The 115,343-nt window shown below is 36.8% G+C and carries 109 protein-coding genes, 1 pseudogene, 1 riboswitch and 1 other annotated feature (2 of these 112 cut by a window edge); of the genes and pseudogenes, 96 read left to right on the forward strand and 14 right to left on the reverse strand.

Annotation, left to right across the window (positions count from 1 at the left end; all coding sequences use genetic code 11):
* Positions 1–572, forward strand: the 3' portion of a protein-coding gene (locus KTB61_RS00285; protein WP_075759251.1) for a threonine aldolase family protein. The gene continues 457 nt to the left of window position 1, outside the view; the window shows 572 of its 1,029 coding nt (coding positions 458–1,029); its start codon lies beyond the left edge, outside the window; its stop codon occupies positions 570–572.
* Positions 573–602: 30 nt separating this feature from the next.
* Complete coding sequence (gene sfsA / locus KTB61_RS00290) at positions 603–1,310, forward strand: DNA/RNA nuclease SfsA (RefSeq protein WP_075759250.1); 708 nt, start codon at positions 603–605, stop codon at positions 1,308–1,310.
* On the opposite strand, the gene KTB61_RS00295 is transcribed toward sfsA, so the two are convergent.
* The gene (locus KTB61_RS00295) at positions 1,284–1,961 is read right to left on the reverse strand and encodes a Crp/Fnr family transcriptional regulator (protein WP_075759249.1); all 678 of its coding nucleotides are present in this window, start codon (positions 1,959–1,961) and stop codon (positions 1,284–1,286) included. The two genes, sfsA and KTB61_RS00295, sit on opposite strands and share 27 nt — an antisense overlap.
* A gap of 102 nt (positions 1,962–2,063) precedes the next feature.
* Between KTB61_RS00295 and KTB61_RS00300 the strand changes: the two genes are divergently transcribed.
* Both KTB61_RS00300 and rd read left to right on the forward strand, forming a co-directional pair.
* Positions 2,064–2,432 (forward strand): desulfoferrodoxin family protein, encoded by a 369-nt coding sequence (locus KTB61_RS00300; RefSeq protein WP_075759248.1) that lies wholly within the window; start codon positions 2,064–2,066, stop codon positions 2,430–2,432.
* A gap of 3 nt (positions 2,433–2,435) precedes the next feature.
* Complete coding sequence (gene rd / locus KTB61_RS00305; RefSeq protein ID WP_075759247.1) at positions 2,436–2,594, forward strand: rubredoxin; 159 nt, start codon at positions 2,436–2,438, stop codon at positions 2,592–2,594.
* 75 nt (positions 2,595–2,669) lie between these two features.
* Here the strand turns inward: rd and KTB61_RS00310 are convergent, their stop codons facing one another.
* Positions 2,670–2,981 carry a YbjQ family protein gene (locus KTB61_RS00310; RefSeq protein WP_075759246.1) on the reverse strand — a complete coding sequence of 104 codons (312 nt, stop codon included), beginning with the start codon at positions 2,979–2,981 and terminating at the stop codon, positions 2,670–2,672.
* Positions 2,962–3,180, reverse strand: a complete 219-nt coding sequence (locus KTB61_RS00315) for a hypothetical protein (RefSeq protein ID WP_075759245.1) — start codon at positions 3,178–3,180, stop codon at positions 2,962–2,964. The genes KTB61_RS00310 and KTB61_RS00315 overlap by 20 nt, the downstream gene beginning before the upstream one ends.
* Positions 3,181–3,376: 196 nt before the next feature.
* Between KTB61_RS00315 and KTB61_RS00320 the strand changes: the two genes are divergently transcribed.
* On the forward strand, positions 3,377–4,144 hold the full coding sequence (locus KTB61_RS00320) for a DeoR/GlpR family DNA-binding transcription regulator (protein ID WP_216696558.1): 768 nt from the start codon (positions 3,377–3,379) through the stop codon (positions 4,142–4,144).
* Here KTB61_RS00320 and KTB61_RS00325 read toward each other — a convergent pair.
* Entirely contained in the window at positions 4,137–4,967 is an 831-nt protein-coding gene (locus KTB61_RS00325) for a Cof-type HAD-IIB family hydrolase (RefSeq protein ID WP_083638297.1), read from the reverse strand. The two genes, KTB61_RS00320 and KTB61_RS00325, sit on opposite strands and share 8 nt — an antisense overlap.
* 94 nt (positions 4,968–5,061) lie before the next feature.
* On the opposite strand from KTB61_RS00325, the gene KTB61_RS00330 reads away from it, so the two are divergent.
* The 27 genes from KTB61_RS00330 (at position 5,062) to bioB (ending at position 35,032) form a co-directional block, all read left to right on the forward strand.
* Positions 5,062–6,072: an NUDIX domain-containing protein gene (locus KTB61_RS00330; RefSeq protein ID WP_075759242.1), complete on the forward strand. Its 1,011-nt coding sequence runs from the start codon at positions 5,062–5,064 to the stop codon at positions 6,070–6,072.
* 68 nt (positions 6,073–6,140) lie between these two features.
* A complete protein-coding gene (locus tag KTB61_RS00335) occupies positions 6,141–6,893 on the forward strand; it encodes a DeoR/GlpR family DNA-binding transcription regulator (RefSeq protein WP_075759241.1) in 753 nt (250 codons plus the stop codon).
* Positions 6,878–7,693 (forward strand): Cof-type HAD-IIB family hydrolase, encoded by an 816-nt coding sequence (locus KTB61_RS00340; protein ID WP_075759240.1) that lies wholly within the window; start codon positions 6,878–6,880, stop codon positions 7,691–7,693. Before KTB61_RS00335 ends, KTB61_RS00340 begins: the two co-directional genes overlap by 16 nt.
* A 59-nt stretch (positions 7,694–7,752) precedes the next feature.
* On the forward strand, positions 7,753–8,730 hold the full coding sequence (locus tag KTB61_RS00345; protein ID WP_216696559.1) for a sugar ABC transporter substrate-binding protein: 978 nt from the start codon (positions 7,753–7,755) through the stop codon (positions 8,728–8,730).
* A gap of 13 nt (positions 8,731–8,743) precedes the next feature.
* Positions 8,744–10,066: a sensor histidine kinase gene (locus tag KTB61_RS00350; RefSeq protein WP_075759238.1), complete on the forward strand. Its 1,323-nt coding sequence runs from the start codon at positions 8,744–8,746 to the stop codon at positions 10,064–10,066.
* A complete protein-coding gene (locus KTB61_RS00355; RefSeq protein ID WP_216696560.1) occupies positions 10,063–10,731 on the forward strand; it encodes a response regulator transcription factor in 669 nt (222 codons plus the stop codon). The genes KTB61_RS00350 and KTB61_RS00355 overlap by 4 nt, the downstream gene beginning before the upstream one ends.
* 3 nt (positions 10,732–10,734) lie before the next feature.
* Positions 10,735–12,051 (forward strand): ABC transporter substrate-binding protein, encoded by a 1,317-nt coding sequence (locus KTB61_RS00360; protein ID WP_216696561.1) that lies wholly within the window; start codon positions 10,735–10,737, stop codon positions 12,049–12,051.
* 133 nt (positions 12,052–12,184) lie between these two features.
* Positions 12,185–12,619: a PTS sugar transporter subunit IIA gene (locus KTB61_RS00365; RefSeq protein ID WP_216696562.1), complete on the forward strand. Its 435-nt coding sequence runs from the start codon at positions 12,185–12,187 to the stop codon at positions 12,617–12,619.
* A gap of 12 nt (positions 12,620–12,631) precedes the next feature.
* Positions 12,632–13,129 (forward strand): PTS system mannose/fructose/N-acetylgalactosamine-transporter subunit IIB, encoded by a 498-nt coding sequence (locus tag KTB61_RS00370; RefSeq protein ID WP_075759234.1) that lies wholly within the window; start codon positions 12,632–12,634, stop codon positions 13,127–13,129.
* A gap of 21 nt (positions 13,130–13,150) precedes the next feature.
* Entirely contained in the window at positions 13,151–14,005 is an 855-nt protein-coding gene (locus KTB61_RS00375) for a PTS mannose/fructose/sorbose/N-acetylgalactosamine transporter subunit IIC (protein WP_075759233.1), read from the forward strand.
* Between the two features lies 1 nt (position 14,006).
* Positions 14,007–14,843, forward strand: coding sequence for a PTS system mannose/fructose/sorbose family transporter subunit IID (locus tag KTB61_RS00380; RefSeq protein ID WP_216696563.1), 837 nt, complete (start codon positions 14,007–14,009; stop codon positions 14,841–14,843).
* 19 nt (positions 14,844–14,862) lie between these two features.
* On the forward strand, positions 14,863–15,147 hold the full coding sequence (locus KTB61_RS00385) for a hypothetical protein (RefSeq protein ID WP_075759231.1): 285 nt from the start codon (positions 14,863–14,865) through the stop codon (positions 15,145–15,147).
* 188 nt (positions 15,148–15,335) lie between these two features.
* Positions 15,336–19,844: a GH32 C-terminal domain-containing protein gene (locus tag KTB61_RS00390; protein ID WP_216696564.1), complete on the forward strand. Its 4,509-nt coding sequence runs from the start codon at positions 15,336–15,338 to the stop codon at positions 19,842–19,844.
* A gap of 92 nt (positions 19,845–19,936) precedes the next feature.
* Positions 19,937–20,051, forward strand: a riboswitch (FMN riboswitch).
* Between the two features lie 223 nt (positions 20,052–20,274).
* Positions 20,275–21,360: a bifunctional diaminohydroxyphosphoribosylaminopyrimidine deaminase/5-amino-6-(5-phosphoribosylamino)uracil reductase RibD gene (gene ribD / locus KTB61_RS00395; protein ID WP_075760529.1), complete on the forward strand. Its 1,086-nt coding sequence runs from the start codon at positions 20,275–20,277 to the stop codon at positions 21,358–21,360.
* The gene (gene ribE, locus KTB61_RS00400) at positions 21,342–21,995 is read left to right on the forward strand and encodes a riboflavin synthase (RefSeq protein ID WP_216696565.1); all 654 of its coding nucleotides are present in this window, start codon (positions 21,342–21,344) and stop codon (positions 21,993–21,995) included. Before ribD ends, ribE begins: the two co-directional genes overlap by 19 nt.
* A gap of 12 nt (positions 21,996–22,007) precedes the next feature.
* Positions 22,008–23,204: a bifunctional 3,4-dihydroxy-2-butanone-4-phosphate synthase/GTP cyclohydrolase II gene (locus KTB61_RS00405; protein WP_075759228.1), complete on the forward strand. Its 1,197-nt coding sequence runs from the start codon at positions 22,008–22,010 to the stop codon at positions 23,202–23,204.
* Positions 23,205–23,223: 19 nt separating this feature from the next.
* Positions 23,224–23,691, forward strand: a complete 468-nt coding sequence (gene ribH, locus KTB61_RS00410; protein ID WP_075759227.1) for a 6,7-dimethyl-8-ribityllumazine synthase — start codon at positions 23,224–23,226, stop codon at positions 23,689–23,691.
* Between the two features lies 1 nt (position 23,692).
* Complete coding sequence (locus tag KTB61_RS00415) at positions 23,693–25,240, forward strand: FGGY-family carbohydrate kinase (RefSeq protein ID WP_216696566.1); 1,548 nt, start codon at positions 23,693–23,695, stop codon at positions 25,238–25,240.
* Positions 25,241–25,327: 87 nt separating this feature from the next.
* Entirely contained in the window at positions 25,328–26,689 is a 1,362-nt protein-coding gene (locus tag KTB61_RS00420; RefSeq protein ID WP_075759225.1) for an MATE family efflux transporter, read from the forward strand.
* A 95-nt stretch (positions 26,690–26,784) separates the two neighbouring features.
* Positions 26,785–27,513 (forward strand): NAD-dependent protein deacylase, encoded by a 729-nt coding sequence (locus KTB61_RS00425; RefSeq protein ID WP_075759224.1) that lies wholly within the window; start codon positions 26,785–26,787, stop codon positions 27,511–27,513.
* A 2-nt stretch (positions 27,514–27,515) separates the two neighbouring features.
* Positions 27,516–27,881 (forward strand): NusG domain II-containing protein, encoded by a 366-nt coding sequence (locus KTB61_RS00430; protein WP_075759223.1) that lies wholly within the window; start codon positions 27,516–27,518, stop codon positions 27,879–27,881.
* 9 nt (positions 27,882–27,890) lie between these two features.
* Entirely contained in the window at positions 27,891–28,382 is a 492-nt protein-coding gene (locus tag KTB61_RS00435) for a Gx transporter family protein (protein WP_075759222.1), read from the forward strand.
* Positions 28,383–28,398: 16 nt separating this feature from the next.
* Positions 28,399–29,469 (forward strand): FAD:protein FMN transferase, encoded by a 1,071-nt coding sequence (locus KTB61_RS00440; protein WP_083638292.1) that lies wholly within the window; start codon positions 28,399–28,401, stop codon positions 29,467–29,469.
* 183 nt (positions 29,470–29,652) lie between these two features.
* Positions 29,653–30,231, forward strand: coding sequence for a 50S ribosomal protein L25 (locus KTB61_RS00445; RefSeq protein WP_075759221.1), 579 nt, complete (start codon positions 29,653–29,655; stop codon positions 30,229–30,231).
* 108 nt (positions 30,232–30,339) lie between these two features.
* The gene (locus tag KTB61_RS00450; protein WP_216696567.1) at positions 30,340–30,999 is read left to right on the forward strand and encodes an HAD family hydrolase; all 660 of its coding nucleotides are present in this window, start codon (positions 30,340–30,342) and stop codon (positions 30,997–30,999) included.
* Between the two features lie 97 nt (positions 31,000–31,096).
* Entirely contained in the window at positions 31,097–33,919 is a 2,823-nt protein-coding gene (locus tag KTB61_RS00455) for a choice-of-anchor I family protein (protein ID WP_216696568.1), read from the forward strand.
* Between the two features lie 135 nt (positions 33,920–34,054).
* Positions 34,055–35,032, forward strand: a complete 978-nt coding sequence (bioB, locus tag KTB61_RS00460; protein ID WP_216696569.1) for a biotin synthase BioB — start codon at positions 34,055–34,057, stop codon at positions 35,030–35,032.
* A 109-nt stretch (positions 35,033–35,141) separates the two neighbouring features.
* On the opposite strand, the gene KTB61_RS00465 is transcribed toward bioB, so the two are convergent.
* The gene (locus tag KTB61_RS00465) at positions 35,142–36,356 is read right to left on the reverse strand and encodes an ATP-binding protein (protein WP_216696570.1); all 1,215 of its coding nucleotides are present in this window, start codon (positions 36,354–36,356) and stop codon (positions 35,142–35,144) included.
* A gap of 329 nt (positions 36,357–36,685) precedes the next feature.
* On the opposite strand from KTB61_RS00465, the gene KTB61_RS00470 reads away from it, so the two are divergent.
* The 13 genes from KTB61_RS00470 (at position 36,686) to KTB61_RS00530 (ending at position 55,487) form a co-directional block, all read left to right on the forward strand.
* Positions 36,686–37,576: a Fic family protein gene (locus KTB61_RS00470; protein WP_216696571.1), complete on the forward strand. Its 891-nt coding sequence runs from the start codon at positions 36,686–36,688 to the stop codon at positions 37,574–37,576.
* A 344-nt stretch (positions 37,577–37,920) separates the two neighbouring features.
* Positions 37,921–38,976, forward strand: a complete 1,056-nt coding sequence (locus tag KTB61_RS00475; RefSeq protein ID WP_075759216.1) for a Fic family protein — start codon at positions 37,921–37,923, stop codon at positions 38,974–38,976.
* Position 38,977: 1 nt separating this feature from the next.
* Positions 38,978–40,480 (forward strand): class I SAM-dependent DNA methyltransferase, encoded by a 1,503-nt coding sequence (locus KTB61_RS00480; RefSeq protein WP_075759215.1) that lies wholly within the window; start codon positions 38,978–38,980, stop codon positions 40,478–40,480.
* A gap of 24 nt (positions 40,481–40,504) precedes the next feature.
* Positions 40,505–41,602, forward strand: a complete 1,098-nt coding sequence (locus KTB61_RS00485) for a restriction endonuclease subunit S (RefSeq protein ID WP_075759214.1) — start codon at positions 40,505–40,507, stop codon at positions 41,600–41,602.
* Positions 41,603–41,930: 328 nt separating this feature from the next.
* Positions 41,931–42,899, forward strand: coding sequence for a site-specific tyrosine recombinase/integron integrase (gene xerA, locus KTB61_RS00490; protein ID WP_216696572.1), 969 nt, complete (start codon positions 41,931–41,933; stop codon positions 42,897–42,899).
* Between the two features lie 29 nt (positions 42,900–42,928).
* Positions 42,929–43,960 (forward strand): restriction endonuclease subunit S, encoded by a 1,032-nt coding sequence (locus tag KTB61_RS00495; protein ID WP_216696573.1) that lies wholly within the window; start codon positions 42,929–42,931, stop codon positions 43,958–43,960.
* 36 nt (positions 43,961–43,996) lie between these two features.
* Positions 43,997–47,347 carry a DEAD/DEAH box helicase family protein gene (locus tag KTB61_RS00500; RefSeq protein ID WP_216696574.1) on the forward strand — a complete coding sequence of 1,117 codons (3,351 nt, stop codon included), beginning with the start codon at positions 43,997–43,999 and terminating at the stop codon, positions 47,345–47,347.
* Positions 47,348–47,441: 94 nt separating this feature from the next.
* Positions 47,442–53,351 carry a DUF4011 domain-containing protein gene (locus KTB61_RS00505; protein WP_216696575.1) on the forward strand — a complete coding sequence of 1,970 codons (5,910 nt, stop codon included), beginning with the start codon at positions 47,442–47,444 and terminating at the stop codon, positions 53,349–53,351.
* 2 nt (positions 53,352–53,353) lie between these two features.
* The gene (locus KTB61_RS00510; protein ID WP_158024876.1) at positions 53,354–53,503 is read left to right on the forward strand and encodes a hypothetical protein; all 150 of its coding nucleotides are present in this window, start codon (positions 53,354–53,356) and stop codon (positions 53,501–53,503) included.
* Positions 53,504–53,518: 15 nt separating this feature from the next.
* Positions 53,519–53,857 carry an MmcQ/YjbR family DNA-binding protein gene (locus tag KTB61_RS00515; RefSeq protein WP_075759209.1) on the forward strand — a complete coding sequence of 113 codons (339 nt, stop codon included), beginning with the start codon at positions 53,519–53,521 and terminating at the stop codon, positions 53,855–53,857.
* Positions 53,854–54,306 carry a YaiI/YqxD family protein gene (locus KTB61_RS00520; RefSeq protein ID WP_216696576.1) on the forward strand — a complete coding sequence of 151 codons (453 nt, stop codon included), beginning with the start codon at positions 53,854–53,856 and terminating at the stop codon, positions 54,304–54,306. Before KTB61_RS00515 ends, KTB61_RS00520 begins: the two co-directional genes overlap by 4 nt.
* A 132-nt stretch (positions 54,307–54,438) precedes the next feature.
* On the forward strand, positions 54,439–55,275 hold the full coding sequence (locus tag KTB61_RS00525; protein WP_075759207.1) for an AIM24 family protein: 837 nt from the start codon (positions 54,439–54,441) through the stop codon (positions 55,273–55,275).
* A 26-nt stretch (positions 55,276–55,301) separates the two neighbouring features.
* Positions 55,302–55,487, forward strand: a complete 186-nt coding sequence (locus tag KTB61_RS00530; protein ID WP_075759206.1) for a DUF6440 family protein — start codon at positions 55,302–55,304, stop codon at positions 55,485–55,487.
* A gap of 150 nt (positions 55,488–55,637) precedes the next feature.
* Here KTB61_RS00530 and KTB61_RS00535 read toward each other — a convergent pair whose 3' ends face one another.
* Positions 55,638–56,153 (reverse strand): helix-turn-helix domain-containing protein, encoded by a 516-nt coding sequence (locus KTB61_RS00535; protein WP_075759205.1) that lies wholly within the window; start codon positions 56,151–56,153, stop codon positions 55,638–55,640.
* A gap of 143 nt (positions 56,154–56,296) precedes the next feature.
* Between KTB61_RS00535 and KTB61_RS13110 the strand changes: the two genes are divergently transcribed.
* The 6 genes and pseudogenes from KTB61_RS13110 to KTB61_RS00565 all read left to right on the forward strand — a co-directional run bounded on the left by KTB61_RS13110 (position 56,297) and on the right by KTB61_RS00565 (position 59,669).
* Complete coding sequence (locus tag KTB61_RS13110) at positions 56,297–56,422, forward strand: hypothetical protein (protein WP_269145764.1); 126 nt, start codon at positions 56,297–56,299, stop codon at positions 56,420–56,422.
* A 14-nt stretch (positions 56,423–56,436) separates the two neighbouring features.
* Positions 56,437–57,105 (forward strand): 3'-5' exonuclease, encoded by a 669-nt coding sequence (locus KTB61_RS00540; protein ID WP_216696577.1) that lies wholly within the window; start codon positions 56,437–56,439, stop codon positions 57,103–57,105.
* Positions 57,106–57,357: 252 nt separating this feature from the next.
* Positions 57,358–57,951 (forward strand): annotated as a pseudogene (locus tag KTB61_RS12960) (Abi family protein).
* Positions 57,952–58,288: 337 nt separating this feature from the next.
* On the forward strand, positions 58,289–58,486 hold the full coding sequence (locus KTB61_RS00555) for a hypothetical protein (protein ID WP_216696579.1): 198 nt from the start codon (positions 58,289–58,291) through the stop codon (positions 58,484–58,486).
* A gap of 16 nt (positions 58,487–58,502) precedes the next feature.
* Entirely contained in the window at positions 58,503–59,396 is an 894-nt protein-coding gene (locus KTB61_RS00560) for a Fic family protein (protein WP_216696580.1), read from the forward strand.
* A 21-nt stretch (positions 59,397–59,417) separates the two neighbouring features.
* Positions 59,418–59,669 (forward strand): hypothetical protein, encoded by a 252-nt coding sequence (locus KTB61_RS00565; RefSeq protein WP_216696581.1) that lies wholly within the window; start codon positions 59,418–59,420, stop codon positions 59,667–59,669.
* Between the two features lie 39 nt (positions 59,670–59,708).
* Here KTB61_RS00565 and KTB61_RS00570 read toward each other — a convergent pair whose 3' ends face one another.
* Together KTB61_RS00570 and KTB61_RS00575 are read right to left on the reverse strand one after the other, a co-directional pair.
* Positions 59,709–59,981, reverse strand: a complete 273-nt coding sequence (locus tag KTB61_RS00570; protein ID WP_230973556.1) for a hypothetical protein — start codon at positions 59,979–59,981, stop codon at positions 59,709–59,711.
* Positions 59,978–60,262, reverse strand: coding sequence for a transposase (locus KTB61_RS00575; RefSeq protein WP_216696582.1), 285 nt, complete (start codon positions 60,260–60,262; stop codon positions 59,978–59,980). Before KTB61_RS00575 ends, KTB61_RS00570 begins: the two co-directional genes overlap by 4 nt.
* A gap of 136 nt (positions 60,263–60,398) precedes the next feature.
* Between KTB61_RS00575 and KTB61_RS00580 the strand changes: the two genes are divergently transcribed.
* Positions 60,399–61,274, forward strand: coding sequence for a hypothetical protein (locus KTB61_RS00580; RefSeq protein ID WP_216696583.1), 876 nt, complete (start codon positions 60,399–60,401; stop codon positions 61,272–61,274).
* Between the two features lie 186 nt (positions 61,275–61,460).
* Positions 61,461–61,922, forward strand: coding sequence for a low molecular weight protein-tyrosine-phosphatase (locus KTB61_RS00585; protein ID WP_269145765.1), 462 nt, complete (start codon positions 61,461–61,463; stop codon positions 61,920–61,922).
* 52 nt (positions 61,923–61,974) lie between these two features.
* Here the strand turns inward: KTB61_RS00585 and KTB61_RS00590 are convergent, their stop codons facing one another.
* Positions 61,975–62,727 carry a TIGR03915 family putative DNA repair protein gene (locus KTB61_RS00590; protein ID WP_216696584.1) on the reverse strand — a complete coding sequence of 251 codons (753 nt, stop codon included), beginning with the start codon at positions 62,725–62,727 and terminating at the stop codon, positions 61,975–61,977.
* A 14-nt stretch (positions 62,728–62,741) separates the two neighbouring features.
* Positions 62,742–64,214: a putative DNA modification/repair radical SAM protein gene (locus KTB61_RS00595; RefSeq protein WP_216696585.1), complete on the reverse strand. Its 1,473-nt coding sequence runs from the start codon at positions 64,212–64,214 to the stop codon at positions 62,742–62,744.
* Between the two features lie 373 nt (positions 64,215–64,587).
* On the opposite strand from KTB61_RS00595, the gene KTB61_RS00600 reads away from it, so the two are divergent.
* The 5 genes from KTB61_RS00600 to KTB61_RS00620 are packed head-to-tail and all read left to right on the forward strand — an operon-like array spanning position 64,588 to position 71,225.
* The gene (locus tag KTB61_RS00600; protein ID WP_216696586.1) at positions 64,588–67,170 is read left to right on the forward strand and encodes a PRD domain-containing protein; all 2,583 of its coding nucleotides are present in this window, start codon (positions 64,588–64,590) and stop codon (positions 67,168–67,170) included.
* Positions 67,171–67,188: 18 nt separating this feature from the next.
* Complete coding sequence (locus KTB61_RS00605) at positions 67,189–67,497, forward strand: PTS lactose/cellobiose transporter subunit IIA (protein WP_075759186.1); 309 nt, start codon at positions 67,189–67,191, stop codon at positions 67,495–67,497.
* A gap of 18 nt (positions 67,498–67,515) precedes the next feature.
* A complete protein-coding gene (locus tag KTB61_RS00610) occupies positions 67,516–69,165 on the forward strand; it encodes a PTS lactose transporter subunit IIBC (RefSeq protein WP_216696587.1) in 1,650 nt (549 codons plus the stop codon).
* 2 nt (positions 69,166–69,167) lie between these two features.
* Positions 69,168–70,568 carry a 6-phospho-beta-galactosidase gene (gene lacG, locus KTB61_RS00615; protein WP_216696588.1) on the forward strand — a complete coding sequence of 467 codons (1,401 nt, stop codon included), beginning with the start codon at positions 69,168–69,170 and terminating at the stop codon, positions 70,566–70,568.
* A gap of 3 nt (positions 70,569–70,571) precedes the next feature.
* Entirely contained in the window at positions 70,572–71,225 is a 654-nt protein-coding gene (locus KTB61_RS00620) for an HAD family hydrolase (RefSeq protein ID WP_075759183.1), read from the forward strand.
* Between the two features lie 55 nt (positions 71,226–71,280).
* On the opposite strand, the gene KTB61_RS00625 is transcribed toward KTB61_RS00620, so the two are convergent.
* Complete coding sequence (locus tag KTB61_RS00625; RefSeq protein WP_216696589.1) at positions 71,281–72,291, reverse strand: LacI family DNA-binding transcriptional regulator; 1,011 nt, start codon at positions 72,289–72,291, stop codon at positions 71,281–71,283.
* A gap of 251 nt (positions 72,292–72,542) precedes the next feature.
* On the opposite strand from KTB61_RS00625, the gene KTB61_RS00630 reads away from it, so the two are divergent.
* The 7 genes from KTB61_RS00630 (at position 72,543) to asnB (ending at position 80,806) form a co-directional block, all read left to right on the forward strand.
* Complete coding sequence (locus KTB61_RS00630; protein ID WP_216696590.1) at positions 72,543–73,826, forward strand: galactokinase; 1,284 nt, start codon at positions 72,543–72,545, stop codon at positions 73,824–73,826.
* Entirely contained in the window at positions 73,827–74,843 is a 1,017-nt protein-coding gene (locus KTB61_RS00635; protein ID WP_075759179.1) for an aldose epimerase family protein, read from the forward strand.
* A 2-nt stretch (positions 74,844–74,845) separates the two neighbouring features.
* Positions 74,846–76,342: a UDP-glucose--hexose-1-phosphate uridylyltransferase gene (gene galT, locus KTB61_RS00640; RefSeq protein ID WP_075759178.1), complete on the forward strand. Its 1,497-nt coding sequence runs from the start codon at positions 74,846–74,848 to the stop codon at positions 76,340–76,342.
* Positions 76,343–76,356: 14 nt separating this feature from the next.
* Positions 76,357–77,349, forward strand: a complete 993-nt coding sequence (gene galE, locus KTB61_RS00645) for a UDP-glucose 4-epimerase GalE (protein ID WP_075759177.1) — start codon at positions 76,357–76,359, stop codon at positions 77,347–77,349.
* Between the two features lie 126 nt (positions 77,350–77,475).
* Entirely contained in the window at positions 77,476–78,345 is an 870-nt protein-coding gene (gene dpsA, locus KTB61_RS00650; protein ID WP_075759176.1) for a dipicolinate synthase subunit DpsA, read from the forward strand.
* The gene (locus KTB61_RS00655) at positions 78,342–78,935 is read left to right on the forward strand and encodes a dipicolinate synthase subunit B (protein ID WP_216696591.1); all 594 of its coding nucleotides are present in this window, start codon (positions 78,342–78,344) and stop codon (positions 78,933–78,935) included. The genes dpsA and KTB61_RS00655 overlap by 4 nt, the downstream gene beginning before the upstream one ends.
* Positions 78,936–78,952: 17 nt before the next feature.
* A complete protein-coding gene (gene asnB / locus KTB61_RS00660) occupies positions 78,953–80,806 on the forward strand; it encodes an asparagine synthase (glutamine-hydrolyzing) (protein WP_216696592.1) in 1,854 nt (617 codons plus the stop codon).
* 12 nt (positions 80,807–80,818) lie between these two features.
* Here the strand turns inward: asnB and KTB61_RS00665 are convergent, their stop codons facing one another.
* The 3 genes from KTB61_RS00665 to KTB61_RS00675 all read right to left on the reverse strand — a co-directional run bounded on the left by KTB61_RS00665 (position 80,819) and on the right by KTB61_RS00675 (position 82,656).
* A complete protein-coding gene (locus KTB61_RS00665) occupies positions 80,819–81,220 on the reverse strand; it encodes a hypothetical protein (RefSeq protein ID WP_075759173.1) in 402 nt (133 codons plus the stop codon).
* Between the two features lie 148 nt (positions 81,221–81,368).
* Complete coding sequence (locus KTB61_RS00670) at positions 81,369–82,013, reverse strand: hypothetical protein (RefSeq protein WP_216696593.1); 645 nt, start codon at positions 82,011–82,013, stop codon at positions 81,369–81,371.
* Positions 82,014–82,122: 109 nt separating this feature from the next.
* The gene (locus tag KTB61_RS00675) at positions 82,123–82,656 is read right to left on the reverse strand and encodes a hypothetical protein (RefSeq protein WP_216696594.1); all 534 of its coding nucleotides are present in this window, start codon (positions 82,654–82,656) and stop codon (positions 82,123–82,125) included.
* Positions 82,657–83,106: 450 nt separating this feature from the next.
* Here KTB61_RS00675 and KTB61_RS00680 point away from each other — a divergent pair, with 450 nt between their 5' ends.
* The 31 genes from KTB61_RS00680 to KTB61_RS00830 form a co-directional block, all read left to right on the forward strand.
* Positions 83,107–83,973 (forward strand): nitroreductase family protein, encoded by an 867-nt coding sequence (locus KTB61_RS00680; RefSeq protein ID WP_075759169.1) that lies wholly within the window; start codon positions 83,107–83,109, stop codon positions 83,971–83,973.
* A gap of 66 nt (positions 83,974–84,039) precedes the next feature.
* Positions 84,040–84,318: a binding site (T-box leader), on the forward strand.
* 103 nt (positions 84,319–84,421) lie between these two features.
* Positions 84,422–85,879 carry an anthranilate synthase component I gene (gene trpE, locus KTB61_RS00685; protein WP_075759168.1) on the forward strand — a complete coding sequence of 486 codons (1,458 nt, stop codon included), beginning with the start codon at positions 84,422–84,424 and terminating at the stop codon, positions 85,877–85,879.
* Positions 85,876–87,489, forward strand: coding sequence for a bifunctional anthranilate synthase component II/anthranilate phosphoribosyltransferase (locus tag KTB61_RS00690; RefSeq protein ID WP_216696595.1), 1,614 nt, complete (start codon positions 85,876–85,878; stop codon positions 87,487–87,489). The genes trpE and KTB61_RS00690 overlap by 4 nt, the downstream gene beginning before the upstream one ends.
* 9 nt (positions 87,490–87,498) lie before the next feature.
* Entirely contained in the window at positions 87,499–88,278 is a 780-nt protein-coding gene (gene trpC, locus KTB61_RS00695) for an indole-3-glycerol phosphate synthase TrpC (protein WP_216696596.1), read from the forward strand.
* On the forward strand, positions 88,275–88,895 hold the full coding sequence (locus KTB61_RS00700) for a phosphoribosylanthranilate isomerase (RefSeq protein ID WP_075759165.1): 621 nt from the start codon (positions 88,275–88,277) through the stop codon (positions 88,893–88,895). The genes trpC and KTB61_RS00700 overlap by 4 nt, the downstream gene beginning before the upstream one ends.
* Complete coding sequence (trpB, locus tag KTB61_RS00705) at positions 88,888–90,078, forward strand: tryptophan synthase subunit beta (RefSeq protein WP_075759164.1); 1,191 nt, start codon at positions 88,888–88,890, stop codon at positions 90,076–90,078. Before KTB61_RS00700 ends, trpB begins: the two co-directional genes overlap by 8 nt.
* The gene (gene trpA / locus KTB61_RS00710; RefSeq protein WP_075759163.1) at positions 90,068–90,862 is read left to right on the forward strand and encodes a tryptophan synthase subunit alpha; all 795 of its coding nucleotides are present in this window, start codon (positions 90,068–90,070) and stop codon (positions 90,860–90,862) included. The genes trpB and trpA overlap by 11 nt, the downstream gene beginning before the upstream one ends.
* Positions 90,863–90,918: 56 nt before the next feature.
* A complete protein-coding gene (locus tag KTB61_RS00715; RefSeq protein WP_075759162.1) occupies positions 90,919–92,106 on the forward strand; it encodes a pyridoxal phosphate-dependent aminotransferase in 1,188 nt (395 codons plus the stop codon).
* Positions 92,107–92,119: 13 nt separating this feature from the next.
* Positions 92,120–93,169, forward strand: coding sequence for a histidinol-phosphate transaminase (gene hisC, locus KTB61_RS00720; protein WP_216696597.1), 1,050 nt, complete (start codon positions 92,120–92,122; stop codon positions 93,167–93,169).
* Positions 93,170–93,376: 207 nt separating this feature from the next.
* The gene (locus KTB61_RS00725) at positions 93,377–94,255 is read left to right on the forward strand and encodes a DUF5688 family protein (protein ID WP_075759160.1); all 879 of its coding nucleotides are present in this window, start codon (positions 93,377–93,379) and stop codon (positions 94,253–94,255) included.
* A gap of 76 nt (positions 94,256–94,331) precedes the next feature.
* Positions 94,332–95,477: an AI-2E family transporter gene (locus tag KTB61_RS00730; protein ID WP_075759159.1), complete on the forward strand. Its 1,146-nt coding sequence runs from the start codon at positions 94,332–94,334 to the stop codon at positions 95,475–95,477.
* Positions 95,474–96,322 (forward strand): thymidylate synthase, encoded by an 849-nt coding sequence (gene thyA, locus KTB61_RS00735; RefSeq protein ID WP_216696598.1) that lies wholly within the window; start codon positions 95,474–95,476, stop codon positions 96,320–96,322. Before KTB61_RS00730 ends, thyA begins: the two co-directional genes overlap by 4 nt.
* 10 nt (positions 96,323–96,332) lie before the next feature.
* Positions 96,333–96,821 (forward strand): dihydrofolate reductase, encoded by a 489-nt coding sequence (locus tag KTB61_RS00740; protein ID WP_216696599.1) that lies wholly within the window; start codon positions 96,333–96,335, stop codon positions 96,819–96,821.
* 75 nt (positions 96,822–96,896) lie between these two features.
* Positions 96,897–97,967, forward strand: coding sequence for a branched-chain amino acid aminotransferase (locus KTB61_RS00745; RefSeq protein ID WP_075759156.1), 1,071 nt, complete (start codon positions 96,897–96,899; stop codon positions 97,965–97,967).
* A gap of 350 nt (positions 97,968–98,317) precedes the next feature.
* Positions 98,318–100,300, forward strand: a complete 1,983-nt coding sequence (locus KTB61_RS00750) for a sodium-translocating pyrophosphatase (RefSeq protein ID WP_216696600.1) — start codon at positions 98,318–98,320, stop codon at positions 100,298–100,300.
* Positions 100,301–100,461: 161 nt separating this feature from the next.
* Positions 100,462–101,718: a peptidoglycan-binding protein gene (locus KTB61_RS00755; RefSeq protein WP_075759154.1), complete on the forward strand. Its 1,257-nt coding sequence runs from the start codon at positions 100,462–100,464 to the stop codon at positions 101,716–101,718.
* Positions 101,719–101,821: 103 nt separating this feature from the next.
* Positions 101,822–102,208, forward strand: coding sequence for an exodeoxyribonuclease VII small subunit (locus KTB61_RS00760; protein WP_216696601.1), 387 nt, complete (start codon positions 101,822–101,824; stop codon positions 102,206–102,208).
* A 44-nt stretch (positions 102,209–102,252) separates the two neighbouring features.
* Positions 102,253–102,732: a Cys-tRNA(Pro) deacylase gene (ybaK, locus tag KTB61_RS00765; RefSeq protein ID WP_216696602.1), complete on the forward strand. Its 480-nt coding sequence runs from the start codon at positions 102,253–102,255 to the stop codon at positions 102,730–102,732.
* Between the two features lie 12 nt (positions 102,733–102,744).
* Positions 102,745–103,290, forward strand: coding sequence for a beta-class carbonic anhydrase (locus tag KTB61_RS00770; protein WP_216696603.1), 546 nt, complete (start codon positions 102,745–102,747; stop codon positions 103,288–103,290).
* Positions 103,291–103,451: 161 nt separating this feature from the next.
* Entirely contained in the window at positions 103,452–104,213 is a 762-nt protein-coding gene (locus tag KTB61_RS00775; RefSeq protein WP_230973557.1) for an N-acetylmuramoyl-L-alanine amidase, read from the forward strand.
* 18 nt (positions 104,214–104,231) lie between these two features.
* Positions 104,232–104,801: a YARHG domain-containing protein gene (locus KTB61_RS00780; protein WP_075759150.1), complete on the forward strand. Its 570-nt coding sequence runs from the start codon at positions 104,232–104,234 to the stop codon at positions 104,799–104,801.
* A gap of 15 nt (positions 104,802–104,816) precedes the next feature.
* A complete protein-coding gene (locus tag KTB61_RS00785) occupies positions 104,817–106,028 on the forward strand; it encodes a zinc-ribbon domain-containing protein (protein ID WP_216696605.1) in 1,212 nt (403 codons plus the stop codon).
* 19 nt (positions 106,029–106,047) lie between these two features.
* The gene (locus tag KTB61_RS12965; RefSeq protein WP_230973558.1) at positions 106,048–106,785 is read left to right on the forward strand and encodes a hypothetical protein; all 738 of its coding nucleotides are present in this window, start codon (positions 106,048–106,050) and stop codon (positions 106,783–106,785) included.
* A 71-nt stretch (positions 106,786–106,856) separates the two neighbouring features.
* Positions 106,857–107,063 carry a dihydroorotate dehydrogenase gene (locus tag KTB61_RS00795; RefSeq protein WP_216696606.1) on the forward strand — a complete coding sequence of 69 codons (207 nt, stop codon included), beginning with the start codon at positions 106,857–106,859 and terminating at the stop codon, positions 107,061–107,063.
* Positions 107,064–107,074: 11 nt separating this feature from the next.
* On the forward strand, positions 107,075–107,248 hold the full coding sequence (locus KTB61_RS00800) for a DUF4250 domain-containing protein (protein WP_216696607.1): 174 nt from the start codon (positions 107,075–107,077) through the stop codon (positions 107,246–107,248).
* An 88-nt stretch (positions 107,249–107,336) separates the two neighbouring features.
* On the forward strand, positions 107,337–108,038 hold the full coding sequence (locus tag KTB61_RS00805) for an ABC transporter ATP-binding protein (protein ID WP_216696608.1): 702 nt from the start codon (positions 107,337–107,339) through the stop codon (positions 108,036–108,038).
* Between the two features lie 141 nt (positions 108,039–108,179).
* Entirely contained in the window at positions 108,180–111,257 is a 3,078-nt protein-coding gene (locus KTB61_RS00810) for an ABC transporter permease (RefSeq protein WP_230973559.1), read from the forward strand.
* Positions 111,258–111,275: 18 nt separating this feature from the next.
* Positions 111,276–112,592, forward strand: a complete 1,317-nt coding sequence (locus tag KTB61_RS00815; RefSeq protein ID WP_216696759.1) for an alpha-amylase family glycosyl hydrolase — start codon at positions 111,276–111,278, stop codon at positions 112,590–112,592.
* Positions 112,593–112,661: 69 nt separating this feature from the next.
* On the forward strand, positions 112,662–114,209 hold the full coding sequence (rny, locus tag KTB61_RS00820) for a ribonuclease Y (RefSeq protein WP_075759144.1): 1,548 nt from the start codon (positions 112,662–112,664) through the stop codon (positions 114,207–114,209).
* 57 nt (positions 114,210–114,266) lie between these two features.
* Complete coding sequence (locus tag KTB61_RS00825) at positions 114,267–114,800, forward strand: NUDIX hydrolase (RefSeq protein WP_075759143.1); 534 nt, start codon at positions 114,267–114,269, stop codon at positions 114,798–114,800.
* Between the two features lie 73 nt (positions 114,801–114,873).
* Positions 114,874–115,343 carry the 5' portion of a hypothetical protein gene (locus KTB61_RS00830; RefSeq protein WP_075759142.1) on the forward strand. Its footprint extends 94 nt past the window's final position, so 470 of the gene's 564 nt are visible here — the first part of the coding sequence; it begins with the start codon at positions 114,874–114,876; its stop codon lies beyond the right edge, outside the window.

Raw genomic sequence — 115,343 nt, forward strand, 5'->3', positions numbered from 1 at the left:
CAGATGAATTGAAAGCTATTTCAGGAATTTGTCGTGAATATAAGATTCCGCTTTATTTAGATGGAGCTCGGCTTGGATATGGACTAATGAGCAGTGAAACCGATGTAACATTGCCAATGATTGCACAATTATGTGATGTTTTCTATATTGGAGGAACAAAAGTAGGTGCTTTATGTGGAGAAGCAGTGGTCTTTACAAAAAATAATACACCACAGTATTTTATGACTATTGTAAAACAGCATGGAGCTCTGCTGGCAAAAGGAAGACTTCTTGGGGTTCAGTTTGATACATTGTTTACAGATGATCTTTATTTTAAAATCAGCAGACATGCTATTGACATGGCAGAGTTATTAAAAAAAGGGTTTGCAGACAGAGGTTATACATTTTATCTGAATTCACCAACCAATCAGCAATTTATTATTCTGGATAATAAAGAAATGAAAAAGCTTCAGGAAAAGATAAAATTCAGTTTTTGGGAAAAGCAGGATGATAATCATACAGTTGTACGTTTTGCAACAAGCTGGGCAACAAAGAAAGAAAATATTGAGGAATTGTTTGATATAATAGATTAGCAAAAGTAGTTGATAAAAGGAGTTTTCACTATGAAATATGAAAGAATGACAGAAGGGAAATTTATCAGCCGTCCAAATCGATTTATTGCAATAGTGGAAATTGACGGGAAAGAAGAAAAGGCCCATGTAAAGAATACTGGAAGATGCAGGGAGCTGCTGGTTCCGGGGACAAAAATATTTCTGCAGGAGCATGATAATCCCAATCGGAAAACCCGTTTTTCGTTAATTGGAGTCATGAAAGGGAACAGAATGGTTAATATGGATTCTCAGGCACCCAATCAGGTGGTTGGAGAATGGCTTATGGATGGAGGAATCTATAAAAGTCCTGATCTTGTAAAGGCAGAACAGAAATATGGGAATTCCCGTTTTGATTTTTATTTGGAAGGTGATGGGAAGAAAGCTTATCTGGAAGTGAAAGGGGTAACACTTGAGGAAGAGGGAGTGGCTCGATTTCCGGATGCACCCACAGAGAGAGGCATTAAGCATATAGAAGAGCTGATGAAAGCCAAAGAAGAAGGGTATGATGCCTATATTGTATTTGTGATCCAGATGAAAGGTGTACATGTTTTTGAACCAAATGATCGTACTCATAAAGCCTTTGGTGATACATTGCGGAGGGCAGAAAAAGCAGGTGTTCATATTCTTGCCATGGATTGTCAGGTGGAAGAAGATCAGCTGGTCATTGACCAGCCGGTCCCGATCTGTTTAGAATCACAGACCGTCAATCATGGCATGTAAGTTTTCAAAATCTAAAATTTCAATCTGATTTCGACCATGAATCTGAATGATATTTTGTTCCTGCATGGAAGATAAAGTTCGGGAAAGAGATGGTCTTGTGACATTTAAATATGCCGACAGTTCATTGCGGTTCATGGATAAATCAACAAAGGGATTTCCGTTGCTGACTTCCATAAGATAGCGGGCAATCCGCTGTTCCAGATCCCCGCAGGTCAGCAGTTCAAGACGCTGTTGTTTCTGCTGGTTTTCCAAAGCAAAAATATGGAGCATGTTATAAATAATTTTACTGTGGTGTTCACAGCTTTTTTCACAGGTCTGGAAAAAGAAATTTTTATTTGCGGTTAATATCTGGCAGGGTTCGGTTGTTCGAACGGAATATTCAAAGGTATTTTTGTCAAGAAAAAGGTCTTCCTGAGCAAATAATTCCCCCGGCATGCGGTATTCAATATTCATTGGTTTTCCCATATAATTAAATTGTTCCAGGATGACTTTCCCTTTTAAAATTAAATAGATGACTTTTGGCTGATCTTCTGGAGATATAATTTCTTCATTTTTTTCAAAAGCCAGCAGCTTTGCACTGGAACAATGAAGAACTCGCTGAATCTCATCTGTATTTAGATTTTGGAATAACAGAGTATCTTTTATTTCCATTTTTTTCACCTTTTCTTAGATTGGTAACATATGTTACAGAAATAATTTATATTCAAGGTTATTATAGAACCATAATCAATGAGAGTAAAGGAGGAAATGCCAATGAGCAGATTCTATAAAAAAGATAAACATATTTTATTTGACATTTTTGGTTCTAGCCCATCGTTAGAAGGAATTGAGCAGTTAAAAGCAAATTCTACGGATGCAGCAGGAGAAAAACATGTACCGCAGATTACCGTAAATGGACAGGAAGTTATTGTAGAAGTTGGTTCTGTTGCACATCCAATGTTGGAAGAACATTATATTCAGGGAGTATATATTGAAACGAAAAACGGTGGACAGCTTCACAAATTTCAGCCAGATGATGAACCAAAGGCAGTGTTCACACTGGTTGAAGGTGATGAGTTGATTGCAGCTTATGAATATTGCAACTTACATGGATTATGGAAAGCAGAATATCAGGAGGGATAAATTATGAAAAAATTTGAATGTGAACCATGCGGATATATTTACGATGAGGCAGCTGGAGATCCAGATAATGGAATTGCTCCTGGAACAAAATTTGAAGATCTTCCAGAAGATTGGGTATGCCCGGTCTGCGGATTAGGAAAAGAAGTGTTTGTCGAAGTATAAATTGTGAAAATGTACATAAAAATTCCCGGTAAAATCAATGTTTTACCGGGAATTTTTTGTCGTATTTTCCTGTTTTTATTTGAATTTTACGGCAGTACCATAAACAATAACTTCTGCAGCACCTTGCATAACAGCAGATGAGGAATATCTAATATTAACAATGGCATCTGCTCCCAGTTCTTCTGCTTCTTGTACCATTCTTTTGGTTGCCAGGGCACGGGCTTCATCCATCATCTGATTGTAGGCTTTTAATTCTCCGCCAACAAGTGTTTTAAAGCCTTGTGTAATATCTTTTCCGATATTTTTTGACTGGATGGTACTTCCTTTTACCAGTTGAAGAGTTTCCAATTCTTTTCCACTAATATAATCAGTATTGACTAAGATCATCTTCCTCACCACTCCTTACTTCATGGATACGTTCTATCAGAACATAGATTGTAACACCAATAGATCCAAGAGGGATTACTGCAAGAATTATTTTTAACCATATCCATGGAATCAGTGCAATATAAATACCCAGATAGATAAGTTCCACAAAGATTAAAATGATGGTAATTATAATGGGTGCAATAATCTTTTTTATCATAAGCTCCTCCTTGTTTTTATTATACTATAGGCACCAGATTTATAAAAGCTTCAGTTTCGATTTCAGAAGTTTTCTTGCTATAAAGAAAAAGATCATATAATAAATCGTGAAAAATATCGAAAGGAATGAAGTTGACAAAACAATAATAACGAAATAAAATAATAAAAAACAATAAAACAGAAGGGGAAATATAAATATGTTTGTAGAAGAGAGACATCAGGAAATTTTACAATTATTGAAAGAAAACGAAAAAGTAAAAGTAAAAGAATTAAGTGAACGATTTCAGGTAACAGATGATTGTATTCGAAAAGATTTGGCAAGCCTTGAAGCAAAAAATCTTCTAAAAAGAACATATGGAGGAGCAGTTTTAAAGGATGCACTGCATCCAGGTCATAGTAACAGTGTCTCAACCAGAAAAAATCAGAATATCAAAGAAAAGATTAAGATTGCCAAAAAAGCAGTGAAACTGATTCATAATGGAGATATGATTTTCCTTGATACTTCAACAACTAATATTGAATTGGCAAAAGAAATAATAGATTCTGGGCTGGATGTAACAGTTGTAAGCTGCATGATGGATATTGCTGCAGTTTTTTCTAACAGCAAGAATGTAAAATTTATTCTCATTGGAGGAGAGTTTAACCGTTCTCAGAATGGATTTCTTGGACCTCTTACATTGCAGATGATGAATAATTTCCGGTTTGATATCTGCTTTATGGGTGTTGTAGGGGCTAACGTGGAAGAAAACATTATCACTACGTATGTGCCAGATGACGGATTAATGAAAAGCAGTGTAGTTGAAAGAAGCAGTAAGGTATATCTTGGTATGGAAAGCAAGAAATTTGAGTTTCAGGCAAACTATGTTTATACCACTTTTTCGCAAATTGACGGTATAATCTGCGAGAAAATTCCATCCAGAGAAATACAGGATCAGTTAGGTAAATATAATGTAGAAATCATATAATATGCAATATATGTCTCATTCCCCAGGCAACACCGTCTTCATCATGGTGTTTTGTAATGGCATCGGCTGCTGTTTTGCATGAAGGAGAAGCATTTTCCATAGCAATTCCAGTACCGGCAGCCAGTAAAAGATCAATATCGTTATCTCCGTCACCAAATGCGGCAGTCTGTTCCGGTTTAAGATGGAGATGATTTTGGATATATTTCAACCCAGAATGTTTTCCAGAATCTTTATGGGAAATTTCCAGAAGGCGGGGGACAGAAGAAGTTATATAGATATCATTGGAAATCCGGGCAAGTTCTGTCTGGATTTTTTGTTTTATCCGTATATCTCCTGTGACAACATCGATGCTGTCAAGGCAGTTTGCATGCTGTCTGATAAAATCAGGCATATGGTTAATGGGATTTCTTGTCTGCTGAACATAAGAAATTACATTTGGTGGTGTTCCGTAAAAGACAGGATTTTCTATATAATGTTTTTCTCCATAGGCAGTCCCGTCAATAAAAGCTTCAAATACAACAGGATAAGATTTACATACAGTCAGAATATCATTGACAGATGCAGGAGTCAGATGATAACGGTGCATGCACGTGCCTGTTGGAATATGATAGATGGCAGCACCATTAGAAGTAATAGCATATTCGATTCCCGGAAGACTGGTCACATCTTTGGGAAGTGTGGAAAAGGCCCGTCCGCTTGCAATGACAATGTGGACATCTTTTTTCATGGCACTGATCAAAGCTTCCCTGTTTCCCTTGGAAAGTTTTCCCTGTCTATTTAAAGTTGTTTTATCCAGATCCAGTGCAATACATTTAATATCCATAGCAAATCCTCCTTTATCATTGTTCATACTATTGTATCTTTTGTTCTTTGCATTTACAATACATTTAGCTGATGAAATATGGAGGAAATAGAAAATGGGTCTTACCACACTATGTTATATAGAAAAAAATGACAGTTATCTGATGCTGCATAGGATTGTAAAGAAGAATGATATTAATAAAGACAAATGGATTGGAGTTGGAGGACACTTTGAACACGGAGAAAGTCCGGAAGACTGTCTGTTTCGTGAAGTAAAGGAGGAAACAGGTCTGACACTGACATCTTTCAGGTTCTGCGGCATTGTTACTTTTCTTTCAGATATGGGAACTTCAAAAGAAGCATGGGAATATATGTGTTTATATCATGCGGATGGTTTCGAAGGAGAATTGAAAGAATGCGATGAAGGAACTCTGGAGTGGGTGAAGAAAGAAGATATCTTAAAACTGGAATTGTGGGAAGGTGACCGTCTGTTTTTACGTTATATGGAAGAAAAACGGCCATTTTTCTCTTTAAAATTAGAGTATATTCAAGGAAATCTGATTTCAGCCTGTCTGGATGGAAGTGATTTGGAGTTTTTTGATGTGATGGACGAAGAAGGAAATCGCACTGGGCGCATCAAGGAGAGATCATTGGTTCATGAAGATGGAGATCCTCATGGAACGGTACATATCTGGGTGATTCGAGAAAAAGAACAAGGGTTTGATGTACTGCTGCAAAAAAGAAGTGCCCATAAAGATTCTTTTCCGGGGTGTTATGACATTTCTTCTGCCGGACATATGGTAGCAGGAGATGATTATCTGGAAACTGCCGTGAGGGAGCTGGAAGAAGAACTTGGAATTCATGCAACGGAGAATCAATTGCAGCAGATAGGAGTTCATCATGGAATTATAAAAGATGTTTTTTATGGACGAGAGTTTTTCAATCATGAAATCAGTGCGGTCTATATTTACAAAGAGCCTGTAGAAATAGAAAACTTAAAACTTCAGAAAGAGGAAGTAGAATCTGTTAGATGGGTGGATTATGAAGAATGTAAAAAGAAGATGAAAAGTGGGGAATTAAAGCATTGTATCTTTGAAGATGAATTTGAAATGCTGGAGAAAAAATAAGCATAAATACTTATAAATACTTGAAATTATAGGTAAAAATACTTATAATTACTTAAAAAGGAGGTATTATGTATCAGGAAGAACGATTACGAAAAATTACAGACTGGCTACAAAAGGAACAGACATTATCCAATCAGGAGTTGATGGAACGTTTAGAAATTTCCAGGGATACTGCCAGAAGAGATATTATTAAACTGACGGAAGCAGGAAAAGCAATTCGTACCCATGGAGGAATTGCAAGAACGGATTTTCAGGTTCGAGTGGAAAATTATCAGTCCAGAATGATGCAGAATGCAGAAGGAAAAAAGAAAATTGGAGTGAAGGCAGCAGAATTATTAAGAGAACAGGGAATTTATTTTTTTGATGTATCAACTCATATGCCATATGTGTGTGAATCGCTGAACAGCCATATGAAAATATATACGCATTCTCTGGACAATCTGATTTTACTGGCATCAGAGCCAAAGATTCAGGTACACAGTCTGGGTGGTGTTTTACAGAAAGAAAATCGGTTTTTTTATGGATTTGAGGTTTGGGAGAAGATATTAAATTTGAATTTTGATGCAGCTTTACTTGGAGTTGCATCAATAGCAGAAGATGGTCTTTATTATGAAGAGGAAGAAGATGCTCAAGTAAAAGCGCTGGCAGCACAAAGGGCAAAACAAGTTATTGTGATGGCAGACTATCCTAAATTTCAAAGAGTAAGCAAATATCGAGCCGTAGGTCTGAATCAGATTGATTTATTGATTTTAGACCGTGAGCCAGAGGCAGGATGGAAACAAAGGTTAATAGAGGAGGATGTACAATGGATTGTCGTATAGAAAAAGGAATATATAAAGCAGTTTTTAGTGATATTGATGGAACTTTATTAAATACTTCACATAAAATTCCAGAGCAGACAAAGGAAAAAATCATGGAAATGAGTGGTCAGGGAGTGCCTTTTGTATTGGTTTCTGCCCGTATGCCAAAAGGAATGAAGGCGATCAGAGATGAATTAGGTGCAAAAAATCCAATGATCTGTTATAGCGGAGCACTGGTAGTGGATGGAAATCTGCAGCCTGTCTATAGTGTGGCATTAAAGAAAGATGAATCAAAAAAGCTATGTAAAAGTATAAGGGAAATTGTGCCGGAAGTTTCAGTCAATATTTATTCAAATGATTGCTGGATGGCAGAGGATCTGGAAGAATATTGGGTTGCCCAGGAAATGGATATTACAGGAGTTATGGCAAAAGAAGTTTCTTTTGAGGATGAAACGGTCTTTGAGGAAGTGCATAAAATTTTGTGTATGGGAAAGGCAGAGGATATTACGTTACTGGAAAAAGAACTGCAGAAATTGTTTCCGCAAATTAGAATTTATAAATCCAAAGATACATATCTGGAGATTATGTCCATGAAAGCATCCAAATCAGATGCTGTCCATATGCTGGAAGGAGTATTTGGCGTTAATCAGGAGGAAATCATTTCTTTTGGAGATGGACATAATGATATAGATATGCTTAGATATGCAGGTCTTGGTGTGGCTATGGGAAATGCGTCAGATGAGGTAAAGGAAGCATCTGATTATGTGACTGATATCAATGATCGGGAAGGGTTGCGGCAAGTTCTTGATATGGCATTTTAATTGATATTAATTTCATGTTATAATATAAAGTATAATATGAAAATGGAGAGAAATATTGGATGGATAATAATGAAAAACAAAAATGGAAAAAAAGATTTGGAGTTGGAATTGTTATTTTCTTTTTTTGCTTATTTCTATTGATATATATGAAAACATATATATCATATTCGCAGCAATACGGAAAGCATAGAAGAGTGTTTGGTGCAACCTATATGACTATGAATAATCAGTTCTATAAGATTGTAAATAATGAAATTCAGATGCAGATAGAAAAAAAGGGTGATCAACTAATCACACTGGATCCTGCCCTGGATCAGAAAAAGCAAAATGAACAGATAAAATATCTCGTTAAGAAAAAAGTCGATGTGATTTTTCTTAATCCCGTGGATTGGAAAAAGGTAAAATCAGGACTTCAGGCAGCAAAAAAAGCGGGAATTCCTGTAATTGTTATCGATACACCGGTATATAATGAAGAACTGGTAGATATGACCGTTGTATCAGATAATTTCAAAGCAGGAGTTCAATGTGCCAAAGATATGATGAAAAAGAAAAATCATGCCAATATTGTATTACTGACTCATACGAAAACCAAATCCGGTGTGGATCGTATTCAGGGATTTTTAGATGCCATTGACGGACACAGCCAGTATCAGGTTATCGCATCAGCAGATACAGAAGGACAGATTGAAAGGTCACTGCCGAAAGTAGAAAAGATTATCAAGGAGCATGAGGATATTGATGTAATTATGGCATTAAATGATCCGGCTGCTATGGGAGCACTTGCTGCATTGGATAGTGAAGATTATCAGAGAAATGTTCTGGTATATGGAGTAGATGGTTCTCCGGAAGCAAAAAAATTGATTAAAGAAAGAATGATGACAGGAACATCTGCACAGTTTCCAAAACAGATGGGGGATACGGCCATTGAATCTGCATATCAGCTGCTGGATGGAAAAAAGATTTCAAAAAATAGAATTATACCGGTGAAAATGATAACAGAGAAAAATATTGATCAGTTTGACATTAATCGGTGGTAACAGGAGAGTAAATATGGATGTAAAAAACCGAAATTTATATTATTTGAAAATTTTTATGAGTTTCATAAATTTTATGATCCTTGCATTCTTTTCTATTGTTACAATCGTTACAATTCAGAATATAAATGAAAGCTTCTCAGCAAGAAATTTTCTGGAAAATGTAACTTATCTTCCAATGGAACCGTTGGAAGCATCGATTACTGTTTTTATTGCATTCTTTTTGCTTTTGCTTATAATCGAAATACGTAGAAAAGAGACAAAGTACACTTTTATATCAGTTAGTATTTATGGAATGGAGATTTTCCTGTGTCTGCTGATCATTAAATGTTTATATGTCAGCTACAACGGGATTATTCTGCTTGTTGTTGCAGATATTGTAACATCCATTCGTGACAAGCATAACAGGGTTTTATTCCTTGTGATTATGGGAATTATTTATATTTTTTCAGATTATAATCTTGTATCTATGCAAGTTAAGATGGTATCTTTTCAGGAAATTCTTGGAGTATACAGTACAAAAATCAATATGCTGTTAATTGGCATACGAAACATGCTTATATCTATGAATATTCTGGCGTTTATTGTTTATATGATTATTTTAATGAGAAATCAGATGAAAGAAAATGCAAGAATCGCATTATTAAATATTCAGCTTCAGACAGCAAATGAAAGATTAAAAGAGATGAATCAGCAGCTTCAGGAATATGCGGGAATACGTGAAAAAATGGGAGAAACCAAAGAACGAAATCGAATTGCAAGGGAAATTCATGATACTTTAGGACATACCATGACCGGACTTTCGGCGGGAATAGATGCATGTATTGCCATGATTGATTATTCAGTAGAAGGAACAAAAAAACAGTTAAATGTTATTGCTAAGGTTGCCAGACAGGGTATTAAAGATATTCGACGATCTGTTAATAAGCTCCGGCCGGATGCACTTGAACATTTTAATCTGGAAGAGGCATTGGAAAAAATGATGGAGGATACAATGAATGTATCAGAGGTATTTATAGATTATAAATGTGAGATTCCGGTTATGAAGTTTAATGCAGATGAAGAAGATATGATCTATCGGGTCGTTCAGGAAGGTATTACAAATGCCATACGTCATGGAAAAGCTACAAAAATCTGCGTAAATATAAAGAAAGAAAATAAATGGCTCATTTTATCCATTCAGGATAATGGAATCGGATGTGAAGAGATAAAAAGCGGATTCGGGTTAATGCATATTAAAGAACGAATTCAGATGCTGAATGGAGAAGTCAGCTATGATGGAAGCAATGGATTTCATATTATTGCTAAAATACCAATACGATGGGGAGAACAGTTATGATTAAAGTTTTAATTGCAGATGATCAGGAATTAATTAGACAAAGTCTTCAGATTGTCCTGGAAACAAAAGAAGGAATAGAAGTAGTCGCAACAGCAAAGGATGGGAAGGAAGTTATTTCACTGGTAAAAAAAGAGAAACCGGATGTGATTTTAATGGATGTACGTATGCCGGAAATGGATGGAGTTCAGTGCACCAGGGTTATTAAAAATTTTTATCCTAATATTAAAATTATCATTTTAACAACCTTTGATGATGATGAGTATGTGTTTAGTGCATTAAAACATGGTGCCAGCGGATATTTATTAAAAGGAATTTCTATGGATGAGCTGGAAAAATCAATTCATACAGTTTATAGTGGTGGTGCTATGATTAATCCTGGAATAGCAACGAAGGTTGTAGAGCTGTTTTCTGAAATGGCACAGTCAAATTATGATATTGTCGTTGAAGCTCAGAATGTTGAGGAGATAACGGATTCGGAATGGGAAATCATTAAACATGTAGGACGTGGAATGTCCAATAAAGAAATTTCCAGGGCATTGAATTTGTCAGAGGGAACCATTCGAAATTATTTAAGCACAATTTTAAATAAACTGAATTTAAGGGACAGAACTCAGCTTGCAATTTGGGAAGTTCAATCAGGTTCTGGCAAATATGGAAGAAGGTAATCTATGAATAAAATGGCAGTTTGGTGGAAGAGATTGGTGATTCTGGGATTAGTTCTCAGTATTTTTGCAGTTATATTTGTGGTAACACCAAAACAAGAGAAAATTGTACTTACATTTGGCATGTTTGCAGGAAATCAGTGGGATGTTCCAGATGATAACTGTTATAAGATTATTGATGAAATTATAAAAGAATTTGAAAAAGAGCATCCCAATGTAACAATTAAATATGACAGCGGAATTATGAAAGATGACTATTCGGAAGAAATTTCGGAAAAAGCGCTGAAAGGAAAACTGCCGGATGTGTTTATGGTGCTTCCGGAAGATTTTAATACTTTTTCATCTATTGGCATTTTAAAAAATCTGGATTCTCTTATTGCACAAGATCGTTCATTTGATTCAGATGATTATTATCAGGGAAGTTATGATGCAGGAAATTTTAAGGGAAGTCAGTTTGCATTGCCTTATGAAAGTGTTCCGACTTTGATGTTTGTAAATAAAACGCTGTTAAAAAAAGAAGGAATCAAAATGCCTGATAATAAGTGGACATGGGATGAGTTCTATAATATATGCAAAAAAGTCACTAAAGATACCGATGGTGATGGAAAAATCGATCAGTTTGGTGTTTATAATTATGACTGGAAAGATGCAGTCTATAGCAATGGAGGAAATCTGTTTAATCAAAATGGAACCCAATGTAATCTGACAGAAGATTCGGTGGAAAATTCTGTTTTGTTCGTAAAAAAAATTCAACAGCTATCAGAGTATCAGAAACCTAAATCAATTGATTTTGATACAGGAAATATTGCATTCAGACCAATGAAGTTTTCAGAGTTTCGAACTTATAAACCATATCCATGGAGAATTAATAAATATTTTGATTTTGAATGGGATTGTATTCTTTTGCCGTCAGGGCCAGATGGTAATAATAGAACCAATATGGATCATTTATTAATAGGAATAAGTGATAAAACCAGTCACAGCCATATGGCATGGGAATTTCTTAAAAAGTTAACCTATGAAAAAGAAACTCAGAAAAAAATATTTCAGTATTCTCAGGGAGTATCTCCATTAAAATCCGTGACCAGGTCAAAAGAAACTGAGAAGATTCTGGAAGAAGATATGGGTGAGGATACGGTAGTAAAAGTGGAGCTTCTTGATGAGGTTATGAATCATTCTGTGGAAACAAGAAAATTCCGTAGTTATGATACTGTTTTGCAGTTTATCGACAGGGAAATTGATGACTTGATTGAAAGTGATGAAAATTTTGATGAAAGTATTCTGAAAATCAAAAATCAGGCTGAAGAATTATTAAATAAATAAAAAATGACATTTGTCATATAAAAAAGTTGCATTTGTAAATTGGAATTGATGACAATTTACAGATGCTCTTTTTTTTTGTAATTGGTAAGATAAGTTTGTCAATATGAGAACAGATAAAAGAAAGGAGAAGAGGATGAAATACGTTGTGCTGGTCAGTCACGGTACATTTGCACCAGGACTCAAAAATGTACTGGAAATGCTTGCAGGTGGAGACAGAGAAGATGTTATTGCAGTAGGACTTGAGAACGGAATGGGAGCAGACGAATTTGCAGAGAAATTCGTAGATGCAATCAGCGGAGTCAAAGAAGGTGATGAAATCATTCTTCTTGCAGATATCATTGGAGGCTCTCCATTGACTAATGCTATTGAGCAGGTTTCAAATAAGGGATTGATTGAAAATACAATCATCTTCGGCGGAATGAATCTTGCCATGGCATTGACAGCAACTTTGATGAAAGATGCAGTTGATAAAGACATGCTGAGAGAAAACCTGGTAAGTGAAGCTAAAGATGCAATTAAAGAGTTTGTATTAGAAACTTCAAGCAGTGATGATGAAGATGATATTTAAGGAGGAGAGAAGATGTCAATTTCATTTTTAAGAATTGATGACCGTATGATTCATGGTCAGACTGTAACAAGATGGTCTTTAGAGTATCCATGTGATGGATTAATTGCTGTTAATGACAGAGCGGCAAACACAGAAGCATTAAAGATGGCTTACAAGAGTGCAAGTACAAAGAAGACATTTGTATGGACTTATGAAGCGTGGAAAAAGAAATGCCAGAAAGTTTTAGACAGTAAAGATAAGTATTTCCTGATTACAAAGGATCCAATTCAGATGAAGAAGATTCTGGTTGATGATGGATTTGTTCCAAGTGACATTAAGAAAGTTATTGTAGGACCATGTAATGATCGTCCGGGAGCTGTAAAACTTGGAAATAATCAGTCCATTACACAGGAAGAAGCAGAAGCGCTTGAAGCAATCTACAAAGCAGGTTATGAAATTGAATTTGCATTGGTAAAAGAAGCTTCAATCGGAACATGGGAAAAATTCAGAGGACAATTTGGATTTAATTAAAATCAGAGAGGAGAAAATATTATGACAATCAGTTGGTTACAAGCAGTCATTTTAGGTATTTTTGCCTGCTTATCAAGTATGCCAGGTATGGGAGGCACTTCAATTGGTAACTACACATTAGGACGTCCATTAGTTGCAGGTCTTGTCTGCGGTATCGTTTTAGGAGATGTTCAGGCAGGTGTTTTAGTCGGTGCAGCAATGCAGGTTGTATATATCGCATTGGTAACACCAGGAGGAACTGTTTCTGCTGACGTTCGTGCAGTATCTTACATTGGTATTCCACTGGCAATGTTAGCATTAAATTCTTATGGATTAGATCCAGCATCTGCAAAAGGTATTGCTATGGCAACATCTTTTGGAGCAATGGTAGGTACACTGGGAACCGTATTATTCTACGGAACAGCAACTATCAACCTGGTATGGCAGCATATTGGATGGCAGGCAGTTGAAAAAGGAGACTTTAAGAAATTATATCTTGTAGATATGGTATTACCTTGGATTTCTCATATTATCTGTAGTTTCCTTCCAGCAGTTATTATGTGTAAACTGGGAGTTCCAGTAGTTGAAACAATCAAAGCAACATTACCAATGGATGGAATCGCTATGAAGACACTGTTTACTGTAGGTAGTATGTTACCTTGTGTCGGAATTGCAATTCTTCTGAAACAGGTAGTAGATAAAGCAGCAGATTTCGTACCATTCTTCTTTGGATTTACTCTTGCAGCAGGTATGGGACTGAACCTTGTATCTGTAACAGTAGTTGCAGGAATGTTCGCAATTATTTACTACAATATCAAGATGATTGGAATCAGAGCAAAAGAAGCAGCATTAGCTTCCGGTGGTTCTATTGACGATGATGATGAGGAGGATATCTAATATGGCAGAGAAAAAGCTTTCTAAAAAAGCGTTAAATAAATCATTCCGTAACTGGTATTATGGAAACTTAACATGTTTCTCACAAGAACATATGCAGACCTTTGGATACTTATGTGCAATGCTTCCATTGGTAGAAGAACTGTATGATACAAAAGAGGAACAGAAAGAAGCAATGAATACATATACTGCTTTCTTCAATACAGAACCTCAGGTAGGTGCCGTAATCGTAGGTATCACAGCAGGTCTGGAAGAAGCAAAAGCAAATGGAAATGATGATATTGATGCAGAAGCAATCAATGGTATCCGTGCTGGTCTGATGGGACCAATCGCTGGTATTGGTGATTCCCTGGTTGTTGGTACATTAATTCCAATCTTATTAGGAATTGCATTGGGATTATCTTCAGGTGGATCTGTTGTAGGACCAATTTTCTATATTATTGCATGGAATCTGATTATTACTTTTGGTATGAAATTCTTATATTTCAAAGGATATGAACTTGGTGGAAAAGCCGTTGACGTACTGGTCGGTGAGCAAGCCACGGCAATACGTGAATCTATCGTAATGCTTGGAACAATGGTTGTTGGATCTGTAGCAGCAACATGGGTATCTGTAAAAACTTCTTTCCATCTTGTAAACGATGCAGGAAAAGAATTCTTAAATCTTCAGAATCAGTTAGATTCTGTATACCCAGGATGCTTAACAGCAGCATTTGTTATCTTCTGCTGGTGGTTAATGGCTAAGAAAAAAATATCTCCAGTTGTTACAATGTTAATTTTAGTAGTAATAGCATTTGTTGGTGTTCTGGTTGGATTCTTCAACCCAGGATTAAAATACTAAAAAAGAAAGGAAGTACGCTATGGCAGTACAGACAAAACAGCAGCAGTTAAAAGAAATTGAGTATCAGACAAAAATGTTAAATAACCTGAAAAAGTGGATTCGCAATTTAATCATTTTATCTTCCGTAGGTGTTGTTGTTGCTTACTGGGCATTGAAGATGCAGGAAGGAATTGCATATAATGTTATTGGAGTGATCAGTATAATTTTAATTGTAATATGTGTGATTTTATGTGCAGTCATAGGGCTTGCTTTTAAAAATGGTAAAGCAAATGTAGATAAAATTATTAAGTTAGTTGAAAAGTAATAAATACTGAACTGGAAATGGACGATCAAATCAAAATTTGATCGTCCATTTTTTTGTTTTCCTATATATATTAAAAAATAGAAGAAATTTACAATTGTCATAAAAAGTGATGACAAAATACAGATGGCTGACAACATAATAAATGTTAAAATAAATTTACAATAAAACTGTTTAAGAAAGGAGAAAGTATGAGAAAAGGAACGGTAAAATTTTTAGCCTGCCTTATGGCAAGCGCAATGGTTGGAACTACTGTGGTACCAACAGTGCCACCCCGGTATGTTCAGGCAGCAGAGGAGCAAAACAGCACAAAGTGGGAATTTTCAGGCATTCATGGTGAGAAAACGGAGACTGGAATTAGTTTATCAGGTGATGGAGATAGTTTCGGTATTTCAGATATTTCCAAAGAGGATAATTATTCCGTTAGTGCAAAATTGACTCAGGGAGATGAAGATGGAGCGATTGGAATTGTTTTAGGTGCAAAGGATACTAAGTCACCGAATAACGGTTCTTTAGTATTGAATGTAACTCCAGCTAGCGGAGAGGTACGTCTTTTTAAGTTCCCATTTGGAGGAACCGATGAGCAGGAAAAAAAATGTTATGATGAACTGAAAAATCAAACAGAATATAAATTTAATATCGAAGTAACAGATGGAAAAATCACTGCGACAATTAATGATACTAAAGTGGCTGCCAGTACAGCCGTTGATAAAAATTTGTTAAACGGAAATATTGGATTTATCAGCTTTAGAGAAACTATGACAACATCTGATTTTAAAGTTGAAGATATAACACCTGAAGAGACAGGAGACTGGTCATTTGTTGGAAATGGAGAGTTGACAGACAATGGTATCCGTTTGAACGGAAAGGGTGATAATCTTGGAATTTCCAGGACAATTAATAAAAAGGATAATTATTCTTTAAAAGCAGATTTAAAAACAGATACCAGTGATGGAGCAGTTGGAGTTGTCTTAGGAGCAAAAGATGCTAATAACCCAAAGGAAGGGTCTGTTGTAGCAAATGTCAATCCTGCAACTGGTGTGGTTCGTATGTTCTGCTTCCAGGGAGGACTGGCTGGAAATCTGCAAAAAGACAAAACTGTTGAAGAGTTAAAAGGCAAAGAAGACTACAAATTTGATGTAACAGTTGAAAATAGACAGCTGAACGTAAAGATTAATGATGTTGATGTCTTCGATATGAAGATAACAGATACAATTTTCGAAGGAAATATTGGTTTTATCTGTTTCAACAAAGATGTGACAATATCCAATATTGAAGTAAAAGATATTGAAGAAAAGAATACAACTGTATATTTGACAGGATTAGAAGTCAAAGGTGCAGATCTGAATCAGAAGTTCAGTCAGGATATCGATAGCTATGCAGCTGTTGTAGAGAATAATACAGAAAGTCTTACTTTTGTTCCAACAGCAGAGGGAGCAAAAGAAATTACGGTCAATGGAACGGCTGTAGCATCAGGAAATCCTGCAGAGGTCAAATTGAAAGAGGGATCTCAGCAGATATCTATTGTAGTAACCAGTGAAAATGGAGCAAAAGATGAAACAATTATCAATGTTCTTCGGAAGGCAAAAAATTCTGTTTATAGTGTTCCAACCAGACCACAGTATCACTTTTCACCAGCTTTAGCTTGGTGTAACGATCCAAATGGTATGGTTTACTACAAAGGCGAATATCATTTATTCTATCAATATTATCCAGATGATAATATATGGGGACCAATGCATTGGGCACATGCAGTATCCAAAGACTTAATTCACTGGGAAGAACTTCCAATCGCATTATATTATCAGGAAGATCAGGGAGCAATGTTCTCTGGAAGTTGTGTTGTTGATGATACAAATGTGTCAGGTCTTTTTGGAGAAGAAAAAGGCGAAGGCAAAGGCGGATTAGTAGCCATTTATACACAGAATAATGACGGTAGAGGACAGGATCAGGCAATTGCATTCAGTAAAGATAATGGTAGAACATGGACAAAATATAAAGGAAATCCAATTCTTAAATGGAACGAAGATCCATTGGATGATGCGGCATTTCGTGATCCAAAGGTATTTTACCATAAAGAATCTGGAAAATATATGATGGTTGTTGCCGGAGGAATCTTAAGAATCTATTCTTCTGAGAATCTGATTGACTGGAAGGTAGAAAGCACTTACAGAGGTGATGAAGGTAACGGTAATCCAAGAATTGAAACAGAATGCCCGGATATGTATTCATTAAAAGATGCAGAAGGAAATACAAAATGGGTTATTAGTGAAGGTGGACGTTATTATCGTATTGGAGACTTCAAAGAAGTAAATGGAAAGTGGACATTTGTACAGGATGATGCACCTTCTAATTCAAAAGATATTGTACATCATGTCATGAACTTTGGACCTCAGTCGTATGCAGCTATGACATATTATATTGATCACCAGACAGAAGAATCACGTCGTATTATGATCAACTGGGCAAGTACCTGGGAAGGTGGTTACTGCAATAATGTCAGTGCTGTAACAGGAAAATGGGGATATAACGGATTCTTCAATCTTCAGACAGAATTAAATTTAAAGAATACAAAAGATGGATATCGTTTAATCCAGACACCAATTGAAGAGTACAAAACTCTCAGGGTTGAAGATGCCAAAACTAAAATTGAAGGAACCATTCCAAAGAAAACGGAAACAAGTGAAAACCTGTTATCTGGCATAAAAGCAGGTCAGTATGAAATCGTTGCCGAACTGGCACCAAAAGCAGGTACAGAAGAAGTTGGATTTAAATTAAGAACCAATGAAGCAGGAACAAAAGAAACTGTTGTCAAATATAATGTTGAAACGAAAAAAGTCAGCATAAACGTTGATAAATCCGGTACAATTCCATCCGGACAGCGTAAAGGTGATGTTGTATCTGATGCAATTGTAACTGAGGAAGATGGAAAAGTGAAACTTAACATCTTTGTGGATGAATCTAGTGTTGAAGTATATGCACAGGATGGACAGCAGACAGGAGCAATGGCTATCTTCCCTGCAACAAGTAATACCGGAATGGAAGTATATTCTGAAGGTGGAGATACAGATGCTGAGATTACTGTCTATCCTATGAAGAGCATCTGGGAGGATAAGCTGACAGGTGATACTACAGCAACAGATTTATACCTTAGTACCGATACAGGAAGTGGACAGTATAATGTTGGAGATACAATCAGTATCGAAGCTGCAATCTCTCCTGTAACTGCAACACAGGAAGTTAAATGGTCCATATCTGGCAATAATGATAATAAAGTTAAGATTGAAAAAGAAGGAAAAAGTGAGATTCAGTTAAAAGCACTGAAAGATGGTGTTGTAACAGTTCGAGCTACTTCAGAAAACGGATTGTCAAGAAGCATTAAAGTGTATATTGACAAAGAAGAACGAGCTATTAATCTGGGTAACTGGAAAGAAGTTAATGGCGATGGAAACTGGACAATCAGCAAAAATGAAAACAGCTGTACAGGAAATGCTACAGGAGATGCATTCCTGATGTCTGGAATTAAGATTCCTTCTGCTGATTATATCTTTGAATCAGATGTCATATACAATGGAGGCCAGGCATTTGCATTACTCTTCCGTGGACAGAGTCCGGATAATAACAAAGCATATGCGGCCAATGTTGATGTAAACAGAAAAGACAGTACTGCAAGAATTTTCACTTTTGGAGGAGGAACAGGAGACATTGGAGACGATGCGAAAATTTCTTTAACAAAAGGTCAGAAATATCATGTAAAAGTCCAGGTAAAAGGAAATCTGTACAAAGTTTACTATGATGGAGCCCTTGTATTAAAGGTTCGTGATAGCCAAGTTGATAAAAACTATCCAGAAGGAAGATACGTTGGATTTAATGTATTTAATGCAAATGTGACCTTTGAGAATATGAAAGTGACTCCATTGGAAGTCAAAGTACCAGAAACAGATAAAGAGATTGAATTAGTGGCTGGTGATAAGAAAGCAATTAAAGTTACAAATATTGATGAAGATTCATTTAACGCTGTTGAGTATACTACATCTGATGCAAATATTGCAGTAGTTAATGATGAAGGAAATGTAACAGCCAAGAAAGCTGGAACTGCTGTTATAACTTCTACAGTAACAACATTTGGACGTAGCTATACATTAGAAACAAAAGTAGTTGTATCTCCAAAAGCAGTTACAGTAACATTAAAAGGAAACGGTGGAAAAACTGTAGCAACTATTAAAGATGCAAAAGCAGGAGCTAAATTACCTGCATGGGATAAATCAAAATTCAAAGCAGCTGGTAAGAAAGGATATGCATTTGCCGGATGGGTTTACAATGGAAAAGTTGTAAAAACAATGCCATCATCATCCGAGAATATTGTATTAACAGCTAAATTTACTAAATTAACTGTTGGACAGGCTAAAGCATTAACAGTAAAAGGAAAATCCGGAACAGGTGTAGGTTTTGTGGCAACATCCGCAAAAAATACAAAGAGCAATGGTTCCAGAAGAGGATTCCGTTTCCGCTATGCAACCAATTCTAAGATGAAGAGTGCAACATACAAGACCACAGGTCTGGCTAAGAATGTATATACCAAGACAGGTTTGAAGAAGAATAAAAAATACTATGTACAGGTACGTTACTACTACTATGATTCAACAAATCAGAAAGTATATGGAGCATACTCAACATCTAAGTCAGTAAAAGCATATTAATTTAAAACGAAAAAATGTCAATCATTTCATGATTGGCATTTTTTTCATTGACAGAATTCTGTGTTCATGATATTGTATATGCAGAAATTAAATAATATCTTCAGGGCAGGGTGTGATTCCCTACCGGCGGTACAGCCCGCGAGCCGTAAGGCATGATTCGGTGAGATTCCGAAGCCGACAGTATAGTCTGGATGGAAGAAGGTAGAGTGATATTGGTTTATTTGTCCTGGGATTATTTTATAGTTCCAGGATTTTTTTATTGCATAAAAACAGTTATTTTATTATAAAAAGGATGCATAAAATAAAGATAACATGATAAACGAATATTCTGAAATCAGGGAAAAGGTTCTGAAGAATTTTTAGGATCTTTTCCCTTTTTCTTTCATTTTTTTCTGAAGAGGAAGGAGATGAACACTTGGAAAACAAGTTTATGGAAAGAGCCATTTCTCTGGCAAAGAAGGGAATCGGATGGACTAACCCAAACCCGCTGGTAGGAGCAGTTATTGTAAAAGAAGGGGAAATTATCGGAGAAGGTTATCATGAGAAAATCGGAGGTTTGCATGCAGAGCGAAATGCTTTGAAAAACTGTATCAAAGACCCGAAAGATGCAGATATCTATGTAACTTTAGAACCATGCTGTCATTATGGGAAAACCCCTCCTTGCACAGAAGCAATTATCAATAGCAAGATCCGCAGGGTGTTCGTTGGAAATCTGGATCCGAATCCAAAAGTTGCCGGAAAAGGGATACAGCTTTTGAAGGATAATGGAATTGAAGTGATAACAGGCGTGATGGAAGAGGAATGCAGAAAACTTAATGATATTTTTTTCCATTATATCCAGAATGATATTCCTTATGTTGCTTTGAAATATGCTATGACTCTGGATGGAAAGATTGCCACTTCCATTGGAGAATCACAATGGATCACGGGCAGGGAAGCCAGGAAGCATGTGCATGAATTGAGGCATCGTTATGCGGCTATTATGGCTGGAATCGGCACGGTACTGGCGGATGATCCAATGCTCAATGCAAGAATTGAAAACGGTCATGATCCTATTCGTGTTATTTGTGATTCACAATTACAGATACCATTGGAATCCAAAATTGTACAGACAGCAAAAGAAATTCCTACGATTATTGCAACCATATCAGAGGAACATGAGAAAAAGCAGAAATTAAGTAAGGCAGGATGCAGCGTAATAAAGGTGGAAGAAGAAAACGGTCATGTAAGTATCCGAAAATTAATGGAAGAGCTTCGGAAGAGAGAAATTGACAGTGTTCTGGTGGAAGGTGGAGGAATCCTCAATGAGTCTGTGATCCAAAGCAGATGTGTTCAGAAAGTATATGCTTATATTGCACCAAAAATTTTCGGAGGCAGAAATGCAAAAACACCAATTGAGGGAACTGGAGTAGAACATATAAAAGATGCATTGTTTCTGGAACATCTGACGTCCAAAACACTTGGAAATGATATTTTGCTGGAAGGGAAGGTGAAAAGGTGTTTACCGGAATTGTAGAAGAATTAGGAACTGTAATATCTCTGAAAAAAGGAAGTAAATCAGCAGTGCTGGTAATTCAGGGAAGTAAAATTTTTGATGATCTGAAGCTTGGAGACAGTGTTGCGGTAAATGGAGTATGTCTTACAGCTACAAGTATCAGTGGAAATATCTTTCATGCAGATGTCATGAATGAAACCTTTCATCGAAGCAGTCTTGGAAGCTTACAGAAGGGTGATGTGGTAAATCTGGAACGTGCCATGGCAGCCAATGGAAGATTTGGAGGTCATATGGTAGCAGGACATGTGGATGCAACAGGAGAGATTGTAAAAATCAAAAAAGATGACAATGCAGTCTGGTTTACCATTAAGGCACCACAGAATATTATGAAATATTGTATTGAAAAAGGATCCATTGCCTTAGATGGAATCAGTTTGACCATAGCGGATATTACCAGTAGCACTATTTCAGTTTCCATGATTCCTCATACCATGGGGAACACAAACTTTGGGCAGAAAAAGCCTGGTGATGTGGTGAATCTGGAAAATGATATGGTTGGAAAATATATAGATAAACTTTTGCATTTTGAGGAACCCAAAACAAAAGAAAATACTTCTGGGATAACCATGGAAATGCTTAGAAATGCAGGATTTTAAGGAGGAATAAAGATGGAATTTTGTACTATAGAAGAAGCAGCAGAGGAACTAAGACAAGGAAAAATTATTATCGTTACAGATGATGAGGACAGAGAAAATGAAGGGGATTTTATCTGTGCTTCACAATTTGCAACTACAGATAATATTAATTTTATGGCTACATACGGAAAGGGATTGATTTGTATGCCAATGTCCTTGCAAATGAGCCAGAAGCTGGGATTGTCTGCTATGGTGAAAAACAATACGGATAATCATGAGACTGCATTTACAGAAAGTATTGATCATGTAGATACAACGACCGGAATATCAGCGGTAGAACGTTCTTTGACTGCAATGAAATGTATGGAAGATGGAATCAGACCAGAGGATCTCAGACGTCCGGGACATATGTTTCCACTGATTGCTAAAGAATGGGGTGTCATGGAACGAAACGGCCATACAGAGGCAACCGTGGATCTGATGAAGATTGCAGGGTTAAAAGAAAGCGGACTTTGCTGTGAAATTATGCGGGAAGACGGAACCATGATGCGGACTCCGGAGCTGATGGAGCTGGCAGAGAAATTCGGTTTAAAAATGACAACCATTAAAGAACTTCAGAATTACCGAAAAAGTCATGAAGTGTTTGTAAAATGTGAAGTTACAACTCCAATGCCTACAAAATACGGATCATTTAAAGCATATGGATATGTGGATCAGATCACAGGTGAACATCATGTTGCATTGGTAAAAGGTAATGTTGCAGACGGAGAACCAGTATTATGCAGGGTACATTCAGAGTGTCTGACAGGTGATACCTTTGGTTCACTTCGATGTGATTGCGGTGATCAGCTACATCAGGCATTACGACAGATTGAAGAAGAAGGTCGAGGTGTTCTTTTATATATGCGACAGGAAGGCAGAGGTATTGGACTGATCAATAAATTAAAAGCTTATGCACTCCAGGATCAGGGATTGGATACAGTAGAAGCAAATCTGGCTCTCGGCTTTAAAGATGATCTAAGGGAATATTATATCGGTGCTCAGATCCTAAGAGATCTTGGAATCAGCCAGTTGAGACTTTTGACCAACAATCCGACAAAAATTGAAGGATTAAGTGAATTTGGACTGGAAATCGTAGAAAGAGTGCCAATTCAGATGGCATTAACAGAATATGATCAAAGATACATGAAGACCAAACAGGAAAAAATGAGACATATGACAGATTATTAAAAGAAAAGGAGATATAAAAATGAGAGTATTAGAAGGTAAATTAGTAGCAAGTGGATTAAAAATCGGTATTGTAGCAGCACGTTTTAATGAGTTTATTGTATCCAAACTGGTAGGTGGAGCATTAGATGGCTTAAAGCGTCATGATGTAAAAGATGATGATATTGATATCGCGTGGGTTCCTGGTGCTTTTGAAATCCCGTTAATTGCAGATAAAATGGCAAAGAGTGGGAAATACGATGCAGTTATCTGTCTTGGAACAGTAATTCGTGGAGCTACATCCCATTATGATTATGTATGTAACGAAGCTGCAAAAGGGATTGCACAGGTTTCATTAAATGCAGGAATTCCGGTTCTTTTCGGAGTTGTGACAACAGAAAATATTGAACAGGCAATTGAACGTGCCGGAACCAAAGCAGGTAATAAAGGATATGATTGTGCACTGTCAGCCATTGAAATGGTACAGCTGATCAAAGAGATGGAAGCATAAAATGAAAAAATATTATTTAGGATTTGATGCGGGAACACAAAGTGTGAAAGCTGCCATTTATGATGAGGATATGAAATGTGTTGTCTCAGATACCAATCCGACAATATTAAAGTATCCTCATCCGGGATGGGTGGAAATGGATGCAGATCAATACCTTCAGGCAACTATTGCAGGAATACGTAACTGTGTCAGTCAAATGAAAGAAAAGGGGCTTGATCCTGCAGGAATTCGTTCAATATTTGGTGATGGAATTATTTGTGGAGTGGTCGGTGTTGATGAAAACTGTAAAGCCATCACTCCATATATTAATTATCTGGATTCCAGGACAAAGGAAGATGCCAGTGAACTGGCGGAAAGAAATTTAGATATCTGGGCAAAAGAAACGGGAAATCCACAGCCTAATTGTATGTTTCCGGCAATGTTTGCCCGATGGATGATGAAAAACTGCAAAGAATTTCAGAAAAATGGTAAAAAGTTCATGCACAACGCACCATATATACTGGCAAATCTGGCGGGACTTTCTGCAAAAGATGCATTTATCGACTGGGGAGCTATGTCAGGATGGGGACTGGGTTATCATGTTATCGAGAAAAGGTGGTCCAAAGACCAGCTGGAGATCTTAGAAATTCCTGAGGAAATGATGCCGGAAATTAAAAAGCCATGGGATATTATCGGACATTTGTCAGAAAAGTACGCAGAGGAAACAGGGCTTCCGGAAGGAATTCCCATTTGTGCCGGTGCCGGAGATACAATGCAGTCTATGATAGGCTGTGGAGTTACAGGTGTCAATAAAGCAGCAGATGTGGCAGGCACCTGTGCCATGTTCTGCATTGCAACTGATGGAATTAAACCAGAGCTAAGCAAGGCAGAAAATAATCTGGTATTCAATAGTGGAACTTTGGAAAATACATATTTTTACTGGGGATTTATTCGTACAGGGGGGCTTGCCTTACGCTGGTATAAAGATAATGTCTGTGGAAAATCAGAAGATGGAGATTATTTTGATCAATTAAATCAGCAGGCAGAAAATGTACCACCGGGATCTAACGGGGTTCTTTTCCTTCCATATTTAACAGGAGGTTTTGGGGAAAACACCCAGGCATCTGCCTGTTTCTTAAATATGTCCATGGATACTGATCAGGGAGTCTTATGGAGAGCTGTATTGGAAGCCATAGGATATGATTATATGGGAGTAACAGATATTTATAAAAAAGCCGGGGCAAATCTTGATGTAATTACAGTGACAGAAGGAGGAAGCAAATCCCGCATATGGAATCAGATGAAAGCAGATATGATGGACTGCCAGGTGGTAACATTAAAAACAGCAGAAGGAGCAGTTTTGACAGATGCTGCAACGGCAGCATATGCGGTAGGTGATATTAAAGATCTGAAAGCTGTATTTGAAAAGAATCTGGAAATAAAAGAGGTATATAAGCCTGATCCGGAAAATACCAGTTATTACAGAAAAGTTTATCAGTTACAAAAAGAGCTTGTAAGAAAAGATATGAGGGCAGCTTTCGAAAGCCTGCATAAAATAGGAGAAATATAAGAAGACAAGGGTAGTGAAAACTGCCCTTGATTCATTTTAAGGGAAGTGTCATAATAAATAAGATAATGAAATGAAGGGATGAGGAACATGGCAGCAGCCAGAAATGATTTTACAAAAGGCAGTATTCCACGGAATATTATGAATATGGCAATTCCTATGACATTGGCACAGATCATTAATCTTTTGTACAATATTGTAGATCGTATTTACATAGGAAGAATACCTGTTGACGGAACCATGGCTTTGACAGGTCTTGGACTGACATTCCCGATCATAACGATTTTAAGTGCTTTTGCCAATTTATTTGGTATGGGAGGAGCACCCCTTTGTTCTATTGCCAGAGGAAAAGGAGAAAATCAACGGGCAGCTAATATTATGAGATGTTCTTATACGTTATTGTGTATGACAGCATTGGTATTGACCGTTCTTTGCTTCATATTCATGAAACCGATTTTATATGCTTTTGGAGCCAGTGATACTATTTATCCTTATGCCAGGGATTATCTGCAGATTTATTTGCTGGGAACGGTTTTTGTTATGATCAGCCTGGGAATGAATAATTTTATTAATTCTCAGGGATTTGGGAAAATCGGAATGTATACGATTCTGTGCGGCGCAGTGACAAATATTATCCTGGATCCTATCCTGATCTTTGGATTTCATATGGGAGTAAGAGGTGCTGCCACGGCAACTGTGATTTCACAGGGATTGTCTGCTTTTTTTGCATTAAGATTTTTAAGCAGTCAGAAGGCTATTCTTCGATTGAATCCAAAAGAATTTTATTTAAATAGAAGATTGACAAAAGAGATCACAACAATGGGAATATCCGGTTTTACTCTTGCAGCTACCAATGGAGCAGTACAGATTGTATGCAATGCCCAGCTGCAACAGTTTGGAGGAGATTTGTATATTGGAGTCATGACCATTTTAAATTCTGTAAGAGATATCCTTACCATGCCTGTAACAGGAATTACCAATGGAGCACAGCCGGTTCTTGGATTTAACTATGGTGCGGGACATCCTAAAAGAGTAAAAAGCGGAATAAAATTTATGACTATATCCTGCCTGTGTTATACTGCTTTGGCATGGGGATGCGTGGTACTATTTCCCGAAATATTTATTCACATATTTAATGGAAGCAAAGATTTGATGAAGGCAGCAGTTCCTGCACTCCATATTTATTTCTTTGGATTTATTTTTATGACTCTTCAGTTTTCCGGACAGGCAACCTTTGTAGCACTGGGAAAAGCAAAGCAGGCTACATTTTTTTCTATTTTCAGGAAAATTATTATTGTTGTTCCACTGGCAATGTTTTTGCCATATGTGGGGAATTTAGGTGTTAACGGTGTCTTTTTATCAGAACCTATTTCCAACTTTATTGGAGGACTGGCATCCTTTACCACAATGATTATTACTGTCTGGAGAAAACTAGAGAAAAATGGAAAATGAAAGAAATGAAAGATATTTTCAGAAGGACGCCTAGACGAGGCGTCTCTTTTCTTGTACAATAAAACCAAAATGGTGAAAGAAACGGAGGAAGAAAAATGGATAATGAAAAGATTGCACAATTACAGCAGATGATAGATGAGAGTCATAATATAGTTTTTTTTGGTGGTGCAGGTGTATCCACAGAAAGTAATATTCCTGATTTTCGAAGTACTGATGGATTATATCATCAGACTTACAAATATCCTCCGGAAATTATGGTCAGTCATAGTTTTTTTGTACATCATACAGAAGAATTTTATGATTTCTATAAAAATAAGATGATTTTCCCGGATGCACAGCCCAACAAGGCACATTTAAAGCTGGCAGAGCTTGAGCAGGCAGGAAAGTTATCTGCCATTGTAACTCAAAATATTGACGGGCTTCATCAGAAAGCAGGAAGTAAGAATGTATTTGAGCTTCATGGAAGTGTTCACCGCAATTATTGTCAGAAATGTCATCGTTTTTATGATGTGAATTATATGGTGGAGGCAGATGGTGTACCATACTGTGAAACATGTGGCGGAATTATTAAACCGGATGTTGTATTATACGAAGAAGGTCTGGACTCTAACACCATTCAGGGAGCAGTCAACGCCATTTCCAATGCAGATATGCTGATTATTGGAGGAACTTCTCTGGTGGTATATCCTGCAGCAGGGATGATTGATTATTTCCGTGGAAAATACCTGGCGGTACTGAACAGGGATGCCACATCCAGAGACAAGCAGGCAGACATTTGTATTACAGATCCTATTGGTGAAGTATTAGGACAGATAACGGTATAAAAATGAAGAAAAAAGATGTAATACTGATCAGTGTGATTTTAGGAATCGCACTGATTAGTTTTGGGATTATGAAATTTACGCAAAAAAGTGGAAAAGAAGTTGTTGTAACAGTGAACGGCAGTGAGGTTTTTCGCAGGGAATTGGCAAAGAATCAAACATTTGAAATTCCGGTAAAGGATGGGAAAAATGTTTTAGAGATCAAGGATGGTAAAGTCATTATGAAAGAAGCAGATTGCCCGGATCAGATTTGCAGGAAGCATAAGGCTATTGACAAGTCAGGAGAAACCATTGTATGTCTGCCTCATAAAGTAGTGATTGAGGTAGAAGCAGATACGAGGGAACAGGAACTGGATGGAATAACCAGGTAGGAGGAACAAATGACAAAAAGAGTAGCGACCGATGGATTATTTATAGCCCTTTCACTGGTAGTATCTTATATTGAAGTAATGCTTCCTATTCCTCTGGGAATTCCAGGGGTAAAGATAGGTCTTGCCAATGCAGTGATTATGGTGTTACTGTTTTTTACTACCTGGCAAAGGGCTCTGGGAATATCTGTGCTTCGCATTATATTGGCAGGATTCCTTTTTGGAAATCCAATGACGATTGTATACAGTCTGGCAGGAGGAATTTTAAGCCTTCTGGTGATGGTGCTATTGAGAAAAATCAAAGGTTTTTCAGCCATTGGGATCAGTGTAGGCGGTGGAGTAGCACATAATATGGGACAGCTGACAGTTGCAGTTTTATTAATGGAAAATGCTAAAATCTATCTTTATATGCCGGTGCTTTTGATAACAGGAACCATTGCAGGGGTTGCCATCGGGGTATTAACGGGAATATTGGTTAAGAAACTGCCAAAACAGTTATTTTAAAGAATGGAGGACAGACATGGGAGGCATCTGTAAAAAAATATTGGGAATGGGTATTATGTTAAGTTTGTTGATATCTTTGACTGGATGTCAGGAAAAAACTTCATCTTACAGCCATACGGATTTTGCCATGGGAACTGTAACAAATGTTACATTATATGGTACAGGAAATGATCTGGAACAAACCGAGGAAAAAATCATTAAGAAAGTTAAAGAGATAGAGGAGAAACAGATTTCCTGGCGAATTGAGGATTCTCAGATTGCCCGGTTAAATAAAACCCTTGCCCAAAAGGATCAGGCAGTTATAAAAGAACCATTGAAGGGATGGCTTATGGATGCTTTGGAACTGAGCCGTGATTCCATGGCAGATGGAAGAAATGCAGTGGATCCGTCTATTGGAAAGCTGACACAGCTTTGGGATTTTGAATCAGAAAATCCCAAAGTTCCGGATGCAGATAAAATCAGAGATACAGTAAAGGGAACCCTTCCGGAAAGCAGTGAGCATATCACGATTAGAAAGAAGAATGGAGAAATCCTTACATGTGAAACAGGTACAAAGTTTGATCTGGGGGCATTTGGAAAGGGAATCGGAACAGATGAGGCAACGAAACTCCTAAAAAAAGAAGAAAATATTTCAGGAGCTATGGTAGCTTTGGGAGGAAGTATTCTTGTATATGGAGAAAAACCAGATGGCAGTGACTGGAATGTGGGGGTGCAAAGTCCTTCAGGAAAAGATGGAAAAGTGCTCGGAAGCCTGAAAGTAAAAGGTGATACCTTTATTTCGACTTCCGGTGATTATGAAAAATATTTTGTGGATAAAAAAACAGGAAAGAAATATTTCCATATTTTAGACTCTAAAACCGGATATCCGGTGGAGACAGATATTACGTCATGTACTATTATATGTGATTCAGGAATCAACAGTGACGGATTGTCTACGGCATGTTTTACTCTAGGAGTGGAAAAGAGCAGGGAACTGTTGAAAAAATATAATGCAAAAGCCATATTTGTGGATAAAAAGAAAAACGTATATGTCAGTGAAGGACTGGATTTCACCTTACAGGATGATGATTATAAGATTTCAGAGTAAGAGAAGATTGTACTTTTTAAAAAACATAGCTCCCAAAAGTGTTTGTAGTGTTATAATACATATGTAACAAAGAAACAATTGAATACTTAACCAGACCTCTTATTACTTGCAAGGGAATTGCGCAAAAACATTTCTAAACATAATAAAGGCCGCTAAGCAATCAGTTTTAGGAGGAAAAGACAAATGAATACTTTAGAAGCTGAAAAAAGAGATTTACAAATCAAGGCAAAGAAGCTTAGACGGGAAGGATACGTTACCGGTAATATTTTTGGTAGAGAAATGAAAGAGTCAATGCCGATCAAGATTGAAAAAGCCAAGGCAGAACAGTTGATGAAAAACAATGGTCGAGGCAGCCAGGTTATGCTGGATGTAGAAGGACAGAAAATTGATGCTTTGATAAAAGACGTTACTTATGATCCTTTAAAACATCAGTTTATGGAAATTGATTTTCAGGCATTGGTACAGGGAGAAAAGGTACATTCTGTAGCAGAGATCGTCCTTTTGAATACAGATGTTGTAACAGCAGGAATTGTGGAACCGCATTTACATGAGATTTCATTTAAAGCAACACCAGATGCACTGATTGATAAAATTGAAGTTGATGTAAGCCATATGAAAGTCGGAGATACCATCGAAGTGAAAGATCTGGACATTGCATCAAATAAAAATATCGATCTTCTGACAAATCCAGAAGAAGTCATCGTAACCATCGGTGAAATTCAGGCACCGGAAGATGATGAAGAGGAAGCAGCAGAAGCATAGAGTAAAAAACATAAGCAGAAGGGATACATCATCAGGGTGTATCTCTTTTTTTGCATGGAAAGTCCCTTATGAGTTATAATGGGATCAAAGAAACGGAGGAACATACAAATGAAATATAAACTTGCTATTTTTGATATGGATGGAACAATTTTAAATACATTAGAAGATCTTTGTGATGCAACAAACTATGCTTTGAGCCAGTCAGATTATCCGGCACGAACGATAGATGAAGTACGAAGGTTTGTAGGAAATGGTATCAGAAAACTGATCGAGAGAGCAGTTCCAACAGGAACAGAGGAACCTGAAATTGAAAAAGTACATGAAGATTTTACGAAATATTATAAAGTACATTGTGCGGATAAAACAAAACCATATGATGGAATTATGAAACTGTTGGAAAAACTTAGAGCAGCAGGCTGTCAGACAGCAGTTGTATCCAACAAGGCAGATTATGCGGTGCAAGAGCTGTGTGAACAATATTTCCAGGGAATGTTTGATGCGGCAGCGGGAGAAAAAGAAGGAATTGCCAAAAAACCGGCACCGGATTCTGTAAATGCGGTTATGAAAAAACTGGGAACAACCAAGGAACATGCTGTATATATCGGGGATTCTGAAGTAGATATTGAAACAGCAAAAAATGCTGGGTTGGACTGTATCGTAGTAGAATGGGGATTCAGAGACCGGGAGTACCTGGAAGAAAAAGGAGGAAAAACTTTTGTAACCAGGCCCGAAGAAATAAAAGAACGGATTCTTGGGGACTTGTATTAAAATATGTTGTTAAAAAATTAACATGACTTTAACATAGGTATGACAGATAACCAACACTTCTTTGTTATGCTAGTAAAACATAATAAAGGAGGTAGTTATGAGAAAGATGAATACAAGATTTGTGTCTTTTGGGCTTACATTAGCGATGATGTCCCAGGGCATAGGAGCCAATATGGTATTGGCAGCAGAACCTGCAAAGCAGCCAGTGGTTCAGACACAGTCTTTTACGAAACAGGCAGCGGCAGATCATCTGCTCATCAATCAGGTGTACGGTGGCAACGGTAAGGGTGAGACACCAATCAGTAACAGTTTTATTGAGCTTTATAATCCAACTTCAGATGATATCCAGTTGAAAGGATATACATTATCTTTTGATGAAGCAACATCCCTGGAATTGCCGAATGTTACCTTAAAAGCTGGAACATCATGGTTGATCGTATGTAAGCAGGAGATAACAACAGATGAACTTTTAACATACGATCTTCCGGAAGCAGATCAGAACTGGGATATTGCAATCAATAATAAGAATTATACGTTGACATTGAAAAACAGCCAGGGAGTTGTAGACAGTGCAACAGCAAATGACAAAGTTGATGACATTAAAGTATCAAAACAAAAATCTCTTCGTCGTGTAAATTATGTGGATACAGATACCAATGATGACTGGGATGTTATTGTATGGGAAAAATCATCTGTGACAGTAAATGATGAATACGTTCAAAACTATGCTCCACGTAACAGCAAAGGTGAATACGGAAAAGTTCATTCGGCAGAGGCAGCACCAGAACAGCCTGTTTACACTCCGGTTGTTACATCAGATGAAAAAATAACAGGTGTAAATAATGGGGCTACTCCATTGAACATGCAGTTGTTCGCCCGTTATAATTCCGGAGCAATGAATGCAGACGGCGGAAGTCTGGAAATTGTAGAATACAATGAAAAGAATGGTTATGCTTATGCAGTCAGCGGTTTAAAAGGACAGGTGATTGCAGTTAAGATTACAGGAATCGAAGATTCCGAAAAAGTTGCCAGCCTTTCTGGTCAGGAATATGATGTGAAAACACTGGTGGAAACAGTGGCAGCAGAAGCCGGATTTAAATATGGAGATATCACCAGTGTTGCCATTTCACCAGATGGAACAAAACTGGCAGCAGCAGTTCAGCATGCAGATTATGATAAATGTGGAAAAATCGCAGTATTTACCTGTGAAAAAGACGGTTCCTTAACCAATCCAAAGTTATATAATGCAGGTGTACAGCCGGATATGGTTACTTTTGCAGATGGAAACACTGTGTTAACTGCAGATGAAGGAGAACCAAGAAACGGATATGGAGAAGGAAGCATCGATCCTGCAGGAAGTGTAACAGTTTTAAATTTATCCGATGGAACTTCTGATCAGGTGGGATTTGACAAATACACAGCAGAGGAATTAACAGCAAAAAATATTCTGATTGGTGTTGCAAATGATAAGACACTGGAACCAAAAACAGATTTGGAACCAGAGTACATTGCAGTTTCAGCCAATGGAAAGAAAGCATATGTTTCTTTGCAGGAAGCAAATGCCATTGCAGAGTTAGATGTGGAAAAGAAAGAATTTACCGGAATTTACAGTACAGGATTTGAAGATTACAGTAAAGTGGCTGTGGATTTAGTAGAAGATGGTAAATACGAAGCAAAAACCTATGAAGGACTTGTTGGTGCCCGTATGCCGGATGGAATTGCTGTTTATGAAAACGCAGGAAAAACTTATGTAGTTACAGCTAATGAAGGGGATTCCAGAGATTGGACAAATTACCTTAATGAAGCAAAAACAAAAGATTTTACCGGAAAGAGTATTCGTGTAATCGATGATACAAAGTGTGCAGGATTACCGGAAGGTAAAAAGGTTATGTTTGGCGGACGTGGTTTCAGTATTTTTGAAGTGACAGATCATGGAATGACAGAAGTATACGACAGCGGAAATGAATTTGAATCCAATACTGCTAAAACATTTGGAGATTATTTCAACTGCTCTAATGATGACAATGATATAGACAGCAGAAGTCCTAAAAAAGGACCGGAACCGGAAAATGTTACGGTTGGAAAAATCAATGGAAAAGCCTATGCATTTGTAGCAGTTGAAAGAATTGGCGGAATTATGGCGTATGATATTACTGATCCACAGAACAGCACATATGCAAATTATATCAACAGCCGTGACTTCTCAGAAGCAATCAAAGGAGATGTATCACCAGAAGGACTTTGTGTAGCACAGGCAGACGGAAAGAACATTTTCCTTGCAGCATGTGAAGTCAGTGGTACTCTTGCAGCTTATGAACTGCCAAAAACAGAGGTGGAACCACCGAAAACAGAGGAAGAGCAGCCTGAGAAACCAGCACCACAGGTACCAAAGAAGATCACTGCAACCTTAAAAGGAAATGGCGGAAAAACAGTTGCTGTTATTAAAGATGCCAAAGCAGGAGCTAAATTACCGTCATGGAATAAAGCAAAATTTAAAGCAGCAGGTAAAAAAGGATATGCATTTGCAGGATGGACATATAAAGGGAAAACAGTTACCAAAATGCCATCATCCGATCAGAACATTGTATTGACAGCTAAATTTGTAAAAATGTCAGTTGGTCAGGCAAAAGTGCTCAATGTAAAAGGAAAGTATGGAAAAGGAACAGGTTTTGAGGCAACTTCTAGAAAATATACTAAGGAAGATGGTTCCAGAAGAGGATTCCGTTTCCGTTATGCAGTAAATTCCAAAATGAAATATGCCAAATATAAAACAACAGGATTGACTAAGAACGTATATACAAAACTTGGACTGAAAAGAGGAAAGAAATACTATGTTCAGGTTCGTTACTACTATTATGATTCAACAAATCAGAGAGTATATGGCGCATATTCAACAGTAAAATCAGTAAAAGTATTCTAATATAAGATGAACTGTAAGGAGGTCGTGGTAAAACACGGCCTCTTTAAAATATTATTAAAACCTATTAAAAAGATAGATATAATAGAATATAATAAAATGAAAGATAATAATACTGATATAAGGAGAATAAGGCTTATGGATATGCTGAGACTTGCACAAGAAATAATAGAAGGAAAAAGACTACAAAGAGGAGATGATTTTTCTTTTTTTCTCGATTGTGATTTAAAAGAATTATGTCAGGGAGCAGATAAAATTCGTGAGTATTTTGTAGGTGATAAAGTGGATTTATGTTCCATCATAAATGGACGGAGTGGAAAATGTCCTGAAGATTGTAAATATTGTGCACAATCTGCGCATCATAATACCAATTGTGAAGTGTATGATTTTCTTCCGGAAAAGGAAATTGTAGAGGCATGTAAATTTAATGAAAGTCAGGGAGTCGATCGATTTTCAATCGTTACATCCGGGAAAACGCTAACAGGTGAAGCATTTGACAAAGCAGTACATGCGTATAAAACCATGCATAAGGAATGTAAAATCGACTTATGTGCATCCATGGGATTTCTGGATGAGGAACAATTACATAGATTACATGAAGCTAGTGTAACCAGTTATCATCATAATATCGAAACATCAAAAAGAAACTTTCCTAACATATGCACAACACATACATATGAACAAAGGATAGAAACGTTGAAAAAAGTTAAGGCAGAAGGAATGTGTGCCTGTTCTGGTGGAATCATCGGTATGGGAGAAACCTGGGAGGATCGAATTGACATGGCAGTCAGCTTGTCAGAACTGGGTATCGATTCCATCCCGATCAATGCGTTGATGCCGATCAAAGGGACACCATTAGAGAATATGGAACAATTATCAGAAGAAGAAATTTTAAGAACAGTTGCCATGTTCCGTTATATAAATCCAGATGCAAATATACGTTTAGCAGCAGGCAGGGCACTACTTACAAATGATGGAGAATATGCATTTAAATCTGGAGCCTCAGCAACGATCACAGGGGATATGTTAACAACAGTAGCATGTGCGACAATTCAAAGTGATAAAGATATGCTTGAAAAACTTGGCCGAGATGTGATTCCGGAATATTTAAGATAGAGTAGGTGTGGATTATGTTGAACCAATTTTAAAAAAGTAATGACGAAAGATGAATAAATGATTCAAAAAAATGCCCGTCACCATTTGAAACTGTGACGGGCATAGCCATTTAGTTCCATTCCTCGGCTAAGAGGAAATCTCGGATATTGCGATGTTTGATGCCATTACGGCTCATGTCAAATTCATCCAGGGAAACGACATATTTTGGGAAGTTGTCTCGGATGTTATCGTATGCTCCGAATTCACGTTGGATTGTTTCATCAGAGGCAAGCAGATAGGTAACTTGAACGTACAGCTTTTCATCTCGTTTGTGACAGACAAAATCAATTTCTTTATTACCATATCTTCCGACTGTAACTTCATATCCACGGCGAAGAAGTTCCAAGTATACAATATTTTCTAAAGTAAGATTGATTTCTTTCATATTGCCGCCAAAAACTGCTTCGCGGATACCGTGATCGGCAATGTAATACTTTTCGTTGGATGCAAGGATTTGTTTTCCTTGTAAATCTTCACGCTTAACCTGATAGAACAAGTACGCACCGCAGCAATATTTGATATAGTTCAGGATTGTTTCCGGAGCTACAGTGCGCTGCTCGCTTTTGAGAAACTTTGCTAAAGAAGCTGCTGAGAATGTATTTCCTACATTAGCCATCACATAAGCAATGATGCGTTCCAACAAATCCACATCACGAATTTTGTTGCGCTTTACAATGTCTTTCAGCTGAACAGAGTTGAACAAATCGTGAAGATACTGCTTGGATGGTTGATCAGCATATCGGATGTTTGCAAGGTAAGGCATACCGCCTGCCAGAAGATATTTCTGAAAACACTTCTGGATCGTTTCATCAGAAGCGACCGTCTTATATAATTCTATAAATTCTGCAAAAGAGAAAGGATAGATAATGAATTCCACATAACGTCCGCCAAGGTATGTGGACAGCTCGCCGGATAATAACTTGGCATTGGATCCGGTGATGTAGATATCACAATTCAAAGATACACGGAACGAATTGATACATTTTTCCCAGTCTTTCACTTCCTGAATTTCATCGAAGAAAAGGTAAACCTTGCCGTCAAGGTCAGCGGCTCTTTTTGTGATTTCATCATGTAAAGCTTTTGCAGTTTGCAGGTGAGCATAGTTCATATCTTCAAAATTGATTGAGATAAACTGTGCAGGATTTACACCGGACTCTATAAGTTCTTGTTTAATAAGTTCCAACATAACGGATTTTCCGCAGCGGCGAATACCGGTCATCACCTTTATCAATTCCGTTCCAATAAAAGGACGGATACGGCTCATGTACATTTCTCGTTTAATCATGAAAGAATAAGCCCCCTTTCTGTTACTGTAAAATAGCGTAACATATTTATAACTTGAAAACAAGAAAGAAAATATAATTATTTCAGTTATAACTGAAGAAATACAATAATCGACAAAATTTGACAGATATAAAAGTTAGAATTACGTGGCGAACAGACGGTCTTGTTTGAGTGTGTACAAGGTCGTTTAGCGTATAAAACTGCCGAAAACGGCAAAAATAAATTCAATAATAAAATCTAAACACTGTAATTATTGCCGATAAAATGATATACTATTTATTAGGTTAATCTAGTTATTAAATTGAAATATGGAGCAACGGAGGAGAGCAAATGCGATACCTTTCAGTTACTGAAATAGCAAAAAAGTGGAATGTTTCAGAGCGCAGCGTCAGAAACTACTGTGCTCAGAGACGAGTGCCGGGGGCATTTCTTACTGGTAAAACTTGGAATATTCCCGAAAATGCAGAAAAACCGGAACGTTTAAATAAGAAGAAAGAACAGCCGATTACATTGTTAGATATTCTGCAGGAGCAGAAAGCAAGTAAATATTCCGGTGGTATTTACCACAAGACACAGATTGATTTGACGTACAATTCTAATCATATTGAAGGTAGTCGCCTGACGCATGATCAAACAAGATATATTTTTGAAACAAATACAATCGGTGTAGAAAATGAAGTCTTAAATGTAGATGATGTTATCGAAACAGCAAATCATTTCCGTTGTATAGATATGATTATTGATAATGCAAAAGCTGCTTTATCGGAAAAATTCATCAAGGAATTACATTTGATTTTAAAATCTGGAATAAGTGATTCGAGAAAAGATTGGTTTGCAGTGGGTGATTATAAAAAAATGCCCAATGAAGTTGGAGGCATGACAACTGTATTGCCGGAAGATGTTGCCGATAAAATGAGAGCATTGCTGACAGAGTACAATGCAAAGGAAGAAAAAACTTTTGAAGATATTCTAGACTTTCATGTAAAATTTGAACGCATCCATCCGTTCCAGGACGGTAATGGACGTGTAGGCAGGCTGATTATGTTCAAAGAGTGCCTGAAATATAATATTGTTCCGTTCATCATTGAGGATAATCTGAAAATGTTCTATTATCGTGGATTGAAAGAGTGGAACAACGAAAAAGGCTATTTGACCGAGACATGTCTGTCCGCACAGGATAAGTATAAAGCATATTTGGATTATTTTAGAATTACTTATTAAATGTTTAAGGAGAAATATTATTTGATATATGTCAAAGAATAAGAAAAATAAAAAGAATACAACAGAAAAGTGGGAACTAAAATGTGGAAAACGAGAACCAGATTGAAGAAAACGGGAACTATTTATTGAAAAGAAGGAACTATATCGGAAATAGGACGTGTTCCAATGTGCAAAAATTACACTTTGAATTATGGGAGAGCAGTGTTAGAGAAGATTTTATAATACTCAAAACCGATTTTAATTTAGTCAAAATAAAAAGAAATGACTAAATTAAATTGATTAAAGTGCAATTGAATGGTAGAATACTAGATAGGAAAGTGTTGAAATCAGAATGAGGTATGTTAATGAGATATTTTGATTTTGAAAAAGAATACAGTAAATTACTTACACCGGAAATAGTTGCTTTTTTGACTCAGATTCACGAGTTTAAAGGTTTTCATTCCGATGTTGAATCGCAAAAAGAGATTTTGGCAGAATTAGTTGAGATAGCCAAAATACAAAGTACAGAGGCTTCTAACAGGATAGAAGGAATTATTACTACAGATGATCGTTTAAAAATGATCGTCAAAGAGAAAACAATACCGAAGACCAGAGGTGAAAAAGAAATTGCTGGTTATAGAGATGTTCTAGCGACAATCCACGAGAGTTATGAATACATTCCAATCAGATCAAATATGATTCTTCAATTGCATAGAGATTTATATAAGTTCAGTGGAAGCAGTGCCGGTGGCAATTTTAAAGCAGCTGATAATGTAATTGCAGAGGAATTACCAGATGGAACAAGAAGAGTACGATTTAAACCAGTTCCTTCCTGGGAAACTCCGGAATCAGTAAATAACTTATGTAATGCCTTTAATGAAGCATTGAATAAGCAGACGATGGATCCGTTGATATTAATTCCTATGTTCATATTGAATTTCTTATGCATCCATCCATTTTCTGATGGAAATGGGCGTATGAGCAGATTACTTACTTTATTAGCCCTTTATCGATGTGGATACAACGTTGGACAATATATTAGTATCGAAAAACTGATATCAGATACAAAAGAAAGTTATTACGAAGCTCTGCAGGAAAGTTCTTACAATTGGCATGAAGAAGAAAATAATTACGAACCATTTGTGAAGTATATGTTGGGAATCATTGTTGCTGCATATAGAGACTTTACAGAAAGAGCTTCTCTTTTGACTAATAAAGCAATGTCTAAACCAGATCGTATCAGAGAAATTATTAGAGGTACATTAGGTAAGATTACAAAAGCAGAAATCATGGAACAGTGTCCAGGAATCAGTCAAACGACTGTACAGCGAGCACTGAATGAATTGCTTAAGAATAAAGAGATAATCAAAATTGGCGGTGGAAGATACACTTCGTACGTATGGAATAGGGAGAATGATTAATATGGTTACAGGTGAATTGAAAAGTAAAATTGATGGATTGTGGGAAATCTTTTGGACAGGTGGATTGACCAACCCATTAGACGTAATTGAGCAAATGACATATCTGATGTTTATTCGAGATTTGGATGATGCAGATAATCTTCACGCAAAGGAAGCTGCAATGTTAGGACTTCCACATAAAAGTATCTTTGCTGATGAGGTACAGGTAGGAGAACGCACAATTGCCGGAAATCAACTGAAATGGAGTGTATTTCATGATTTTACTGCAGCTAAAATGTACAGCACAATGCAGGAGTGGGTATTTCCTTTTATTAAGAATCTTCACGGAGATAAGGACAGTGCATACTCAAAATACATGGGAGATGCAATTTTCAAGGTTCCGACACCTCTGATGCTTGATAAGATTGTTACCGCTATGGATTCTATTTATGAACAGATGGCACAGTTGAAATCCGCTGATACAAGAGGGGATGTGTACGAGTATCTTCTTTCAAAGCTGGCAACAGCAGGAGTGAATGGTCAGTTCCGTACACCTAGACATATTATCCGCATGATGGTGGAAATGATGGATCCGAAAGCTGACGAGGTTATTTGTGATCCAGCCTGTGGTACTTCTGGATTCCTTGTATCTGCCAGCGAGTATTTAAAAGAGACAAAGAAAGAAGAAGTATTCTTCAATAAACAAAATAAAAACCATTATATGAACCATATGTTCCATGGATTTGATATGGACAGAACGATGCTCCGAATTGGTGCTATGAACATGATGACCCATGGAGTAGATAATCCATATATCGAGTATAGAGATAGTTTGTCCGATCAGAATCCAGACAAGGAAAAATATAGTCTGATTCTTGCGAATCCACCTTTTAAAGGAAGCTTAGATTACGACACAGTGAGTGCGGATCTGCTAAAGGTGTGTAAGACAAAAAAGACAGAGTTATTGTTTTTGGCATTATTTGTTCGCATGCTTAAAGTGGGTGGACGTTGTGCTTGTATTGTTCCAGATGGAGTATTGTTTGGATCTTCTAAAGCTCATAAAGATATTCGTAAGGAGATTGTGGAAGAAAATAGATTGGAAGCTGTTATCTCCATGCCTTCTGGAGTGTTTAAACCATATGCTGGAGTTTCAACAGCGATTCTGATTTTTACCAAAACAGGGCATGGTGGAACAGATAATGTATGGTTCTATGATATGAAAGCTGATGGCTTCAGCTTAGATGACAAGCGTAGCGAAACAAAGGAAAATGATATTCCGGATATTATTGAACGATTTAGAAATCTAGACAAAGAAGCTGATAGAAAACGAACAGAACAGAGCTTCTTTGTAACAAAGCAGGAAATTGCAGACAATGGCTATGATCTTAGTATCAATAAATATAAGGAAGTAGAATATGTACCGATTGAGTATCCATCAAGCCAGGAAATCATGACAGATCTTCGTGAATTAGAAATGAAAATTGGCGAGGAAATGGATGTTTTGGAACAATTATTAGGATTATAAATTCGGATTTGTAGGGATGAATAGATGAGAGTAAAGCTTGAAGATGTTTGCGAAAGAGGTTCATCAAACCTCAAGCAATCAGATGTTATAGATAAAACCGGCGAGTATCCAATTTTTGGAGCTTCAGGGTATATAGGCAATGTTGATTTTTACCACCAAGAAAAATCATATGTTGCTGTAGTAAAAGATGGTGCAGGAATTGGAAGAACAACTTTGCATTCTGCCAAGTCATCAGTTATTGGTACAATGCAATATTTATTGCCAAAGGATAATGTTCTTCCTGAATATCTTTATTATGTGGTTAATTATATGCATTTAGAAAAATATTTCACTGGTGCGACAATCCCACATATATATTTTAAGGATTATAAGAATGAGGAATTTAACCTTGATTCATTAGAAAAGCAGAAGGAAATCGTGGACACTCTTGGTAAATGTGAGTCTGTAATTGAATCAAGAAAGAGAGAATTACAGTTATTAGATGACCTCATTAAAGCCCGATTTGTCGAGCTGTTTGGAACGCTCCATGATAATGAAAATGGATTTGATGTAGTTACTATGGAAGAAGTATGTTCTTTGATAAAGGATGGCACACATCAAACGCCTCAATATACTGAGGATAAAGAAAAAGGATATAAATTTTTATCTTCAAAAGATGTTATGTCACAGAAGATAGATTGGACAGACATAAAGTATATTCCAGCAGAACTACATGAGAAACTCTACGCAACAACTAAGCCGCAGAGAAATGATATTTTGATGTCAAAAAATGGTGTTAATTATGGTGTTGCTGCGGTAAATGATACAGATGAAATATTTGATATTTATGTAAGTCTTGCTCTATTAAGACCAAAGGAAATTATTGATCCAGTTTTCTTTAGGTGTGTAATAAATAATCCCGAAACAAAGAGACAGTTTGATTCTAGTACAAAAGGGATTGGAGTTCCCAATTTACATCTAGGTGAGATTAAGAAAACTAAGATATTTCTTCCACCAATGGAACTTCAAAAAGAGTTTGTAGCATTTGTGGAACAAGTCGACAAATCAAAAGTTGCGGTACAAGCAGCGTTGAAAAAAGCACAGCTGTTGTTTGATAGCTTGATGCAGGAGTATTTCGGATAAGGAGAAGACTCATTGATACAAAATGATAATATTTAATTATATGAGAATCAGCCAATTCGTACAGCGTGGGATGAAGAAACGGAAGAATGGTATTTTTCAATAATAGATGTTGTTTTTGTATTAACAGAAAGTAAGGACGCAAGTGCCTATTGGAGAAAACTGAAACAACGATTAAAAGAAGAAGGAAATGAAACCGTGACAAATTGTCACAGTTTGAATATGGCTGTAACAGTTATGATTGAAAGTGTTATTAATCAGGAAGATGATAAAGCGTAATTATTGTTATTAATTGGCGAAGGATGTTGGTATTTTGAAAGGAGATATCAACATGGAAGAAAAATTAGTAAATATTCTAAACGAGATGGCAGAAGTGCTATCAATAGCTCAGATGAAAAAGTTACAGGAGGTCTTGTTGAGAAACTTGGGTGAATCACATTCTGACAATAAACTAGCAAGTAACCAAAAGTATTTACAACTATTTCTGGATGCTAAAAAGATTGAAGGCTGTTCTGATCGGACACTTCAGTATTACAGGACAACGATTGAAAAGCTTCTTGACAACATTGAGGAGCCAATCCGGAAAATTACTACAGAGCAAATTCGAGCGTATCTTTCTGAATATCAGCAGATTAATAACTGTAGTAAGGTTACAGTGGATAATATTCGAAGAAATATTTCCAGTTTTTTCTCATGGCTAGAAGAAGAGGATTATATTCTGAAAAGTCCTATGAGACGGATACATAAAATAAAAACCAAGCAAAAGGTTAAGGAAATTATTTCAGACGAAGAAATTGAAAAATTGCGGGATATCTGTTCTTGTCCACGTGATCTTGCAATGATTGATTTACTCTATTCTACGGGAATCCGAGTTGGAGAATTGGTAAATTTGAATATCAGTGATATCAACTTTGAAGATAGAGAGTGTGTCGTGTTTGGTAAAGGCGACAAAGAACGACGTGTATACTTTGATGCAAAGGCAAAGTTACACCTTCAGAATTACCTGGGTACACGAAATGATAATAATCCAGCATTGTTTGTTACACTTGATTCACCGCATAGCAGACTAAAAATCAGCGGAGTAGAGATTCGAATCCGTAAACTTGGTAGGAAATTGAATCTAAATAAAATACATCCACACAAATTTCGTAGGACCATGGCTACAAGAGCTATAGATAAGGGAATGCCAATTGAACAGGTTCAGAAGATACTTGGGCATTCACAGATTGATACAACCATGCAATATGCTATTGTAAATCAGAATAACGTCAAATCATCTCATCAACGATTTATTGCATAATACAACTTCGGATTTGTAGGGATGAATATATGATATTTAGTGATGTACTTGAAATAAGAAATGGGCGTAATCAAAAAAATGTTGAGAACCCGGATGGAAAATATCCTATCTATGGAAGTGGCGGAATAATGGGATATGCTGATGATTATATTTGCGAAGCAGATACAGTGATTATTGGCAGAAAAGGAAATATAAACAATCCAATTTTTGTCGAAGAACCATTTTGGAATGTCGATACTGCCTTTGGACTATCGGCCAAAAGAGAAGTATTACTGCCAAGATACCTTTATTATTTTTGCCGGAATTTTGATTTTGAAAGATTAAATAAGGCTGTTACAATACCGAGTCTTACTAAATCTGATCTATTAAAGATAGAAATAGAATTACCATCAATGGAAAGTCAGCAAAAAGTTGTAGATAAGCTTTCGAAAATCGAACAGATTATTCAGATGAGAAAACAGGAGCTTCAGAGGTTAGACAAACTTATTAAAGCCCGATTTGTCGAGATGTTTGGAGATATAAATATTAATGATAAGAATTGGGAGTGTGAACCTCTAGGAGATCTTTGTACCATCGTTCGAGGTGGATCACCAAGACCAATAGAACAATTCTTAGGTGGTGATGTTCCTTGGATAAAAATTGGAGATGCAACCGATGGCGATAATATATATTTAAGTTCGACAAAGGAGTACATCATTAAAGAAGGGGTAAAGAAGAGTAGGCTTGTAAAAGCAGGAAGTTTGATATTTGCAAACTGTGGAGTTTCATTAGGATTTGCGAGAATTATTACCTTTGATGGATGCATTCACGATGGTTGGCTTGCAATGGAAGATATAGACGAAAGACTTGATAAAGTGTTTCTGTTGCAAGCACTAAATCAGATGACAGAGCATTTTAGAGCAATTGCTCCAGCTGGAACACAGCCTAATTTAAATACTGCAATTATGAAAGCGTATAAGCAGGTAATACCGCCGATTGAATTACAAAGAGAATTTATTAGGTTTGCGGAACAAATCGACAAATCAAAATTTAGAAAACAAAGAGAAGACTTTGTCTCATAATTATAGAAATGTATTCGATACAAGAAGGAGGTTCTTATGATAACCAACTTTGATTATTTGAAAAATGAAGAGAAATTTTCAGCATTTGCAGATGTCGCAATTTCTGCAGAAAAGATTGTTTTGATAGACCCTGAGGCTTGTGTCATTAACTGCCGCAGGGCGATGGAGTTTGCTGTGAAATGGATGTATTCTGTTGAAAAACAGTTGGATATGCCATACCAGGACAATCTTCAGAGTCTGATGAATGCTGAAGATTTCAGAGATATTGTCGGATACGATATTTGGAAACGAATGGATTACATTCGAAGATGTGGAAATAATGTTGCACACAATAATAGAAAGTTAGGTAGAGCGGAAGCAATGCTCTGTCTGGAGAATTTATCTATTTTCATTGATTTTATTGCATGCTGTTATTCGTTGAGTTATGTAGAGCATATTTTTGATAAGCAATTAATCGAAGATAGGATTAGCAAAGCGAAACAATTGAAAAAAGAGGCTGCTGATACGAAGGAAAGCTTATTGAAAAAGATCAGTGAGCTTGAGAAAAAAGATCTGGATTTACAATCTTTAATAAAAGAAAATGCAGTGCTAAAAGAGGAACTTTCAGCTAGAAGAGAGGAACAGCAGGAGTCATATGTTCCAAAGCCTCTTGATTTATCGGAGTATAAAACAAGAAAATTATATATTGATTCCATGCTTCAGGATACAGGGTGGACAGAAGGTAAAGACTGGATAAATGAATATGAGATTCCAGAAATGCCAAACAAGTCAGAAGTTGGTTTTGCAGACTATGTTTTACTGGGAGATGATGGACGAATATTGGCTGTCATTGAAGCGAAGCGTACCTGTGTAGATGTCTCTAAAGGTCGTCAGCAAGCAAAACTTTATGCGGATCTTATTGAAGAAAAACAGAAAAGAAGACCGGTAGTATTCTTGACGAATGGCTTTGAGACCAGAATTATCGACAATCAATATCCAGAACGAAAAGTATCGGTCGTATATTCTAAGCGAGATCTTGAAAAACTGTTTAATCTTCAAACAATGAAATCGAGTTTAAAATACATTACAGTAGATAAGAATATTGCGGGTAGATATTATCAGGAAGGCGCGATTAAGGCTGTATGTGATAGTTTCGGCACAAAAAATCGTCGAAAAGCACTTCTGGTTATGGCTACAGGATCTGGAAAAACAAGAACGGTCATTGCACTGTGCAAGGTATTGCTAGAACAGGGATGGATTAAAAATATCCTCTTCCTGGCTGACCGTAATTCTCTTGTGACACAGGCAAAACGAAACTTTGTAAATCTTTTGCCTGATTTATCTGTAACCAATCTCTGCGAAGAGAAAGATAACTATACAGCGCATGGAGTATTTTCCACATATCAGACCATGATGAATTGTATAGATTCTGTTCATGATGAAAATGGAAAGTTGTTTACATGTGGACATTTTGATCTGGTAATTTGTGATGAAGCACATAGATCCATTTACAACAAGTATAAGGATATCTTCAGCTATTTTGATGCACCATTAGTTGGTTTGACAGCAACACCAAAGGATGAGATTGATAAAAACACATACGAGATTTTTGAACTGGAAAATGGTGTTCCAACATACGGATACGAACTTGCACAGGCTGTAAAGGATGGATATCTTGTTGATTTTATGTCTGTGGAAACCACTCTGAAATTTATTGATCAGGGTATTGTTTATGATGAATTATCTGAGGAAGAAAAAAAAGAATACGAAAATAAATTTATAGATGAAAATGGTGAGTTACCAGAAAGTATCAAGTCTTCTTCATTAAACGATTGGGTGTTTAATGAGGATACCATCAAAGAAGTACTGCATATCTTCATGACAAATGGAATTAAAGTTGATTATGGCAATAAGATCGGAAAGAGTATTATATTTGCGAAAAACCATGATCATGCTGAAAAGATATATGAAGTGTTTGGTAAAGAGTATCCACATCTGGTTGGTTATGCAAAGGTTATTGATAACTATTTGAATTATGCTCAGAGTGCTATTGATGAATTTTCTGATCCAAAGAAGATGCCGCAGATTGCTATTTCTGTTGATATGCTTGATACTGGTGTCGATGTTCCGGAAGTAGTGAATCTTGTGTTTTTCAAAAAAGTAATGAGTAAAGCCAAGTTCTGGCAGATGATCGGAAGAGGAACACGTTTGTGTCCGGGATTACTGGATGGTGAAGACAAGGAGAAGTTCTACATTTTCGATTTCTGTGGAAACTTTGAATTCTTCCGCATGAATAAAGGACGTCCAACAGCAAATATGATTGCGTTACAGGGAGCAATTTTCCAGCTTGAATTTGAAATTGCTTATAAATTGCAGGATATCGCGTATCAGACGGAGCGACTGATAGCTTATCGTAATGCTTTGGTTGAGCATATGGCGTCAAAAGTGAAAGAACTGAATCGAGAAAATTTTGCCGTTCGTCAGCATTTAAAATATGTTGATACCTACGCGAACGAAAAGAATTATACTGCCTTGACCTATGAGGATACATTGGTTGTAAGAGAAGAACTTTCACCACTCATTGAACCTGAGAATGATGAAGCAACAGCATTGCGTTTTGATGCGCTGATGTATGGTATCGAATTGGCGTATTTGATTGGGAAGAAGTATTCTCGTGGTATGCATGACCTGATTTCAAAGGTATCTGCACTTTCCAGTGTTGCTAATATTCCGGAAATCATGGTTCAGGCAGATCTGATTAATCAGATTCTTCATACGGATTACCTTGACAATGCTGGAATCAACGAATTTGAGCATATTAGGGAGAATCTTCGAGATTTGATGAAGTATATTCCTAAGGGTCCGAAGATTATCTATGATACAAACTTTGATGATGAGATCTTATCGATGGACTGGAACGAATCAGAGTTGGAAAATGATGATCTGAAGAATTATAAGGCAAAAGCAGAATATTATGTACGTCAGCATCAGGACAATGAAGCAATTGCAAAGCTTAAGAGTAACAAGCCACTAACATCTGCGGACATTAAGATTCTGGAAAAAATTCTGTGGAGCGAAATTGGAACAAAGCAGGATTATGAAGCAGAGTATGGCGAGAAACCTCTAGGAGAATTTGTTCGAGAAATCGTGGGCCTGGATATGACTGCCGCGAAGGAGGCTTTTGCAGAATTTCTGGACGAGACGAATCTGGACAGCAGACAGATATATTTTGTGAACCAGATTGTGGAATTCATTGTACATAATGGCATGATGAAAGACCTATCTGTTTTGCAGGAAACTCCATTTACAGATCAGGGAAGTATTGTTGAAGTATTTACGGATCTATCTGTGTGGATGGGAATCAGAAGAGTAATAGAGCAGGTTAATGCGAATGCACTGGCGGTGTAGGATAAATGGATAATATTACAAATGAACTTATGATATTAATTGCAACAAAGACAATATAAATGATTAGGTACTGTCAAATGTGGAGGGACTCAGCATGCCTTTAGAATTGGACCAAAAAGTTGAAATATGGAAGAATAAGCTGTTGGATTTGGGGAAACGCAACAGACTTATAAATTACAGAGAAACAAAAAGATCTACTCTTACAATCAAAAATCCGGGGATCTTTGACCTTTGGGATAGTATTGTAGAGAAAAATGACTCTCTGATATTTCCTATGTACTTTGAAAATCAAGAAGACGAAATAGAAAGTGAAACAGATGAAGAAGATATAATTGATGAAGAAGAAATGGTACTCACATCTGGAGTGCAGACCAATCAGACTGTAAAAGAACTTCAGAAAACTCTTAGAAATCTACGAAACAAAGCCAAAATGGCAATCGAAGAACAAGGTATCAATATTTTATATCTAGGTTTTGGTTTTTTGAAATGGACAGAGGCTGATTATAGTAGGAATCAGATTGTTTCACCTCTTATTCTTGTTCCAGTTAGTCTTACAGTGGAATCAATTGCAGATCCATTTGTATTACAGATGACAGATGATGAAATTGTTGTGAACCCAGCATTGAAATATAAGTTGGAAAGCGATTTTGGTATTTCTCTTCCAGAATACGATGATGAATCAGGTTTACAAAGCTTTTTAGATGCTTCAAATAAAGCTATTAAAAACAATAATTGGACAATATCAGAAGATGTAGGCCTTAGTCTGTTTTCTTTCTTGAAGATTAATATGTATAGTGATCTTAATAGAAATAAAGATGATATTGTTTCAAACGAAATTGTACGTGCGATTGCAGGGGATCATACAGCGGTTCAGCATATACCGGAAGATCTTAACGATTTTGATTTTGATAAAATGCAGAGGCCTATTGATGTATTTCAGGTAGTCGATGCTGATTCGAGTCAGCAGGAAGCCATTCTGTGTGCAAAAAAGGGTATAAGCTTCGTGCTTCAGGGGCCACCTGGAACAGGAAAGAGTCAAACCATTACTAATATTATTGCCGAGTGTTTAGCCGATGGAAAGAAAATCCTTTTTGTATCAGAGAAGATGGCTGCACTTGATGTTGTACACAAAAGATTAACAGCTGCTGGTCTGGATGATTTTTGTCTTGTTTTGCACAGCCATAAGGCAAATAAAAAAGCTGTCCTGGAACAGTTGCGTGCGTCTTTAAATCTTGCAAAAAACAAGGCTCAGTTAAGCGATGATGCCATTATGAAACTGGAGGCTTTATATCAAGATAAAGAAAAATTGAATGATTATGCGGAGCAGATTTTTGCGAATGTGGCGCCGTTAAATATGACTATTTATCAGGTTAATGGTATCCTTGCCAGCATTGACGATTATCCAGAAGTTATTTTCAGTATTTCTGATGTCAGGAATACCTCGTTTGAAAAGTATAATAGATATCTTTATGTGCTGACTGATTTTAAGAATACTATTGGAAAAATGTCGGAGGATTTTGATAGCAATCCTTGGCGTGGATCTGTGGTTCAATTTGTTTCAAATGAGTTAAGACATGATGTAAATGCACGGTTCCCTAAGTTGGAAGGCAAATTAAGACAAGTTGCTTCAACAACTGATGAAATGTTTGTGGACGTTTCGTTAAACTATGATTGTACATATGCACGTTTACAGGATGCAAAGAAGTTGTTTGCGGTGGCAAAGAATTCTCCATTAATTCCATATAGTTGGATAACCGAAGATGATATTCAGCCATTCATGGAAGAAGTTGAGTTATTTGAAGCTGAATCAAGAGTATATGAGGATAAAGTTAAAGACCTTCAAAATATGTATTTCCAGGTAAATAATCAAGGCATTTGTTCTCTGAAAAAACGTTGCATGTGCGATCTTAATAGTGTGGATAGTATTGAAGGTGAACAGAAAATTCTTGAAAAATGTATTAAGAGTGTAGAAATTCTTTCTAGAATAGCACATGAGGAACAATTTGTTTTATTACAAAGAGAGCGAAGTGTTGCAGAGGATCAAGCAAAACAGATACGTTCGATAAAAGCAAGACTTGAAAATTTGTTTACTGCTGATATTTTCACTTTTGATTATAAGCAGGTACTTTCAGGTTATTTGGAGTCGTATTTTGAATTATTGCATGATGTTCAAAGAAATAACCGAATAAGTTTTAGTGCTTCTTCGCAACCTTTTGTAATTCTGCCGAAAAACTGGTTATTGGAAGATCTTGACACTCTGTATGATTGTGCACAAGAATGCTACGGAAAGCAAACAGCCTTTAATAAGGCAAAAGATACGTTAAAGAAGATAGCAGAAATCCTTTTAACTAATGGAGAGTATACAATTTCGGATGTTGATCAATTAGTTTCATATAAAGCCATAATCTCTGAACTTGAATGTTTACAGCGTCATATATCTGAGCATTCGGAAATGTCTAGGATTGATACTGGAAATCTAATTGATTCGTGCAAAAGGGAAATCGCTATTGCGGCAAAAAAAGCGGAAGAAATACAAGCATTAAAAACTAATGTGCTTAAAAATTATGATGGAAGCGTGTTCGACATTGATTTTGAGGGCATGTTGGCAAGATTTAAGACAGAATACACATCTTTCTTTAAAATCTTTAAAGGTAGTTATCGTGCGGATCAGAAACAGATGAAACTACTGTACAAAAGCACATCATCTAAGCTGGAAGATGATGAAATTGTTGCAGTGCTTTCAACGATAAAAGAAATAGCTCAGATTCGTACGGATATTGACAATGAATGTAAGAATATTGTTTCCGTATTTGGCGAAAAATTCAGATATGAAGACACAGATTTTTCGGCAATGCAACATGTACTGAATATGTACGTGGAAATGAAAAATGCTGTTGCTGCTGTAAGTGAAATGCATACTATTATTGAGCAGCTTCTTCCAGATGATGAAAACATGATTGGTAAATATGGCCTTTTATATAGGGGGCTTGATACTTCATGGGGAGATGTCATTAAGGTTATTGAATGGTCTGCAAAGAGCAGAGAAAAGTTACTAAAGGACGGTGTACTCCTTCGCAAATATTATAAGAATGTAGCGGTTGATATAACTGCAGAAAATGTATTTTTAGCGCTTCAAACATTGGAGGAAGTAGATCATGAGAAAGGAAAATGCAATAGCCTGCTTTCGAGATTTATGGCTGTGATGGACGGTGTATTTGCTTATGAGGATACAGATTTTAAGCAAGTCGATGCTTACTTAACTACTTATAGTGCCATCATTAAGAGTAAAGATATTCTGAATGTCCTGGAAAGTATGATACGCATTTTGGTTTCTAAAGAAACAGTATTAAAATCACATTATGACTTCCTTTATGACGGAATGGCTACATCCTGGAATGAGGTTCGTAGTGCCCTTACATGGGCCGTACATTTTAAAGAAGTAATAGCACTGTATTCACCAAATGGAAAATTTATTGAAAGAATATGCTCTGATAAAAATGTGATAGAAAACTGCGGAAAATACGAAACACAAATTGATCAGATGCTTCAAGATATAAGCTATGAGTTCAAGTGGTTTATAAGTCTTTTTGATGAATCAGAGACATATGAGACGGTGAATCTTCATACGCTTTCGGAAAGAATCAAGCGTTGTTGTAATGGATTATTTTTGCTTGAAGAATGGATAGATTTTGTCAACGCACGAAAGAATTGTACAGAAGAGGGCTTAGGAGAATATATTCAAAAATTTGAGGAGCAGAAGTTTAAACCATACCAGATTCTTCCGATTTTCCAGAAGCGATTCTTCAGGCTATGGCTTGATGCAGTACTTCCGGAATACCCTGCAATCTTGAACTTTAGACGATTAAACCAGGAAAACACGATTCGTGAATTTTCAGAATTGGATAAGCTACAGTTTGAAATTGCAAAGGCACGTGTTAAGAGTAAACTGATAAATAATCTTCCGTTACTTGATAAGTTCACAAGTGGAATGGACGAAATGGGTATTCTTAAGCGAGAACTCAGCAAACAAAGAAAAATTATGCCTATTCGTAAGCTGTTCCGTCAGATTCCTAATCTGCTGATGGTTTTGAAACCATGTTTGATGATGTCACCGTTGTCTGTTAGTCTTTTCCTTGAAGCCGATACTTATCAGTTTGACATAGTAATTTTTGACGAAGCATCTCAGGTGTGTACAGAGAATGCAATTGGTGCTATTGCTCGAGGCAAACAAGTTATTATTGCCGGTGATAGTAAACAGCTTCCTCCGACAAGTTTTTTCACAACATCGACATCAGATACAGATGATTTTGATACAGATGATGAAGATGATGATACGACAGCATACGAATCAATTTTGGACGAAGCAAATCTCCTTCCGGAAAGAACGCTTTTGTGGCATTATCGTAGTCGTCATGAGCACCTGATTGCTTTTTCAAATGCAAAAATATATCATCACAACCTAATTACATTCCCTTCGAATGTTGATAAGGTTCCTGATAATGGTGTTGAATATGTGTATGTTAGAGAAGGATTCTATGATCGCGGTGGTAAGAAAGGAAATGTTCCTGAGGCAAAGCGAGTTGCTGCAATGGTATTTGAACATTTTAATAAATTTCCAAATCGCTCGTTAGGAGTAATTGCATTTGGCGAGGTTCAGCAGCAAGCAATTGAGTTGGCGATTCGAGATCTGCGTATGAAGAACCAACAATATGAGACCTTCTTTAACGAAGAGAAAGAAGAAGCGTTTTTTGTAAAGAACCTCGAAAATGTTCAGGGTGATGAGAGAGATACTATTATTTTTAGTGTTGGATATGCAAAGGATAACCAGGGCATTTTACGCATGAATTTTGGACCTCTGAGTAAGTCTGGTGGTGAAAGAAGACTAAATGTAGCTATTACAAGAGCAAAATACAATATTAAATTAGTGGGGTCTATTTTGCCTACAGATATTGATATAGATCGTATCTCTGCGGAAGGACCGAAACTCTTAAGGGCGTATATTGATTTTGCGATTAACGGAATCAGTTCATTGGAACGAGAAATTACTGAAAGCGATATTACACAGCATGACTCGCCGTTTGAAAAAGCTGTATACGATTTTCTTGATCGTAGGGGATATAAATTGGCAACGCAGGTGGGATGTTCAGGTTACCGTATTGATATGGCAGTCAAGCATCCAACGATCAGTGGTCAATATGTTCTTGGAATTGAATGTGATGGTGCAACTTATCATTCGGCAAAAACGGCTCGAGAGCGTGATCGTCTAAGACAGGACGTTCTGGAGAATATGGGATGGAAAATTTATCGTATTTGGTCTACCGATTGGATTAAAGATTCAATTACAGAAGGCGAGCGTTTGATAGAAGTGATAGAACAAGCTATTGCGGATTATGGTGTTGAGGAGCCAAGTATTATCCAACAGGAATCCACAGCCGAAGAATTTGTTTCATTCGAAGAAAAGGTAATAAGTATTGAAGACATGGAAAATCCATATGGATTAGCTGAGGAGAAAGAAGTATCCTTCAATCAACTATCTCAAAGAAACGGATACCTATCCGGTACGGATTGTGTAATGGAGATCGTGAATACATTATATCCTGTTCACTATGATTTGATTTGTCAGCAAATGGCACCGCTATACGGTAATGTGAAAGCAACCGTAAAAGTTAAAAGAGAAGTGGATTACTGTTTGAGACAGCTTGGAAGAAAGGTTATCAATAAAGGCGATTTCTATTATCCTGAAGGCTATACCAAAATAGTGCCAAGAAAGAATACTAGGAAGATTAACCACGTTTCAATTGATGAATTAGCCGAGGCTATGTATATTGTTTTGACCAAGAGTGTTGGTCTGACAAAGGAGCAATTATGTGTGGAATGCGCTCGTGCATACAATTACCAGAGAATGACTCCAAATATTACAGCGGCTGTTAATAGTGCATTTGACATGCTGTTAGTCCAAAATAGAGTGGAGATTATTGAAGGTAAGGTGAACGTACCCAAATAATAATGTTTTACTTGGAAGGTGCAAAAGAAATGCTTCTGGTAGATGATGTGGATAATAGAGACTTCTTAGAAAGTTTGTTAACCAAGATGTATGCAATTTATAGTACCAGGTACTATAAACTCGATGCTCCGATCCGGGGAGAGGAAGGTTAAAGAAAAGAGGAAACTATGCAGACAAGGCAGGAGATCATACAATTTTGCCATTCATTTCAAGATGTATATGAAGATTATCCTTTTCATGATGAGAATTGGTGTGTTATGCGTCATAAGGAAAATAAGAAGACATTTGCGCTTATCTATGATAAAGATGGACATATTTGGATCAATGTGAAATGTGATCCGGAATGGAGAGAATTCTGGAGAAATGCTTTTGAATCTGTTGTTCCGGCTTATCACATGAACAAAACACACTGGAATTCTATTATCCTAGATGGCTGTGTTCCGGATAAAGATATCCAGCGTATGATTGGGGAAAGTTATGATCTGACGAAAGGAAAGAAAAGATGAGGATATTAGTAGATGCGGATGCCTGCCCGGTGGTGTTCATCGTAGAAAAAACAGCAAAGAAATATGAGATTTCAGTTATTCTCTTATGTGATACAAACCATGTTTTATATTCGGATTACAGTGAAGTGATCACAGTGGGAGACGGTGCAGATGCAGTAGATTTTAAACTGGTCAGTTTATGCCAGAAAGGTGATATTGTTGTAACACAGGATTATGGTGTGGCTGCAATGATTCTGGGAAAAGGTGCTTATGGCATTCATCAGAGCGGTAAATGGTATACAAATGAGAATATCGATCAGATACTGATGGAACGTCATCTAGCAAAGAAAGTCAGAAATGCAAAGAAAAAGCATCATTTGAAAGGTCCGGCAAAACGGACGGAGGAAGATGATAAAAGGTTTGAGGTATCGTTGGAGAAATTAATAGAAAAGAGGATTTCTCAAAAATAGTGGAATACAGGATTCTATTTCCACATATGAATTGTATATTTTTTTGGATATAGAAGATATAATTTCCCTATAGAACAGATGGGTTTCTATTTGAATTTTTAGATGGAAGGTAAAAGAGAGGAGAAAACGATTATGCGAATTGTAAATCTTGAAAATGAAAACAGAAAATTTATTAAGACAGTGGACAATTTCCATGTATTGGAATATGTACAGGATGCCAGTGTATCTCCCATGAATGCAATCGATGAGTATTATATGAGTAAGATGAATGTCAGAAGAAGACAGGTTGTCATTGATATTAGCAAAGATTATTCGGCAGTTATTCAGGCAGGTTCTATGCAATGGATGGGAGGAAGTGTTCAGGCAACATCCGGTGTAAAAGGAATCGGAGATCTTTTTGGAAAAGCATTAAAAGGTGCTGTTACCAAAGAATCTGCTGTGAAACCGGAATATGTTGGAGAAGGATGCCTAGTACTGGAGCCTACATACAAATATATTATCCTTCAGGATGTATCGAAATGGGGAGCAGTTGGTATGACCATTGAAGATGGAATGTTCCTTGCCTGTGATGCCCGCGTGAAAAGAAATGTCATTGCCAGGAAAAATGTTTCTTCCGCTGTATTAGGTGGAGAAGGGCTGTTCAATATGAGTCTTCAGGGAACCGGTGTGGTTGCGCTGGAATGTAATGTTCCGGAGAATGAACTGATTGAGGTCGAACTGGAAAATGATGAGCTTAAAATTGATGGAAATCTGGCAGTATGCTGGTCATCCAACCTTGATTTTACTGTTGAAAGGACGACAAAGACACTGGTAGGATCCGCAGTCAGTGGAGAAGGCCTTGTAAATGTATATCGTGGAACAGGAAGAGTTCTGATGAGTCCGGTTGCACCGACTTCTTCTCTGTTTGAATCGACAAATACGATAAGTGCAAAAGCCGCAGCGAAAAACAGCAACACATTAGGAAAGTAAATCAAGATTTATAGGAGAATTGAAATATGGCAAAAAAAGAAGAACGATTTGAGGTTGTCTTTGTTGACGGTTCTCAGTTAAAAGATGCGGGTGTTCGTCAGATTTTAGTAGATCATGAGACTGGTGTGAACTATTTGATTTGGAAATCGGGATATGCAGGTGGGATTACTCCATTACTTGACTCTGAGGGAAAAGTTGTAATTACCAAATAATTTCTGGATTAAAGAACTCATAAACTCAGAATCCAAGAATCGTAGAGTTGAGGGAATCCTCAGACAACTATAAAATGATTCATACTCTTTTACAGGGTATTAGAATGGGCAGTGTTTTACGGGATTTCCGTAAACTACTGCCCTCTTCTGCTATTTCAGTTTTTCTTTTTCAGCATTTAATAGTTCAATATTAATATTATTTTCACTGGCGGTTTTATCCACCCACAAATTTAGTGAATCAATGGCTAGAGATACTTCATCCAGTTTTTTGCTGATAAACGCAAAGTCTTTGATTTCATCATCTGAAATTTTTCCATCCCGTGCAATCTGAATCAGGCGGCTGGTCAATGGATTGATTTCATTTAGGCTGGCGATCGTTTCCAGAATAATATTGGATAATTCGGATATCTCAACTTCTGGAACGTAACGGTCACCGATGGTACATTTGTGGGAACAGTAGTAATTGCAAAGATCCGGTCTTTTATAACAGTCGGCCATCTGGATGATGTCGTAAGGTGTCGGCTCCTGCAACTCATATTCGATTTTTTCAATTCTTGAGGCAGATACACCTACCATATTTTCACTTGCTCTTTCACGGGTGAGCCCCTGGGCTTCCCGGCACAGCTGATATATATTTTTGTTCTCTCTCGTTGATTGTTTACCCATTAATAATTCTCCCTCATTTCTCAAAACTGGAGAAATACACGTGTCTAAGTCTTCTCCTCCAACGTGTATTTCTGAATACAAAATTATTATACTGAAAACATAGAAAAACAGCAAGGATAAGGAAGAGCAAATGAGGTGTGGGGATGGATGTAGTAAAAAGAATGCAGTTGATCAGAATCATTGAAAAAATGGAAAAGAACCCGGAATTCAGTGAAAATCTGGGAATTCGGAATAAGTCAGCATTGAAACCAGTGAAGGAACGAAAGTAGAAGGAGAAATGGTTATGAAGCACATTGTAATTGATTTGGAAATGAATGCACTGAACAAGAAGTTTAAAGATGAAAAGATAATCTGCGGAAGAGAGATTATCCAAATAGGTGCTGTTTTGTTAGATGACCAATATCAGGAAATCGGATATTTTAATACGCTGGTGAAACCTAAATATAATGAGCGGATTGAAAGAAAGTTTGAGAAATTAACCGGTATTTCGACAAAGATGGTGCAGAACGCTCCTGTTTTTGCAGAAGCAATGGAACAGTTCTTTTCCTGGTGTCACAGCATTAAAGATGAGATTCATATTTACCAGTGGAGCGAATCTGACTATGAACAGATTACAAAGGAAATAGAATTAAAAAGAATCTGTCTGAATGAAGAAGATACAAAATTACTACAGGATTTTCAGGACTTTCAGAAAGAATATGGAGAAACACTTGGTCTATCTAAAGCAGTATCCTTGAAAGATGCAGTAATGTATGCAGGAGTAGATTTTTCAGGGAAAGAGCATGATGCTTTAGATGATGCGAAAAATACAGCTGCTTTATTGAGAATTGTTAGAATTCCGGAGCTCTGCAAAATGGCACTGGAAAATGTAATCGAGGCATTTAATACAAAGCCAATAGGAACATCACTTGGCGATTTATTTCATTTTGATGAGCTGAGTATACCAGTATAAGGGAGGAAGAAAAATGTTGTCACTGTTATTTGCAATTTGCATGAAATAGTGGGAGCTTGTATTCTTTTTTGAAAAAGGAATCTTGACGGCCGCAATAAAAGTTGTATAATGATAGTAACAGAACCCACCACGCCTCTGATTTTTCATGCGCAACCCGGTGGGACTTTTTCATTTATGGGGTGTTTTATATATCAATATCCGAAACAAATATTAACAATAGCACAGCAGGTACAATCTTATATTGATGCAGGAATGGTAATTACTTCTCGTGCGGACGTAGAAAAGGCATTAAAGTCAGTTGGATTTTATCGTTTGCGTGGATACTTGTTCCAATTATATGATAATGCTACAAAGAAGTATGTTCCGGGAACAAAGTTTGAAGATATTTTAAAATTGTATCAATTTGATCAGGAATTATCTGCTTTGATTTTTTCAATGATTTCCAAGATTGAAGTGGCTTTGAGAGTACGATTAGTGGAAGCGTTGCTTATACACGGAGAACCACTTGTTTTGCAGGATTCATCGATTTTTAAAGAGAAAAAACTGTATTGGTAGAATATGTCTACCGTAGCGTCAGAAATTGCTCGCTCTAATGATGTGTTTATCAAACATAATTTTGACAATCATGATGGAGAGGTGCCTGTATGGGCAGCTGTTGAAGTGCTTTCATTTGGTACGCTATCGAAAATAATTAAGAATTTGAAAACAGGTACTGGAAGTTCGTATTCTATATTAGCGGCTAATTACCAATATAAATCGAAAAAAAGAAATTTGGTAAATCCATCACAGAAAATGCTTGCTTCATGGATACTTCCGGCGGATTGGAAAGCACATCTAAGTGTATAAATGCAGCAGAGCTGCATAAAATAATAAAGCAGACCTAACCAAGCATTGTTATGCTCAAACCGGTTAGGCTTTCGGCGGAGTGTTACGATAAGCACTTCGCCATTTTTATTTTGATAGAAAATAAATTGAATTTAAATTTAGTATATCTGGAACATTTATTGTAATCGCCAAATAGCGATTATGAAGAAATGGTGTTGAATGAATTGATCTGTGTATAAACAAGAGCTGGATTCCAGTGTTTGAGGAATCCAGCCCTTTAAAATTAGTTTAAGAATTTATAGTACCAGGTACCATAAACTCGTTATGACAGGAGTCGGAGAGAGTTGCCTGGCGGCTTTTGGCGGCTGAAATGCGGCAAATCGGGGCAGGAAAGGCAGAAGACAACTACGATTTTACTACTACTGAGGAAAGAACAGTGAAAAATGTGAAAGTTTTGATCCGGACTTGTCCGCTTTGTTCTATTGTTCCGATAAACACTAAATATTATTCCGATAACGTTGCTATTATTCCGATAATGGGATATATTATTAATTAAGCGAGGTGAAATACTTATGTATATGTCAGTGAAACAAGCGGCAGAGAAATGGGGAATTTCAGATAGAAGAGTACGAATTTTATGCTCAGAAGGAAAAATTCCGGGAGTTATCCGTGAGGGGCGTAGTTGGAAGATTCCGGAAGAGGCAAAGAAACCGGAGGATGGTCGATATAGGTCTGCAGAAAGTCTGTTAGAGATGATTGACCGAAAGAAAGCAGAATTGGATACCAGGCGACCATTGACAGAAGGAGAGGTTGAGCGTCTTACAGAAGACTTTGTGGTGGAGTATACCTATAATTCCAATGCTATTGAAGGTAATACGCTAACCTTGAGGGAAACAGATATGGTGCTGCGTGGTCTCACGATTGATCAAAAACCTCTCAAAGACCATATGGAGGCGGTCGGACATAAAGAAGCTTTTTATTTTGTACGGGATCTGGTAAAGGAGCAAGTGCCATTATCGGAGAGTGTGATAAAACAGATTCATTATCTGGTACTGGCGGATAAAAAAGATGACCGTGGGGTTTACAGAAGAGTTCCAGTAAGAATTATGGGGGCAAAACATGAACCAGTACAGCCTTATCTTATTCAACCTAAGATGGAGCAGTTGCTGGAAGCTTATAGAAACAGCACCGAGCATATCATTCCCAGACTTGCACGGTTCCATATTGAATTTGAAGGCATTCATCCGTTTATAGATGGTAATGGTCGTACGGGGCGGTTGCTTGTAAATCTGGAACTGATGAAAGCAGGATATCCGCCGATTGATATTAAATTTACAGATCGGGTTGCTTATTACAATGCTTTTGATGAATATCATGTAAATCATAATCTGAATACAATGGAAAAGTTGTTTGCTGGGTATGTGAATACAAGGTTAGACAGCTATCTGGCAATGTTGGAAGAATGAAAATATTGTGGAGGTGTGGGGATGTTTGTTTCAGAATATTTTGGTTTGGACGATGAATTAGATAAAATGGGGGTATTTGATTGTGTCCTGAATAATGACAGTAGATTTTTTATTAATCTTATGCGTTTGAAGGTATCTGCTGTTCCCGAATTCAAAGGTGCGTATAAGCGAATAAATGATTACTTTAGTGAAATAGCCACGCTTCTTAATGCCTCTGACTCAAAAGAGGACAAACTTTACAAAACAGCATTTTGGTCCTATGTCAAGATTTAGTACAAGTTAAAATGAGGTTTTCCTCATCTTAACTTGCCATCAGCAATCCGCCTTTCTGGATTCTACGATACAGTTCTTTGGTAATCTTTGGGGCCCGTAATTCTGTTTTGATTCATCATAAATATCCTTGATTTTGGCTTTTACCGCTTCACGACGCTGTTCAGCGTTTAAAGGAACATGTTTTAGCCATGCACGGTAACCAGAACGGGAAACGCCGAGATATTTCAATATTCCGGAGACAGAAACCCGGCGTCCAGCCTTATGGGCAGTTTCTGCCTTCTCAGTAACTTCGAGATCAATGGCTTCCGTCATTTTCCCAGAATGTTGATTGCTTTTTTTAATACATCAAGAGCGTCCTGTGCATCACGAAGTTCACGTTTTAATCGTGCGATTTCTTTTGCTTCATCAGAAGCATAATTACCGGAACCACGGCATTCAATATCACCTGTCTCACGTAGCTCCTTCTGCCAACGTGATAATGTCTGCTGACTGATTCCTAAATTTGATGCACAGTCCTGCAGTCCTAAGTCTCTGTGATCATGATAATACTGGACTGCATCCAGTTTAAATTGTTTGTCATAGTGCTTTGCCATAATGAGATCCTCCTTCAGTGCGGTACTTACATTGTACCATGAATTAATAGATTTAGAATGCTCATTTTGACTTGTACTATTTATATTCTAGCACCAATGAAAGATTAAAAGGCTGGAGTAATGGAGGTGTGAATTATTGAAAAAATCTTTGTATAGACAGGTAATGTTTGTGTTATTAATGATTTGTCTCATGCTACTTATAGCAATTGCAATTAAAATAGAGGTTTTTAAGGAACTTAGTACATGTGTTGTATTTAAAACGATAGTATCAATTATGAAGAATTCGTATGTCAGCAGCATCTTATGTAGTATTTTAGCGGTTTTGATTATTTATATTACTCAGGTTTATCATAGTAAAAAGATGCTGAAGAAGGATTTTAGATGTAATGAGATTATAGAAGATGTTTATGATGGAATAGAAATATATTGTAAGTTGAAGGACGAAATCCCTGAAAAAGTGGAAAGAATGCCGGATGAAGATGTGCTTGATAAGAGAAGAAGAGAGTCATTGATGTTTTATGAATTTTATAAAAAGAATAGTGGTGATGTGGATATAATCACCTTGAGTTTGTCTTATGAAAATAATGATCTTCTTATTGATTCAGTACAGTCTTGTTTTCTTATTAATCTAAATTTTAAGCTGCTTAGTATTGTGAATAATATAAAAAATAGATTGCCAAATTTGAGGAAAAATTATCCGGAAATCAAGGAATTATACAAAAAATATGAATTGGAGAAAAATGAAAAGGAACTAAACGATTTAGGAAATAGGTTATCTACTTATTTTATAGATTTGCGTTTTATGGCTATGTATTGGAATGAACTGTTAGATTATTTAGGTTATGATCCAACTTATATAAAAATGTTTATTAAAATTTATAATTCAAAATATGATACTATGGAAGATATCAAGCAATCTGCAGAAGTGCGTAATTTGAGAGCCAAAGAAGTTGATAAAGCAGTCAGAAAAGCTATATGGCAGTATAAGATAAAACACTTTTGGGATAAATAAAATCTTAGCGGTAGTAAAACACCCCGATTTTTACTACCATTTTACTACTACAGCCTGCCGTAACTTGCTCCATTTTGCCCTGTTTCGGCAAAACTGTGACAGAGAAACTGAAAATACACGAGAAAAATGATGCCGTATATCGGTGCAAATCGAGGCAAGATACGGCATTTTAGGAGGAATTATATTTTGATAAAAGTACTTTTTATCTGCCACGGCAACATCTGCCGTTCTACCATGGCTCAGTTTGTTTTCCAGGACATGGTGAATAAGCGTGGCTTACAAGATCAATTTTACATAAACTCAGCGGCAACCAGCAGAGAAGAAATAGGCAATCCACCACATTACGGAACCGTTCAGAAAATGCGGGAAGTTGGAATCCCTGTTTTAAAACATTATGCTGTGCAGATGACCAAACAAGATTATGAAGAATATGACTATCTGATCGGAATGGATCATTTTAATCTGAAAAATATGAAACGTATGGTTGGAAGTGATCCGGAAGGAAAAATCCACTTACTACTGGATTTTTCCAGACATCCGGGAAATATTGCAGATCCATGGTATACAGGAAATTTTGACGAAACTTATAGAGATGTAAAAGAGGGATGTCAGGCATTTTTAGAGTATGTATTAAAAAATAGAAAATAATATTTGTTTGGTATCAAAATATCGAAATAACTCTTTTATACAAAAAACAGATCTAACGAAATTCCGTCATGTGTTTTCGATACCACAGTGGCAGCATATTTCTCTGGCATTTTGGATTATAACGCTCTTTAATACCTATAGAATGGAAAAAACCTTTCCATAAGTCAACAAATGGGTCATCTGTCTCTTGGGACAGCTGGTCCATTTCTTTTTGCGAAAGGGCGGTCAGATAATATTCCTGATCTTTGGGATGTACTACCGCTGTGTAGCGATTATCATCGATGATCATCCAGTTTTCAGAAGGCATTCGATCAGCAAAATGAGGAGCAATGATTGTAAGAACATTGCTTTTAGGCTCAATATGGCTCACAAGAACATTTCCCTGCATGTTGGCAAAACGGATAAATTCCTTGTGATAATGAGCTTCATTTCCAACTTTACGGTTTAATTCAAACATTCTCATCACCACCGGTTCTCTAAGATAATCAGTGATTTTTGCTCCATAATGAAAACCTGCGACTAAAAATCTGTATATGGCATCCAACTTATCCGGTTGATCAGACATGGCTGCCCGATATACCATAAGGTAAGCTTTGAAAGAAATCTTTTTTTGTATGGAGTGAATGACACTGGTTGTTTTATCAGAGTCAGCATCAACGTGTCTGTATTCACAGAATAATTCAAGATTTCCTACAGGTTCTGTTAGCAGACGCACATTGGAGTGTCCCAGACGGGAAGCCCAGGCATCATAGATGCAGGTCATCATATCATCAAATTGGTCATGGCAAGTAAATATTGTTGTCATGAAAAACATCCTTTCTACATTTGTCCAAGTATGGATTTTCTGGAGTCTTCCACAGTCACCTCAGATTCAAAATGAAAATCATCAAAAAGAGAAAGCTGACGGAATGTCTGTGGATGGTCAATCTCCCAGCTTTGTCTGGCATCTTCGCCAATTAGCTGTCTTGTTATAAAATCCTCGTCGATGGAAATCCGATACATCATTTTCCCGTTACATGTAATAAAATATTTTGCTCGTTTTAAGACTACGCCTATTTTTTTCAGGTGGTCAAAGTCTAAATTTCCCTGACGCCGGGCTTTGATGATCCGATAAGCCGATTTTGTACCAATGCCAGGAACACGGAGAATATCTTCATAGCTGGCTCGATTGACCTCCACAGGAAAACGTTCCAGATGTCTGAGAGCCCAGTCACATTTTGGATCCAGCATAATGTTAAAATTTGGACGATCAATGGTCAGTAGTTCCTCTGCGTGGAATCCATAATAGCGAAGAAGCCAGTCTGCCTGATAAAGTCGATGTTCTCGAAGAAGTGGAGGAGCGGTTTCCAGGTCTGGCAGAGCAGAATCTTCATTCAAAGGAACATATGCAGAGAAAAAAACCCGTTTGAGATCATATTGCTGATATAGTTTCTGGGTGGTAGACAGTAACTGGAGATCGGTTTCTCCGGTTGCCCCTATGATCATCTGGGTACTTTGACCGGCGGGAACAAAAGGAGCCGGTTTTCCGGATGGAAGGAGTTTCCTGCCGGATGAAGAAATGAATCTGTGGGATTCCAACTGTTTTCTGGAAGAATCCTGAAAAATTGTATGCTTAAGGTAGCGGTTTCCGTAGGAACGTTCCATCTGGGGATCTTTACCTGCGGAAAGCCGATGTTCTGTAATGCCGTGCTGGATCTGGCGGATAGGTTCTATCAGTTTTCTGGGATTCTTATGGGGAGCCAGTTCTTTCAATCCCTCTATAGTTGGCAGTTCCAGGTTTACACTCATTCGATCCACGAGATAGCCGGTACTGGTAATCAGTTCTTCTGGTGCGCCGGGAATAGCTTTCACATGAATATAACCATTGAAGCGGTATTTGGTTCTTAATAGATAGACCGCCTGATACATTAATTCCATGGTATAAGTTGGACTTTTAACGATGCCGGAACTTAAGAATAGTCCTTCGATATAATTTCTGCGGTAAAATTCAATGACAAGGGTACAGATTTCTTCTGGAGTGAAGGTTGTCCTTATACGGTCATTGCTAGAACGATTCAGACAGTATTTGCAGTCGAAGATGCACTCGTTGCTAAGTAAAATTTTCAGCAATGATACACAACGGCCATCAGATGAAAAACTGTGACAAATGCCACAGGATTCGGTATTACCTAAAAATCCTTTCTTTCCTCTTCGATTAGAGCCGCTGGAGGTACATGCCACATCATATTTTGCTGCGTCGGCTAAAATATTCAGTTTTTCCTGCAAGGATAAATCCTGTGTCGTAATCTCCATGATCATTTCCTTTCTTCAAGAACGCCTCGGCGTTCTTGCTGCTAATCGAATCTATGTTCTAAAAATTGTAACATATTTTTCATAAAGATACAAGAAGTATCCGAACGTAAGTTCGCAAAAATTATAATTTTAAAAGTGGATTAGTGTATAATTGTTTTTTTGAATAAAGGAAATAACTATACACTTGTCAGATTCAACCATAAAATATACAATAAGTGTATAAAATAATAAAAAATCAGCAAAGAAAAATATACGCTATGAATTCAAATAGCCAGAGTGTATAAAAAAATCCGCCTTTTTTTCGTTTGAGAAGGTTAAGGAAAAAAAGTATAGTATAGGCAGCTGGTGAGAACAGCGTAGGATAGGAGTTGTTATGAAACAAAATAAAAAAGAAAAGGTATATGAATTTATTATGGAATATTCATCTGATTTAAAGCATGATGAGTATCCAAGATTCACCACAAACTTTTTATCCCAGAAATTGGACATGCAAAGAACAAACTTAAGTAGTATTTTAAATCAGCTGGTGAAAGAAGGAAAACTGATCAAGCATAATGGACGTCCGGTTTTGTATCAGTATGCTGATGAGAATACAGTACAGGGTGATTGTTTCAAAGATCTTATTGGATATGATCAATCTTTAAAAAAAGCTATAGCATCCATTAAGGCTGCAATTTTATATCCCAAAGGAAAATCAACCATCCTTTTAACTGCAGAAAGAGGAAGTGGGATTACATACTTTGCAGAAACCGCTTTTCAATTCGCTGTAAAATCCGGTGTGATAAAAAAAAGAGAATCAATGATGACATTTGATTGCAAGTCATTCAAGGAAAACAAAGAATATGTGATCAGAGTATTATTTGGAAGTGCACAGGAAGGGGGACTGCTCTCAAAATCAGAAAATGGTATGTTGCTGCTTGAAAATATACAATATTTGAATAGCTATGAGAGAAAACAAGTATTTTCTGAAAAAAATAGAGGGATTTTATTACTTAGTGTTGCGGCAGACCTGGAAGAGGAAGAATATGAGTCAATGAAAGAAAATGCAGATTTTGTAATAGAAATTCCATCATTGCAGAAACGAAAGATACAGGAAAGGTTTTTACTCCTTAAAAAGTTTTTCCATGAGGAAGCAAAAAGGATGAAGAGAAATCTGGAAGTAGATTCGAGTATTCTTCATGCATTACTTCTTTATGATGTGAAAGGAAATATCAGGGGACTGAAAAATGATGTGCATACAGGATGTGCAAACTGTTATGCAAGGTCTTATCAGAGCAGAAATCGCTTTATTGAAGTGCTGCTTTCTGATTTTCCCAACTATGTTCGAAAAGGCATTATTTATTACAGAGGGAAAAAAGAGGAAGTGGATGCTTTGATAACAAGTGATTGTAAATATGCTTTTACCGAGGATACGGTACTGAAAAATCAGAAAAATCAGGGAAACTTCAACATTTATCAATCAATAGATGCTCAAAAAAGGGAGTTGAAAGAACAACAAATAAGTGAGGAAGAGATCGACACCATTATTTCAACAAAATTAAGAGAAGGTTTTCAAAAGTACTATGATGAACTTTCCAGGAAAATCCAGGGCAGGGAACAGTTGAAGAAAGTAGTATCGGACAAACTGATACAACAGGTGGAAGCATTTCTGAATAATGTTCAACAGGAGTTGGAAACAGATTTTCAGGAAAAATTATTCTGTGCATTGTGTCTTCATGTAAATGCATGCCTGGTAAATGTTTCTGCCAAACAAAGGATATCCAATGAGGAAATTCAGCAGATTATAACGACTTATCCAAGGGAACATCAGCTTGCCAAGGATTTTGTCGGAAAAATTGAGCAGGAATTCCAGATTCATATGAATATTGATGAAATAATCTTCATTATGCTTTTCTTAATTCAAAGTGTGAAAAAAAAGCATAATAAGGTAGTTACTCTAATTGCGATGCATGGAAATAGCTCTGCCAGTTCTATTGCAGAAGTTATCAATGTTATGGCAAATGAGCGGACGACATATGCATATGATCTGTCACTGGAAAAAAATATCCATACTGCTTATGAAGAATTGAAAGAAAAGATGATGGAAATAAATCAGGGAAAAGGAATCATCTTGATTTATGACATGGGATCTATTCGGACAATGGGGGAATCTATTGCAAATGAAACAGGTATTTCCGTGAAATTTCTGGAAATGCCGATTACTCTCCTTGGCGTTGTTGGTAGCAATAAGGCGGCAGAAAAATACAGTCTGGATGAAATATTTGAGTATCTTCAGGAGAATTTTAAAAACTTTCAATATTTTAGAAAATCTGGTACAAAAGACATTTTGATCATATTATCAGACAAGCAGCAGGAGGCTGACGATGCGAAGGAATATATAACAGGCCATTTCAATCCTGAGAAAACAGATATTCATACGATAGTAACAGATGATATGAATTTTCTTTATAACGAGATTAACCGTATATCCGAAATGGGAAATATCATAGGGATTGTTGGAAGTTATGATCCAAATCTTGTTCAGTATCCTTTTGCAGAAATAAAAAACGTATATCATCAGAATGTTACTGCACTTGAGACATTATTTAGTAATCAGCAAGAGAAGGAAGATGGTGTTGAAGAGGCTTTTGATTATTTGAAAGAGCAGTTTCAGCAGATGGATATGGATAAAATGAGAAAATATTTATTGGAATTTATCGAGAGATTAGAATATACGATGAATATTTTTTTAGATGAGGACAAGAAAATAGGGCTGATCGTTCATATTGTATGTGTCATTGACAAGATTCAGAATCATCAGATGCCATCAGTGAATTTTATTGCTTCAGATATTATTAAGAAGCATGGAGAACTGGTTAGTGAAGTAAAAAAATTATTAGAACCTTTGGAACAAGAGTTTCAAATATATATTAATGAAATTGAAATTGCTACGATTGTTTCCATTATACAGAAATAGAAAAGAAAGAGGTAACTTATGAATAAAGAAGAATTAACAATGATAAGTTTTGAAATCGTATCATATTCAGGAGATGCACGCTCTAAACTTTTACTGGCATTGGAAAAAGCAAAAAATAAACAATTTGAAGAGTGTGATAAATTGATCGAACAGGCAAATCAATGTCTGAATGATGCCCATGATGCACAGATGGACGTTATGAAAGAAGAGGCAAATGGGGGAACTGTAAATATGGGATTTATTATGACACATGCACAGGATCATTTAATGACATCACTTTTGCTGAAGGACATCATAGGAACATTGATTGACGTTTATAGAGATTAAGATAAGAGGGGATAAGTTATGAATAAACTAATCAAATCAATAGAAAAATTAAAACCTTACTTTGATGCCGTAGCAAGAAACAGATACTTAAAAGCAATTAAGGATGGATTTATTTCTGCAATGCCAATCGTATTATTCTCAAGTATTTTTATGCTTTTGGCGTATGTACCAAATATTTTTGGATTATACTGGAGCAAAACAGTGGAAGCATTTTTAATGAAACCATATAACTATTCCATGGGATTATTGGGACTGGTTGTAGCAGGAACAACATGTTACCATTTGACCAAATCTTTTAACAGGGATATGCCGGTAGATAATCAGATCAATGCAATTTCTACTATGATGTGTTCCATGATCGGATTTATGGTCGTAGCAGTTGATTCTATCAAAGATGGCTTTGCATCCGGATATATGGGATCTAAGGGATTATTGACAGCATTTCTTGTGGCATTCTTTACAGCGAATATTTATAAAATATTTATCAAAAGAAATATTACCATTAAAATGCCGGAGGCAGTTCCGCCAAATATTTCTCAGACATTCAAAGATGTTATTCCGTTTGCAGCCTGTGTTGTTATTCTGACAGTGTTTGATTTCTTGTTCAGAAAACAGTTTGATATTTGTTTTGCTCAGGCAGTGATCCAGGTATTCCAGCCACTGTTTACAGCAGCTGATGGATATGTTGGACTTGCAATTATCTATGGAGCTATGGCGATGTTCTGGTTTGTTGGTATTCAGGGTCCGGCCATTGTAGAACCGGCAGTATCTGCAATCTACTATGTAAATATCGCAAACAATCTGCAGTTATATCAGGCAGGAAGTCATGCAACAAATATTTTAACACCAGGTGTGCAGCAGTTTGTAGCTACTCTTGGTGGTACTGGAGCAACTTTGGTCGTCACATTAATGTTTGCCTTCCTTGCAAAATCAAAAGAGTTAAAGGCAATTGGAAGAGCCTCTTCTGTTCCTGTTTTGTTTGGAGTTAATGAACCAATCCTGTTCGGAGCACCATTGATTTTAAATCCTGTTTTCTTTGTACCTTTTATTTTTACACCGATTTTAAATGTATGGTTGTTCAAGATTTTTGTTGATGTCATTGGAATGAACTCTTTCTTATATATTCTTCCATGGACAACTCCAGGTCCATTAGGATTATTCCTGGGATGTGGAATGGGAATTAAAGTATTGATTTTAGCAGTATTATTACTTGTACTTGACTTTGTTGTATATTATCCATTCTTTAAGGTTTACGATATCCAGAAATGTGAAGAAGAGAAAGAAAAAGGCATGGACGAAGTAAAAGAAGAGGAACATCAGATTGAAGTGGATGCAAATACATTAAAATCCAAGAGAATCCTTGTACTGTGTGCTGGTGGAGGAACTTCAGGATTATTAGCGAATGCTCTGAAAAAAGCTGCAAAAGAAAAAGGTATTCCATTGATTGCAGCCGCAGGGGCATATGGAGCACATACAGATATCATGCAGGACTATGATCTTGTTGTCTTAGCTCCGCAGGTGGCATCTTTTTATCAGGATCTGAAAAAAGATACCGATCGTTTGGGAATCAAATGTGTCGCATGTGAAGGTAAACAATATATTTCATTGACACGAGATCCGGAAGCAGCAATCAAATTTGTGTTTAAGATTTTGGAAGGAGAAGAATAATCATGAGATTACCAGAAGATTTTATCATGGGTGGAGCTACAGCAGCATATCAATGTGAAGGAGAATCCAAGACTCATGGAAAAGGAAGGGTTGCTTGGGATGATTATCTGGAGAAACAGGGCTGGTTCAGCCCTGATCCAGCCAGTGATTTTTATCATAAATATCCGGTAGATTTAGAACTTTGTAAGCAGTTTGGAATCAATGGAATCCGTATTTCCATTGCATGGTCCAGAATCTTCCCGACAGGGGAGGGAGAAATCAATCAGGAAGGAGTAGATTTCTATCACGCACTTTTCAAAAAATGCAAAGAAAATGGAGTTGAACCATTTATTACACTGCATCATTTTGATACTCCAAATGAATTGCACAAAAATGGAGATTTTCTGAATCCTCATACGATTGATTGCTTTGAAAAATATGCAAAGTTCTGTTTTGAAGAATATAAAGATGATGTCCGTTACTGGTTTACATTCAACGAGATCTGGCCGGTTTCTTCCGGACAGTATATTACAGGAACTTTTCCACCGGGAGAAAAATATGATGTTATAAAAGCAGTGGAATCTATGCATGGAATGATGATGGCTCATGCAAGAGCAGTCATCGCATTCAAAGAGGGTGGTTATAAAGGAAAGATAGGAATCATTCATTCTCTGGAAACCAAATATCCATTCGATGAAAAAAAACCGGGAGATGTTCTGGCAGCAGAAAGAGAAGATGCATTGACAAATCAGTTTTTATTAGATGCAACATTACTGGGATATTATTCAGCAAAAACAATAGAACATATCAATTTTATATATAATTTAGAAAATAAAGCATTTACACCAAAAGTCTCTGATATGGAACTTTTGAAGAAAGCTGCATCTAAGAATGATTACCTTGGAATCAACTATTATCAGAGTCATTTTGTACAGCAATATGATGGAGAAAACCAAATTCATCATAATGGTACTGGAGCAAAAGGAACATCTGTATATCGATTAAAGGGAATCAGTGAGCATATGTTCAAAGATGGAATTGATCGAACAGATTGGGATTGGCTAATTTATCCGGAAGGCCTGTACGACATGATTATTCGAATCAAAAATCAGTATCCAAATTATAAGGCAATCTATATTACAGAAAATGGAATGGGATATAAAGACGATTTTGAAAATGGAACAGTCGATGATGCTCCGCGAATCGATTATATCAAACGTCATTTACAATGGATTGCCAAGGCAATTGACGAAGGAGCAAATGTGAAAGGATATTTTGTATGGTCTTTAATGGATATGTTCTCATGGTCTAATGGATATAACAAACGTTATGGTCTGTTCTACGTGGATTTTGAAACCCAGGAACGTTATCCGAAAAAATCTGCATATTGGTATAAAAAAGTTAGTGAAACAAAAGAGGTATAGATCATGAAAGGTTGTAAAGGGGTCATCTTTGATTTTAATGGAACACTTTTTTTTGATAATGATAAACATATCAAAGCATGGAATGCTGTTTCTATGAAATTGAGGAACAAAGAGATTACAGAGGAAGAACTTCATGAAAAATTTAATGGAACTCCAAATGATCAGATTATTCGTTATATGACTGATGGAAAAGCGTCAGAAGATGAAATAAAAAAATATTCTTTATTAAAAGAAGAATATTACAGAAAATTTTGTCAGGAAGATCAGGATTCTTTTCATCTTGTGGCAGGGGTAAAAGATTATTTTGCAAAATTAAAGCAAAAAAGAGTACCATTTACCATTGCAAGTGCATCAATAAAAGAAAACATAGATTTTTTCAGAAAGTCTTTTGGCCTTGATTACTGGATTGTACCTTCTTCCATTGTTTATGATGATGGGACTTATGAAAATAAGGTCGAAATGTTTCAGGATGCTGCAAAAATAATAGGTATCCCTATGGAAGATATACTGGTTTATGAAGACTCTTTTTCCGGAATCCGCAATGCCTATGAGGCTGGATGCAGAAATATTATCGTGATATGTGAAAAAGAAAAGGAAGAAGAGTATAGAAATCTTCCAGGTGTGATAAAGACCATGCAGACATTCCAGGATTTATAATTCTGTGATGAAAAACGGATGGTGCAAAACACTTGTACCATCCGTGATTTCCTGATTATGTTGTTTTTCGAGGAATGGAGCAGCTTTTTCGGATCGAGAGGCTGCAAGGAAGTGTTAAACGCACGGGAGTTTGATATTCTACCGCTGTGTCTTTTGTCAATAGAGTTACATAATGTGCAGCATATTCACCCATAAATTCTGCAGGAGCATGAACTGTTGTCAAAGAAGGATTTGAAAAGCTGGCAACATTAATATCATCAAATCCCATGACAGAAATATCATCTGGAACTTTATATCCATTTTCATATAAGGCTCTCATTGCACCAATGGCAATGGGATCACTGGCAGCAAAAACAGCAGTTGGAATATGATTATTTTTGATGAGTTTCATCATCATCTGATAGCCGGATTCTGCTGAAAATTCCTGCTCTAAAAGATAAGGTTTATAGATGATATCGTGATCCTTACAGTAATTTACAAAAGTATCTTTTCGTTCTTCATAATAGATATTACCGTCTTCTAAATATTCTTTGCCCCCCAGGTATGCAATATGATGATGTCCCAGATTTGTCAAATAATCCATGGCATCAATGACGGCCTGACGAAAATCAAGAACAATAGTATTACAGTGGATTCTGGAGGTTTTCATATCAACAAAAATAATATTCTTTGTAATGGATTCAAAAGAGTGGATCTGTTGTTCATTAAATTTTCCGATACAAATTAAGGCGTTCACTCCTTTTAATGCATCGATATAATTTGAGTCACTTTGAAAAGTGCGGACAACATCTATCTGACGGGAGGCACAGTAATTTTCAATCCCGATTCGGATGGCCTGATAATAAGGATCTTCCAGTTCTTGAAATAAAGAATACCATTGAAAGATACCAAGTGTAATTTGCTGATTTGATGTTCTTTTTTTTGTATAATTCAGTTCCTGTGCGACTTTTAGCACTTTTTCCCTGGTCTGTTCCGTAACACTTAAGGTATCATCCTGATTTAAGATTCTGGATACAGTTGCCGCTGAAACGTTTGCCTTTTTTGCAATATCTTTGATCGTTGCCATATTTATGATCCTTCCTGAAATTTATTTCCTTTTTATTATATCAAAAATTATATAAAAGCAAAAGTAAATATAATTTAGTAAAACTAACTAAAATTTAAGTGAATATTTTGGTAAATAATTTAGTAAAATTAAATTGAATTATTTTACTAAAAATGTTACTATAATTTTGTCGACAGGGAAAACTGAAAGAAATATACACTTCTGGAAGATTACTAAATTAGGAGGGAAAGAAGAAAGGAGAAAACAGATTAATGCCTAGTAACACAAAGAAATTAATGAAAGAATTTGAAGAGGGGAAATATCAGAAGCTTTTAAAAGACATTTATGTGGCCGAGAATGTACTGGAATATCAGAAAGAACGTTATATAAAAGCGTTGGAAAATTTTGAGACATTATACGGAGAAAAAGAAATAGAGATTTACAGTGCACCTGGACGAAGTGAAGTTGGAGGAAATCATACAGACCATCAGTATGGAAAAGTTCTTGCAACATCTATTAATCTGGATGCCATTGCAATCGTAGCCAAAACAGAAGATGAAACAGTTACCATTAAATCTGAAGGTTATGAGAAATTTGAAGTACATTTAAGTTCTTTAGAGCCAAAAGAAGGAGAAGAAGGAACTTCCGAAAGCCTGACCAGAGGTGTTGCTTCCAAATTGAAAGAAGAAGGATATGAAATTGGCGGATTTGAGGCTTATATTACAAGTGATGTTTTAAATGGAGCCGGAATGTCATCTTCTGCTGCTTTTGAAGTACTCCTTGGAAATATTTTTTCCGGTCTCTACAACGACATGAAAATTGATGAAGTACTGATCGCACAGGTCGGACAGTATGCAGAAAATGTCTTTTTTGGAAAACCTTGTGGATTGATGGATCAGATGGCATCTGCTGTTGGAGGTCTGATCAATATTGATTTTGAGGATCCAAAAAATCCAATCGTAAAACAGGTAGATGTGGATTTCGAAGCATATGGACACAGCTTATGCATTGTTGATACAAAAGGTTCTCATGCGGATCTGACAGATGATTATGCTGCCATTCCGGAGGAAATGAAAAAAGTAGCAAATTTCTTTGATGAAGATGTACTTAGAAAAGTTGATAAAAATGAATTTTACTTAAATTTACCTAAAATAAGAGAAATTCTTGGGGATCGTGCGGTTTTACGTGCAATGCATTTATTTGAAGAAAATAAACGTGTAGATGAACAGGTGAAGGCATTGGAAGATGGAGATTTTGAAACATTTAAAAAGCTCATTAAGGCATCCGGTGATTCTTCATTTAAATATCTGCAGAATGTATATTCAAATCATGAGTTGCAAAATCAGAGCATGTCTATCGGGCTGGCAATTAGTGATGTAGCTTTAGGAGATAAAGGAGTCAGCCGTGTCCATGGAGGAGGATTTGCAGGAACCATTCAGGCATTTGTACCAAATGATATTGTAGGAATGTATAAAGAAACTATAGAAAATGTATTTGGAGAAGGGGCATGCCATATTTTAAAAGTACGTAAATATGGCGGAATTAAGGTTTTATAAATGACGGAAGTTAAAATTACGGAAAAAAGAGATAATGGAATTACTTTTTTTGAAATAAAAAATGAAGATTTGCGGGTAAAAGTTACAAATCTTGGATGTCATATTCTTTCAATCTTCACAAAAGACCGGGAAGGAACGGAGGACGATGTAGTATTAAGTTTTGAAGATATTGAAGATTGCCATCATGACGGCAGTTATATGGGTGCAGTGGTAGGACGTGTTGCCAATCGTATTGCCGGAGCAAAATTTCAGTTAAATGGAACCACGTATTCATTGGCTGCAAATGATGGATCCAATCATCTTCATGGGGGAAAAGAAGGGTTTAATCAAAAATTATTCCAATATGAAATACTGGATGACGGTGTAAGATTTATTTATCTATCACCGGATATGGAAGAAGGATATCCGGGAAGCTTGCGTTTAGAAGTAAGTTATCGGTTAGAAGGCAATACAATAAAGATAGAGTATGAAGCTGTTTCCGATCAGGATACATTGGTCAATATAACCAATCATTCCTATTTTAATTTGACTGGTGGAAAGGATAAAATATATCACCATCAATTGAAGATGGCGGCAGATCAGATTGCTTGTGTTGATGAAAATTGTCTTACAAATGGAAAATTTCTCAATGTTGAGGATACACCGTTTGATTTTAGAGAATTTCATGAAATAGGCGAGAGAATCAACGACGGACATGATCAGTTAAAATTGGCAGGTGGCTATGATCATTCGTTTTTGGTAAATAAATCCTCTGATCAGGCAGTGCTTTATGATCCGGTTTCCGGAAGGAAACTCATCGTATCCACAAGTCTTCCTGCAATTCAGATGTACACAGGAAATTTTCTTGCCGGTGGATGCAATGGAAAGAATGGAAAACCTTATGAAAATAGAGATGGAGTTGCTTTGGAAACTCAGTTTTTGCCTGATTCCATTCATATTGAAAAGGATCCCAAAGTTATTTTAAGAAGGGGACAGGAATATCATTCTGTTACCTCCTACAGATTTGAGGTGGAATAGTCATGAAATTACAAAAAGAAATAGCAAAACTGGTGGAATATGGACTACAGAAAGAACTGATTCAACCGGAAGATAAAACATATACCATAAATCAGTATTTAGAAATTTTCAAATTGGATGAATATGAAGAACCGGATATATCCGGAGAAGAGATCATATTAGAAGATATTTTAAATGCGCTTGTGGATGAGGCATATGATAGATATATTATCAAAAGTAATGATATTGTTACCAGAGATTTGTTTGATACAAAATTAATGGGTGTCATGGTTGCCAGACCAAGTGAGGTTATTGGTAAGTTTAAAAAACTTTACAAACAAGGTCCGGAAATTGCAACTGAATTTTATTATAATTTTAGTCAGGATACCGATTATATCCGCAGATATCGTGTGAAAAAGGATATGAAATGGAAAGTAGATAGTCCTTATGGAGTCATTGATATTACCATTAATCTTTCCAAACCGGAAAAGGATCCTAAGGCGATCGCGGCTGCTAAAAATGCAAAGCAGAGTTCTTACCCAAAATGTCAGTTATGTATGGAAAATGAAGGATATGCAGGACGAATGAATCATCCGGCAAGACAGAATCATCGTATCATTCCAGTCACGATCAATCAAAGCAAATGGGGATTTCAATATTCTCCATATGTTTATTATAATGAACATTGTATCGTATTTAACGGAGAACATACACCAATGAAGATCGATCGAAATACATTTATCAAGCTTTTTGATTTTGTCAAACAGTTTCCACATTATTTTCTCGGATCTAATGCCGATCTTCCTATTGTTGGTGGGTCAATTTTAACACATGATCATTTTCAGGGAGGACATTATGAATTCGCCATGGAACGAGCTCAAATTGAAAAAAACTTTGTAATTCCAGAATATGAAGATGTAGAAGCAGGAATTGTCCACTGGCCTTTATCTGTGATTCGGATCCGGCATAAAGATGAAAAACGTTTGATCGATCTGGCAGATCATATTTTAAAAAGCTGGCGTGGATATACGGATGAAGAAGCTTATATTTTTGCTGAAACAGATGGAGATCCACATAATACGATCACTCCGATCGCAAGAAAAAAAGGTGATGTATATGAACTGGATCTGACTCTTCGAAATAATATTACCACAAAAGAGTGTCCATTGGGACTTTATCATCCGCATAATGAGTATCATCATATTAAGAAGGAAAACATTGGACTAATTGAAGTAATGGGGCTTGCGGTACTTCCTTCCCGCCTAAAAGGAGAAATGGAATTACTGGCAGAATGTCTTGTACAAAGAAAACCTTTTGAAGAGTACGAGGAATTAAAGAAGCACATTGACTGGGTTCATGAGTTTTTGCCAAAATATGATGAGATAAATGAAGATAATGTAATGGATATCCTGAAAGAGGAAATCGGACAGGTATTTGTTAAAGTTTTGGAAGACGCAGGAGTATATAAATGTAATAAAGAAGGCAGAAAAGCTTTCGAAAGATTTATTGCAGTATTATAGGAAAGGTGAGAAACATGAAAATTTTAGTATTAGGTGGAGCAGGTTATATTGGATCTCACACAGTATATGAGCTGGTGGATGCCGGTGATGAAGTAGTCATTATTGACAATCTGGAAACGGGTCATATTGAAGCTGTTCATCCAGAAGCGAAGTTTTATAAGGGAGATTTAAGAGACAGAGCTTTTGTTGATAGTGTTTTGGATCAGGAGACAGATATTGATGCAGTGATCCATTTTGCTGCCAATTCTCTGGTCGGTGAGAGTATGGTCAATCCATTAAAATATTACGATAATAATTTATGCGGAACAAAGACTATGCTGGAATCTCTTGTGGCCCATGGAATTGATAAGATTGTATTTTCATCAACTGCCGCAACTTATGGAGAACCGGAGAAAGTTCCGATTCTTGAAAGTGATAGAACAGAGCCGACCAATACATATGGAGAAACCAAGCTTTCTATGGAAAAAATGTTTAAATGGGTAGGAAAAGCCCATGGGCTTCGTTATGTTTCTCTCAGATATTTTAATGCATGTGGTGCACATGTCAGTGGAAAAATCGGAGAAGCACATAATCCGGAATCTCATTTAATCCCATTGATCCTTCAGGTACCAAATGGAAAAAGAGAAGCGATCAGCATTTTTGGAACAGATTATCCTACCAAGGATGGTACATGTGTCAGAGATTATATTCATGTAACTGATCTGGCACAGGCACATATCCTTGCTGTAAAATATCTGATGGAGGGAAATGAAAGCAATATCTTCAATCTTGGAAATGGGGTTGGATTTACTGTAAAAGAAGTGATTGAAACGGCTAGAAAAGTAACAGGAAAACCAATCAAAGCAGTGGAAGAAGAACGTCGTGCCGGAGATCCTGCAATATTGATCGCATCCAGTGAAAAGGCTAAAAAAATCCTTGGATGGAAGCCGGAACATGCAGATCTGGAAGAAATTATTGCAACTGCATGGAAGTGGCATAGCACTCATCCAAACGGATATGGGAAATAGGTTATAAAAGTATACAGAAGCCATCAGGAGACTTTGAAATTCAAGGTCTCCTTTTGTGTTCTGAGAAGGAACCTTTTGACGTATTCATACATATATTATCAGAAGGATATTCAGGAGTGGTAGCAGGTGCAGTATGATTTCGCAGTAATTGGCGGAGATCGCCGTCAGGTATATTTGGCAAATTATTTAAAAAATCGTCGATATAGGGTTATTGTATATGGAACAGAAGAGAAGGATCTGGACAGGGATTGTAAACTGGCCAGGTCTTTTTTTGAAGCCATTACGGAAGCACAGTGTGTGATCGGACCGGTTTTATTTTCCAAAGACGGGGAACGTATCATTTCGAAAAAGAAGCATCTTAATTTAGGATTAAAGGAACTGGTTGCAAATTTACAGGAAGGCCAGAGTTTATTTGGAGGTTGTATTTCTGCGGAAGTTTTAGAAGCATGCCGACAAAAAAATGTGCAGGTTTATGATTTTATGAAAATGGATGATGTGGCAATTTATAATGCTATTGCCACTGCAGAAGGAGCTATCGTAAAGGCTATGGAGCTAAAACCGGTGAATCTTCATCAAAGTCGTTGCCTGGTTCTTGGTTATGGAAGATGCGGAAAAGTTCTGGCAGGAAAATTGAAAGGTTTAGATGCCAGAGTTACTATTTGTGCCAGAGGGGAAACAGCCAGGAGTCAGGGAGAGGCTGCCGGATTTGACTGTATGGACTTTTCAGAATTATCCAGGCACATTTTGCGGTTTGATTATATTTTTAATACAATTCCGGCTGTGGTGTTAAAAGGCAGTGTGTTGAAAAGATTATCCAAAGATGCCTGTATTGTGGATATAGCTTCGTTTCCAGGTGGTGTTGATCAGAAAGCAGCAAAAGAACTGGGAATCCGTTCCTATCTTTGTCCTAGCCTTCCTGGTATTTATGCACCAAAATCTTCAGGAATCCGTTTGGCTGAAAAAGTGCTGGAGCTGAAAGGGAGGAATGAAAAATGAAACTTGAAAATTTGAGGATCGGTGTTGCTATCACAGGTTCATTTTGTACTTATGCAAAAGCATTTCAGGAAATCAGACATCTGGTAGAAGAAGGAGCCATTGTTCAGACGATTTTTTCTGATACGGCCCAGACGGTTGACAGCCGTTTTGGAAAAGCAGCAGATTTTCTTCAAAAAGCACAGGAACTGACAGGACATGAACCTATGAAGACCATTGAAGCGGCAGAAGTCATAGGACCTACAGGATGTCTGGATATTCTGGTAATTTTACCTTGTACGGGAAATACCATGGCAAAGTTGACCAATGGGATTACCGATACACCAGTGCTGATGGCGGCAAAAGCTCATTTAAGAAATGGGAAACCGGTGGTGATTTCACTTTCCACAAATGATGCATTAGGTATGAATCTGAAAAATATCGGGTATCTTTTAAATAGTAAAAATATCTTTTTTGTTCCATTTGGTCAGGATGATCCCGTAAAGAAGCCTAACTCCATGACGGCATATACGGAATTGCTGATTCCAACGATTTTAAAAGCCATGGAGGGAAAACAGTATCAGCCTGTGATTGGAAATAAACAAGTTAAATGAAATTGAGGTGACAGAATATGTGTGGCATTGCAGGATTTTCAAATCTGGAAGAAAATTATCTTTATTCCAGAGAAAAATGGGAAAGAGTTTTAAATCAAATGAATCAGGTCCAGAAACACCGGGGGCCTGATGATGAAGGTTATTATCTGGATAAAACATGTGGATTGGGGCATGTGAGGCTTTCCATCATTGACTTGAAAAATGGGCATCAGCCGATGATAAGGAAAAAAGATTACAGGGAATGTGCGATTATTTTCAATGGGGAAATTTATAATATGCTATCCCTGCGAAAAGAATTGGAGAAAAAAGGTGCCAGGTTTGAGACCAATAGCGATACAGAAGTGATTCTGGTTGGATATATGAGGTATGGAACATCGTTTGTAAAAAGATTAAATGGAATTTTCTCCATTGCCATTTGGGATGGAATGCTGGAAAAATTATTCCTGTTTCGTGACCGGTTGGGAGTAAAACCGTTGTTTTATACAGAGTTGGGGAATACCTTGATTTTTGCATCGGAGATCAAAGGATTGTTTGCATATCCGGGAGTAAAGCCGGTGATTGACCGGGAGGGGCTGGGAGAAATCTTTGGACTTGGACCGGCAAAGACCTATGGAAAAGGAGTTTTCAAAAATGTAAAGGAAGTTTTGCCGGGACATTTTCTGGAATATGAAAAAGAGGGACTAAAAGACCATACTTTCTGGCAGCTGGAAGGGAAGCCTCATGAAGATTCCCTTCAGAATACCATTGAAAAAACTTCCTGGCTGATTCATGATGCGGTAAAAATGCAGATGCTGTCAGATATTCCAATCAGCACATTTCTTTCCGGTGGTGTGGACAGCAGTCTGGTAACGTCTATCTGTGCAAAAGAACTTCATAAACAGGGAAAGCAGCTGAATACGTTTTCTTTTGATTTTCATAACAATCATCAGTACTTCCAGGCAAATGCATTTCAGCCGTCAGAAGACCGGCCATGGGTGGACCGGATGGTGGAATATGCAGAAACCAGGCATATTTATCTGGAATGCAGGAATATGGAATTGATTTCCTATCTTTATAAAGCAGTAGATGCAAGGGATTTGCCATGTATGGCGGATGTAGAATCATCTATGCTATATTTTTGTTCTAAAGTTGTGGATTATAATAAGGTGACTTTAACCGGGGAATGTGCCGATGAAATATTTGGCGGTTATCCATGGTTTCATAAAAAGGAATGTTTTGAAGCAGATAATTTTCCGTGGTCTATGGATATGGAGCCTAGAAAAATGCTGCTTCGTGATGATATTCTGGAAAAGGTTGATTTGGAGGCTTATTCCAAAGAGGCTTATCAGAGAACAATAAAAGAAACACCGAAGCTTTATGGAGAAGATAAAATAGAAGCCAGAAGAAGGGAAATATCATATTTAAATCTTCATTGGTTTATGACAACGCTCCTTGACCGAATGGATCGTACCAGTATGTATTCAGGACTGGAAGCTAGAGTTCCGTTTGCAGATCATCGAATTGTGGAATATTTATATAATGTTCCGTGGGAAATGAAATGTAAAGACGGAATCGTAAAAGGACTGCTTCGTGCCGCCGGTGAGAAGGATCTTCCAGAAGAAGTTTTATATCGAAGAAAGAGCCCTTATCCGAAAACATATGATCCGACATATGAGAAACTGCTGTCTGTAGAGCTTCAAAAAGTTATGCAGAAAAAAACTTCACCGATCATCCAGCTGATAGATCCGGTGAAGCTTGAAAATTTCCTGAATAGTCCAAAAGATTATGGAAAACCATGGTATGGACAGCTGATGGCTGGTCCTCAGATGATTGCATTTCTTCTGCAGGTCAATTACTGGCTGCAGGCATATGAAATCACACTGGAAATATAAATTTATTTCTGTTTATTCCAAAAAAGAGGAAGAAGTAGAAAGATTTTTACAGCTGTCAGGAGATAGAGTGATATAGGAATCATCTAAGTCCTTATAATGATAAGATTTTGAAAATGATTTTCCCTCATCTGTTTTTCCGGAAATTGTAAAATCAGTTTCTGGCTGATTCTTTGTAGTATTCACAACGAATGTATGACTGTCTCCGGATTTAATATCTTCTATGTTGTGAAGATCCTGATTGTCATAAGCCAGAACAACATCTGTTAATGTTAATTCTGTATGATTATTTACTGTAACAGAATATTTTGACGTAGATGAAGTTGTATCGGCAGCATAGGAGCTGATTGGTATTGATAATATAAGTAATAATACGGTTGCTGAAACAACTGTAATAATTGATGATTTCTTTTTCATGAATTTGTATCCTTTCCTTTTCAATATCTTCTATATATTATGTTAGCACATGAATGATAAAAGAAAAATTGGTAAAAGTATAGAAAATTTATTTGAATGCAAGAATTTTTTGCGTAATTTGTATAAAAAGTTTTTCTTTTTCGATATACTAAAGATATTTTTTTATAATCTCCTTTAAAATCGCTGTGGTTTCTTTAAGGGAAGATACATCGGGATTTTCCAGTAAACTTTCAAAATAATCATAAAAGGAATCATAGATACTGTTTTCTTTCAGATAAAAAAATGAGAATAAGTTTTCCTGGCTCATGGAAAACATGGTCACACGGTGATCACTGAATATTTCCAAATTGATTTCCGGAAGATTGCGAAAATAATTTTTCGGTAAAATGTGAAGATGATAGGATCCTTCTGTACAATAATTTGCAACTTTTTCTAAAATGATTTTTCTCTGTTCCTTAGAAAATGGTTTTAAAATATGACGGCAGCTTTGACAGAGTTCTCCTGTTTTTGCAAAGCGTATTAAACCTTCGTAAGATAGAAACGCTTCATATGGAGGATAGTTGGCATTTACATTGAATAAGGTTTCAACTATCCATATCAGTTTTTCATTATTGCGAAATGCCTCTGTCAGTTGAGGAAGAAATAATTCATCGGAATAAATCTTCAACAAACATGGAAAAAAGTCCAAGGAAAACAAAGGGCGGGAGGATGTTTTTGAAACAGAATAATAGTATTCTATCATGTTGGTTGGATCGGATGAATGATAGATAAATGGTCGTGATTGTTGTATCATTTTTTGGCATTTCCTGTGATGAACATCAATCAGCACAGGATCTGCAGATAGTATACCCTCCTTGCAATCTGCAGATATAAATAAGATATGATTGGATGTCAGTTTTTTTTTAGAGTGTCAGAAAATGATAAAAAGGAACAGATTGTTTTCCGCTATAAAAAATCTGCTGGACAGATTCAAAAAACAGAGATTTACTTACAGGAATATTACTGTAAATATATTTTTCTTCTATTAATAAAAGATGCTGAAAAACACGAGACAGCTCCAATGGATGATCAATCTTCATAGTTGTCTGTTCTATCAGGTTATTATCATAACTGGACGAAACATTTTTAAAAAATTGAAAATCAGAAATATAGTTGGCTCCAATCTCATCTAAAAATTCTTTAATAAAAATTCTGTTTTCATAACGCAGTGTGCCAAGCTTCTGCCGCTGATATAATTCATGAAGTTTTCTGGATTCCTCCGGTGTTAAAGAAAGAGCATTTGCGAATGCTTCAAAGACTTCCTCCTTTGGAAGTCTTTCTCCTTTTAATAATCTGCGAATACTTATCCTCTCTAAATCGTGGCTCTTGCAGAAATGGTATAAACTAGTCTCTTCGGCTAAAAATAATTCGTTGCAGTAATTTGCTAGCTGATTCATATTAATCATCACTTCCCTTTTTGTTGTATAAAAACTACATTAATATACTAATGTGATAAAAATATATTGTCAATAATATCTGGTAAATATTTTTGACCAATTACTGGCACATATTGTGGAAGAAGCCCATGATTTATTATAATAAAAGTGCTCGGGAAAAGGGGAGTATTTTTATAGAAACCAAATCAATGGTTTGATACATGGATGGTTTGAAGGGTATCCATAATGAGGAGCAGACGGGTACCTTTCAAACTTATTTTTTTATTTCATTAGAAAAGCAGTTAAAACTGCTGTACATCGGTACACGAAGCGGAAAGAAGAAAACGGTAATCATCAGGATTAAATAAATTTAGATAAAGAATTCCAGATTATTTTGGAAATATAATGCGAGTATGATATAATAAAACCAAACAATAAACTTGATGGATACAGAAAAAGGAGCTGATCAGTATGGATTACAGACAGACAATCGCAAATAAATATTCCGTTCGTGATTATAAGGACAAAAAAGTAGATGCGAAGACAGCAAAGGAAATCAGAGATTATGCAAGAGAATGTCCGAAACTGGTAGATGATATAGCAATTGACATCCGTTTTATGGATAATGACGATGTTTATCGCCAGTTGGATGGTTTTGCAGGATATAAAGGAATTTTTATTAATGCACCTCATTATGCTATTCTTCTTTCTGAGAAAAAAGATCATTATATTGAGAATGCAGGTTACGTGGGAGAAGGAATTTGCTTGAGAGCTCATGAGTTAGGTGTAAATTCCTGCTGGATTACTTTTGAGGACAGCAAAACAATTATTCATAAGCTGAATATCGTGACAGATAAAGAAGTCGTTGGAATTATTGCTTTGGGATATGGAAAGAAAGCAAGAAAACTGACAACCGGAGGAGTACAGACTGGAGGAAATTATACACAGGTTGATATGCAGAAGAAAGCACAGACTGGTGCTGAAAGAATGCCGCTTCAGCAGATGGTATATATTGACAAATGGGGTGAAGAAGCAGATGTTGATACATTGGTAGAACGTGCTTTATACGATCCAATGGATTATGCAAGAAGAGCTCCATCTACATTAAACCGCCAGCCATGGAGATTTATTATTGACGGAGCCAAGATTATTCTTGCAGTCCGCGAGGATGAAGAAACCAACGAATATGAAGAGCAGATTGATGCGGGAATTGCAATGCTGTATTTTGAAGGAGTTATTGAACAGGTTCTTTGCAATGTTCAGTGGAAACTGGGACCAGTAGAAAATACATATGGAATTCCGGAAGAATATAAAATTGTCGCAAGCTGCCAGGTATAAAAAAATAGTTGACAAATTGAAATAATGTGCATATAATAATAAAAAACAATTTAGCAGATTAAAGTGATAAATCCTTTGAGCAAAAGTAAGTAGCTTATAATACAGTCTTACAGAGAGTAGTTGGTTGGTGCAAAACTATGGATATGATATGAGTGAATGGATTTGTGAGGAGCACAGAGAACTGTTTTTAGTAACTAAGTAACTGTCGCCGTTATCCCACGTTACGGGAACGAGGTATAAAAGCTTTCAATAGCGGAGTACTTTAAGAAGGAGAAATTCTCTCTGTAGGCACATACAGGACGAGTTTCTTAAATATGGGTGGCACCACGGTCTATCGTCCCTAGGATTAGGGATGATAGGCCTTTTTTATTTCCAGGAGATTTCGTTGAATTCCCTGAAAATAAAAATGCTCCACCTGGCGATCGGTTTATGATCAGGAGGCAAGATTATGTTATATCCATCATTGGAAAAAGTTAATGAATTATTAGAAGAATATCAGACCGTACCTGTTTTCTATGAGGTACTGGCAGATCATTTAACACCGATTCGTATGTTTCGGGCATTAAAAAGAGAAGGAACTCCATGTTTTATTTTGGAAAGTGTGGAGAACAGCAATCAGTGGGGGCGTTATTCTTTTATTGGAGTCAATCCAAAATCTGAGATAAAGATTCAGGGTAATGAAATTGATATTGATGGAAACAAGGAAATTGTGGAAGATCATATTTCTTATCTAATCAGTCTGGTAAAGAAGTATCAGTCACCGATGATAGAAGATCAGCCTTATTTAACCGGCGGTTTGATCGGATATTTTGGTTATGACACCATTCGTTATGTAGAAAAGCGTCTGACCAATGTTCCGGAAGATGACCTTCATATGCCGGAATGTCATTTATGTATGTACGATGAGCTTATTGCTTATGATCATTTGACAAGTAAAGCAATCGTTATTCAAAACATTTATCAGGGTGATGATGTAAAACGGGTTTATAAGGATCTGGAAGATAAAGCAGAACTGATTTTAAAGAAAATGGAACGTCCGGTATCTTTACAAAAGGATCGTTTTGAAGCCGGAGATATTCAGGTGAAATCCAATCTGACAAAAGAAGAGTATGAGGCAAATGTAAGAAAGGCAAAAGAATACATTAAAGACGGGGATATTTTCCAGGTGGTACTTTCACAGAGAATGGAAGTAGAAAGTGATGTTGATCCATTGGATGTTTATCGTTGCCTGCGTACTTCTAATCCATCTCCGTATCTGTATTATTTTGATTTTGTAGATTATCAGGTGGTCGGATCTTCTCCAGAAAAACTGGTGGGAGTCGATCAGGGAATTGTAACAACAAAGCCGATTGCAGGGACAGTTCCAAGAGGAAAGACCAAGGAAGAAGATCAGAAACTGGTAGAGCAGCTGATGAATGATCCGAAAGAACGGGCAGAACATACCATGTTAGTGGATCTTGGAAGAAATGATATCGGAAGGGTCAGCAAATTTGGAACCGTAAAAGTAAACAATTTTATGACGGTAGAGCAGTACTCCAAAGTGACACATCTGGTCAGCGATGTGCAGGGAGAGTTAAGAAATGATAAAACAGCCCTGGATGCACTGATGAGTGTCCTGCCAGCTGGAACTTTATCCGGAGCACCGAAAGTTCGTGCCATGGAGATTATCGATGAGCTGGAAAACAAAAAACGAGGAGTTTATGGAGGAACGGTTGGTTATTTAGCATTTGACGGAAATATTGATACCTGTATTGCCATTCGGACAGCTGTATTTAAAGATGGAAAAGGCTATGTACAGGCGGGGGCAGGGATTGTAGCAGATTCTGTTCCGGCAAAAGAATATATGGAAACGAAAAACAAAGCGCTGGCAGTAATCAATGCAATTAAGGAGGCGGCAAAGTTATGATCTTATTAATCGATAATTACGATTCCTTTACTTATAATGTTTATCAGTACATTGGAGAATTGTATCCAAATATAGAAGTAGTAAGAAATGATCAGATTACCATAGAAGAAATGGAACAGATGGATCTGGAAGCATTGGTAATTTCACCAGGACCTGGATTTCCGGATTCTGCAGGAATATCAAAAAAGGCTATCAAATACTTTGCAGGGAAAATACCAATCCTTGGAATTTGTCTTGGACATCAGGCAATTGGAGAAGTATTTGGAGGAAAAATCGTACATGCAAAAGAGCTGATGCATGGTAAAAAAAGTGTTATTGATATAGACACAACAGATTCTTTGTTTCAGGGATTAAATCCTAAGATCAGTGCAGCCCGTTATCATTCTTTAATTGTGGATGGAGACAGTTTTCCAGAGTGTTTAAAGGTTCTAGGATCTGATGAGTCAGGACAGATCATGGCACTTCGACATAAAAAATACGATGTATATGGAATCCAGTTTCACCCGGAATCCATATTAACAGATACAGGAAAACAAATTTTAAAAAACTTTTTAGAAAACATTGCAGACATTAATTTAGACGGAAAAAAGGAGCAGACAATGAAGGATATTTTAGCAAAGGTTGCAGATGGAAAGCATTTAATAGAAAAAGAAGCATACAAAGCAATGAACATTATCTTTAAAGGGGAAGCAACAGAAGCACAGATTGCAGGATTTATTACAGCACTTCGTATCAATGGAGAAACACCGGAAGAAATATCCGGATGTGCCAGAGCTATGAGAGATAATGCAGTTATTGTGGAAGGCGAGACAGATGCCATTGATATTGTAGGAACAGGCGGGGATCTGGCAGCCAGCTTTAATATTTCAACAACAGCATCCTTTGTTATTGCTGCAGCAGGAGCCAAGGTGGCGAAACATGGAAACCGCAGTGTATTATCCAAAAGCGGGGCTGCAGATGTACTGGAAGCTCTGGGAGCCAAAATCGGATTATCTGCGGAGGAAAATAAAAGATGTGTAGATGAAGTAGGTGTGGCATTTTTATTTGCACAAACACATCATGGAGCAATGAAATATGCAGGTCCGGTTCGCGGACAGCTGGGAATTCGTACAGTATTTAATATTCTAGGACCTTTAGGAAATCCGGCAAAGACAGATTATATTGTTCTTGGTGTTTATGAAAAACCATTGGTTCATACCATTGCAAATGTATTAAATAATCTGGGAATTAAACATGCCATGGTAGTTTACGGAGATGACAAACTGGATGAATTATCTATTTCTTCTACGACCAGTGTGGCGGAAGTTGATCATGGAGAAATCAAAGAATATACGATTCATCCGGAAGATTATGGATTATCTCTTTATAATAAAGAAGATATTGTTGGTGGTACTGCCCAGGAAAATGCTGAGATTACCAAAAATATTCTTTCTGGAAAAGAACAAGGTGCCAAAAGGGATATTGTTTTATTAAATGCAGGTGCTGCATTATATACGGTTGGAAAGGCTGAGTCCTTAAAAGCAGGAATAGATCTTGCAAAAGAAATGATTGATTCTGGAAAAGCAATGGAAAAATTAAATGAGTTTGTAGAATTTACAGCAGCATGTTAGGAGTTTTAAATGATTTTAGATGATATTGTAGAAGAAAGAGAAAAACAGCTTCAAAGGGAAAAAGAGTATATACCGTTTGAAGAAATGAAAGAGATGGCCCAGAATTCCTCAAATAAAAATCATGGTTTTAAACAGGCTTTGGAAAAAGAAGGGTTATCAGTCATTGCAGAAGTAAAAAAAGCATCTCCTTCCAAAGGAATCATTGCCGAAGATTTCCGCCCGGTGGAAACAGCAGTGGCTTATGAAAATGCCGGAGCATCGGCAATTTCCTGCCTGACAGAAGAACATTATTTTAAAGGCGGCAGCAAGTATTTCGCAGATATTCGTTCAAAAGTTGAGATTCCAATGCTTCGGAAAGATTTTATCTTTGACGCTTATCAGGTTTATGAAGCAAAAGTTCTTGGTGCAGATGCAATTCTGCTGATTGCAGCAATTTTAGAAGAAGATAAATTAAAGGAATTGTATGAATTAGGGAAGAGCCTTGGTATGGATTGTCTGGTAGAAGTACATAACGAGGAGGAATTGAAAAAAGTTGTTTCCTGTGGATGTGATATTATCGGCATCAACAACCGGAATTTGAAAACTTTTGATGTAGATCTAAGTACAACTTCCAAGCTGGCGGATAAGATACCATATGAAGCAGTTTTGGTATCTGAAAGCGGAATGAAAGGGAAAGAGGACCTGTTAAATGTAAGAAATCAGGGAGCAGACGCGGTACTGATTGGAGAAACATTTATGCGTTCAGATAATATTGCAGAAACTATGCAGGAATTACGGAGCAGCTTATGAAAGTAAAAATGTGCGGTCTTCGCAGGATAGAAGATATTGAATATGCCAATGAAGTAAGACCAGATTATATCGGATTTATTTTTGCAGATACGTGGCGAAAGATCAGTATAGAAACTGCTGTAAAATTAAAAAAGGCATTAAATCCGGAAATCAAAGCCGTAGGGGTTTTTGTTAATGAATCTATGAACGTTATGGTTCAGATAGCAAAGGAAGTTCCTTTGGATATCATTCAGCTTCATGGAGATGAAACAGAAGAGGTTATTACCGGACTTCGGGAAAAGACAGGGCTTGAAATCTGGAAAGCGGCAAGAGTCCGTGCAGCAGAAGATATTGAAAAAGTACAGAAACTTTCTGCAGATAAAATTTTATTAGATAGTTTCTCAGAAGATGCTTATGGGGGAACAGGGAAATTAATGAATGTTTCATTGATTGAACAGGCATCCATCGAGAAACCATTTTTTGTGGCGGGGGGATTAACCATAGAAAACACTGGAAATATCATAAAAAGGATTGATCCTTATGGAATTGATATTTCCAGTGGAATTGAAACTGAAAAAAAGAAAGATTTAGATAAAATGAAAAAAATCATGGAAATCACAGGAGGAAAAAATGAGTAAAATAGGTAGATTTGGAGAGTACGGTGGACAGTATGTACCGGAAATCGTTATGAATGCAGTCAATGAACTGAATGAAGCATATGAAAAATATAAAAATGATCCGGAGTTTCTGGAAGAACTTCACAAATATTACAGAGAATATGCAAATCGACCATCATTATTGTATTTTGCAAAAAAAATGACAGAAGATCTGGGCGGAGCAAAAGTTTATTTAAAGAGAGAAGATTTGAATCATACAGGAGCTCATAAGATTAATAATGTTCTGGGACAGATTCTTCTTGCAAAACGAATGGGTAAGAAACGTATTATTGCAGAGACAGGAGCTGGACAGCACGGAGTAGCAACAGCAACAGTTGCGGCACTGTTTGATATGGAATGTGTGGTCTACATGGGTGCAGAAGATGTGGAAAGACAGAGTCTTAATGCGTATCGTATGGAACTTCTTGGAGCCAAAGTTGTTGCAGTACAGAGTGGAACCAGAACCTTAAAAGATGCTATTAATGAAGCGATGAGAGACTGGGCAACAAATATTGAAACAACATTTTATTGTATTGGTTCTGTTATGGGGCCTCACCCATATCCTACCATGGTAAGAGATTTCCAGAAAATTATCGGAGAAGAAACCAGACAGCAAATGCAGGAGCAGGAAGGAAAACTTCCGGATTGTGTGGTCGCTTGTGTTGGAGGGGGATCCAATGCCATGGGTGCATTTTATGATTTTATCAAAGATGAAAGTGTCCGCCTGGTAGGTGCAGAAGCAGCAGGAAGAGGTGTGGATACATTAGAACATGCAGCAACCATTGCAAAAGGAACCAAAGGAATTTTCCATGGAATGAAGAGTTTGTTCCTGCAGAATGAAGAAGGACAGATTGATCCGGTATATTCTATTTCAGCTGGACTTGATTATCCTGGAATCGGGCCGGAACATGCACATCTTCACGAAATCGGACGGGCGGATTATGTAAGTATTACCGATGAACAGGCAGTTTCAGCTTTTGAATATCTGTCTAAAACAGAAGGAATTATTCCTGCCATTGAATCATCCCATGCAGTGGCAGCAGCTATGGAAATTATTCCAACTATGAGAAAAGATCAAAGTATTGTCATTTGCCTGTCAGGGCGTGGAGATAAAGATGTATATCAGGTAGCAAGATACAGAGGAGTGGAGTTAGATGAAAATTAGAGATACATTTGCAAAAAGAATGGAAAAAGGGCAGAAAGCCCTGATTACTTATATTGTTTCTGGTGATTATGGATATGAGACTACCAAAGAAAATATCAGAGCTATGGTACGTGCCGGGGCAGATATTATTGAAATTGGAGTACCATTTTCAGATCCTATTGCGGAAGGTGTCGTGATTCAGGAAGCCAGCCAGCATTCTCTGGCAGGAGGAACAACTTTAGTTGGAATCTTCAATATGGTAAAAGAGCTTCGTGAAGAAATTAAAGAGACTTCTTTTGTGATGATGCTTTATTTAAATACCATTTACCGTTTTGGGACAGAGAGATTTTTTGATTTATGTAACGAATGTGGAGTGGATGGTGTCATTGTTCCGGATATGCCATTTGAGGAAAAGGATGAAATTCAGGGAAGTGCTACAGCTCATGGAGTTGATAATATCAGTCTGGTAACACCAACATCCCATGAACGAATCGCAACTATTGCAAAAGAAGCAGAAGGCTTCTTGTATTGTGTTTCTTCCATTGGTGTGACTGGAACAAGAAGTAAATTTACTACAGATTTTGATGAATTCTTTAGTGTGATTAAGAAGAGTGCCAAAATTCCATGTGCTGTTGGATTTGGAATTTCCGGACCAGAACAGGCAAAAATGATGAGTCAGTACTGTGATGGTGTCATTGTAGGAAGCGCAATTGTAAAAATCATCAGTAAATATGGGGAAGAAAGTCCTGAAAAGGTATATGAATTTACAAAAAGTTTACGGGATGCAATTGATGAGGGAATGTAATATTGTATTTTTCTGCTTTTTCCTATAAAATAGTATGAAAGAAAAGGAGAGAGAGCATGTTATCAAAAGAAGTACTAGAATTATCAAAACAACATTCTGTCATTCGTGACATTTTTGAATTTGGAATGCAGCGTGCCAGAGAAGTAGGTGCTGAAAACGTATTTGATTTCAGTATCGGAAATCCCAGTGTACCTGCACCCAAAGAAGTAGATGAAACCGCTTTAAAGTTTTTAAATACACTAGATCCTGTGGATGTACACGGATATACAAGCAATGCAGGAATTTTAGAAGTTAGAGAAGCTATTGCACAGTCTCTGAATCGGCGGTTTGCAACAAATTATACAGCTGCCAATATCTTTATGACAATCGGGGCAGCGGCAGCACTGGGAATCTGTTTTAAGAGTCTTGTGGATGGACCGGAAGACGAAATTATTACATTCGCTCCGTATTTTCCAGAATATCAGGTGTATGCACAAGGTGCGGGATGCAAGCTTACTGTGATTCCGGCAGATACAACAAGTTTTCAGATTAATTTTGATGAATTAGAGAAGGCTTTAAATACAAATACAAAAGCAGTTTTGATTAATTCGCCAAACAATCCTTCAGGAGTAGTTTACTCTGAAGATACGATTAAACGTCTGGCTGCTTTACTGGAAAAGAAGCAGGAAGAATATGGACACAGTATTTATATTATTACGGATGAACCGTATCGTGAAATTGTTTATGATGGTTTTGAGGTACCTTATGTGCCACATTATTATAATAATACATTGGTAGGATATTCATTCAGTAAATCTTTGTCTATTCCAGGAGAACGTGTAGGATATATTGTTGCACCGACAGAAGCAGAAGATTTTGAAAATCTGCTGCCTGTATTTATTGCTTCAGGAAGACTGCTGTCTTATGTAAGCGTTCCAACATTGTATCAGAAAGTTGTTGGGGAATGTGTGGATCTGACTGCTGATATTTCTATTTATCAGAGAAATAAAGATTTATTCTACAATGCACTTGTTGATATGGGATATGAATGTGTGGAACCGGGAGGAGCCTTCTATTTATTCCCGAAAGCATTGGAAGAAGATGCAAATGCTTTCTGCGAGAGAGCCAAGAAGTACGATCTTCTGATCGTTCCAGGGGACAGTTTTGGATGTCCGGGACATGTGAGAATATCCTATTGTGTACCTACAGAACGTATTGAAAAAGCATTGCCATTGTTCCAGAAATTGATGGATGAATATAAATAGACGGGAGAGAATTATGAGCAGCTGGAGAGATAATGTAAGAAATGTGGAACCGTATACACCAGGGGAACAGCCAAAAGAACTGGATGTTATTAAATTAAACACAAATGAAAATCCATATCCGCCATCACCAAAGGTTCTGGAAGCCATGGAAAATATTAAAAATCTTCGAAAATATCCGGATCCTGCAGCCGCAGAGCTGGTTGATGCCATTGCAGATTATCATGGGTTTACAAGAGATGAAGTATTTGTAGGGGTTGGATCAGATGATGTTTTGGCAATCGCATTTTTAACCTTTTTTAATGGAAAGAAACCGGTGCTGTTTCCGGATATTACATATTCATTTTATCCTGTCTGGGCAGATTTGTTCCAGATTCCATATGAGACAAAACCGTTAGATGGTGATTTTAATATTATACCGGAAGACTATTATGGCGAAAATGGTGGAATTGTTTTTCCAAATCCAAATGCACCTACAGGAGCCATGCTGTCTTTAGATGCAGTTGAAGACATCATAAAATATAATCAGGATGTTGTTGTAATCGTAGATGAAGCATATATTGATTTTGGAGGAACAACAGCAAAAGAGCTTACAAGAAAATATGAGAATCTTCTTGTGGTTCAGACCTATTCCAAATCACGTTCTCTTGCCGGATTGCGTATAGGTTATGCTATCGGAAATAAAGAACTGATTAAAGCAATGAATGATGTGAAATATTCATACAATTCATATACAATGAACGAACCTTCTATTATAATGGGAAAAGCTGTGCTGGAAGATGAAGCATATTTTCAGGAAACAAGAAAGAAAATTATTGAGACGAGAGAATGGTTTAAAGAAGAAATGAAAAAACTTGGCTTTTCATTTGCTGACTCCATGGCTAATTTTATATTTGCAACTCACAAAACAGTTCCTGCAGAGGAATTATTTGCTGAAGCAAAGAAGAACAAGATTTATGTTCGGTATTTTAAAAAGCCTCGAATTGATAATTACCTGAGAATCACTATTGGAACACGAGAGGAAATGGAAGCACTGCTTCAATTTTTTAAAGACTATATTAAATAGAAGATAGAAACAAAACTGAACTGGCCTCCCAAAATTAGATTTAAAAATCTAATTTTGGGAGGTCCGCTTTTTTATAAAAAAATATTGATATTATTCCAGAATTTGTATAAAATATAAATGGAAATTATTTACAAAAATAGAAAACGTGAGGAATGGCAGCAGCCAGGGGTATGCATGAGTTTTCATCCATGAAGGAAGGAGAGCATCATGTTAAGTAAAAAAGAGTTTTACAGTTATGTTGAACATCACATTCTGGAATTTATGAAGGATACCAGAGAGAAAGAAGCGGTTGTCCAGAAAACAGCCAAGAACAATCAGGTGTCAAGAATTGGATTATCTGTAGGGAAAAGAGAGGAACGCTTACTTCCTGTTTTATATCTTGAACCGTTTTACAGAAAATATTCTAAAGGAGAGGAACTTGATACTGTCTTAGCAGAAATTGCATCCGCATATGAGGAGTATGAAGGATGTTTTCCACTGGACCCGGGAAAGATTGAAGATTATGATTTTATCAAAGAGAATCTGTTCTTTCGTCTTGTCAATTATGAGAGAAATCAGAAACAGCTTCAAGAATGTCCGTATGAACGTATGGAGGATCTTGCGGTAACCTACCGGTGGATTGCATACCGCAGTCATGACGGAATGGCAAGTGCCATAGTCAGATACAGAGATATGATTTTGTGGGGAATAACGGAAGAACAGTTAAAAGCAGATGCCATAGCAAATACCAAGAAGATATTCCCGCCAACCATTAGAAAAATACAGTCAGTGATTCCGGTACATGTGGAAGAGGGAGATATTCCTGTTTTTGTATTGTCAAACGGTGATTATATGAATGGTGCATCGGCAATGATATATAAAGGTATTTTAAAGGAATTTGCAGAACGTATGAATTGTAATCTGTATATTCTTCCAAGCAGTATTCATGAAGTCATAATCCTGTTGGAAGAAGATGCAAAAGATATAGGGGAGTTGTTTAAAATGGTGAGGGAGACCAATCAAAGTGTAGTAGATCGTGAGGAAGTACTATCTGATAATGTTTATTATTATGACCGGAATGCAGATAAGATTACAATTGCCAGATAAGATTATGTAACGTATAATATCAGACAAGAGTTAGTTTACTGGAAATTATGTTTTAGCATTAAGAGGTGAGACTTACATGAAGCGTTGGGAAATTTATTTGGATATAATTATGGAGCTTTTGGTAATAGTCGCAGGAGCAATCCTGATTATTTTTGTTTTGCCGAAAGTTTTAGGATTTTTATGGCCGTTTGTAGCTGGCTGGATTATTTCACTGATCGCACATCCTGTTATTGAATATCTGGAGAAGAAGATAAAGATTCCCAAAAAATTTGGATCAGCTGTGTTAATTATAGCAGTTATCAGTGCAATCCTGGCAATCTTATATCTGATCATTCGTCTGTTGGGAACACAGATTATTAACTTTATACAGGGATTTCCGGATTTGCGTCTGGAGATGTCACAGCAGATAGGAAAATTTCAGGGAAAGGTTCAGTATTTTGTTCATTTGCTCCCCCATGGTTTTCAGAATCAGATGCTTAAGGTGGCAGGATCATTGGGTCAAGTGGTGCAGAAGATGGCTACAGGAATTGGAGATTATGGAGTATCTCATGCCGGAAGTATGGCAAAAGGAATGACAAATGGATTGATCGGTGTTGTTGTAATGTTTTTCTCTTCCTATGTCTTCTTAAAAGATAAAGAAAAATTTATAAAGATGTATCAGCAAATGATACCAGATGTGATAAAACATAAAATAGATATTTTTGTTCATAATACATTGGGAGTATTGGGAAGTTATTGTCTGGCACAGATTAAAATCATGTTTATCGTGATGGCAATTTTATGGATTGGACTTAAAGTGGCAGGAGTTCAATATGCTTTCATATTTGCGGTATTGATTGGCATTGTGGATATCTTCCCGATTTTAGGAACAGGGACAGTTATTATCCCCTGGGCACTTGTGAAGCTGGTGACAGGGGATATAAAATCAGCAGTCATTTTTTTAATTGTATACGCAATCTGTCTTATCTTAAAACAGGTTCTGCAGCCAAAGATGATGGGAGCTACCATGGGTATTTCAGCTCTTACGACTATCTTTTTGATCTATGTAGGGTTTAAACTGGGGGGCCTTGGAGGAATGCTTCTGACTCTGATACTTGGAATGTTTACTATTAATTTATACAGACTTGGTATTTTTGACCGTAAGATTGCATTTTTTAGAAAAAGGATAGAGATGCTGACGATTAACAGTGAAAAAGAAGAAAGTGAGGATAAAGAATCATGAGTTATGCAGATAAGCTGTTTATTAACATGTGTCAGGATATTATAGATCATGGGACAAGTACGAAGGGAGAGAAAGTTCGCCCTCACTGGCCTGACGGGACACCTGCATATACCATAAAGCAGTTTGGTGTAGTGAATCGATATGATCTTTCAAAAGAATTTCCAGCTTTGACTTTAAGAAAGACATATATTAAATCAGCAATTGACGAGCTTCTATGGATCTGGCAGAGAAAGTCTAATAATGTTAATGATCTGAAAAGCAAAATCTGGGATGAGTGGGCAGATGAGGATGGATCTATAGGAAAAGCATATGGATATCAGATGAGAGTAAAACATCAGTATAAGGAAGGTATGATGGATCAGGTGGATCGGGTAATCTATGATCTTAAAAATAATCCATACAGCCGGAGAATCATGACTAATATTTATGTTCATCAGGATCTTCATGAGATGAATCTTTATCCATGTGCCTATAGTATGACCTTTAATGTCACCAAGAAACCGGGACATGACAAACTGACGTTAAATGCGATTCTGAATCAGAGATCACAAGATATACTTGCTGCTAATAACTGGAACGTTGTTCAGTATTCTGTTTTGGTTTATATGCTGGCACAGGTGTGTGATATGGAACCGGGAGAGTTTGTTCATGTTATTGCAGATGCACATATTTATGACAGACATATTCCTGTTATTAAAGAGTTAATTAAGAGAGAGACATATCCGGCACCTAAATTCTGGATGAATCCGGAAACTAAAGATTTTTATGAGTTTACACTGGATGACTTCAGAATTGAAGATTATCAGGCTGGAGAACAGATTACAAATATACCGATTGCAATTTAGGAGGAAAAAAATGAATCTCATTGTAAATGCTGATAAAAACTGGGGAATTGGAAAAAAAAACGAACTGCTTGTGCATATTCCAAATGATATGAAAATGTTTCGACAGACAACTATTGATAAAGTTGTGGTAATGGGAAGAAAAACTTTGGAAAGTTTTCCAAACGGTATGCCTCTTCCTAGGCGAACCAATATAGTTTTAACAAGAGATGAAGATTACAAGGTAAAAGGAGCGGTTATAGTTCATAGCAAAGAGGAGTTATTGGAAGAACTTAAGAATTATGCGGATGAAGATATTTTTATTATCGGGGGTGAAAGTATTTATCGAATGATGCTCCCATACTGTAATGTTGCATATGTAACCCGGACAGATTATGCTTATGATGCAGATACCTATTTTCCGAATCTGGATGAGATGTCAGAATGGAAGCTGACTTCTATAGGTGAGGAAGAAACTTATTTTGACATAGAATACCGATTCTTAAAGTATGAAAAAGTATAAAGAATGCATTGACATTGAAAAAAAAAAGTTTCATAATAAATGCAAGACTTAGATACAGGAAGGAAGAGATTGAGGATGTTAGATATTAAAGTTACAAAAACAGAAAGCCCAAAAGCAAAACCTGCAAAAGATGATCCATTGTTATTTGGTACCATTTTTACAGATCACATGTTTATTATGGATTATACAGAAGGAAAGGGATGGCATGATGCAAGAATCGTTCCTTACGGAGAAATTTCACTGCCACCTGCTGCTACAATTTTCCATTATGGACAGGGCGTTTTTGAAGGCTTAAAAGCATATAATGGAGAAGATGGAAGTATTCAGCTGTTCCGTCCGGATATGAATGCAAAACGTTCTAACCGTTCTTCAGACAGATTATGTATTCCGGAAATTCCAGAAGAAGATTATGTACAGGCAATCAAAGAATTAGTTAGTTTAGATAAAGAATGGATTCCAAGTGAACCAAATCATTCATTATATATTCGTCCTTTTATTATTGGAACAGATCCATTCTTAGGATTACGTACATCAGCATATTATAAATTTATTATTATCTTATCTCCAGTAGGACCTTACTATCCGGAAGGATTGGATCCAGTAGGAATCTGGATTGAAGATGATTATGTAAGAGCTGTCCGTGGAGGAATCGGAGAAGCAAAAACTGGTGGAAACTATGCTGCCAGCATTTTATCTCAGGTGAAAGCACATGATGAAGGATATTCTCAGGTACTCTGGTTAGATGGTGTACATAGAAAATATATCGAAGAAGTTGGAGCAATGAATATTTTCTTCAAGATTGATGGAAAAGTTTTAACTCCAATGCTGAACGGAAGTATTCTTCCTGGAATTACAAGAGATTCCGTTATCCACTTATGTAAAGAATGGGGATTGGAAGTTGAAGAAAGACGAATCGCCATTGATGAAATCAAGGAAGCATGGGAGAATGGAACACTGGAAGAAGTTTGGGGAACTGGTACAGCGGCAGTTATCTCACCAGTTGGTAAATTCCGTATGGGAGACGAAGTTATGCAGGTACAGGATGGCGGAATTGGTGAATTAAGCCAGAAACTGTATGATACAGTAACAGGAATTCAGCTTGGTAAAATTGAAGATAAACATGGATGGGTTGTAAAAGTCGACTAATCATAGGAAAAGATAAGCCAATATACGATAGTGTATATTGGCTTTTTTATTACATAGGAAATTCCTTTGAATTTTCTATGTAATAAAAAACGCTCCGCGCGGATGTGCACGATGTGCAAAGGAAAGCAGTTAAAACTGCTGCACATCGGCACGCAAAGCGGAGCAAGTCCCTCATGATTGAGGGATACAGGGGGTTGATAGCGGACTTGTCCGCTTTGTTCTTAATTACATAGGAAAGACCTTGCCGGCCTTGTTCTTGCATAGGTACATAATGTTTGTTATAATTTATAACATCTTGTGTGATATTTTGTTCATACGCTGAATATAAGAATATTGAAAGGAGAAATATTATGGGATTATATGTTGCAATTATTGCAGGCATTGCATCATTACTGGTCGCATTTGAACTTATGACCAAAGTTAATAAAGCAGATGCAGGTAATGAGCGAATGAAAGAAATTGCCACTTCAATCAATGAAGGAGCGCATGCCTTTTTAAGAGCTGAATACAAATTACTAGTAGTTTTCTGTATCGTTGTATTTGTCTTAATCGGGTTTGGAATTAAAAGCTGGACATCAGCAGTTTGTTTCTTATTTGGCGCTGCATTTTCTGCTTTGGCAGGGTTTATTGGAATGCATACGGCAACAAAAGCTAATGTTAGAACAGCGCAGGCAGCAAGTACAGGAGGTATGAGTAAGGCTTTATCGATTGCCTTTTCCGGTGGTGCTGTTATGGGGCTTACTGTTGTAGGTCTTGGACTGTTTGGGGTATCTGTTGTTTACTTTATTACAGGTGAGGCAGATGTATTGACAGGATTTAGTCTGGGTGCATCTTCTGTAGCACTGTTCGGACGTGTAGGTGGAGGAATTTATACAAAAGCTGCAGACGTTGGAGCTGATCTGGTAGGTAAGGTGGAAGCTGGAATTCCAGAAGATGATCCGCGTAATCCGGCAGTTATTGCTGACAACGTAGGGGATAATGTAGGTGACGTTGCCGGAATGGGTGCAGACCTTTATGAATCTTATGTCGGATCTTTAGTCTCAGCAATTACAATTGGTGTTGTAACATTTGGTATTACAGGGGCTGTTTATCCATTGCTTCTGGCAGCTACAGGAATTGTTGCATCTATCATCGGTGTTTTCTTTGTTGTAAATACAAAGAGCCAGAATCCTCATAAAGCTTTAGATGGAGGTACATATTTTGCAAGTGTGCTTGTACTTGTGGCAACCTTTTTCTTAAGTAAGCACTTTTTCGGCAGTTTGAATTCATTTTGGGCGATTCTTGCCGGAGTTATTGTAGGAAATATTATTGGAAAGATTACAGAAGTATATACATCAAGTAATTATGCCTCTGTCAAGAAAATTGCAGATCAGTCTGAAACAGGTTCTGCAACTACGATTATTTCTGGTCTTGCAGTTGGTATGGAATCTACTGCAATTCCTATCATTTGTATCTGTGTTGCAGTTGTAGTGGCTTATAATTTTGCTGGTTTATATGGAATTGCACTTGCTGCTGTAGGTATGCTTTCAACAACTGGAATTACGGTAGCAGTTGATGCATACGGACCAATCGCAGATAATGCAGGTGGTATTGCAGAAATGTCTGAACTGGATGAATCAGTTCGTGAAATTACAGATAAACTGGATGCAGTAGGTAATACTACTGCAGCTATGGGAAAAGGATTTGCAATCGGTTCTGCGGCATTAACAGCACTTGCATTGTTTTCATCATATGCTCAGGCAACAGGATTATTAGAAGAAGGAATCAACTGTCTGGATCCTAATGTTATTGTTGGTGTATTGGTTGGCGGAATGCTGCCATTCCTGTTTTCAGCATTTACCATGCAGTCTGTTGGTAAGACAGCAAATGAAATGATCGTAGAAGTACGCCGTCAGTTTAAAGAAATTCCGGGAATCATGGAAGGAACAGGAAAACCTGATTATAAGAGCTGTGTGGAAATTTCTACATCTGCAGCTTTAAAAGAAATGCTTTTACCGGGTGTTATGGCAATCATTGCTCCATTACTGATCGGTGTTCTGCTGGGAACTCAGGCATTGGGAGGATTGCTGGTTGGATCCCTTGCTTCAGGTGTTATGATGGCTATTTTTATGGCAAATGCCGGTGGAGCATGGGATAATGCAAAGAAATATATTGAAGAAGGAAACCATGGTGGTAAAGGAAGCGATGCTCATAAAGCGGCTGTCGTAGGTGATACAGTAGGTGATCCGTTTAAGGATACTTCAGGACCTTCAATCAATATCCTTATCAAACTTATGACTATTGTGGCACTTGTGTTTGCACCTTTGTTTGTAAGTATTGGTGGAATTTTATAATAAAAAATATGTGGAATCCCGTTTATACGGGATTCTTTTGTATATAAGGGGATATGAGGTTTTACCTGGAGTGGTGACTGGAAATCACAAAAGATTATCAGCATTTTGAACATAAATAGAGATTGTTCATATATTAAAGTAAAAGATTTTGGAAGGTTTATATGCCGGATACACAAAATAGAGATCAGATTGATCGTGGAAGATTGAAAGTGCAAGTAAATTCAGAGATTGCAGCTGGTCCAATTGTTAATGCAGAAGTGGAAATTTCTTATACAGGAGATCCCGATTCTGTTATAGAAAAAATCAGAACGGATGAAAATGGACAGACGGAGAGTGTGGAGCTGGCGGCTCCTCCGATAGAATATAGTATGTCACCAGGGGAAAATCAGCCCTATTCAGAATATACTGTGAGGGTAACGGCTCCTGATTATGAAATGGTAACAGTTGCAGGAGCTCAGATTCTTGCAGACACCCAGGGAATTCAGAATATTCGAATGAAGCCCTTGGGAGAAATCAATCAGACAGGCGCAATTGTTATTGGACCACATACATTGTGGGGGGATTATCCTCCAAAGATTGCAGAAGCAGAGATTAAGCCTGTTAATGAAACAGGGGAGATTGTTTTAAGTCGTGTGGTGATTCCTGAATATATTATTGTTCATGATGGACCGGTTGGAGATAAAACAGCAGAAGACCATTATGTACGTTACAAAGATTACATTAAAAATGTAGCTGCATGCGAAATATATTCCACATGGCCCAGAGCAACATTAGAGGCTAATATACTGGCTATCATGTCTTTTACTTTAAATCGTGTTTATACAGAATGGTACCGTAATAAAGGACACGATTTTACCATTACGTCATCTACGGCGTATGATCATAAGTGGATGCCAGGGAAAACCACCTATGAATCTATTAACAGAATCGTAGATGAGATTTTTTCCAATTATCTTTCCAGACCAAATGTAAAACAACCTATTTTGACACAATACTGCGACGGAAAGAGGGTAACTTGCCCTGAGTGGATGACACAATGGGGATCTAAGTATCTAGGTGATCAGGGATATTCACCTATTGAGATTCTCCGATACTATTATGGGGAAAATATGTATATTAATACAGCTGAGCAGATAGCAGGTATTCCTTCTTCCTGGCCAGGATATGATCTGACGATTGGATCAAGCGGAAATAAAGTGAAACAGATGCAGGAACAGCTAAATCGGATTTCACGAGATTATCCATCAATTCCAAAAGTTGCCGCAGATGGGCAATATGGAGAACAAACAGCAGATGCAGTCAGGAAGTTTCAGAATGTTTTTGGATTAGATCAGACAGGAGTTGTGGATTATCCAACCTGGTATAAGATCAGTGAAATATATGTAGGTGTAAGCAGAATTGCAGAGTTAAATCAATAATGAAAGAAAAACTCCTTTTTACAGTAAAAAATGATATAATATAAAAAGAAATTATATTATATGAAAAGTGATTATCACACAGACTGTTTAAGGAGGTTTTTCTATGTTTAAAGACTTTATATATAAAAATTATCTGGAAGCACCATATAATCTAACATTTGAAGATGCAATGAAAATTTATGAAGATATTGTTGCGGCTGCGCCGGAAGATGATCCGGATTTTGAGGCAGCATGGAGTTATGCATTGGAAAGAATGACTGCTTATGCCGATTTGAGAGCACACTGGAAGATTACACCAAAGTCTGAGAGAGATAATGATCAGAGGACCATAATGCATGATAGTGTAATTGAATCTCTTGATCAGCTGGCTGAATATATGTCTTCTCAAAATAGAAAAACCGCATGGAGAATTGAGCTGGGATTTCAAAGAAAAAGAATTGGTGATTTTGCCTGTTACGTATCAATGATTTACGGACTATTTGCCAGATAAAAGAACAGTATAATTTATAAAACGATTGACAGGAGGAAAATATTTTGGCAAAAAAAGAAGCAAAAACAAATGCTATGAGAATACTGGAAAGGAATAAGATTCCATATGAAATTCATCGATATGAATGTAAGGAATTTATTGATGGAATAGCCATTGCGGATATGCTGGATGAACCTTATGAGAAGGTTTTTAAGACACTGGTAACAGTTGGAAAAAACGGGGGATTTTTTGTGTTTGTCATACCCATACACAAAGAACTGGATTTGAAAAAAGCAGCAAAATCTGTTGATGAAAAATCAGTTGAAATGATTCATGTGAAAGACATTAATAAAATTACAGGATATATTCGTGGTGGATGTACTGCCATAGGAATGAAAAAGGAATATCCAACGGTACTTGACAGCAGTGCATTAGACCAGACAACCATCATGGTCAGCGGAGGCAAAAATGGAATACAGATCGAGCTGAAACCAGATGATTATTTAAAGGCATGTCATGGGAAAACAGAACAAATTACACATTAAAGGAGCTAAATCGTGATAGATCAAATATTAGAATTTAATAAAAAATTTGTTGAAGAAGGAAAATATGAACAATACAGAACCAGTAAATATCCGGATAAGAAGATAGCTATTATAACATGTATGGATACAAGACTGACAGAATTGCTTCCCGCAGCATTGGGAATTAAAAATGGTGATGTAAAAATGATAAAAAATGCAGGAGGCGTTATCAGTCATATGTTCGGAAGTGTGGTTCGAAGTGTACTGGTAGGTATTTACGAACTGGGAATTGAAGAAGTTATGGTCATCGGGCATACTGATTGCGGTGTTCAGCATATTAACAGTGATATGATGATAGAACAGATGAAGAAAAGGGGAATCAATCAGGATAAAATTGATTTGATACGTCATTGCGGAATTGATTTTGATACATGGTTAGAAGGATTTGACTGTGTTGATAATTCGGTAAGAGATTCGGTGGAAATGTTAAGAAAGCATCCTTTGATTCCAGAAGATGTAAAGATATCAGGGTATGTAATGGACTCTGTTACGGGAAAATTGAATGTCATAGAATCATAGAAATTTATCATGGAAAGCCATCGTGTATCAATGTCAAATAATGCAGAATGGCTTTCTTTTTTTCTTGTGGATAAGGATAGGAGTATGATACAATAAAACTATAAAGTTTAAAGAGGATAGAAGATAGGATGAATAGAAAATATTATACTATTTGCATATGGATGATTTTTATAATAATGACATTCTCTTCCTGTAATTTTCAAAAGAAGAATAATAATATAAAGACTGAGGAAACGACCACTGCATCAGAAACATCAACAGAAGTTTCTACAGAGAAGAAAATCAGAGAGAAAAAAATAAAAATAGCCATTGATCCCGGACATCAGAAGAAGCAGATGTCCGAACAGGAACCTATTGGACCGGGAGCATCTGAGACAAAACCTATGGTCTCTTCCGGAACAGAAGGATGTGTAACAAAAATTCCTGAATATGAAATTAACTTACAGGTATCTTTAAAATTAAAAAATGTACTGATTTCCAGAGGGTATGATGTATATATGATCAGAGAAAGTAATGATGTATCTCTTAGCAATAAAGAACGTGCACAAATGGCTAATTCCAGTGGAGCAAGTGTTTTTTTGCGGATCCATTGTAATAGTGACGACAGTTCATCAGCAGATGGAGCATTAACCATGTGTCCGACAGACTCCAATCCATATTGTGGGAGAGAGGTCATTGAGAAAAGCCAGCGACTTGCACAGACTGTTGGGAATGCTTTGTGTCGTAAAACATCAGCTAAAAACAGGGGGATTATAGAGACAGATCAAATGTCAGGAATAAACTGGTGTACGATTCCGGTAACTATTGTTGAAATGGGATTTATGTCAAATCCGGAAGAAGACAGAAAACTGTCAAGTGATGATTATCAGAACCGTTTAGCAAATGGAATTGCAGATGGGATTGATATATATATGAAAAAGTAGCAGGAAAGGAGGATAAGTATGAATAAGAGTGAAAAACAGGTAATTATGATTTTGACAGCTGCTATTGTACTTGTGGCAGTGGTTCTTGTGTTTTTTTTATTGAAAAGCGGAACAGAACATGAGGATCAGAAAACGAACCTTGTAAAAGAGAAATTGCAGAATGACTCATCAGATGACAGCAATGACAGTAACGATGGCAGTACGGATGTGATCGTCAGTGACAGTACAGATACCACAACGGAAACTATTGATGTATCCGATGATAGTAATTCTAATACATCAAATGCAACGAATCCTGATAATGTCATGGATGCAGATGATGGATATATGTTCCCAACTTCTGGTTCAGCATATATCAGTTCGTCAGCTGTAAAGAAATTGACCACATCACAGATCCAATATGCAATCAATGAAATCTATGCAAGACATGGATTAAAGTTTACCAAGAAAGAAAATCAGAAACGATTTGGAAAGAAAAAATGGTACAAAGGATCTGTGGATGATCAGGATGATATTTCTTTAAACAAGTACGAGAAGAAAAATGTTAATACTTTTGCAGCAGAATTGAAAAAAAGAGATGCAAGGTAGGAAAGAGAGGTCAGTATGTTTTGTCCAAATTGTGGATCTAAAGTCGAAGATGACGCATTATTTTGTGGTGAATGTGGTGCAAAAATAGAAGTGCAGAAAGAAACAACATCAGAAAAAATTAAAAAGGCAGCAAAGAAGACGACGTCTAAAACGAAAAAAACTACAAAAAAGCAAAAAAGTGGAGAGGGTATGAGCCCAAAAGCTAAAAAGATTGTTACAGTTCAGGTCGCAGTTTTAGTGGTTATTATTGGAGCATTCTGGTTTTTTGGAAGTAGAAGTGGAAAACCTGAAGCAGTGGTAAATAAATTTGTGGAAAATTATAATAATGGAAAATGGTCAGAAATTTATTCTGCATACCATATGGAAGAGGATACTTTTATTAATGAAGAATGTTTTGTAAAAACTATGGAACAGAGCAATCCTGATAAATTATCAAGTCCAACAGGTGGATATCTAAATAGTAATAATACATACACATACAGAATCAATAAAGGATCTGATTACCTTGTTGTAAATGTAGCAAAATCCGCTGAAAAGACATTTCTGTTTTTTGATAAATATGAAATTGTCAGTGTGACAGATACCGGATTGACAACAACTTCAGTAAGAATTCCAGAGATTCCAGGAGTAACGGTAAAAATTGATGGAATTGAAGCAAAGAATACGAATTCATCATCTTTATCAACAAGTGCTTATTATGCAAAAGTATTTACCGGTACACATAAGCTGACATTTGGTGGTGCAAATGGATTATTTGAAAAGGATAGCTACACTTTTAATACATCCTCAGCGACATCTATCATCAGTAAGATTCAGTATTCTGAACAATCTAAACAAGATGCAGTAGCGGCATTAAAGAAATATCTTCCTGCAATTACAGAAGCTAAAATCAGAGGAAACAGTGCAGCCACATTAGCATCCTATTTTGCTTCTGCAGAAAAGGCAAATCAGTATGGATTTTATCTGTGTCGTTATACATATTACACTGGAAGTTCTACAAGGAAACTTGGAGATATTAACCTGACAAACTGCTCAACAGTTAGTGGATCAACTTATAGAACTGTTGCAGATGGTGTCCCTGTTAATGTTTCAGGAACAAGAGAATACGAAGCAAAGGGATGGGATAACAGTTATCAGAAACAGACTTTGTCTATCAGTGGGACGGCATATATGATAAAACAGAATGGAAAATGGGTAATTAATTCAGTATCATATTACTATTATTAAGAAAAAGGAGAGGATAATAATGGCTAATTTTTGTACGAGATGTGGGAAACCATTGGTAGACGGACAGCCTTGCGACTGCTGTCAGAAAGATGAAGTAGTTACAGCTAGTTTCTTTAAAACAGTGCTTGATATAATCAAGCATCCGGTAGAAGGTTTCTTGGAATCTGTTGAAGACGAAACATCTAAATCCGGATTGATTTTGATGGGAGCTGAAGCACTGCTATCAGGACTTTTCTTGTTTGTTGTAATCAATAAAATTATTTCTGTGACAATGTCTGGAATATCTGCATTTACAAGTGCAGGAAGCAGTGTAAGCTCACAGGCACCTTCTGCAGGAGGATTTCTGATTTATGGCATTTTGATTTCAGCTATTTCTTCTTTGGTTATCTCTGGCCTTGTTCTTGGACTTATGAAAGCTATGGCAAAGGCGGAAATCAACTGGTTTCAGAGTTGTCAGATTACGGGATTGAAAAGTCTGGGTGCTTCCATGGGATTTATTCTTGGTATTCTGGGAATTGTTTTAGGATTATATCAATTTTCTTTAATCGCAATTGTAATTGGAAGCGTTTTGGGATATATTTATTTTATAGCAGGGATGGTTTCATATCCGGATACCAATAGAGATGTGGTACCATATGTGATATTGATCGTAGTTGTTGTATCAACAATTGTAGCATATTTTGTATTGAAAGAATTTGTGCTATCATCTTTAATGAATAGCTCATCTTCTCTTCGATCATTGCAAAATATCCTGTGATGAAGAGAATACATAAAACTCAAAAATGATTGGGTATTTTTTAAAGTATTTTTCAGAAAGAAGGTGAATCAGTGAAACTGTACTATAAAGACAAGAATGGTAGCCGGGAGTTTGTAACAAAGGCAGATTCTGACAAAGAAATATTTCAGGCAATTGAAGAATACAGTATGGAGCACGGATTCGGCTTGATTTATATGATACATCACATTGAGAAGGATAAGATTTATTATGATATTGGCAAAGATGGATGTTTCTTTGTTGTGGAAGTAGAAGTATAGGAGAATACAAAATGATACCCAAAGACCCGGTTATTATGTTAAGTTATATTAACACTCAATTAAGAGATTACTATGATAGTTTGGAAGAATTATGCAAAAGCCTTGATCTTAATCAGGAAGAAATTGCAGAAAAATTAAAAAGTATCGGATATGAATATCAGAGAGAAATAAATCAGTTCCGATAGCCAGCTTTTTCAGGAAAATAAAAAGAGTGCATTGTTTGCCTGAAAAGGGATTCTATGTTAAAATTTCTTTATACAAGGAGAATATAATATGGAATTGATTCGGTTGGAAAATGTAAAAAAAATATATACGTCAGGGGAAGTGATTACCAAAGCCGCAGATGGGATTGATTTTACGGTGGAGGAAGGTGAATTTGCCTTGATCATTGGCGCCAGTGGTGCAGGAAAAACAACTGTATTGAACATTTTGGGAGGTATGGATACTGCAACTAGTGGCGCCGTTTTTGTAGATGGAGAAGATATTGCAAAATGGAATAAAAGACAGCTTACAAAATACCGGAGAAATGATATAGGATTTGTATTTCAGTTTTATAATCTGGTTCCAAATCTGACAGCTGTTGAGAATGTGGAACTTGCATTGCAGATTAGTCAGAATCCTCTGGATGCCAGAGAAGTGCTGAAGGATGTAGGATTAGAAGATCGGTTGGAGAATTTTCCGGCACAACTTTCCGGAGGAGAACAGCAAAGGGTGTCCATTGCCCGTGCATTGGCTAAAAATCCCAAGATTTTATTGTGTGATGAGCCAACAGGTGCGTTAGATTATCAGACGGGAAAATCTATCTTAAAACTTTTACAGGATACATGTAAACAAAAAGGAAAAACAGTGGTGGTTATTACACATAATCTGGCGATTGCTCCAATGGCAGACAGGGTAATTGAAATAAAAAACGGAAAGGTTAACAAGATTACAATAAATGAACATCCACAGTCAGTGGAAACAATTGAATGGTAGGCGATGCGTATGAAGAAAAAAGCTCTTCATAAAGATATATATATGACGGTTAGAAGAACTTTGCCTAGGTTTTTATCTATATTTTTTATCGTAATTTTAGGAGTCGCATTTTATTCTGGTATACGTGTAACCGAAAAAGACATGAAGATTACAGCGGATACCCAGTTTGACCGGACAAATCTTATGGATATTAAACTTCTTGGAAGTAGAGGACTTTCAGAAGAAAATCTGCAAGCAGTGAAAAACCTTTCCAGTGTGTCAGATGCGGAAGGAAGCTATTCATTGGATACAATTTGCCGTATGGAAGGAAGTAATGATGAGTATGTTACCAAGGTACTGGCAAAGACAGAACGTATGAATCAGTTTGAAATCACATCAGGACGTATGCCTGAAAAGGAAAATGAATGTTTAGTTGATGAAAATTTTGCTAAAGATCATCATTTAAAAAATGGAGAAAAACTTATCTTAAGTTCGGGAACAGAGGAGCCTTTAAATGAGTTATTAACAGAGGATCATTATGTGATTACAGGAATTGGGAAATCATCGGCATATCTTTCTCGTGAAAGAGGTACTACTGAGATAGGAATTGGAAAAGTAAATGGGTTTCTTGTGATTTCCCCTAAAAACTTTAAACAGGATGTTTATTCAGAAATCTATATTTCTGTAAAAAATGCTAAAAAAGAACTGGCATATACGGAAGAATATGACAGGGTTGTAAAAAAGACAGAAAAGCAGATAGAGAATATAGAAAAAGAGCAAAACCTGATAAGACTAAAACAGATTCAGGGAGAGGCATTGAAAGAGATTGCTAAAAAGGAATCTGAATATAAAGAAGAGAAAAGGAAAGCCCAAAAGAAATTAAAAAAAGCTGAAAAAAAGTTGAAAAAGGCAGAAAAAGAGATAAATGCTGCAAAAGTGAAACTGGTTCAGAATGAGGAAAAACTGAAACAGGGGAAAAACGAACTTAAAGCGGGATGGGATTCTTATTATAGCGGAAAAAGAAAGCTGAGTCTTGGACGTAAGAAATTGTCAGAAAGTGAAAAAAAGCTAAAAGAACAGGAAAAGCAGTTATCTGACAATGAATTATCCATAAAACAGCAGGAGGAATCCCTCAATCAGCTGGAGAAACAGACTGAAGAATATGAACAGTCTCTTGGGGCAGATCATCCACAGGTTCAGGCTATGAAACAGAAGCTTTCAGAAGGAAGGAAAACTTTGGAAGCAGCCAGGAAACAGATTGTGGATGGAAAAAGAAAAATTTTATCTGGAAGACAGAAACTGGTTTCTTCCAGAAAGGAATTAGAGGAAAACGAGAAAACCCTTAAAAGAGCGAAAAGCACCTTGGAATCAAAGGAAAAAGAGCTTAATAATGCGTCTTTACAGCTGGAAAAGGGGAAAGAGCAGCTGAAAAGGTCAGAACGTCAATTAAAAGATGGGAAAAAAGAATTAAAGGCATCAGAGACTAAGGTTCAGAAAAAATTGAATGAAGGACAAAAAAAACTGGATGATGCCAAAGAGGATATCAAGAATATTAAAGCCGGAGAATGGTACGTTCTTAATAGAAAAAAGACCCAGTCATATGTTGAATACGGTGAAGATACAGCAAGGATCGGAGCTATTGGAGAAGTGGTCCCAGCCATTTTCTTTCTTGTAGCTGCACTGGTAACCCTGACTACGATGACACGAATGGTAGAGGAACAAAGAACTCAGATTGGCGTATTGAAAGCTTTGGGGTATACCGGATGGGATGTTGCATTAAAGTATCTGGCTTATGGATTGACTGCTACACTCCTGGGGAGCATCATTGGGGCTGTGGCTGGGGAGAAAATACTTCCTAAAATTATAATAGAAGCCTATACCATGATGTATACAGGACTTGGGGATATCAAAACTCCTTTAGAGGGTCAGTATACCATGATTGCTTCAAGTCTGGCAGTAGGTGTTGTAATCCTGGCTGTTTTATCTGCATGTTATAAAGAACTGCGGGAAAAACCTGCAAAACTAATGAGACCAGAAGCTCCCAAAGAGGGCAAACGGATTTTTCTCGAATATATCGGTGGATTGTGGAATCGAATGAGTTTTATATGGAAAGCTACTATGCGGAATTTGTTCCGATATAAAAAGAGATTTTTTATGACGGTCTTTGGAATTGGAGGCTGTATGTCATTGTTGTTAGTGGGATTTGGATTAATGGATTCCATTTTTGCGGTTTCGGATAATCAGTACAGAAAGATTACAACTTATGATATCTGCGTTTCTCTCAAAGAAGGCAGTTCAAGTAGAGAGATCAGGGACTTTGATCTCTGGTTGGATAACCAGCAGAAAATAAAAGAAAAGCTGAAAGTATATGAAACATCAGTTCATATTGAGGAAAATGGTAACAGTAAAACTGCCTCATTGATTGTTCCATTATCTATGGATGATTTTTCAGACTTTTTCACCTTAAAAGACAGAAAAAGCGGGAAAAAGTATCATCTTGATGATGAAGGGATTATCATAACAGAAAAAGCTGCCACATTATTGGGTATTGAAAAAGGTGATATTGTTTCGATCAAAACCGATGAAATCGATCATGTGTCAGTGAAAGTGGTGGAGATAACTGAAAATTATATGTATCATAATATTTATATGACTCCGGGACTGTATCAGAAAAAATATCATAAGACCCCAAAAGCTACAAAGATTTATCTTAATACAAAGAAAATGTCACAAAAACAGCAAAAGCAGACAGGTAAGGAAATATTAAATGAAAAATCTGCTGCTTCCGTAGTGTTTGCGTCAGATGAAATCCGTATGATGGAAGACATGATAGGAAATCTGAATATTGTAATGATTGTACTAATTGTTTCAGCAGGTCTTTTGGCTGTTGTAGTTTTATATAATTTGAATAACATAAATATATCTGAAAGAAGAGCAGAACTTGCTACCCTAAAGGTTCTGGGATTCTATGATATCGAAGTGGGAGCTTATGTTTACAGAGAAAATATATTATTAACTATTATTGGTATCATTACAGGTGTAGGATTAGGGAAAATTCTTCACAGATATGTTATACTTACAGTAGAAGTAGATCTTTTAATGTTTGGAAGAGATATTTTTACGATGAGTTATGTGTATAGCATTTTGTTGACTGTAGTATTTAGCATTATCATAAACTTTTTGATGTATTTCCAATTAAAGAAAATTAATATGGTAGAATCTCTAAAAAGTACAGAATAGAAAGGAACTTAAACAATGATGAAAATGAACGATTTAATGATTTATCAAATTTTTCCTTTAAGAGCATTTGCTGGTGAGGGAACAGAACATGGCATTTTGGAAGTGAAAGAATGGATTCCTCATATTAAAAAAATAGGAATGAATGCAATCTACTTTTCACCGGTATTTTCATCATCTAATCATGGATATGATACAAAAGATTTCCGAGTGATTGATGAGCGTCTTGGAACTAATGAGGATTTTAAAGAAGCATGCAAAGCATTAAAAGAAGCAGGTATAAAAGTTATTTTAGATGGAGTGTTCAATCATGTTGGAAGAGAGTTCTGGGCATTTCAGGATGTTTTGGAAAAGAAATGGGATTCTCCGTACAAAGATTGGTTCTATATTAATTTTGATGGCAACAGCAGCTATGACGATGGCTTTTGGTATGAAGGATGGGAAGGACATTTTGAACTGGTTAAATTAAATCTTGATAATGATCAGGTTAAGCAGCATTTATTGGATGCAGTGAGTCTCTGGATAGATGAATTTGGGATTGATGGATTAAGATTAGACGTGGCATATATGCTCAATCGCAATTTTATAAAATGTCTGGTTGATTTTGTCCGCTCAAAGAATCCGGACTTTCTGATGATCGGAGAGATGCTTCATGGGGATTATAGTCAGCTGGCAAATCCGGATCTGCTGGATTCTGTTACAAATTATGAATGTTATAAAGGACTTTATTCCAGTTTTAATACTCATAATATGCATGAGATAGGTTATTCACTGAATCGACAGTTTGGTCCTGAAGAATGGACATTATATAAAGGAATCCCTTTATATAATTTTGTGGATAATCACGATGTTGAGAGAATTGCCAGTCAATTAAATGAAAAAGATCTTTTGCCGCTTATCTATGCAATGATGTTTGGTATGCCAGGGGTTCCAGGTGTTTACTACGGCAGTGAATGGGGAATTGAAGGAAAGAAAGAGCAGGGAAGTGATGATAGTCTGCGTCCAAGAATCAAACCAGAAGAACTGAAAGAAAATGAACTGGCTACATATATTGGAAAACTGGCTCAGGTTCGTAAGAACAGTCCTGCGTTAAGATATGGAGATTACCGTCAGTTGGCAATTATGCCAGATGTGCTGGTGTTCCAGCGTCAGAGCAGTGAGGACCGTATTATCGTGGCAATTAACATTGGAAATGAAGAATATACAGCTCATTTTGATGCACGTGCAGGACAGGGAACAGATTTAATTTCAGGAGAACTTATTGATTTCGGAGGAGGACTTTTGATTCCGGCGAAAAAGGCATTTATGATTCGTACAGAAGAGGTATCCATTTCTTGACTTTTATGTTAAAAACATATAAAATTAAAGGAGTGTGAAAACACAAAAAATTGAATAAGGAGGAAACCTGTGGTTGGTATTATAATAGCCATTATCGCAACTCTAGTTGTTGCAGTTCCTGCATCAGTTTATGTGGCCAATACAAGAAGTAAGAAAGCCATGGAGATAACCATCGGGAATGCAGAAGACAAGGCCAGAGAAATTATAGATGAAGCAATCAAGGCGGCAGATGCCAAGAAACGCGAAGCTTCTTTGGAAGTAAAAGAAGAGACTATAAAAGCGAGAAATGACTTCGAAAAAGAGACAAAGGAACGCAGGGCAGAGCTGCAGAAGTATGAACAGCGAGTTCTTTCTAAGGAAGAAACAGTAGATAAGAAATCTGAGATTCTGGAACGTAAAGAGCAGTCTTTAAGTGCCAAAGAAAAGAACATCGAATCTGAAAAAGTTCATTTGCAGGAACTGCAGGCAAAACATCTACAGGAACTGGAGCGAATTTCCGGGTTAACCTCTGATCAGGCAAAAGAGCAATTATTATCAGCAGTAAAAGAAGACGTAAAACACGAGACAGCGATGTATGTCAAAGAGATGGAGACAAGAGCCAAGGAGGAAGCACGTAAGAGAGCGAAAGAATATGTTGTGACAGCAATCCAGAAATGTGCAGTGGATCATGTTGCAGAAACGACAATTTCTCTGGTACAGCTTCCAAATGACGAAATGAAAGGTCGTATTATCGGACGAGAAGGAAGAAATATTCGATCTATTGAGAATATCACCGGTGTTGAATTGATTATCGATGATACTCCGGAAGCGGTTGTGTTATCCAGCTTTAATCCTGTGCGAAGAGAAATTGCCAGAATCGCACTGGAGAAACTGATTGTAGATGGACGTATTCATCCTGCACGTATTGAGGAAATGGTTGAGAAAGCAACAAAAGAAGTTGAGACTATGATGCGTGAAGAAGGTGAAGCGGCTACACTGGAACTTGGAGTTCATGGAATTCATCCTGAACTGGTAAGACTTCTTGGAAGAATGAAGTTCCGGACAAGTTATGGTCAGAATGCACTGAAACATTCTATGGAGGTTGCGCAGCTTTCAGGGCTTTTAGCAGCAGAAGTTGGTGTAGACGTCAGAATGGCAAAACGTGCGGGTCTGCTTCATGATATTGGTAAAGCTATTGACCATGAAGTGGAAGGTTCCCATGTGGAACTTGGTGTAAACTTATGTAAGAAGTATAAAGAAAATCCAATCGTTATTAATGCGGTGGAATCTCATCATGGTGATGTAGAACCTGAAACATTAATTGCATGTATTGTGCAGGCAGCAGATGCCATTTCAGCTGCACGTCCTGGTGCAAGAAGTGAGACATTGGAAAGTTATACAACAAGATTAAAACAGTTAGAAGAGATCGCAGATTCTTTTCAAGGTGTTGATAAAACTTTTGCAATTCAGGCAGGTCGAGAAATTCGTGTAATGGTAGTTCCTGAACAGATTAGTGATGATGATATGATTCTTCTTGCAAGGGATATTTCAAATCAGGTGGAAGAAAACCTGGATTATCCTGGACAGATTAAGGTTAATGTCATTCGAGAATCACGAGTTGTAGATTATGCGAAATAACAAAAGCGATAGAGAAATCTATCGCTTTTTCCTATAGGGGAGAAAAGGAGAAAAAATATGAGAAGATATGAAAAAATAGAACAGCGTCTCATGCATCAGGGAAAAGTAGTCGGTTTTTATGAAGATATTGTAAAACTTCCCAGCGGAAAAGTTGTAACATGGGATTTGGTAAAACATAAAGGTGCGGCAGCAGTAGTTCCCGTAACGGATAAAGGGAATATTCTTCTTGTAAAACAGTATCGTAATGCGTTGGATCAGGAAACCTTGGAAATACCTGCAGGTGGAATTGAGCCAGGTGAAACAGGATTGGAGTGTGTAACACGAGAAATAGAAGAAGAGACAGGTTATAGAGCAGGCAGAATGGAACATTTAATGACTATTATTACTGCAATAGGATTTTGTGATGAAAAAATTCCAATCTATGTAGCCTTTGATTTGAAGTTATCCCATCAGAATCTTGATGAAGATGAATTTATTGATGTTCAGGAATATACACCGGAGCAGATAAAAGAAATGATTTTTGATGGAAGAATTATTGATGCCAAAACTATCTCAGGAGTGCTTGGATATCTTCAAAAGTATCATAAATAATAATAATACCGCATAATATGTATTATGCGGTATTATTAGCTTTATTTACAAAATTGAAATGGAGAAGAAACTGGTGGAAAAGAGAAAATTTTTCTTAGGACTTTTTATGATTACCGGGCTGATTTTAGGAAGTTTGTTTACAAATGGCATATATAAAGAATATTTAGCATATGGAGGACGGCTGGATGCCCTGGTGCTGAGTAATAAAGATTTATATGTTTCCAGTTCAAGCCTGTTTCCGTACATATTATTTAAAAGAGGAAAACAATATGGGATACTGTTTCTTGCGGGGTATCTGCTTCAACCACTGGTACTTTTGTATGGAGGAGCTTTTTCTATTGCTTTTTTTCTTGGATCTGTTCTTTCTTTGCAAATAATTCAACTGGGATTAAAAGGTCTTTTTCTTGTTTTTTTCAGTTTTTTTCCCCATTATCTTTTATATGGAGGAACAGTCGGTCTATTAATGAGAAGAAATATTCTGGAAAATAAAAAAGAAGAAATACTTTTATATGAAAAGTATTCCTTCTTAGATCGTTTTTCTAT

Origin of the sequence: Anaerostipes faecalis, assembly GCF_018982945.1 — a bacterium.
GTDB classification, from domain to species: Bacteria; Bacillota; Clostridia; order Lachnospirales; family Lachnospiraceae; genus Anaerostipes; species Anaerostipes faecalis.

Bases quoted from the DNA above. Each gene is read 5' to 3' on its own strand.
- thyA (WP_216696598.1), top strand. From the start codon at position 95,474: ATGAGTTATGCAGATAAGCTGTTTATTAACATGTGTCAGGATATTATA.
- KTB61_RS00825 (WP_075759143.1), top strand. From the start codon at position 114,267: ATGAGAAGATATGAAAAAATAGAACAGCGTCTCATGCATCAGGGAAAA.
- KTB61_RS00725 (WP_075759160.1), top strand. From the start codon at position 93,377: ATGTTAAGTAAAAAAGAGTTTTACAGTTATGTTGAACATCACATTCTG.
- trpC (WP_216696596.1), top strand. From the start codon at position 87,499: ATGATTTTAGATGATATTGTAGAAGAAAGAGAAAAACAGCTTCAAAGG.
- KTB61_RS00370 (WP_075759234.1), top strand. From the start codon at position 12,632: ATGTCAATTTCATTTTTAAGAATTGATGACCGTATGATTCATGGTCAG.
- KTB61_RS00540 (WP_216696577.1), top strand. From the start codon at position 56,437: ATGAAGCACATTGTAATTGATTTGGAAATGAATGCACTGAACAAGAAG.
- KTB61_RS12965 (WP_230973558.1), top strand. From the start codon at position 106,048: ATGGCTAATTTTTGTACGAGATGTGGGAAACCATTGGTAGACGGACAG.
- KTB61_RS00815 (WP_216696759.1), top strand. From the start codon at position 111,276: ATGAAAATGAACGATTTAATGATTTATCAAATTTTTCCTTTAAGAGCA.
- KTB61_RS00365 (WP_216696562.1), top strand. From the start codon at position 12,185: ATGAAATACGTTGTGCTGGTCAGTCACGGTACATTTGCACCAGGACTC.
- KTB61_RS00470 (WP_216696571.1), top strand. From the start codon at position 36,686: ATGCGATACCTTTCAGTTACTGAAATAGCAAAAAAGTGGAATGTTTCA.
- trpA (WP_075759163.1), top strand. From the start codon at position 90,068: ATGAAAATTAGAGATACATTTGCAAAAAGAATGGAAAAAGGGCAGAAA.
- KTB61_RS13110 (WP_269145764.1), top strand. From the start codon at position 56,297: ATGGATGTAGTAAAAAGAATGCAGTTGATCAGAATCATTGAAAAAATG.
- KTB61_RS00620 (WP_075759183.1), top strand. From the start codon at position 70,572: ATGAAAGGTTGTAAAGGGGTCATCTTTGATTTTAATGGAACACTTTTT.
- KTB61_RS00785 (WP_216696605.1), top strand. From the start codon at position 104,817: ATGTTTTGTCCAAATTGTGGATCTAAAGTCGAAGATGACGCATTATTT.
- KTB61_RS00800 (WP_216696607.1), top strand. From the start codon at position 107,075: ATGATACCCAAAGACCCGGTTATTATGTTAAGTTATATTAACACTCAA.
- KTB61_RS00310 (WP_075759246.1), bottom strand. From the start codon at position 2,981: ATGATCTTAGTCAATACTGATTATATTAGTGGAAAAGAATTGGAAACT.
- KTB61_RS00335 (WP_075759241.1), top strand. From the start codon at position 6,141: ATGTATCAGGAAGAACGATTACGAAAAATTACAGACTGGCTACAAAAG.
- KTB61_RS00320 (WP_216696558.1), top strand. From the start codon at position 3,377: ATGTTTGTAGAAGAGAGACATCAGGAAATTTTACAATTATTGAAAGAA.
- KTB61_RS00630 (WP_216696590.1), top strand. From the start codon at position 72,543: ATGCCTAGTAACACAAAGAAATTAATGAAAGAATTTGAAGAGGGGAAA.
- KTB61_RS00575 (WP_216696582.1), bottom strand. From the start codon at position 60,262: ATGGCAAAGCACTATGACAAACAATTTAAACTGGATGCAGTCCAGTAT.
- KTB61_RS00605 (WP_075759186.1), top strand. From the start codon at position 67,189: ATGAATAAAGAAGAATTAACAATGATAAGTTTTGAAATCGTATCATAT.
- KTB61_RS00330 (WP_075759242.1), top strand. From the start codon at position 5,062: ATGGGTCTTACCACACTATGTTATATAGAAAAAAATGACAGTTATCTG.
- KTB61_RS00300 (WP_075759248.1), top strand. From the start codon at position 2,064: ATGAGCAGATTCTATAAAAAAGATAAACATATTTTATTTGACATTTTT.
- KTB61_RS00680 (WP_075759169.1), top strand. From the start codon at position 83,107: ATGGATTACAGACAGACAATCGCAAATAAATATTCCGTTCGTGATTAT.
- KTB61_RS00750 (WP_216696600.1), top strand. From the start codon at position 98,318: ATGGGATTATATGTTGCAATTATTGCAGGCATTGCATCATTACTGGTC.
- KTB61_RS00475 (WP_075759216.1), top strand. From the start codon at position 37,921: ATGAGATATTTTGATTTTGAAAAAGAATACAGTAAATTACTTACACCG.
- KTB61_RS00595 (WP_216696585.1), bottom strand. From the start codon at position 64,214: ATGGAGATTACGACACAGGATTTATCCTTGCAGGAAAAACTGAATATT.
- sfsA (WP_075759250.1), top strand. From the start codon at position 603: ATGAAATATGAAAGAATGACAGAAGGGAAATTTATCAGCCGTCCAAAT.
- hisC (WP_216696597.1), top strand. From the start codon at position 92,120: ATGAGCAGCTGGAGAGATAATGTAAGAAATGTGGAACCGTATACACCA.
- KTB61_RS00325 (WP_083638297.1), bottom strand. From the start codon at position 4,967: ATGGATATTAAATGTATTGCACTGGATCTGGATAAAACAACTTTAAAT.
- KTB61_RS00535 (WP_075759205.1), bottom strand. From the start codon at position 56,153: ATGGGTAAACAATCAACGAGAGAGAACAAAAATATATATCAGCTGTGC.
- KTB61_RS00625 (WP_216696589.1), bottom strand. From the start codon at position 72,291: ATGGCAACGATCAAAGATATTGCAAAAAAGGCAAACGTTTCAGCGGCA.
- KTB61_RS00775 (WP_230973557.1), top strand. From the start codon at position 103,452: ATGATTTTTATAATAATGACATTCTCTTCCTGTAATTTTCAAAAGAAG.
- KTB61_RS00515 (WP_075759209.1), top strand. From the start codon at position 53,519: ATGCAGACAAGGCAGGAGATCATACAATTTTGCCATTCATTTCAAGAT.
- KTB61_RS00745 (WP_075759156.1), top strand. From the start codon at position 96,897: ATGTTAGATATTAAAGTTACAAAAACAGAAAGCCCAAAAGCAAAACCT.
- trpB (WP_075759164.1), top strand. From the start codon at position 88,888: ATGAGTAAAATAGGTAGATTTGGAGAGTACGGTGGACAGTATGTACCG.
- KTB61_RS00675 (WP_216696594.1), bottom strand. From the start codon at position 82,656: ATGAATCAGCTAGCAAATTACTGCAACGAATTATTTTTAGCCGAAGAG.
- KTB61_RS00600 (WP_216696586.1), top strand. From the start codon at position 64,588: ATGAAACAAAATAAAAAAGAAAAGGTATATGAATTTATTATGGAATAT.
- KTB61_RS00405 (WP_075759228.1), top strand. From the start codon at position 22,008: ATGGAATTTTGTACTATAGAAGAAGCAGCAGAGGAACTAAGACAAGGA.
- ribD (WP_075760529.1), top strand. From the start codon at position 20,275: ATGGAAAGAGCCATTTCTCTGGCAAAGAAGGGAATCGGATGGACTAAC.
- KTB61_RS00525 (WP_075759207.1), top strand. From the start codon at position 54,439: ATGCGAATTGTAAATCTTGAAAATGAAAACAGAAAATTTATTAAGACA.
- KTB61_RS00485 (WP_075759214.1), top strand. From the start codon at position 40,505: ATGAGAGTAAAGCTTGAAGATGTTTGCGAAAGAGGTTCATCAAACCTC.
- KTB61_RS00380 (WP_216696563.1), top strand. From the start codon at position 14,007: ATGGCAGAGAAAAAGCTTTCTAAAAAAGCGTTAAATAAATCATTCCGT.
- rd (WP_075759247.1), top strand. From the start codon at position 2,436: ATGAAAAAATTTGAATGTGAACCATGCGGATATATTTACGATGAGGCA.
- KTB61_RS00360 (WP_216696561.1), top strand. From the start codon at position 10,735: ATGAATAAAATGGCAGTTTGGTGGAAGAGATTGGTGATTCTGGGATTA.
- KTB61_RS00505 (WP_216696575.1), top strand. From the start codon at position 47,442: ATGCCTTTAGAATTGGACCAAAAAGTTGAAATATGGAAGAATAAGCTG.
- KTB61_RS00590 (WP_216696584.1), bottom strand. From the start codon at position 62,727: ATGACAACAATATTTACTTGCCATGACCAATTTGATGATATGATGACC.
- KTB61_RS00510 (WP_158024876.1), top strand. From the start codon at position 53,354: ATGTTTTACTTGGAAGGTGCAAAAGAAATGCTTCTGGTAGATGATGTG.
- KTB61_RS00570 (WP_230973556.1), bottom strand. From the start codon at position 59,981: ATGACGGAAGCCATTGATCTCGAAGTTACTGAGAAGGCAGAAACTGCC.
- KTB61_RS00355 (WP_216696560.1), top strand. From the start codon at position 10,063: ATGATTAAAGTTTTAATTGCAGATGATCAGGAATTAATTAGACAAAGT.
- lacG (WP_216696588.1), top strand. From the start codon at position 69,168: ATGAGATTACCAGAAGATTTTATCATGGGTGGAGCTACAGCAGCATAT.
- trpE (WP_075759168.1), top strand. From the start codon at position 84,422: ATGTTATATCCATCATTGGAAAAAGTTAATGAATTATTAGAAGAATAT.
- KTB61_RS00715 (WP_075759162.1), top strand. From the start codon at position 90,919: ATGTTATCAAAAGAAGTACTAGAATTATCAAAACAACATTCTGTCATT.
- galT (WP_075759178.1), top strand. From the start codon at position 74,846: ATGAAATTACAAAAAGAAATAGCAAAACTGGTGGAATATGGACTACAG.
- KTB61_RS00435 (WP_075759222.1), top strand. From the start codon at position 27,891: ATGACAAAAAGAGTAGCGACCGATGGATTATTTATAGCCCTTTCACTG.
- KTB61_RS00480 (WP_075759215.1), top strand. From the start codon at position 38,978: ATGGTTACAGGTGAATTGAAAAGTAAAATTGATGGATTGTGGGAAATC.
- KTB61_RS00805 (WP_216696608.1), top strand. From the start codon at position 107,337: ATGGAATTGATTCGGTTGGAAAATGTAAAAAAAATATATACGTCAGGG.
- KTB61_RS00450 (WP_216696567.1), top strand. From the start codon at position 30,340: ATGAAATATAAACTTGCTATTTTTGATATGGATGGAACAATTTTAAAT.
- KTB61_RS00530 (WP_075759206.1), top strand. From the start codon at position 55,302: ATGGCAAAAAAAGAAGAACGATTTGAGGTTGTCTTTGTTGACGGTTCT.
- KTB61_RS00345 (WP_216696559.1), top strand. From the start codon at position 7,753: ATGGATAATAATGAAAAACAAAAATGGAAAAAAAGATTTGGAGTTGGA.
- KTB61_RS00430 (WP_075759223.1), top strand. From the start codon at position 27,516: ATGAAGAAAAAAGATGTAATACTGATCAGTGTGATTTTAGGAATCGCA.
- KTB61_RS00500 (WP_216696574.1), top strand. From the start codon at position 43,997: ATGATAACCAACTTTGATTATTTGAAAAATGAAGAGAAATTTTCAGCA.
- KTB61_RS00415 (WP_216696566.1), top strand. From the start codon at position 23,693: ATGAAAAAATATTATTTAGGATTTGATGCGGGAACACAAAGTGTGAAA.
- KTB61_RS00665 (WP_075759173.1), bottom strand. From the start codon at position 81,220: ATGAAAAAGAAATCATCAATTATTACAGTTGTTTCAGCAACCGTATTA.
- KTB61_RS00690 (WP_216696595.1), top strand. From the start codon at position 85,876: ATGATCTTATTAATCGATAATTACGATTCCTTTACTTATAATGTTTAT.
- KTB61_RS00420 (WP_075759225.1), top strand. From the start codon at position 25,328: ATGGCAGCAGCCAGAAATGATTTTACAAAAGGCAGTATTCCACGGAAT.
- KTB61_RS00385 (WP_075759231.1), top strand. From the start codon at position 14,863: ATGGCAGTACAGACAAAACAGCAGCAGTTAAAAGAAATTGAGTATCAG.
- KTB61_RS00730 (WP_075759159.1), top strand. From the start codon at position 94,332: ATGAAGCGTTGGGAAATTTATTTGGATATAATTATGGAGCTTTTGGTA.
- KTB61_RS00560 (WP_216696580.1), top strand. From the start codon at position 58,503: ATGTATATGTCAGTGAAACAAGCGGCAGAGAAATGGGGAATTTCAGAT.
- KTB61_RS00755 (WP_075759154.1), top strand. From the start codon at position 100,462: ATGCCGGATACACAAAATAGAGATCAGATTGATCGTGGAAGATTGAAA.
- xerA (WP_216696572.1), top strand. From the start codon at position 41,931: ATGGAAGAAAAATTAGTAAATATTCTAAACGAGATGGCAGAAGTGCTA.
- KTB61_RS00340 (WP_075759240.1), top strand. From the start codon at position 6,878: ATGGATTGTCGTATAGAAAAAGGAATATATAAAGCAGTTTTTAGTGAT.
- asnB (WP_216696592.1), top strand. From the start codon at position 78,953: ATGTGTGGCATTGCAGGATTTTCAAATCTGGAAGAAAATTATCTTTAT.
- KTB61_RS00780 (WP_075759150.1), top strand. From the start codon at position 104,232: ATGAATAAGAGTGAAAAACAGGTAATTATGATTTTGACAGCTGCTATT.
- KTB61_RS00350 (WP_075759238.1), top strand. From the start codon at position 8,744: ATGGATGTAAAAAACCGAAATTTATATTATTTGAAAATTTTTATGAGT.
- KTB61_RS00375 (WP_075759233.1), top strand. From the start codon at position 13,151: ATGACAATCAGTTGGTTACAAGCAGTCATTTTAGGTATTTTTGCCTGC.
- KTB61_RS00810 (WP_230973559.1), top strand. From the start codon at position 108,180: ATGAAGATTACAGCGGATACCCAGTTTGACCGGACAAATCTTATGGAT.
- KTB61_RS00700 (WP_075759165.1), top strand. From the start codon at position 88,275: ATGAAAGTAAAAATGTGCGGTCTTCGCAGGATAGAAGATATTGAATAT.
- KTB61_RS00455 (WP_216696568.1), top strand. From the start codon at position 31,097: ATGAGAAAGATGAATACAAGATTTGTGTCTTTTGGGCTTACATTAGCG.
- KTB61_RS00760 (WP_216696601.1), top strand. From the start codon at position 101,822: ATGTTTAAAGACTTTATATATAAAAATTATCTGGAAGCACCATATAAT.
- KTB61_RS00565 (WP_216696581.1), top strand. From the start codon at position 59,418: ATGTTTGTTTCAGAATATTTTGGTTTGGACGATGAATTAGATAAAATG.
- KTB61_RS00635 (WP_075759179.1), top strand. From the start codon at position 73,827: ATGACGGAAGTTAAAATTACGGAAAAAAGAGATAATGGAATTACTTTT.
- KTB61_RS00390 (WP_216696564.1), top strand. From the start codon at position 15,336: ATGAGAAAAGGAACGGTAAAATTTTTAGCCTGCCTTATGGCAAGCGCA.
- bioB (WP_216696569.1), top strand. From the start codon at position 34,055: ATGGATATGCTGAGACTTGCACAAGAAATAATAGAAGGAAAAAGACTA.
- KTB61_RS00610 (WP_216696587.1), top strand. From the start codon at position 67,516: ATGAATAAACTAATCAAATCAATAGAAAAATTAAAACCTTACTTTGAT.
- KTB61_RS00465 (WP_216696570.1), bottom strand. From the start codon at position 36,356: ATGATTAAACGAGAAATGTACATGAGCCGTATCCGTCCTTTTATTGGA.
- KTB61_RS00740 (WP_216696599.1), top strand. From the start codon at position 96,333: ATGAATCTCATTGTAAATGCTGATAAAAACTGGGGAATTGGAAAAAAA.
- KTB61_RS00670 (WP_216696593.1), bottom strand. From the start codon at position 82,013: ATGATACAACAATCACGACCATTTATCTATCATTCATCCGATCCAACC.
- galE (WP_075759177.1), top strand. From the start codon at position 76,357: ATGAAAATTTTAGTATTAGGTGGAGCAGGTTATATTGGATCTCACACA.
- KTB61_RS00315 (WP_075759245.1), bottom strand. From the start codon at position 3,180: ATGATAAAAAAGATTATTGCACCCATTATAATTACCATCATTTTAATC.
- KTB61_RS00445 (WP_075759221.1), top strand. From the start codon at position 29,653: ATGAATACTTTAGAAGCTGAAAAAAGAGATTTACAAATCAAGGCAAAG.
- KTB61_RS00425 (WP_075759224.1), top strand. From the start codon at position 26,785: ATGGATAATGAAAAGATTGCACAATTACAGCAGATGATAGATGAGAGT.
- KTB61_RS00495 (WP_216696573.1), top strand. From the start codon at position 42,929: ATGATATTTAGTGATGTACTTGAAATAAGAAATGGGCGTAATCAAAAA.
- KTB61_RS00440 (WP_083638292.1), top strand. From the start codon at position 28,399: ATGGGAGGCATCTGTAAAAAAATATTGGGAATGGGTATTATGTTAAGT.
- ribH (WP_075759227.1), top strand. From the start codon at position 23,224: ATGAGAGTATTAGAAGGTAAATTAGTAGCAAGTGGATTAAAAATCGGT.
- KTB61_RS00520 (WP_216696576.1), top strand. From the start codon at position 53,854: ATGAGGATATTAGTAGATGCGGATGCCTGCCCGGTGGTGTTCATCGTA.
- KTB61_RS00655 (WP_216696591.1), top strand. From the start codon at position 78,342: ATGAAACTTGAAAATTTGAGGATCGGTGTTGCTATCACAGGTTCATTT.
- KTB61_RS00295 (WP_075759249.1), bottom strand. From the start codon at position 1,961: ATGGAAATAAAAGATACTCTGTTATTCCAAAATCTAAATACAGATGAG.